113 protein-coding genes, 2 pseudogenes and 2 riboswitches (1 of these 117 cut by a window edge) are annotated in these 115,343 nt (G+C 37.7%); of the genes and pseudogenes, 66 read left to right on the top strand and 49 right to left on the bottom strand.

Annotated features, from left to right (window positions below):
- Positions 1 to 726, bottom strand: the 5' portion of a protein-coding gene (locus Q5760_RS25235; protein ID WP_428912690.1) for a L,D-transpeptidase family protein. The gene continues 726 nt to the left of window position 1, outside the view; only the first 726 of its 1,452 coding nucleotides appear in the window; the start codon lies at positions 724 to 726; its stop codon lies off the left edge, out of view.
- 106 nt (positions 727 to 832) lie between these two features.
- Between Q5760_RS25235 and Q5760_RS25230 the strand changes: the two genes are divergently transcribed.
- Positions 833 to 970, top strand: coding sequence for a hypothetical protein (locus Q5760_RS25230; protein WP_428910238.1), 138 nt, complete (start codon positions 833 to 835; stop codon positions 968 to 970).
- 108 nt (positions 971 to 1,078) lie between these two features.
- A complete protein-coding gene (locus tag Q5760_RS25225) occupies positions 1,079 to 1,399 on the top strand; it encodes a BC1872 family protein (protein ID WP_428910237.1) in 321 nt (106 codons plus the stop codon).
- Positions 1,400 to 1,493: 94 nt separating this feature from the next.
- Here the strand turns inward: Q5760_RS25225 and ahpF are convergent, their stop codons facing one another.
- The 5 genes from ahpF to Q5760_RS25200 form a co-directional block, all read right to left on the bottom strand.
- Positions 1,494 to 3,023, bottom strand: a complete 1,530-nt coding sequence (ahpF, locus tag Q5760_RS25220; RefSeq protein ID WP_428910236.1) for an alkyl hydroperoxide reductase subunit F — start codon at positions 3,021 to 3,023, stop codon at positions 1,494 to 1,496.
- 14 nt (positions 3,024 to 3,037) lie between these two features.
- Complete coding sequence (gene ahpC / locus Q5760_RS25215) at positions 3,038 to 3,601, bottom strand: alkyl hydroperoxide reductase subunit C (RefSeq protein WP_428910235.1); 564 nt, start codon at positions 3,599 to 3,601, stop codon at positions 3,038 to 3,040.
- 645 nt (positions 3,602 to 4,246) lie between these two features.
- Complete coding sequence (nspC, locus tag Q5760_RS25210) at positions 4,247 to 5,374, bottom strand: carboxynorspermidine decarboxylase (protein WP_428910234.1); 1,128 nt, start codon at positions 5,372 to 5,374, stop codon at positions 4,247 to 4,249.
- 1 nt (position 5,375) lies between these two features.
- A complete protein-coding gene (locus tag Q5760_RS25205) occupies positions 5,376 to 6,608 on the bottom strand; it encodes a saccharopine dehydrogenase C-terminal domain-containing protein (RefSeq protein WP_428910233.1) in 1,233 nt (410 codons plus the stop codon).
- An 889-nt stretch (positions 6,609 to 7,497) separates the two neighbouring features.
- A complete protein-coding gene (locus Q5760_RS25200) occupies positions 7,498 to 8,349 on the bottom strand; it encodes a nuclease-related domain-containing protein (protein WP_428910232.1) in 852 nt (283 codons plus the stop codon).
- Between the two features lie 371 nt (positions 8,350 to 8,720).
- Here Q5760_RS25200 and Q5760_RS25195 point away from each other — a divergent pair, with 371 nt between their 5' ends.
- Positions 8,721 to 8,876, top strand: coding sequence for a hypothetical protein (locus Q5760_RS25195; RefSeq protein WP_428910231.1), 156 nt, complete (start codon positions 8,721 to 8,723; stop codon positions 8,874 to 8,876).
- Positions 8,877 to 8,953: 77 nt separating this feature from the next.
- Here Q5760_RS25195 and Q5760_RS25190 read toward each other — a convergent pair whose 3' ends face one another.
- The 4 genes from Q5760_RS25190 to Q5760_RS25175 all read right to left on the bottom strand — a co-directional run bounded on the left by Q5760_RS25190 (position 8,954) and on the right by Q5760_RS25175 (position 13,594).
- Positions 8,954 to 10,231, bottom strand: a complete 1,278-nt coding sequence (locus Q5760_RS25190; RefSeq protein ID WP_428912689.1) for a YjiH family protein — start codon at positions 10,229 to 10,231, stop codon at positions 8,954 to 8,956.
- A gap of 260 nt (positions 10,232 to 10,491) precedes the next feature.
- Complete coding sequence (locus tag Q5760_RS25185) at positions 10,492 to 11,721, bottom strand: EAL and HDOD domain-containing protein (RefSeq protein WP_428910230.1); 1,230 nt, start codon at positions 11,719 to 11,721, stop codon at positions 10,492 to 10,494.
- Between the two features lie 266 nt (positions 11,722 to 11,987).
- Positions 11,988 to 12,122 carry a hypothetical protein gene (locus tag Q5760_RS25180; protein WP_428910229.1) on the bottom strand — a complete coding sequence of 45 codons (135 nt, stop codon included), beginning with the start codon at positions 12,120 to 12,122 and terminating at the stop codon, positions 11,988 to 11,990.
- Between the two features lie 20 nt (positions 12,123 to 12,142).
- The gene (locus Q5760_RS25175; RefSeq protein WP_428910228.1) at positions 12,143 to 13,594 is read right to left on the bottom strand and encodes a carbon starvation CstA family protein; all 1,452 of its coding nucleotides are present in this window, start codon (positions 13,592 to 13,594) and stop codon (positions 12,143 to 12,145) included.
- 187 nt (positions 13,595 to 13,781) lie between these two features.
- A riboswitch (TPP riboswitch) is annotated at positions 13,782 to 13,883 on the top strand.
- Between the two features lie 93 nt (positions 13,884 to 13,976).
- On the opposite strand from Q5760_RS25175, the gene Q5760_RS25170 reads away from it, so the two are divergent.
- The 4 genes from Q5760_RS25170 (at position 13,977) to Q5760_RS25155 (ending at position 17,941) form a co-directional block, all read left to right on the top strand.
- Entirely contained in the window at positions 13,977 to 15,254 is a 1,278-nt protein-coding gene (locus Q5760_RS25170) for an acetylornithine deacetylase (protein ID WP_428910227.1), read from the top strand.
- A 136-nt stretch (positions 15,255 to 15,390) separates the two neighbouring features.
- On the top strand, positions 15,391 to 16,164 hold the full coding sequence (locus Q5760_RS25165) for an ABC transporter ATP-binding protein (RefSeq protein ID WP_428910226.1): 774 nt from the start codon (positions 15,391 to 15,393) through the stop codon (positions 16,162 to 16,164).
- The gene (locus Q5760_RS25160) at positions 16,161 to 16,910 is read left to right on the top strand and encodes an ABC transporter permease (RefSeq protein ID WP_428910225.1); all 750 of its coding nucleotides are present in this window, start codon (positions 16,161 to 16,163) and stop codon (positions 16,908 to 16,910) included. The genes Q5760_RS25165 and Q5760_RS25160 overlap by 4 nt, the downstream gene beginning before the upstream one ends.
- Positions 16,910 to 17,941 carry an ABC transporter substrate-binding protein gene (locus tag Q5760_RS25155; protein WP_428910224.1) on the top strand — a complete coding sequence of 344 codons (1,032 nt, stop codon included), beginning with the start codon at positions 16,910 to 16,912 and terminating at the stop codon, positions 17,939 to 17,941. The genes Q5760_RS25160 and Q5760_RS25155 overlap by 1 nt, the downstream gene beginning before the upstream one ends.
- 87 nt (positions 17,942 to 18,028) lie before the next feature.
- On the opposite strand, the gene Q5760_RS25150 is transcribed toward Q5760_RS25155, so the two are convergent.
- From Q5760_RS25150 to Q5760_RS25135, 4 genes are all read right to left on the bottom strand, one after another.
- Positions 18,029 to 18,724 carry an ABC transporter ATP-binding protein gene (locus tag Q5760_RS25150; protein ID WP_428910223.1) on the bottom strand — a complete coding sequence of 232 codons (696 nt, stop codon included), beginning with the start codon at positions 18,722 to 18,724 and terminating at the stop codon, positions 18,029 to 18,031.
- The gene (locus tag Q5760_RS25145; protein ID WP_428910222.1) at positions 18,721 to 19,533 is read right to left on the bottom strand and encodes an ABC transporter permease; all 813 of its coding nucleotides are present in this window, start codon (positions 19,531 to 19,533) and stop codon (positions 18,721 to 18,723) included. The genes Q5760_RS25150 and Q5760_RS25145 overlap by 4 nt, the downstream gene beginning before the upstream one ends.
- A gap of 84 nt (positions 19,534 to 19,617) precedes the next feature.
- Positions 19,618 to 20,154 carry a nitrous oxide reductase accessory protein NosL gene (locus Q5760_RS25140; RefSeq protein ID WP_428910221.1) on the bottom strand — a complete coding sequence of 179 codons (537 nt, stop codon included), beginning with the start codon at positions 20,152 to 20,154 and terminating at the stop codon, positions 19,618 to 19,620.
- Positions 20,151 to 21,428 (bottom strand): right-handed parallel beta-helix repeat-containing protein, encoded by a 1,278-nt coding sequence (locus Q5760_RS25135; RefSeq protein WP_428910220.1) that lies wholly within the window; start codon positions 21,426 to 21,428, stop codon positions 20,151 to 20,153. Before Q5760_RS25135 ends, Q5760_RS25140 begins: the two co-directional genes overlap by 4 nt.
- Positions 21,429 to 21,751: 323 nt before the next feature.
- Here Q5760_RS25135 and Q5760_RS25130 point away from each other — a divergent pair, with 323 nt between their 5' ends.
- Entirely contained in the window at positions 21,752 to 22,579 is an 828-nt protein-coding gene (locus Q5760_RS25130; RefSeq protein ID WP_428910219.1) for a sensor histidine kinase, read from the top strand.
- A complete protein-coding gene (locus Q5760_RS25125) occupies positions 22,580 to 23,230 on the top strand; it encodes a response regulator (protein ID WP_428910218.1) in 651 nt (216 codons plus the stop codon).
- Positions 23,231 to 23,794: 564 nt separating this feature from the next.
- Here Q5760_RS25125 and Q5760_RS25120 read toward each other — a convergent pair.
- Genes Q5760_RS25120 through thiS form a run of 5 tightly spaced genes read right to left on the bottom strand, consistent with a single transcriptional unit; the run spans position 23,795 to position 27,348 of the window.
- Positions 23,795 to 24,376 (bottom strand): thiamine phosphate synthase, encoded by a 582-nt coding sequence (locus tag Q5760_RS25120; RefSeq protein ID WP_428910217.1) that lies wholly within the window; start codon positions 24,374 to 24,376, stop codon positions 23,795 to 23,797.
- Positions 24,377 to 24,387: 11 nt separating this feature from the next.
- The gene (gene thiH / locus Q5760_RS25115) at positions 24,388 to 25,542 is read right to left on the bottom strand and encodes a 2-iminoacetate synthase ThiH (protein WP_428910216.1); all 1,155 of its coding nucleotides are present in this window, start codon (positions 25,540 to 25,542) and stop codon (positions 24,388 to 24,390) included.
- A gap of 5 nt (positions 25,543 to 25,547) precedes the next feature.
- Positions 25,548 to 26,330 carry a thiazole synthase gene (locus tag Q5760_RS25110; protein WP_428910215.1) on the bottom strand — a complete coding sequence of 261 codons (783 nt, stop codon included), beginning with the start codon at positions 26,328 to 26,330 and terminating at the stop codon, positions 25,548 to 25,550.
- Positions 26,331 to 26,346: 16 nt separating this feature from the next.
- Complete coding sequence (gene thiF, locus Q5760_RS25105) at positions 26,347 to 27,150, bottom strand: sulfur carrier protein ThiS adenylyltransferase ThiF (protein ID WP_428910214.1); 804 nt, start codon at positions 27,148 to 27,150, stop codon at positions 26,347 to 26,349.
- A gap of 3 nt (positions 27,151 to 27,153) precedes the next feature.
- Positions 27,154 to 27,348: a sulfur carrier protein ThiS gene (gene thiS / locus Q5760_RS25100; RefSeq protein ID WP_428910213.1), complete on the bottom strand. Its 195-nt coding sequence runs from the start codon at positions 27,346 to 27,348 to the stop codon at positions 27,154 to 27,156.
- 316 nt (positions 27,349 to 27,664) lie between these two features.
- Here thiS and Q5760_RS25095 point away from each other — a divergent pair, with 316 nt between their 5' ends.
- The 10 genes from Q5760_RS25095 (at position 27,665) to Q5760_RS25050 (ending at position 41,124) form a co-directional block, all read left to right on the top strand.
- On the top strand, positions 27,665 to 29,437 hold the full coding sequence (locus tag Q5760_RS25095) for a methyl-accepting chemotaxis protein (RefSeq protein WP_428910212.1): 1,773 nt from the start codon (positions 27,665 to 27,667) through the stop codon (positions 29,435 to 29,437).
- Positions 29,438 to 29,801: 364 nt separating this feature from the next.
- Complete coding sequence (locus Q5760_RS25090; protein WP_428910211.1) at positions 29,802 to 30,971, top strand: TraB/GumN family protein; 1,170 nt, start codon at positions 29,802 to 29,804, stop codon at positions 30,969 to 30,971.
- A 180-nt stretch (positions 30,972 to 31,151) separates the two neighbouring features.
- Positions 31,152 to 32,084 carry a 3-hydroxyacyl-CoA dehydrogenase family protein gene (locus Q5760_RS25085; RefSeq protein WP_428910210.1) on the top strand — a complete coding sequence of 311 codons (933 nt, stop codon included), beginning with the start codon at positions 31,152 to 31,154 and terminating at the stop codon, positions 32,082 to 32,084.
- 77 nt (positions 32,085 to 32,161) lie between these two features.
- Complete coding sequence (locus Q5760_RS25080) at positions 32,162 to 33,826, top strand: sigma-54 interaction domain-containing protein (protein WP_428910209.1); 1,665 nt, start codon at positions 32,162 to 32,164, stop codon at positions 33,824 to 33,826.
- 440 nt (positions 33,827 to 34,266) lie between these two features.
- Positions 34,267 to 34,926: an acetate CoA-transferase subunit alpha gene (atoD, locus tag Q5760_RS25075; protein ID WP_428910208.1), complete on the top strand. Its 660-nt coding sequence runs from the start codon at positions 34,267 to 34,269 to the stop codon at positions 34,924 to 34,926.
- A gap of 8 nt (positions 34,927 to 34,934) precedes the next feature.
- On the top strand, positions 34,935 to 35,582 hold the full coding sequence (locus tag Q5760_RS25070) for a CoA transferase subunit B (RefSeq protein ID WP_428912688.1): 648 nt from the start codon (positions 34,935 to 34,937) through the stop codon (positions 35,580 to 35,582).
- 224 nt (positions 35,583 to 35,806) lie between these two features.
- Positions 35,807 to 36,991, top strand: coding sequence for an acetyl-CoA C-acetyltransferase (locus Q5760_RS25065; protein WP_428910207.1), 1,185 nt, complete (start codon positions 35,807 to 35,809; stop codon positions 36,989 to 36,991).
- 206 nt (positions 36,992 to 37,197) lie between these two features.
- Positions 37,198 to 38,640 carry a GntP family permease gene (locus tag Q5760_RS25060; protein WP_428910206.1) on the top strand — a complete coding sequence of 481 codons (1,443 nt, stop codon included), beginning with the start codon at positions 37,198 to 37,200 and terminating at the stop codon, positions 38,638 to 38,640.
- 80 nt (positions 38,641 to 38,720) lie between these two features.
- Complete coding sequence (locus Q5760_RS25055; RefSeq protein WP_428910205.1) at positions 38,721 to 39,506, top strand: 3-hydroxybutyrate dehydrogenase; 786 nt, start codon at positions 38,721 to 38,723, stop codon at positions 39,504 to 39,506.
- 430 nt (positions 39,507 to 39,936) lie between these two features.
- Positions 39,937 to 41,124 (top strand): acetyl-CoA C-acetyltransferase, encoded by a 1,188-nt coding sequence (locus Q5760_RS25050; RefSeq protein WP_428910204.1) that lies wholly within the window; start codon positions 39,937 to 39,939, stop codon positions 41,122 to 41,124.
- Positions 41,125 to 41,394: 270 nt separating this feature from the next.
- Here Q5760_RS25050 and fabG read toward each other — a convergent pair whose 3' ends face one another.
- The 3 genes from fabG to phaQ form a co-directional block, all read right to left on the bottom strand.
- Complete coding sequence (gene fabG / locus Q5760_RS25045; RefSeq protein WP_428910203.1) at positions 41,395 to 42,129, bottom strand: 3-oxoacyl-ACP reductase FabG; 735 nt, start codon at positions 42,127 to 42,129, stop codon at positions 41,395 to 41,397.
- Between the two features lie 146 nt (positions 42,130 to 42,275).
- On the bottom strand, positions 42,276 to 42,791 hold the full coding sequence (locus tag Q5760_RS25040) for a hypothetical protein (RefSeq protein ID WP_428910202.1): 516 nt from the start codon (positions 42,789 to 42,791) through the stop codon (positions 42,276 to 42,278).
- Positions 42,792 to 42,872: 81 nt separating this feature from the next.
- Positions 42,873 to 43,298: a poly-beta-hydroxybutyrate-responsive repressor gene (phaQ, locus tag Q5760_RS25035; RefSeq protein ID WP_428910201.1), complete on the bottom strand. Its 426-nt coding sequence runs from the start codon at positions 43,296 to 43,298 to the stop codon at positions 42,873 to 42,875.
- A 217-nt stretch (positions 43,299 to 43,515) separates the two neighbouring features.
- Here phaQ and Q5760_RS25030 point away from each other — a divergent pair, with 217 nt between their 5' ends.
- From Q5760_RS25030 to phaC, 3 genes are all read left to right on the top strand, one after another.
- The gene (locus tag Q5760_RS25030) at positions 43,516 to 43,968 is read left to right on the top strand and encodes a hypothetical protein (protein ID WP_428910200.1); all 453 of its coding nucleotides are present in this window, start codon (positions 43,516 to 43,518) and stop codon (positions 43,966 to 43,968) included.
- Between the two features lie 63 nt (positions 43,969 to 44,031).
- Positions 44,032 to 44,775, top strand: a complete 744-nt coding sequence (phbB, locus tag Q5760_RS25025; RefSeq protein ID WP_428910199.1) for an acetoacetyl-CoA reductase — start codon at positions 44,032 to 44,034, stop codon at positions 44,773 to 44,775.
- Positions 44,776 to 44,844: 69 nt separating this feature from the next.
- Positions 44,845 to 45,930, top strand: a complete 1,086-nt coding sequence (phaC, locus tag Q5760_RS25020) for a class III poly(R)-hydroxyalkanoic acid synthase subunit PhaC (RefSeq protein ID WP_428912687.1) — start codon at positions 44,845 to 44,847, stop codon at positions 45,928 to 45,930.
- A gap of 62 nt (positions 45,931 to 45,992) precedes the next feature.
- Here phaC and Q5760_RS25015 read toward each other — a convergent pair whose 3' ends face one another.
- Positions 45,993 to 46,724 carry an alpha/beta fold hydrolase gene (locus Q5760_RS25015; protein ID WP_428910198.1) on the bottom strand — a complete coding sequence of 244 codons (732 nt, stop codon included), beginning with the start codon at positions 46,722 to 46,724 and terminating at the stop codon, positions 45,993 to 45,995.
- A gap of 301 nt (positions 46,725 to 47,025) precedes the next feature.
- Positions 47,026 to 47,565: a helix-turn-helix domain-containing protein gene (locus tag Q5760_RS25010; RefSeq protein WP_428912686.1), complete on the bottom strand. Its 540-nt coding sequence runs from the start codon at positions 47,563 to 47,565 to the stop codon at positions 47,026 to 47,028.
- Between the two features lie 156 nt (positions 47,566 to 47,721).
- On the opposite strand from Q5760_RS25010, the gene Q5760_RS25005 reads away from it, so the two are divergent.
- From Q5760_RS25005 to Q5760_RS24995, 3 genes are all read left to right on the top strand, one after another.
- Positions 47,722 to 48,366 (top strand): alpha/beta hydrolase, encoded by a 645-nt coding sequence (locus Q5760_RS25005; protein ID WP_428910197.1) that lies wholly within the window; start codon positions 47,722 to 47,724, stop codon positions 48,364 to 48,366.
- A 14-nt stretch (positions 48,367 to 48,380) separates the two neighbouring features.
- Positions 48,381 to 49,166: a DODA-type extradiol aromatic ring-opening family dioxygenase gene (locus Q5760_RS25000; protein WP_428910196.1), complete on the top strand. Its 786-nt coding sequence runs from the start codon at positions 48,381 to 48,383 to the stop codon at positions 49,164 to 49,166.
- Between the two features lie 274 nt (positions 49,167 to 49,440).
- Complete coding sequence (locus Q5760_RS24995; protein WP_428910195.1) at positions 49,441 to 49,866, top strand: DoxX family protein; 426 nt, start codon at positions 49,441 to 49,443, stop codon at positions 49,864 to 49,866.
- 51 nt (positions 49,867 to 49,917) lie between these two features.
- Here the strand turns inward: Q5760_RS24995 and Q5760_RS24990 are convergent, their stop codons facing one another.
- The 5 genes from Q5760_RS24990 to Q5760_RS24970 form a co-directional block, all read right to left on the bottom strand.
- Positions 49,918 to 51,015 (bottom strand): iron-containing alcohol dehydrogenase family protein, encoded by a 1,098-nt coding sequence (locus Q5760_RS24990; protein ID WP_428910194.1) that lies wholly within the window; start codon positions 51,013 to 51,015, stop codon positions 49,918 to 49,920.
- Between the two features lie 86 nt (positions 51,016 to 51,101).
- Positions 51,102 to 51,947 carry a MetQ/NlpA family ABC transporter substrate-binding protein gene (locus Q5760_RS24985; RefSeq protein ID WP_428910193.1) on the bottom strand — a complete coding sequence of 282 codons (846 nt, stop codon included), beginning with the start codon at positions 51,945 to 51,947 and terminating at the stop codon, positions 51,102 to 51,104.
- A 35-nt stretch (positions 51,948 to 51,982) separates the two neighbouring features.
- Entirely contained in the window at positions 51,983 to 52,654 is a 672-nt protein-coding gene (locus tag Q5760_RS24980; RefSeq protein ID WP_428910192.1) for a methionine ABC transporter permease, read from the bottom strand.
- Positions 52,644 to 53,657, bottom strand: a complete 1,014-nt coding sequence (locus tag Q5760_RS24975) for a methionine ABC transporter ATP-binding protein (RefSeq protein ID WP_428910191.1) — start codon at positions 53,655 to 53,657, stop codon at positions 52,644 to 52,646. The genes Q5760_RS24980 and Q5760_RS24975 overlap by 11 nt, the downstream gene beginning before the upstream one ends.
- Before the next feature lie 113 nt (positions 53,658 to 53,770).
- Positions 53,771 to 53,872, bottom strand: a riboswitch (SAM riboswitch).
- A 108-nt stretch (positions 53,873 to 53,980) separates the two neighbouring features.
- The gene (locus tag Q5760_RS24970; protein WP_428910190.1) at positions 53,981 to 54,763 is read right to left on the bottom strand and encodes a carbon-nitrogen family hydrolase; all 783 of its coding nucleotides are present in this window, start codon (positions 54,761 to 54,763) and stop codon (positions 53,981 to 53,983) included.
- Positions 54,764 to 55,023: 260 nt separating this feature from the next.
- Here Q5760_RS24970 and Q5760_RS24965 point away from each other — a divergent pair, with 260 nt between their 5' ends.
- The 5 genes and pseudogenes from Q5760_RS24965 to Q5760_RS24945 all read left to right on the top strand — a co-directional run bounded on the left by Q5760_RS24965 (position 55,024) and on the right by Q5760_RS24945 (position 60,035).
- On the top strand, positions 55,024 to 56,190 hold the full coding sequence (locus Q5760_RS24965) for a pyridoxal phosphate-dependent aminotransferase (RefSeq protein ID WP_428910189.1): 1,167 nt from the start codon (positions 55,024 to 55,026) through the stop codon (positions 56,188 to 56,190).
- Positions 56,191 to 57,023: 833 nt separating this feature from the next.
- Positions 57,024 to 57,185 carry a hypothetical protein gene (locus tag Q5760_RS24960; RefSeq protein ID WP_428910188.1) on the top strand — a complete coding sequence of 54 codons (162 nt, stop codon included), beginning with the start codon at positions 57,024 to 57,026 and terminating at the stop codon, positions 57,183 to 57,185.
- Between the two features lie 281 nt (positions 57,186 to 57,466).
- Positions 57,467 to 57,706 (top strand): annotated as a pseudogene (locus tag Q5760_RS24955) (aminotransferase class I/II-fold pyridoxal phosphate-dependent enzyme); the annotation flags it as partial.
- Between the two features lie 536 nt (positions 57,707 to 58,242).
- Positions 58,243 to 59,430, top strand: a complete 1,188-nt coding sequence (locus tag Q5760_RS24950; protein ID WP_428910187.1) for a ParM/StbA family protein — start codon at positions 58,243 to 58,245, stop codon at positions 59,428 to 59,430.
- A gap of 11 nt (positions 59,431 to 59,441) precedes the next feature.
- Entirely contained in the window at positions 59,442 to 60,035 is a 594-nt protein-coding gene (locus Q5760_RS24945; protein ID WP_428910186.1) for a hypothetical protein, read from the top strand.
- Positions 60,036 to 60,131: 96 nt separating this feature from the next.
- Here Q5760_RS24945 and gdhA read toward each other — a convergent pair whose 3' ends face one another.
- Positions 60,132 to 61,511 carry an NADP-specific glutamate dehydrogenase gene (gdhA, locus tag Q5760_RS24940; protein WP_428910185.1) on the bottom strand — a complete coding sequence of 460 codons (1,380 nt, stop codon included), beginning with the start codon at positions 61,509 to 61,511 and terminating at the stop codon, positions 60,132 to 60,134.
- A 273-nt stretch (positions 61,512 to 61,784) separates the two neighbouring features.
- Here gdhA and Q5760_RS24935 point away from each other — a divergent pair, with 273 nt between their 5' ends.
- Both Q5760_RS24935 and Q5760_RS24930 read left to right on the top strand, forming a co-directional pair.
- Positions 61,785 to 62,696, top strand: a complete 912-nt coding sequence (locus Q5760_RS24935) for a LysR family transcriptional regulator (protein WP_428910184.1) — start codon at positions 61,785 to 61,787, stop codon at positions 62,694 to 62,696.
- A gap of 105 nt (positions 62,697 to 62,801) precedes the next feature.
- Positions 62,802 to 63,506, top strand: a complete 705-nt coding sequence (locus tag Q5760_RS24930) for a Crp/Fnr family transcriptional regulator (protein WP_428910183.1) — start codon at positions 62,802 to 62,804, stop codon at positions 63,504 to 63,506.
- A 71-nt stretch (positions 63,507 to 63,577) separates the two neighbouring features.
- On the opposite strand, the gene Q5760_RS24925 is transcribed toward Q5760_RS24930, so the two are convergent.
- The 6 genes from Q5760_RS24925 to pplA all read right to left on the bottom strand — a co-directional run bounded on the left by Q5760_RS24925 (position 63,578) and on the right by pplA (position 69,152).
- The gene (locus Q5760_RS24925; RefSeq protein ID WP_428910182.1) at positions 63,578 to 64,390 is read right to left on the bottom strand and encodes an energy-coupling factor transporter transmembrane component T family protein; all 813 of its coding nucleotides are present in this window, start codon (positions 64,388 to 64,390) and stop codon (positions 63,578 to 63,580) included.
- Entirely contained in the window at positions 64,387 to 65,244 is an 858-nt protein-coding gene (locus tag Q5760_RS24920; RefSeq protein ID WP_428910181.1) for an energy-coupling factor transporter ATPase, read from the bottom strand. The genes Q5760_RS24925 and Q5760_RS24920 overlap by 4 nt, the downstream gene beginning before the upstream one ends.
- Positions 65,235 to 66,047, bottom strand: a complete 813-nt coding sequence (locus Q5760_RS24915; protein WP_428910180.1) for an energy-coupling factor transporter ATPase — start codon at positions 66,045 to 66,047, stop codon at positions 65,235 to 65,237. Before Q5760_RS24915 ends, Q5760_RS24920 begins: the two co-directional genes overlap by 10 nt.
- 12 nt (positions 66,048 to 66,059) lie before the next feature.
- Positions 66,060 to 66,998, bottom strand: coding sequence for a 1,4-dihydroxy-2-naphthoate polyprenyltransferase (gene menA, locus Q5760_RS24910; protein ID WP_428910179.1), 939 nt, complete (start codon positions 66,996 to 66,998; stop codon positions 66,060 to 66,062).
- 24 nt (positions 66,999 to 67,022) lie between these two features.
- A complete protein-coding gene (locus Q5760_RS24905) occupies positions 67,023 to 68,087 on the bottom strand; it encodes an FAD:protein FMN transferase (protein WP_428910178.1) in 1,065 nt (354 codons plus the stop codon).
- 111 nt (positions 68,088 to 68,198) lie between these two features.
- Positions 68,199 to 69,152, bottom strand: a complete 954-nt coding sequence (gene pplA / locus Q5760_RS24900) for an extracellular electron transfer flavoprotein PplA (protein ID WP_428910177.1) — start codon at positions 69,150 to 69,152, stop codon at positions 68,199 to 68,201.
- Between the two features lie 418 nt (positions 69,153 to 69,570).
- Between pplA and Q5760_RS24895 the strand changes: the two genes are divergently transcribed.
- From Q5760_RS24895 to Q5760_RS24880, 4 genes and pseudogenes are all read left to right on the top strand, one after another.
- On the top strand, positions 69,571 to 71,433 hold the full coding sequence (locus Q5760_RS24895) for an FAD-dependent oxidoreductase (RefSeq protein WP_428910176.1): 1,863 nt from the start codon (positions 69,571 to 69,573) through the stop codon (positions 71,431 to 71,433).
- Between the two features lie 131 nt (positions 71,434 to 71,564).
- Positions 71,565 to 71,996: a NusG domain II-containing protein gene (locus Q5760_RS24890; RefSeq protein ID WP_428910175.1), complete on the top strand. Its 432-nt coding sequence runs from the start codon at positions 71,565 to 71,567 to the stop codon at positions 71,994 to 71,996.
- Positions 71,997 to 72,036: 40 nt separating this feature from the next.
- Positions 72,037 to 72,561, top strand: coding sequence for a Gx transporter family protein (locus tag Q5760_RS24885; RefSeq protein WP_428910174.1), 525 nt, complete (start codon positions 72,037 to 72,039; stop codon positions 72,559 to 72,561).
- 282 nt (positions 72,562 to 72,843) lie between these two features.
- Positions 72,844 to 73,455 (top strand): annotated as a pseudogene (locus tag Q5760_RS24880) (NADH dehydrogenase FAD-containing subunit); the annotation flags it as partial.
- A gap of 198 nt (positions 73,456 to 73,653) precedes the next feature.
- Here the strand turns inward: Q5760_RS24880 and pepT are convergent.
- Positions 73,654 to 74,898, bottom strand: coding sequence for a peptidase T (gene pepT / locus Q5760_RS24875; RefSeq protein ID WP_428910173.1), 1,245 nt, complete (start codon positions 74,896 to 74,898; stop codon positions 73,654 to 73,656).
- Positions 74,899 to 75,104: 206 nt separating this feature from the next.
- On the opposite strand from pepT, the gene Q5760_RS24870 reads away from it, so the two are divergent.
- From Q5760_RS24870 to Q5760_RS24850, 5 genes are all read left to right on the top strand, one after another.
- Entirely contained in the window at positions 75,105 to 75,668 is a 564-nt protein-coding gene (locus Q5760_RS24870) for an FAD-dependent oxidoreductase (RefSeq protein WP_428912685.1), read from the top strand.
- Between the two features lie 138 nt (positions 75,669 to 75,806).
- Positions 75,807 to 76,529 (top strand): threonine/serine exporter family protein, encoded by a 723-nt coding sequence (locus Q5760_RS24865; RefSeq protein WP_428912684.1) that lies wholly within the window; start codon positions 75,807 to 75,809, stop codon positions 76,527 to 76,529.
- Between the two features lie 427 nt (positions 76,530 to 76,956).
- On the top strand, positions 76,957 to 77,427 hold the full coding sequence (locus Q5760_RS24860) for a threonine/serine exporter family protein (protein WP_428910172.1): 471 nt from the start codon (positions 76,957 to 76,959) through the stop codon (positions 77,425 to 77,427).
- A gap of 51 nt (positions 77,428 to 77,478) precedes the next feature.
- Positions 77,479 to 78,381: an NAD(P)/FAD-dependent oxidoreductase gene (locus tag Q5760_RS24855; RefSeq protein WP_428910171.1), complete on the top strand. Its 903-nt coding sequence runs from the start codon at positions 77,479 to 77,481 to the stop codon at positions 78,379 to 78,381.
- A 315-nt stretch (positions 78,382 to 78,696) separates the two neighbouring features.
- Complete coding sequence (locus Q5760_RS24850) at positions 78,697 to 79,332, top strand: YdhK family protein (RefSeq protein WP_428910170.1); 636 nt, start codon at positions 78,697 to 78,699, stop codon at positions 79,330 to 79,332.
- 218 nt (positions 79,333 to 79,550) lie between these two features.
- On the opposite strand, the gene Q5760_RS24845 is transcribed toward Q5760_RS24850, so the two are convergent.
- From Q5760_RS24845 to Q5760_RS24830, 4 genes are all read right to left on the bottom strand, one after another.
- The gene (locus Q5760_RS24845; RefSeq protein ID WP_428910169.1) at positions 79,551 to 79,781 is read right to left on the bottom strand and encodes a hypothetical protein; all 231 of its coding nucleotides are present in this window, start codon (positions 79,779 to 79,781) and stop codon (positions 79,551 to 79,553) included.
- A 116-nt stretch (positions 79,782 to 79,897) separates the two neighbouring features.
- Positions 79,898 to 80,350, bottom strand: a complete 453-nt coding sequence (locus Q5760_RS24840; RefSeq protein WP_428910168.1) for a NusG domain II-containing protein — start codon at positions 80,348 to 80,350, stop codon at positions 79,898 to 79,900.
- Positions 80,351 to 80,369: 19 nt separating this feature from the next.
- Positions 80,370 to 81,044 carry a response regulator transcription factor gene (locus Q5760_RS24835; RefSeq protein WP_428910167.1) on the bottom strand — a complete coding sequence of 225 codons (675 nt, stop codon included), beginning with the start codon at positions 81,042 to 81,044 and terminating at the stop codon, positions 80,370 to 80,372.
- The gene (locus Q5760_RS24830) at positions 81,041 to 82,414 is read right to left on the bottom strand and encodes a sensor histidine kinase (protein WP_428910166.1); all 1,374 of its coding nucleotides are present in this window, start codon (positions 82,412 to 82,414) and stop codon (positions 81,041 to 81,043) included. Before Q5760_RS24830 ends, Q5760_RS24835 begins: the two co-directional genes overlap by 4 nt.
- A gap of 340 nt (positions 82,415 to 82,754) precedes the next feature.
- On the opposite strand from Q5760_RS24830, the gene Q5760_RS24825 reads away from it, so the two are divergent.
- From Q5760_RS24825 to Q5760_RS24815, 3 genes are all read left to right on the top strand, one after another.
- Positions 82,755 to 83,861: a PRK06851 family protein gene (locus Q5760_RS24825; RefSeq protein WP_428910165.1), complete on the top strand. Its 1,107-nt coding sequence runs from the start codon at positions 82,755 to 82,757 to the stop codon at positions 83,859 to 83,861.
- Between the two features lie 76 nt (positions 83,862 to 83,937).
- A complete protein-coding gene (locus Q5760_RS24820; protein ID WP_428910164.1) occupies positions 83,938 to 84,606 on the top strand; it encodes a DNA alkylation repair protein in 669 nt (222 codons plus the stop codon).
- A 166-nt stretch (positions 84,607 to 84,772) separates the two neighbouring features.
- Positions 84,773 to 85,033, top strand: a complete 261-nt coding sequence (locus Q5760_RS24815; RefSeq protein WP_428910163.1) for a hypothetical protein — start codon at positions 84,773 to 84,775, stop codon at positions 85,031 to 85,033.
- Positions 85,034 to 85,089: 56 nt separating this feature from the next.
- Here the strand turns inward: Q5760_RS24815 and bshB2 are convergent, their stop codons facing one another.
- From bshB2 to Q5760_RS24800, 3 genes are all read right to left on the bottom strand, one after another.
- Positions 85,090 to 85,758, bottom strand: a complete 669-nt coding sequence (bshB2, locus tag Q5760_RS24810; protein ID WP_428912683.1) for a bacillithiol biosynthesis deacetylase BshB2 — start codon at positions 85,756 to 85,758, stop codon at positions 85,090 to 85,092.
- 23 nt (positions 85,759 to 85,781) lie between these two features.
- Positions 85,782 to 86,129, bottom strand: a complete 348-nt coding sequence (locus Q5760_RS24805; protein WP_428910162.1) for a YojF family protein — start codon at positions 86,127 to 86,129, stop codon at positions 85,782 to 85,784.
- 205 nt (positions 86,130 to 86,334) lie between these two features.
- Positions 86,335 to 87,330, bottom strand: a complete 996-nt coding sequence (locus Q5760_RS24800; protein WP_428910161.1) for an NADPH:quinone oxidoreductase family protein — start codon at positions 87,328 to 87,330, stop codon at positions 86,335 to 86,337.
- Positions 87,331 to 87,816: 486 nt separating this feature from the next.
- On the opposite strand from Q5760_RS24800, the gene fdhD reads away from it, so the two are divergent.
- The 15 genes from fdhD (at position 87,817) to Q5760_RS24725 (ending at position 103,155) form a co-directional block, all read left to right on the top strand.
- The gene (fdhD, locus tag Q5760_RS24795) at positions 87,817 to 88,599 is read left to right on the top strand and encodes a formate dehydrogenase accessory sulfurtransferase FdhD (protein ID WP_428910160.1); all 783 of its coding nucleotides are present in this window, start codon (positions 87,817 to 87,819) and stop codon (positions 88,597 to 88,599) included.
- Positions 88,600 to 88,686: 87 nt separating this feature from the next.
- Positions 88,687 to 91,662 (top strand): formate dehydrogenase-N subunit alpha, encoded by a 2,976-nt coding sequence (fdnG, locus tag Q5760_RS24790; protein WP_428910159.1) that lies wholly within the window; start codon positions 88,687 to 88,689, stop codon positions 91,660 to 91,662.
- Positions 91,662 to 92,483, top strand: coding sequence for a 4Fe-4S dicluster domain-containing protein (locus Q5760_RS24785; protein ID WP_428910158.1), 822 nt, complete (start codon positions 91,662 to 91,664; stop codon positions 92,481 to 92,483). Before fdnG ends, Q5760_RS24785 begins: the two co-directional genes overlap by 1 nt.
- Positions 92,476 to 93,189 carry a formate dehydrogenase subunit gamma gene (locus Q5760_RS24780; protein ID WP_428910157.1) on the top strand — a complete coding sequence of 238 codons (714 nt, stop codon included), beginning with the start codon at positions 92,476 to 92,478 and terminating at the stop codon, positions 93,187 to 93,189. Before Q5760_RS24785 ends, Q5760_RS24780 begins: the two co-directional genes overlap by 8 nt.
- Before the next feature lie 174 nt (positions 93,190 to 93,363).
- Complete coding sequence (locus tag Q5760_RS24775) at positions 93,364 to 94,170, top strand: formate dehydrogenase accessory protein FdhE (RefSeq protein ID WP_428910156.1); 807 nt, start codon at positions 93,364 to 93,366, stop codon at positions 94,168 to 94,170.
- Between the two features lie 14 nt (positions 94,171 to 94,184).
- Positions 94,185 to 94,802 carry a molybdenum cofactor guanylyltransferase gene (gene mobA / locus Q5760_RS24770; RefSeq protein ID WP_428910155.1) on the top strand — a complete coding sequence of 206 codons (618 nt, stop codon included), beginning with the start codon at positions 94,185 to 94,187 and terminating at the stop codon, positions 94,800 to 94,802.
- The gene (locus Q5760_RS24765; RefSeq protein ID WP_428910154.1) at positions 94,799 to 96,028 is read left to right on the top strand and encodes a molybdopterin molybdotransferase MoeA; all 1,230 of its coding nucleotides are present in this window, start codon (positions 94,799 to 94,801) and stop codon (positions 96,026 to 96,028) included. The genes mobA and Q5760_RS24765 overlap by 4 nt, the downstream gene beginning before the upstream one ends.
- Positions 96,029 to 96,037: 9 nt before the next feature.
- Positions 96,038 to 97,969, top strand: a complete 1,932-nt coding sequence (locus tag Q5760_RS24760) for a molybdopterin biosynthesis protein (protein ID WP_428910153.1) — start codon at positions 96,038 to 96,040, stop codon at positions 97,967 to 97,969.
- Positions 97,970 to 97,986: 17 nt separating this feature from the next.
- Complete coding sequence (locus Q5760_RS24755; RefSeq protein WP_428910152.1) at positions 97,987 to 98,457, top strand: molybdenum cofactor biosynthesis protein MoaE; 471 nt, start codon at positions 97,987 to 97,989, stop codon at positions 98,455 to 98,457.
- Entirely contained in the window at positions 98,450 to 98,680 is a 231-nt protein-coding gene (gene moaD / locus Q5760_RS24750; protein WP_428910151.1) for a molybdopterin converting factor subunit 1, read from the top strand. Before Q5760_RS24755 ends, moaD begins: the two co-directional genes overlap by 8 nt.
- Positions 98,681 to 98,683: 3 nt before the next feature.
- Entirely contained in the window at positions 98,684 to 99,706 is a 1,023-nt protein-coding gene (locus Q5760_RS24745) for a thiazole biosynthesis adenylyltransferase ThiF (protein ID WP_428910150.1), read from the top strand.
- A gap of 222 nt (positions 99,707 to 99,928) precedes the next feature.
- The gene (locus tag Q5760_RS24740) at positions 99,929 to 101,026 is read left to right on the top strand and encodes a murein hydrolase activator EnvC family protein (protein WP_428910149.1); all 1,098 of its coding nucleotides are present in this window, start codon (positions 99,929 to 99,931) and stop codon (positions 101,024 to 101,026) included.
- A gap of 532 nt (positions 101,027 to 101,558) precedes the next feature.
- Positions 101,559 to 101,780 carry a YppF family protein gene (gene yppF / locus Q5760_RS24735; protein WP_428910148.1) on the top strand — a complete coding sequence of 74 codons (222 nt, stop codon included), beginning with the start codon at positions 101,559 to 101,561 and terminating at the stop codon, positions 101,778 to 101,780.
- Positions 101,781 to 102,271: 491 nt separating this feature from the next.
- Complete coding sequence (locus Q5760_RS24730; protein ID WP_428910147.1) at positions 102,272 to 102,553, top strand: YwdI family protein; 282 nt, start codon at positions 102,272 to 102,274, stop codon at positions 102,551 to 102,553.
- A 230-nt stretch (positions 102,554 to 102,783) separates the two neighbouring features.
- The gene (locus Q5760_RS24725) at positions 102,784 to 103,155 is read left to right on the top strand and encodes a DUF423 domain-containing protein (RefSeq protein ID WP_428910146.1); all 372 of its coding nucleotides are present in this window, start codon (positions 102,784 to 102,786) and stop codon (positions 103,153 to 103,155) included.
- 91 nt (positions 103,156 to 103,246) lie between these two features.
- Here the strand turns inward: Q5760_RS24725 and gerQ are convergent, their stop codons facing one another.
- Positions 103,247 to 103,693, bottom strand: a complete 447-nt coding sequence (gene gerQ, locus Q5760_RS24720) for a spore coat protein GerQ (RefSeq protein WP_428910145.1) — start codon at positions 103,691 to 103,693, stop codon at positions 103,247 to 103,249.
- Positions 103,694 to 103,947: 254 nt separating this feature from the next.
- Complete coding sequence (gene hemQ / locus Q5760_RS24715; protein WP_428910144.1) at positions 103,948 to 104,694, bottom strand: hydrogen peroxide-dependent heme synthase; 747 nt, start codon at positions 104,692 to 104,694, stop codon at positions 103,948 to 103,950.
- A 264-nt stretch (positions 104,695 to 104,958) separates the two neighbouring features.
- Here hemQ and pta point away from each other — a divergent pair, with 264 nt between their 5' ends.
- Positions 104,959 to 105,936, top strand: a complete 978-nt coding sequence (gene pta / locus Q5760_RS24710; protein ID WP_428910143.1) for a phosphate acetyltransferase — start codon at positions 104,959 to 104,961, stop codon at positions 105,934 to 105,936.
- 103 nt (positions 105,937 to 106,039) lie between these two features.
- A complete protein-coding gene (locus Q5760_RS24705; RefSeq protein ID WP_428910142.1) occupies positions 106,040 to 106,879 on the top strand; it encodes a lipoate--protein ligase family protein in 840 nt (279 codons plus the stop codon).
- A 64-nt stretch (positions 106,880 to 106,943) separates the two neighbouring features.
- Here the strand turns inward: Q5760_RS24705 and Q5760_RS24700 are convergent, their stop codons facing one another.
- Positions 106,944 to 107,690, bottom strand: a complete 747-nt coding sequence (locus Q5760_RS24700) for an RsfA family transcriptional regulator (protein WP_428910141.1) — start codon at positions 107,688 to 107,690, stop codon at positions 106,944 to 106,946.
- Positions 107,691 to 107,963: 273 nt separating this feature from the next.
- Here Q5760_RS24700 and Q5760_RS24695 point away from each other — a divergent pair, with 273 nt between their 5' ends.
- The 3 genes from Q5760_RS24695 (at position 107,964) to Q5760_RS24685 (ending at position 110,408) form a co-directional block, all read left to right on the top strand.
- Complete coding sequence (locus tag Q5760_RS24695) at positions 107,964 to 108,188, top strand: DUF1450 domain-containing protein (RefSeq protein ID WP_428910140.1); 225 nt, start codon at positions 107,964 to 107,966, stop codon at positions 108,186 to 108,188.
- A 189-nt stretch (positions 108,189 to 108,377) separates the two neighbouring features.
- Positions 108,378 to 109,682 carry an HD domain-containing protein gene (locus tag Q5760_RS24690; protein ID WP_428910139.1) on the top strand — a complete coding sequence of 435 codons (1,305 nt, stop codon included), beginning with the start codon at positions 108,378 to 108,380 and terminating at the stop codon, positions 109,680 to 109,682.
- A gap of 216 nt (positions 109,683 to 109,898) precedes the next feature.
- Positions 109,899 to 110,408 carry a YwgA family protein gene (locus Q5760_RS24685; protein WP_428910138.1) on the top strand — a complete coding sequence of 170 codons (510 nt, stop codon included), beginning with the start codon at positions 109,899 to 109,901 and terminating at the stop codon, positions 110,406 to 110,408.
- Positions 110,409 to 110,462: 54 nt separating this feature from the next.
- On the opposite strand, the gene Q5760_RS24680 is transcribed toward Q5760_RS24685, so the two are convergent.
- Complete coding sequence (locus Q5760_RS24680; RefSeq protein ID WP_428910137.1) at positions 110,463 to 110,648, bottom strand: 2-hydroxymuconate tautomerase; 186 nt, start codon at positions 110,646 to 110,648, stop codon at positions 110,463 to 110,465.
- Between the two features lie 219 nt (positions 110,649 to 110,867).
- On the opposite strand from Q5760_RS24680, the gene Q5760_RS24675 reads away from it, so the two are divergent.
- Positions 110,868 to 111,533 (top strand): site-2 protease family protein, encoded by a 666-nt coding sequence (locus tag Q5760_RS24675; protein WP_428910136.1) that lies wholly within the window; start codon positions 110,868 to 110,870, stop codon positions 111,531 to 111,533.
- A gap of 91 nt (positions 111,534 to 111,624) precedes the next feature.
- Positions 111,625 to 112,131 (top strand): YwhD family protein, encoded by a 507-nt coding sequence (locus tag Q5760_RS24670; RefSeq protein WP_428910135.1) that lies wholly within the window; start codon positions 111,625 to 111,627, stop codon positions 112,129 to 112,131.
- A 758-nt stretch (positions 112,132 to 112,889) separates the two neighbouring features.
- Here Q5760_RS24670 and Q5760_RS24665 read toward each other — a convergent pair.
- Positions 112,890 to 114,977 (bottom strand): transglycosylase domain-containing protein, encoded by a 2,088-nt coding sequence (locus Q5760_RS24665; RefSeq protein ID WP_428910134.1) that lies wholly within the window; start codon positions 114,975 to 114,977, stop codon positions 112,890 to 112,892.
- Between the last annotated feature and the right edge of the window lie 366 nt (positions 114,978 to 115,343).

Below are 115,343 nucleotides of genomic sequence, written 5' to 3'. Positions count from 1 at the left end.
ATCTTGTACTTTATACTCGACTGTATGTTGAAGAAGCTCTTGTAACCTAGCCTCTCCATTTTTAATGATTTCACTGTCCTCTTTAACAGGTTCAATAAAGACTGGGTCTAATCGGATTTCACTTGCAAACCCCTGTTTGTCATATTCATTCATAAGGCTGACAATATCATATTGTTTACCATCCACACTATTTGCGATAACAATTTGACCGTTTTCTAAACGTGCCTGTGCATCTTGTGGAGGGGTTAAACTTTTGTTCATTTCAGTAAGCTTAGTTTCAACCTCTTTCTTCATATCTTGAATACGGTATGGGTCTGGATTACTTGGAGAAAGTGAAAGGTTTTGCTCTTTTGATGTAGGAAAGACCGTTTGCTGTTCTTTAAATAGGTTTTGAATACTTAGTAAATCTTTATCCGTAAAACCTGAATTTGTATCCTTTCCATCTAGGATTTCTTCGTCACCAATATAGACTTTATTTTGTAAAACAGAGGTCTTTAATTTATCTAATGCTTCATCTTTTGTCAGGCCCCCAACTTGTATGCCATTAATGGTGACATTAGAATTAAAGTGTGTTGCTTGATAATAACTTAAGACTCCAATTATGAGTGCAATGACAATGATGATAGCTGGAAGCATCCATTTCCAGTTTGTAAACCACCTTGATGATTTTTTCTGATTGTTACCACTTTCTTTGAACGATTCCTTTACCGCATTTTCCACGACAATCCCCCTTATTATCCCGAAAAATTCCCTTATTTCTCCTTATATTTTACCATGTTACTAGTATTCTACTAGTATATGGGAGTAAAGTTTGTCATAATTTGTAACTTTAATGAAATTTATACGGGAAATTTGTACGAAGAGATATGTTCGTTTAAAGATTATTATATGGGAAAAAAATAGTGATTATTCAAAGGAAGTACTCCAAATGGTTCATTTAATTGGAATTGTTATTTCTGAAGAAAAATAATTTTTTAAAAATATGGTCAAAATGGAATAACTGTTATATAATCTTATTAAAAATAAGTACATGATATATAACAGTTGAGTTTAAATTTATCATAGGGGGATGGTAAAGGTGAACAGAAAGGAAGAAATTATCCGTGAAATATTAGGGTGGAAGAAGCATACCAAAAATAGTTGGTACAATGTAGAGAAAGATGAGTTTATTCATGATTCTTATTTTATGCCAGAGAAATACTTAGAACATGCGTTGGTTATAGTAGAAAAGCTAAAAATGTTTGGTGTGAACTATCAAACAAATGGTACTTCAGAAGTGAAGTTTGATGACGTCACAGGAAGAGGGGAAACGTTGCCAGAGGCGATTATAAATGCTGCGTATTACTTGATTCTTAAATTTTACTCTCAATTTGAGAACACAAATTATAATCAAATTTAAAATGAGGTTGGTTAGAGAGGGAAAAATAGCTACTATTTTAGGTAAATAAAAAGTCACAGTAATCAATCCGCTACTGTGACTTTTTATATTGCGATTAATTTCGAATAAGATAATCAAATGCTCCTAATGCGGCAGTTGCACCAGATCCCATTGAAATGATGATCTGTTTATAAGCACTGTCTGTACAGTCACCTGCAGCAAATACCCCAGGAATACTGGTAGCACCGCGTTTGTCAACGACGATTTCGCCCATTCTTGTACGTTCAACTGTATCGCCAAGCCAATCTGTATTCGGTACAAGACCGATTTGAACGAAAACACCAGCTAATTCAATATGGTGTTCTTCTTCAGTTGCACGATCAATGTAGGTGAGCCCGTTTACTTTATCAGTACCGGTAATCTCTTTTGTTTGGGCATTTTTGATAACCGTTACATTTGGTAAACTGCTCAGGCGTTCTTGAAGAACCGTGTCTGCTTTCAATTCTGGTAAGAATTCAATGACCGTTACATGTTTGACAATACCCGCAAGGTCAATGGCCGCTTCAATTCCTGAGTTTCCTCCACCAATAACAGCAACATGCTTACCCGCAAACAATGGTCCATCACAGTGAGGGCAATAAGCTACCCCTTTATTTTTAAATTCAGCTTCTCCAGGCACATTGATATTACGCCAACGAGCACCAGTAGAAAGAATCACAGATTTACTCTTTAAAAGACCACCGTTTTCTAATTGAACTTCAATGTGCCCCTTTTTATCAATGCCAATAACACGTTGAGAATCCATGACATCTACGTCATACTCCTTCACGTGTTCCTCTAAACTTGCTGCAAGCTTAGAACCCTCTGTGTATTTCACACTAATGAAGTTCTCAATTCCTACAGTATCCAATATTTGACCGCCAAAGCGTTCAGCAACAATTCCTGTGCGTATGCCTTTACGTGCTGCATAGACCGTTGCACTAGCACCAGCAGGACCACCGCCGACAACAAGTACATCAAATGGTTCCTTATTGGTGAACTCGGATGGATCCGGTCCACTTCCCAATTTAGAAAGAATTTGTTCAAGTGACATACGTCCACTTTCAAAAAACTCTCCATTTAAGTAAACAGCAGGTACGGCTAAGACGTTTTTACTTTCTACTTCCTCTTTGAAAACTGCACCATCAATCATCGTGTGAGTGATTCCTGGGTTAAGAACACTCATTACATTTAAAGCTTGAACAACATCTGGGCAATTTTGACAGCTTAGGCTGACATAGGTTTCAAAGTGATATTCGCCAGTTATATTTTTAATTTGCTCAATTACCTTTTCATCAACTTTTGGTGCTCTTCCACTTACTTGTAAGAGAGCTAACACAAATGACGTAAATTCGTGTCCAAGAGGAATACCGGCAAATGTAATGCCGGTATCCTCTCCTACACGATTTACGCTGAAGCTTGGAGTTTTCTCAAGCTGTGTTTTCTCTACAGTAATTCTGGATGACATAGAAGTGAGCTCTTCCATCAGTTCAAGCATGTTCTTTGATACTTCGTCAGAACCTGCACTCACCTTTAGAAGAACATCGCCTTCCATCAGTTGAAGATATTGGTTTAATTGCGCCTTAATATCTGCATCCAGTATCATTATATGAGTTCTCCTTAGATTTTACCTACAAGGTCAAGGCTTGGCTTAAGTGTTTCTCCGCCTTCTTGCCATTTAGCTGGGCAAACTTCACCTGGATGGTTACGAACGTATTGTGCTGCTTTGATTTTGTTGATTACAGCGCTTGCGTCACGGCCGATTCCACCAGCATTGATTTCAAGAGCTTGTACAATCCCGTCTGGATCGATGATGAAAGTACCACGGTCTGCAACACCATCTTCTTCGATAAGAACATCAAAGTTACGAGAAATAACGTGTGATGGGTCACCGATCATTGTGTATTCAATTTTACCGATTGTTTCTGAAGTGTCATGCCATGCTTTATGAACAAAGTGAGTATCTGTAGAAACAGAGTAAACTTCAGCTCCAAGTTCTTTTAATTCAGCATATTGATTTTGCATATCTTCAAGTTCTGTTGGGCAAACGAATGTGAAGTCAGCTGGGTAGAATACTACTACGCTCCATTTACCTTTGAAATCTTGATCTGAAACTTCGATGAATTCACCGTTTTTGTATGCTTGTGCTTTGAATGGTAGTACTTCTTTTCCGATTAAAGACATTATGAAATTCCTCCTAATGGTAATTTTTTATAATAATTATAGATAACCAAAATAAATTATCTATAATAATTCTAATTCAATAATAATTATTATATATTTTTCGTGTTTTGTCAACTGAAAATATAATAATTATTTTAAACCAATAATTATTATTATTGATAGCGTAGAAACTTGTAGATTCTTGCACAAAATGCTACCAAACTTCGGTATGTATGCAAAAAGAGAAATAACTATAACTAGTAGGCCTACGGATAATAGTATGAACGATATTCTACTATTTAAATCATTAAATCCCTACTCTATTTTATTACAATTTTAAGGTAATTGAAAATAATAACTATATGAATTAGTCTAAATCAAATAAAAGGGACGTTTAGAAGGACGTAATGGTGAAGAGGTTGTGAGATTATTCCACCCAGAAGAGAAGCAAGGGGCAAAAATAAGGATCGAAAAATATCATATCATGAAGCAGGTCCTTATTGAAACGATTAACAAAACAAACGATTTCCTATAAGGACCTTACAAAGGAAATTCATGCTAAATTAGAAGAGGAAGTTTGACGGTTCTATTACCATTCAAGGTTAGTTAACGAGGAAACATCCAATTAAAAAACCAGACCCCATTTACCTGAGTCTGGTTGGATGATTACGCAAGTCGCATTCTAAAATCTTCATAGCCAAATTGTTGTACAATTCGGCAGTCGCCATCTTTATCTCGTACAGCAATCGCAGGAAGTGGCATCCCATTGAATGTCGTATTTTTTACCATTGTATAGATCGCCATATCACCAAAAACTAAACGATCGCCGCTTTTTAAAGGTTGATCAAAAGAATAGTCTCCAATAATATCGCCCGTTAAACAAGTTTGTCCACCGAGTCGATAAGTGAAGGGTTTTTCTCCTGACTCGCCTGAATTGAACAGAGGAGGACGATATGGCATTTCAAGTACATCTGGCATATGACAAGTAGCAGATGTATCAAGAATCGCAATTTCCATTCCATTTCGGTGAATGTCAAGTACAGATGTGATGAGATAACCGGCATTAAGCGCAACAGCCTCGCCTGGTTCAAGATAAACTTCTACATTATATTTATCTTGGATTCTTTTAATACACGCTTCTAGTCTTGGGATATCATAATCTTCCCTCGTAATATGGTGGCCGCCACCAAAGTTTAGCCATTCCATATGGGAGAGCCATGGACCGAACTTCTCTTCAACTGCTTGAAGTGTTGTTTCTAGATCATCAGAGTTTTGCTGACAAAGGGTATGAAAATGTAATCCGGATACTCCATCTAATTCTTCAGGACGGAAATTCTCAATTGTGACACCAAAACGAGAACCAACTGCACATGGATCATAAATTTCATGACCAATTTGCGTAGAGCATTCTGGATTGATGCGTAAACCAACTTTTCTGCCAGCTTTTAAGGCTTTATCTTTAAACTTTTCTAATTGTGAAAAGGAATTAAAAATAATATGGTCACAAAGAGAGATGATTTCATCAATCTCGTCTTCACGGTAAGCAGGGGCAAAGACATGATTCTCTTTGCCCATTTGCTCAAACCCGAGTCTTGCTTCGTATAAACCACTTGCCGTTGTACCACTTAGATACTTTCCAATTAAAGGATACATCTCCGTCATGGAGAATGCTTTTTGTGCTAAAACAATCTTACATCCTGTACGTTCCATTACTCCGCTCAGGATTTTTAAGTTTTTTTCCAGAAGAGCTTCATCGACGACATAACAAGGTGTTGGCAGTTCCTCAAATTTCATCTTATCGAACGTTCTCCGTTTCTTTAATTGGCTCATTGTCAACAAGCTCTGGATTGAAGTCCTCTTTCCAAGGTAGGCCCCATTTGTTTAACTCTTCCATGAATGGATCTGGATCGAATTCTTCAACATTGTATACGCCAGGTTTATTCCATTTGCCAGTTAAGACCATTGCTGCACCAATCATAGCAGGAACACCTGTTGTATAAGAAACCGCTTGGGATCCTACTTCACGATAGCATGCTTCGTGATCGCAAATATTATATACATAATACGTTTTATCTTTTCCGTCTTTTTTTCCTTTAAAGATACAGCCAATATTCGTTTTACCTTTTGTACGTGGTCCTAAGGAAGCTGGATCTGGTAATACAGCTTTCAAGAATTGAAGTGGGATGATTTGTTTTCCTTCGAATTCAATTGGCTCAATGGAAGTCATTCCTACATTTTCAAGACATTTTAAGTGGGTAAGGTAGCTTTCGCCAAATGTCATGAAGAAACGGATTCGTTTAATTCCAGGAATATTTTTGGCAAGTGATTCAAGTTCTTCATGGTAGAGAAGGTACATGTCTTTTTCGCCAATTTCCGGGAAGTCATAAACGCGTTTGATTTCCATTGGTTTTGTTTCAACCCATTCACCATTTTCCCAGTATCTTCCGTTAGCTGAAACCTCACGGATGTTGATTTCTGGATTAAAGTTTGTTGCAAATGGATATCCATGATCTCCAGCATTACAGTCAAGGATATCGATATATTCAATTTCATCAAAGTGATGTTTTAATGCATAAGCAGAGAATACGCCTGTAACACCTGGGTCAAATCCTGAGCCAAGAAGGGCTGTAATTCCAGCTTTTTCAAAACGCTCACGATAGTCCCATTGCCATTTATATTCAAATTTTGCAGTGTCTTCAGGCTCATAGTTTGCCGTATCCATATAGTGAGTCTTTGTTGCTAGACATGCATCCATAATGGTTAAATCTTGATAAGGCAGAGCCAAGTTCATTACGATATCTGGTTTTACTTCTTCGATTAAAGCGATTAATTCATCTACATTATTTGCATCGACTTGTGCAGTCGTAATTTTAGTTTTGCCGCCATCCAGCTTTTCCTTAAGGGCATCACATTTAGATTTTGTACGGCTAGCGATACAAATTTCTTCGAATACGTCGCTGTTTTGAACACATTTATGTGCGGCAACCTGTGCCACTCCACCGGCTCCAATAATAAGTGCTTTTCCCATTCTTCAATCACCTTACCTTATCGTTTTTTATGCATAATGGAGTTTTACTCCTACCTAATTCGTGCGAGTCCATTTATTAGGATTCCAGTCCTGCTAGGAGATGATTCAACTAACCCCATATAACAAGTTTTTACCAAATAAAAAAAAGCGAGTGTAACACGCTTAACTGCGCACAACACTTGCTTTTAGATATAATTCAATCATATTAAAAAAACGTCTGTATGTTCATGACCACGACAAATAATCATAGACATACGTCCACCATAAATTCATTTTAGACATGATGGAACAAAGCTCTTTAATATTCAATATATCCTTTTGATCAGAGTCTATATAGCAAATAATTACTTTTACCACTCTTATTGACCGTTTCACAAGTTGATGTGCGTAAGCACTGGTTGTAAAGTAACCAACTTATAAAATTTGAGCTTTTAACTCAATCAATAAGGCAACTAAAGGTTGCCAATCGGCATTTGACCCGGCACACCGTTGCCCTTACCTTCTGTAATTAGAAGTGGTCAAAATTATCTGCTGGAAAGACTCAAAAGGGTGTGAAGATTAGCCTTCCAATTCATGCTTTTTTATATTATCAGCATATAGAAAAAAATACAATAAGAAATTTTAGTTTTTTTTTCGGTTTTTTGGTGGTTGGATTGTTGGATGAAAGGGGGTTAGTACAGCAGTAGGAAAAAGGTCTACGAGCCGAGCTGGTTCTCAAGGACAAAAATGGGGAAAAATAGAGCGAGAAGTCCATGATGGAGGCTATCAAGGACAAAAAATGGGAAAAAGTAGAGCAAGAAGTCCGTGATGGAGGTTCTCAAGGACAAATAGAGCAAAAACAGAGTAAATAGTACTTAAAAGTAAATATATTCAGTTAGATTATAAGTTTTTATAATATCTCTTCATAGTAAGTCCACCGATGATTACCAACGGATTTAAAGTTTTTATCAAGTATTAGTCGGATTCTCTTTTTCGAGTCTATGATCTTACACCAACTATGTATGGTGTTTGTAGTTATTGCCTGATTAGGGAAGAGTAATTGAGCTTCTTTTACTAAACGCATTACGGCGTATTCAACAATTTCTTCATAACCACAAGCCTGACAAACACATTTAGTATTTATAACAATATTAGATAAGGAGTTACACTTTCCACACCCAATCCCTTTATGTAAATGGTCAAAATTATAATTTGGTATTTGTTTAAAAGGGGAGTCAGGGATATACAAGGATATTAATTTATCTGCAAGTATTCGATGTCTGTCTTTTAATGTTGATGAATTAGAATTGATTTTTCGCAAACAACGATTAACCTGTGTCGGAAGAATGATGGGTTTGTTTTGAGGTGCTTGGTATAAGGTGAATTCGGGGTTAATAAAGACTAATGATGCCTCGACATGAATATTGTGGCCTAGGCTTTGAAGGAGTTGGCGAAATAAGGATTCACCTCTGCTTAATTGAGTGAGGGGATTGGTTATTTCGGACTTAGGCTTTTTATATAATCGTTCATTTTCAAATAAATAATCGCCTTCAAAATTTTTGACCTCAAAAAGGTAAATCATCTCTGGAATAATAATGATCGTGTCAATTTGAAATAAAGTACTGTTTAGCTTAAGGAGTAGGTCATTTAGGATTAGACATTCACATTGTAGTTTTTCTGTTAAGGAGTCAAACATTAATTCACCCTCGTACCCTTTTTTAAGGTTAAAGTAATGTTGTTTGTCCTTAGGAGATAGTTCCATCCGGTTGTTTAGGGATCTAAGAATTTGCAACTCCTTAGACTCCGTCCTAATTTTGTAAATCATGAGCGAGTCACATCCTTGTATAGAATTCTATGACTATTATATTAAAATAAATTACATAGAGGTATGAACGGTATATGAACTTTTTGCTAAATCGATTATCCCTTGAATGGAGGTAAGAAAAAGAGAGGAGAGGACTAGAAATGGTTGACCAAAAGATGTGTGAAGAAATCCAGAAATCGCCCTCAACAGGAACATAAAGTCTAAAAAAACAATCAGAAAAGATTCCCCAAAATGCTTTAAAAAAACTAACCAACATACATATTAAAACAAATTTGGGAGAAACTGAGGTAAACGAGGAGGCTGATTACATGAAAAAATACGTACTAGCACTTCTTCTTGGATTTTCGTCTTTGTTTGCGTTGGCTGGGTGCGGAGATGATGATGAGATGCCTGAGGAAGGCGAAAAAATTGAGGAAATTGAAGAAGAGGATGAAATTGGTGACGGCGAAATTGACGATGAATAACCCTGCCGTCTCTTGAGTCCAATAAAAAAGAGAAGGTATCAAGCATCTCTCAAAGGATGTCTGATACCTTCTTTATTTTAGAAAAGAAAATGCGCAATGAGGGTAATAATCGGTAATGTGATTAGAGTTCGTTGAATGAAAATAACAAATAGTTCCCAAAACGATACAGGGATTTTTGATCCAAGTAAAAGGCCACCGACCTCTGACATATAGATTAGCTGCGTGACCGAAACAGAAGCAATAATAAATCGGGTCATTTCACTTGTAATGCTAGCCCCAATCACAGATGGCAGAAACATGTCTGCAAAACCCACAACCATTGTTTCAGAAGCAGCCTTTGCTTCAGGAATTTGCAACAATTCTAAAATTGGAATAAAAGGTAGCCCTAGCCATTGGAAAATCGGTGTGTATTCCGCAAGAATTAAGGTTACGGTACCTAATGACATCACAATCGGGGCAACGCCCATCCACATGTCTAAAACATTTTTTACCCCTGAAATGAGAAAGTCTACAAAACCTCGATTGTGTCTAGCCTTATCAATGGCTTGTACATATCCCCAAGATAACGGATTATGACCTTCAGGGATTTTATCCTCTTTGTATTCACTAGATTTTTCTACATAATAAGTGTCAGGTTTTCTTGAAAGCGGCGGGATTCTTGGCGCAATAAAAGCCGCAACTAACCCAGCAAAGGTAATCGTTAAATAAAACGGAACAAACATATGACCAAGACCTACTTGAGAAATGACGACAAGACTAAAGGTAATCGATACAACAGAGAACGAGGTCCCAATAATGGCAGCCTCTCTTTTTGTATAAAACCCTTCTTCATATTGTTTGCTTGTCAGCAAAACCCCGATTGTTCCGTCCCCAAGCCAAGAGGCGATGCAATCGATGGAAGAGCGACCAGGTAATTTAAAAACAGGGCGCATTACTTTCGTTAAAATCGTTCCGAACAGTTCAAGTAAACCGAAGTTTAATAATAGTGGCAGAAACATTCCAGCAAATAAAAATACGGAGAACAGAACTGGCAATAAATCATTTAGAAGTAATCCTCCCGTATTTTCAGACCAAATCATCTCAGGTCCCCATTGAAAGTAGGTTAGAATGGCAAAAATCGAACCTAACAGTCGGGCAACAAATAATAAAGGAGAAACATCGAGTAATGATTTCAGAAATCGATTTCGCTTTAATACTTCTGGATGCGTTATTTTAACTAAAATCGTTCCAAGTAAAGTGATGCTAATAATGATTACCATAATAAGTGGCAAATAATCAGCCAACCAGGACTGAACCCACCCAGACAAGATGGCGATAGGGATCGTGAAACTCCCATTATATGAAAGGGGAACCATGAATAAAAAGATTCCAAGGATCGATGGTATTAAAAATGTTAGTATCGGTTTTATGGACTTGTTTACATTTGGTATTGTTTTTTCTTTCAAATCTATTCATCCTCAAACATTTATTTTCAAATTGCATAATTACAAAACGATATTCATTTTAATGCACTTCTCTCATTTTGCCAACAACATTTCTTAATCTTATTATTCTGCCTATTAAAAAGGTGCCTAGTACCATCCAATTTATGGATGGTGCTAGGCACCTTTGGGTGTTAAATATTCATTAATTGATTCGACCATTTGAAGGCATTGTTATAATATTGCAGAATGTCACTTTCATCGATTCCCATTTTCTGAGTCAAAACGGTAAGGTTCTCCCAATTTCCGTTTTCAATAGAAAGACTTAAATCTAATGATAATTTCATTTCATTGGGTATACCAATTAGGGCATTACAAATGTCTTGATGGAGTGGCATAATTTCGATGACCTTCTCCATTTTCATTCCCAATATGGTATCCATTAAAGAAAACATCCCTGTTAAAAAGTATGACGGTGCTTCTGATCTTTTGTTTCTGTGTAAGGCAATGTGTTCACATGTTTTCGCCCTTGTAAGACTATTGTTGATCATCTCCTTTGACCAATCATTCTTTTGAAAGTGACTTCCCCTAATGGAAAGGATGTAAAGAAGCTTTTTTAACTCGTTAAACCCAAGGCGTACGATGGCTTGTTTGATGGACGTAATTTTACTTTTACCACGATAAGCAGGTGAATTAATAAGCTTAAGCAGCTTATAGGATAATGATAAATCTTGCTCAATTAATCTACTAATATAAGTAATATCCGGCTCTTGATTGTTTAGATGTTCAATAATCGTTATATAATTGTGGAAGTAATCAGGAACATCTTGTGTGGTAATAATATCAGGCTTGGAAAAATAATAGCCTTGGAAAAAATCATAGCCATTATGTATGGCCCATTCAAATTCAGTACTTGTCTCAACCTTTTCAGCCAGTAGTTTTGTGTTCAGCCTTCTGGCTATTTCCTGGATGATTAATCTTATTTTTTTAGGAGTTTTTCTAAAGTCCACTTTAATGATATCAGCATATTTAATAATTTGGAGAGCGTAGGAATTTTTCTCCTCTAAAACAAAGTCATCAAGGGCAATTTTATATCCTTTACTTTTAAGGTCCTTGCATATTTCTAGTAAATCGGGCCCCATTTCAACAGACTCTAATATTTCCACGACAATTTCATCCGATTGGAAATAAGTGGGAAGTCCCATCTTCAGTAATTTTTCTGTAAAATTTATAAAGCATAATTTCCCGCTAGAGAGTTCCTCTATTCCAATATTGATATAACTGTTTATAATGACATCGGTTGTAGCCACTTCGCCGTTAATATTAGGAAATTGGTTTTCCGAATTTTTACGATAGAGCAGTTCATATGCGACAATTTCCTTTGTCTTTGTATATATAGGCTGTCTAGCGACAAAGGCCTCCATTTCATCACCTTCAAATGAATATATTTAACTATAATAAAACCAATGGATCTAAAGTAGGTAGAATCCACCCATAACATAGGTATTTTATCATTATATTATAATTTTTAGTAAATTAAAAATAAAATAAAAAAGTATGTTTAGTAAGATAGATTATAAAATGATTACCTTTCTAAAATTAAAGAGAAGACTAGAGATCAGAAGTACGAAAAAAAGGATTCCAGAAAATGTTTCACATGAAACATTTAGGAATCCTTTTTCCGTTTCGCTTATTGAGACATGATAAAGAGGATGATCAAACAACCTACACTAATGAGGGCTCCAACTACTTTTACAAAGAGGGGAAGGGAATCTACACCCGTTCGATTGAGTTCCTTTTCCTTCTCTTTTGTATTCTTTCGCATCTGATCATTACAGCCACTCATTACGCCCCTCGACTCCAGCCCGAAACGTCGTCTTCAATTGGCAGTCGATTTCTTCGAGCCTTGTTTCCAGCATGGAAAAAGAGTGCTACAAGTATGGCGGTACCGACAAAGCCACCAATCCAAGAGATATTTAACCGTAAGTTGAATCCAATTGGAGCATTTAAAATATAAGTGATAACCATAATTAACATAAAGGTACCTGGGATAAGAGCGATGAAGTAATTTTTCCGTGCGATATAAAGATACATGGACCCCACAAACAGAGCGATGACAGCGGTTGATTGATTGGCCCAGTTAAAGTACCTCCATAAAAGGTTAAAATCAATTTGTGTTAAAACGACTGAAACAGCAAATAGAGGAATAGCAATCCAGAGACGATTTGAAATTTTTCTCTGGGCAATGTTTAAATACTCAGCGATAATCATTCGAGCACTGCGGAAAGCTGTATCTCCAGAGGTAATCGGAAGCACAACGACACCAAGAATAGCTAATGTTCCACCAATAGCTCCAAGAAGTGCGGTCGAAGCTTCACTAACCACGGCTCCAGGTCCACCTGCAGCAAGAATATCATTTAATCCATTATATCCATCAAATACACTCATTGCCGCCGCAGCCCAAATCATGGCAATAATTCCTTCCGTAATCATCATCCCATAAAAAATTTTGCGTCCTTGTCTTTCGTTTTGGGTTGTACGTGAAATAATCGGTGTTTGTGTTGCATGGAAACCGGATAAAGCTCCACAGGAAATCGTAAAGAATAGTAATGGCAAGATAGGTGCTCCATCAGGATGGAAATTTGTAAGGGATAGTTCTGGTATTGATGCACTAGTTACAACTAAACCAATTCCAACACCAAGAGCACTGATTAACAATAAAGCACCGAAATAAGGATAAAGTCGACCAATTATTTTATCAATAGGCAGTAAGGTAGCAAACAAATAATAAATAAAAATAGCTCCAATAATCATTCCTAAGGCTACTTTCCCATCTATTAAAAGATGAAGGAGACTTGCAGGTGTTGAAACAAAAACGGTTCCAACTAAAAGTAAAAGCAATACAGCAAAAAAATTAACGACATGCCTCATAACTTTTCCTAAAAATCGACTAGCCAGTTCGGGTAAGTGTGCTCCGCGATTTCGAATTGAAATCATTCCAGTTAAATAATCATGGACAGCACCTGCAAAAATACAGCCAACGACAATCCAAATAAATGCGACTGGACCATATAAGGCTCCCATGACTGGTCCAAAGATAGGTCCGGTTCCAGCGATATTTAGGAGTTGAATCAAAGAATTTTTAGGAATATTCATGGGGACATAATCAACCCCATCACTATTTACATAGGCCGGAGTTGGTCGGTCTGGTTTTATTCCGAAAATTCCCTCGACAATTTTACCGTACGTAAAATAACCAATAATTAAAAGTGCAATTCCCACTAAAAACGTGTACATTTCTTTTCCCTCCTTAAAAATGTTTTGAACCAGATTGCAAAACAATGGATTGAAAAAGAATAGCTAGATGCCTGTATTTATTCTATGATAGTGGGCTCTCTCTTATTCTCTAATTCTTTTATTAAGAATTGAAAAGATTGACTAAAGTTCGGAATTATGCAACTATATATATATTAAAAATTCATAGTAGTAACACTAGGGGTGCTTTTGAGAGCTGAGAGAGGCGGTCGCCTTAACCCTTGAACCTGCACTAGGTAATGCTAGCGAAGGAAAGTGGTACAATTAACAGATCGTAAGCTTTTTTTGTGAAAAATAATGCGATTAGTAAAACCACTTCTTTTATGCAGAAGTGGTTTTTTTATTGCGTTTAGGAGGATTAACGATGAGCATTCAATTGGAAAAACTATTAAATCAAATTGATGTGCGCCAAGATGAATTGGTTCAATTATTAAAAGACTTGATTTCTTTCAAAACGCCTGCTCCACCTGCACGAAACACAGATGAAGCACAGGAGTTTATTGCCGACTTTTTAAAGAAGAAGGGCTTCCAAGTGGATAAGTGGGATGTTTATCCAGGAGATCCGAATGTGGTTGGGGTTCTTAAAGGAACGAACCCTAATCAGTATCAAAGTTTAATCATTAATGGGCATATGGATGTCGCAGAGATTAATGAAGGAGAAGCGTGGATAACGGATCCCTTTACGCCCGTTGTTCGAGATGGTGTCGTCATTGGTCGGGGTGCTGCTGATATGAAGAGCGGGTTAGCAGGAGCATTATTTGCGATTCAATTATTAAATGAAGCGGGCATTTCCTTACCTGGCGATTTAATCTTTCAATCCGTAATCGGTGAAGAAGTCGGAGAAGCAGGAACATTGGAATGCTGTAAACGAGGGTACCATGCTGATTTTGCCCTCGTCGTTGATACAAGTGATTTACATATACAAGGTCAAGGAGGTGTCATAACTGGTTGGATCACAGTGAAAAGCAAGAGTACTTTTCATGATGCGACACGTAGAGAGATGATCCATGCAGGTGGAAAGTTATTTGGAGCCAGTGCCATTGAAAAAATGGCTAAAATCATTGGTGGACTGCAAGAACTTGAAAGACATTGGGCAGTCATGAAAAGTTATCCGGGGTTTCCGCCTGGAACGAACACGATCAATCCAGCTGTGATTGAAGGTGGAAGACATGCAGCCTTTATTGCAGACGAATGTCGCCTATGGATTACAGTTCACTACTATCCAAATGAAACGTACATGGGAGTTGTAAAGGAAATTGAGGAACATATCCTTGCGCTAGCACAAGCGGATCCTTGGTTAAAAGAAAATCCACCTATTTTTGAATGGGGTGGTTCTTCTATGATTGAAGATCGTGGTGAAATCTTTCCTTCCCTCGAAGTCGACCCTGAGCACCAGGCGGTCCAAACGTTAATGAACGCACATGAAGGAGTGACAAGGAAACAAGCGATTGTGGATGTTTCACCATCTGTAACCGATGGCGGTTGGTTTGCACATGCGGGAATTCCAGCAGCCATTTATGGTCCTGGTCATCTTCATCATGCCCATGCTGTTAACGAACAAGTGTCAATTGAGCAAGTCGTGCAATTTACGAAGGTACTTCTGACGTTTATTTATCAATGGTCTCATACAGAAAAAAGCTAGATTAATAGATAGGGAGAATAAAAGATATGAATTGTTCTAGATGTTTATTAGAAAAAATAAAGTCCATATGGCGTCAAAATCATTCCGGCAAATTTGAACAAGAAGTAGATCCCAAACAAGGAATGTGGTCTACATCATGAAACCAGCTGTCTTAGAATTTAAGAATATCTCTTTTCATTATAGGTCAGATCAAGCGGACCAAGATCCTATATTGGAAAATATTAATTTTCAAATTCATGATGGAGAATTTGTTAGTATCATCGGGTCAAGTGGTTCCGGGAAAAGTACAATTTTTCGTTTAATTACAGGTCTTGAGCAGCCATCACAGGGTGAAATTCATTTAAATGGAGATATGAAGAAAGAGAGATTAGGACAAGTTGGTTACATGCCACAACAGGATTTACTGATGCCGTGGCGTACGATTATGGACAATGCTATGCTGCCGTTGGAAATTAAGGGAATCCGAAAAGAAGAGGCACAAACAGAAATTAGTGAATTATTAGGTGATTTTGGCTTAGAGGGAGTTGAGAATGCCTATCCTGGGGACTTATCAGGAGGGATGAAGCAAAGAGTTTCTTTTTTACGAACGATCTTAAGTGGTTCAAATATTTTACTATTGGACGAGCCCTTTAGTGCGTTAGATGCCATTACTAGATTTACCATGCAAGAATGGCTGTTAGAGCAGTGGGTGAAATGGAAGAAGACGATTCTTTTTATTACTCACGATGTTGATGAAGCGTTATTTTTATCAGACCGTATTTTTATTTTACAGAAAAATCCGATTCTCACACTAGAAGAGATAAAGGTTCCACTTGGTCGTCCACGGAGGATCCGTGACCTTAGCCAGCCAGAGATTGCTCTTTTAAAGGAAAACTTAATGAATCGTCTTCGTCAGAAGGTGAGTGTATGAAGCGAATTTCGACCTATCTATCATCTGGCGTTTTTCTATTACTGCTTTTAATTATCTGGGAGATAGGTGCACGAATATATAATAAAAGTTTTGTTTTACCATCTCCAACAGATATTGCTGTAAAGCTATGGGAGTTAAAAGAGATCTTACTATTTGTCCACCTGCCTGCCACCTTGTTAATTATTGCGATTGGGTTATTGGCCTCAATCATAATTGGAATTGGTTTGGCTGTCTGGATGTACATGAGTAAAGTAGCGGAAAGAACGTTTTATCCAATTATAATCGCATCACAGGCGATTCCGACCATTGCGCTAGGACCGATTTTTGTGGTTTGGTTCGGTTATTCGATTTGGAGCAAGGTATTAGTTACATTTTTGATCACCTTTTTCCCGCTGACGGTCAGTACGTTTGATGGGTTAAAATCAACGAATAAGGATTTAAAAGAATTGATGCTTACAATGGGTGCCTCGAAAAAAGACATTTTTTTCAAATTAGATGTTCCGTCTGCTTTTCCGTCGATCTTTTCAGGATTAAAGGTAGCAGTAACCGTAAGTGTTATTGGAGCAGCGATTGGAGAATGGTTAGGAGCTCAAGCCGGTCTTGGCTATTTCAGCCGGAGAATGATGACCCAATTTGATGGGGCTGCTGTGTTTGCCCCCATTGTCATTTTAGCAGCTGTGGGGATTTTATTATTTTTACTTGTAATAGGGATAGAAAAAATATGTTTGAAATGGAGAAAACAATGATGAAAAAATTAGTTTCAATAAGCATGGGGTTATTATTACTATTGTTTTTAGCAGCTTGCGGTAGCAACTCAACAAGTATAGAAGCAACAGACAAAGATCAAACATCTGAAAAGGGTAAAGAACTGAAAGAAGTCAGTATTATGCTAGATTGGTATCCAAATGCGGTTCACAGTTATTTATATGTAGCTCAGGAAAAAGGTTATTTTGAAGAGGAAGGTTTGAAAGTGGATATTCAATTCCCGGCCAATACAACAGATCCATTAACGTTAGCGGCTGCGGGAAAGGTTACATTAGGATTGTATTATCAACCAGATGTGATTATGGCAAAGGTCAATGAAAATGTACCTGTAAAATCGGTAGCGGCGATTGTTCAGTCTCCGACTAATTATACCGTATTTCCTGCCGATAGTTCGATACAATCCCCTAAGGATTTAGAAGGCAAAAAAGTAGGCTACCCGGGGATTCCTTTAAATGAGGCGTTGCTTGAAACAATTGTTTCCCATGATGGCGGTGATATAAAGAAAGTAGAAATGATTGACGTTGGCTTTGAATTGAACTCCTCTCTCGTTACGGAAAATGTAGATGCGGTAATTGGAGCCTATATTAACCATGAAGTACCAGTCCTAGAACATAATGGATTTGACACTCGTTATTTTAATCTAGTCGATTATGGAGTACCTAGCTATAATGAAATTGTCTTAATCACAAGTGAGGATACATGGGAAAAAGAAAAAGAATCTATTCAAGCTTTCTGGAGAGCAGCAGAAAAAGGATTCCAGTTTATGAAGGAAAATCCAGATGAGGCGCTCGAAGTTCTATTAAACAATCAAGATCAAGCGAATTTCCCATTAGTAGAAGAAGTTGAAAAAGAAAGTTTAGAAGTTCTACTTCCGAAAATGGAAGAAGGCGGTGTACAGTTTGGTACACAAAACGAGGAAACATGGACAGAAGTTGCCAACTGGTTAAAGGAAACAGGGTTAATTAAGGAAGTTCCAAATGTCAGTGATCTTATAGTGAATATAGAAGAATAGTGGTAAAGAGCCTAGTGGTGGTGGGGACCCCTAAAAGAGAGTATTAAATCTAACTTATGGGAGTCGGTACTGTACTAGGCTCTTTTTCTATTGGCGGTGAAGTTTCATTAATTTCATTGTAGTTTCTTCTACAGTATTCTCATTTTTAATCGTTTGAATTACTTGTCCCTGTTTCATAAATAAAATGGTGTCTCCGGTTTCCGCTGCAACATCCATCATATGGGTTGAAAAAACAATGATGGTTCCACTTTTTTTAATCTCATTTATGATTTTAACAAATTGATTTACCCAATAGGGATCCAGTCCATTTGTTGGTTCATCAAGTAGCAAAACATGGGGTTGATCTAATAGAGATTGACCAAATAGAAGGCGCTGACGCATGCCTTTGGATAGACTTTTTACTAACTCACGTTTTTTCTCATAAAGACCGACCAAATTCATCACTTCGTCTATTCGCTCCCTCTTCACCTTTCGCAAAGCTCCGTAAAAGGACAGGAATTCCTCTACAGTCATCATTTCCTGAGCATGAAAATCATCTGGCATAAAACCAATTTCTTTTAAATAATTTTCCCGATCATATTTTATATCTTTCCCATTGATGGAGGTTTTACCGCTCGTTGGATAAAGAACACCTGCGATGATTTGGAGCAATGTACTTTTACCAGCACCGTTCCCACCGCATAATACGATACATGTGCCTTCTACTGCTTCAAAAGAGCATGGATACAATGCGGTTTTTTTCTTGTAAACTCTTGAAACGTTTTCTACTTTTAACTCGGTCATCGTCTTTTCCTCCATTCCAACATAATCATTGAAAACAATACCATCAATGTTAGAAATACGATGAAATATAAAATGCTGACATATATTCCAAATCCAGAGTCTAGGTAAGTCATTAGTGAATCATATGCCTGTCCGAAGACGGATCCACCATCAAATAACAGAACAAATGATACACGGATGAATTCAGCAGGATTCAAATATAAACCAATCTTCATTAAAGGGGCAATCCACGGGTACGGTACCAACCCTAAAATACTAATCAATGCAGTGGGCCAGATCATAATGAGGAAAAACCAAATGATCACAGAAATCGTTAATGCCTGCCACCTTGTGGATACGATGCAACCCACGGTTATGCCAATGACGAGAAAGAAGAATATCAGAATCATTGAGAAAAAATAGATGGATAGGAGCCATTCGCTAGAAAAGCCATTTTGACCAATAAGACCTATTGCTAGGCTAATCCCATAACTAAAGGTAAAAACAATGGCTTGGGCCGTAAATTGACCACCTATTTTTCCAATGATATAAGAAATAGATGGCAAAGGATACGAGGTTAACAACCGCCATTGACCATTTTCCATTTCATTCGCAATTGAAAAGGAACCGATGATTAGCATGAACAATGGAATGATGTACAAGGCAATATTTACGACCGTTCCTGTCATGCTTGTGTACCCTGTTAAAGAAGGAGCGCTTGCTTGTAATAAAAATAAGAGTGATATGACAGAAACCCACAAGATTAACAAAGAATAGTAGGAGCGCTGTCGTACCGTCATGCGCAGTTCTGAGCGCCAAATATTCCACATGGTCATACCTCATTTCTTAAAAAGGATAGAGAACAACATGAATAAAATGAGGGTCAGTCCCTGTAAAGAACAGACCCTAATCTATTAATGTGACATATTACTATCTGTTTCAGTTGTTTCTGAATGGGAGTGGTTTTCCATTTTCATATTTTGCATCATTTCATGGTTTCGCTCCCAGCTATGTTGAGCTAATTCTGTTGCGTTCATGACAGTACTGCCGTCATTTTCAGCAGCAAATGTGTCTGCACTAGCTTGATCTTTAAAGGATAGTACATTATAAGCCATTGGAGTTTTAATTGATTGATTGAATACATATGTAGCATCATCCATTAAAATCCATTCTTTGTCATTGTAATCACGAACAAATTTTGCGGAAATTTTTTCATCTTGATTAGAATCCATCCATTCATTCATACAGCCGATATCGTCAAAAACGATCGATTTCCCGTTTTCTAAAACAATTTGGGTAGCATGTTGATTATCCATTACCGCCATATTGCAGACCTCACAAGTTTCGGTTGCTTCTTGAATCTCAACTGGTTGAACCTCATCGTTGCCGCACGCAGCAAGTAGTAAAACAAATCCGATTAATCCAATTAGCAGAAAGTTCTTGTTCTTCATCTTCTTTTCCTCCCAAGTAAAAATAGACTAAGACTAGCTAAAATCATGACGGCACTCATTATCCATAAACCAGAGTAAGAGGATGTTTCTCTCTCTACCTCTAACGTCATATCCATTAAAGGGGCATGATCGGTTAAAATCTGTTCTGGCGGACTCTTTAATAAATTTTGAAGTAAGATTAATCCTGGGGCTTGGAAAAACAGCCCATATTCAGGTACAGCATTTGTTAACGTAAGAAAATAGGGGTCGGCTGTAAAGTGAATGTTACTCTTTCCAGTTCCATCTATATCTACCTTGCTCGCGGTATCCCAGTAGTTCCCATTGACTTTATTATTTGAGCTTGAGATCGCTTGTGCTGCATTGACATTTCCAACGAAGGTATTATTTACGGCTTTATTTCCATTCGCATTCAAAAACTGGATCCCAATAAAATTATTCATGATTTTGTTCGTATTGATATGGTTATTTTCAGCCTCCTCAATATAAACGCCCACTCGGTTGGCGTTAAATTCATTATTCGTTACTTCCGTATCAGAAGTTAAATAAAGCAACAAACCTTGTGAATTCACATTATTTTTATTGGAGTAAAAACGATTATCGTGTATGGAGGTCCGCTTTGACTCCATTACCATGGTGCCAGTGACATTTGATTGAGATGTATTTTCGCTTAGAAGATTATCATTTGAAAACATAAGATGCATTCCATAACGGGACATTTGGATCGTATTATTGCGCAAAAGGTTCTCGTTGCTTTGCTCTAAATAGATTCCATCTGAGACATTGGATATGTTCAGGTTTTCAAGCTGATTTCGATTGGATCTCCATAAATCAACCCCGTTTCCTTTCCGACGACCAACAATCTCGCTATCCTTAATGGTAATCCCATTGGCTTCATCTAGTCTTATACCAAAACGCTTCGTTTCAATACGAAGTCCATCGAGAACGTGATTAGAGCCACTGACATAGATAGCGGTGTCTTCATTATTTTCCCCACAGTGTTCTAGATTTATATTTTTTACGGTAACAGATTCCCCACTGATCGCCAAAAGGGGCTGGACATCACAGGAGCGAAGAAGAACGTCACCTTTTCCAACCAAAGTAAGAGGTTTAGAAATAAGGAGTGTTTCCTCGTACTCTCCTTCTTGAATTTCAATCGTAGCTCCCGGGTTTGCTCCGTCAATTTTCGATTGTAAGGAGTTTGTAGTAGCCTCAGCCGATGAGGGCAAGTATACAGATAATAAGAGAAGAAACATGATGCCATAAGTGATTCTCATTGCTTTATATTCCTCCCTCCTATTGATTTCATTTCAAGTCTTAAAAATGAAATTTAATGATTAAATCAGTTAAAATAAATGTGATTGTAAAACAAAATATTATATTTATGTAGTTTTAATATAGTAACCAAAGGTATGAAGATCTTAAACCCTTTATAGAAAAGTGAGCGATTTCAACATACTCTTCTATTAGAAATTATAAATACAATGTGAATAATAAAAAATACCTCAATGGAGTGATTTGAGGGTTAAATTATTAAAAAAGTTTGAATAAACGATAAAATAGAGGTAGGAGAACCCTATACTAGAAAAGTGGTGAGGATATGAAGTACAAACAAATTAAATGGCTGATCCTAACCCTTCCAACTGTTACGATTGCCCTATGGGAATATATAAGACATGAGTTTCTTCTATTGTATATCTCAATGGAAATGGGTAACTATCTTTCGCCAATATTGGTCTTTATGGTAACTCTTGTTTTTTTACGACATTTGTTTTCGATTTTGGAAAGAATGCATGAGGAGTTAGAAAGGGAAAAGGCAAAGAAAGCTGCACTCATCGAAAGAGAAAATTTGGCGAGGGAACTTCATGATGGAATTGCTCAATCATTGTTTTTATTGTCGGTGAAGGTAAATAAGTTTGGGAAAAAGAATCAACTTAATCAGGATTCTGATTTTCAAAGGATTAAACAAACGCTTCAACATATTCATGAAGACACACGCCAGGCAATTACAAACCTTAAATATCTACCAAATGAACCCCCCTTTAGTTGGACGGACACGATCTATCAGTATGTAAAAGAGCTTAAGAATCAACATCTAATGGATGTCCATTTAGAATGGGAAATTAAAGAAAATACGTTAACACCCAAGGAAAAGGTAGAGCTATTTGCCTGTATAAAAGAAGCGGTGATGAACGTGATTAAACACGCCAAAACCAATCAAGTGTGGATAGTGGCGCAGGAAATAGAGAATGGGTGGATCTGCCAAATAAAGGATTGTGGAATAGGATTCACCAATGAAACGCTTCAACGAGGAAAGGGTTATGGACTACAAATTATTCAAAATCGAGCGAGAGATATGGAATGGGAATTTTCGATTAAGACAACTAACCAGAAAACCATCGTTGAAATAAAAAAGGAGGGAATATAGATGCAGGCTTTTCGAATCCTTATTGTTGATGACCATGCCCATGCAAGAGAAGGAATTCGAGAAATTCTTGAAGACTATGAGGACTTTCAAATTATTGGGGAAGCGAAGAATGGACAAGAAGCCATTAATCTTACTGAAGAATTAATGCCGGATATCATTTTGATGGATATTCAAATGCCCGTTATGGATGGACTCCAAGCGACAAAAAGAATCAAATTGAAATTTCCTTATGTAAAAATTGTCATGATTACCGTTTCTGATGATATTACCGATTTATTTGATGCCTTAAAGAAGGGGGCACAAGGCTATTTACTAAAAAATATTGTATCAGAAACATGGGTAGAGCATTTGAGAGCTTTTGCTTTAGATGAGGTTCCTATGTCTAAAGAAATTGCCTTTCAAATTTTGAAGGAATTTCCACAGAATCAAGAAAGAACCGAAAAGAAAACCCCATTATCTTCTCGAGAGTTAGAAGTATTACGATTAGTGGCCAAAGGGTTATCCAATCGGGAAATCTCTGAAAATCTTTTTATTTCGGAGCATACGGTAAAAAGCCATCTGAAAAATATATTAGGGAAACTCCACCTAGACAATCGGGTGCAACTCGCCAGTTATGCTTTTCAACAGGGATTGATGAATGAGCAAACGTAGGTGACAAGACCAATGATCGAAGTGAAAAAAGTGGATTTCGATTGGAGGCTGGTCATGATAACACGGTCACCTTGCAGTTTGCTATAGTGTCTCAAACGACAGAGCAAGACTGAATTCATAGAATGAAGTCCGATAGAGCGCCTCAAACGGACAGGGCAAGACTGAATTCATAGAATGAAGTCCGATAGAGCACTCCAAACGGACAGAGCAGGTCAGAATTCATAGAATGAAGTCCGATAGAGCGTCTCAAACGGACAGGGCAAGCCTGAATCCACAGAATGAAGTCCGATAGAGCGCCTCAAACGGACAGGGCAAGCCTGAATCCATAGAATGAAGTCCGATAGAGCGCTCCAAACGGACATTGCAGGTCAGAATTCATAGAATGAAGTCCGATAGAGCACTCCAAACGGACAGAGCAGGTCAGAATTCATAGAATGAAGTCCGATAGAGCGCTCCAAACGGACATTGCAGGTCTGAATCCATAGAATGAAGTCCGATAGAGCGCCTCAAACGGACAGAGTATTAGCCAGAAACAAGAAATTAGTCCATTTCACACAACTATATTTAACGAAAGGCTTGACTCAGTGTAACAGGTTCCTCACTTGTCATTGCTTCAGACATAATACATACTCCCTTAGCGCCCATAGCCTTAATCTCATGTACATGATTTCGTTTGATGCCACCAATGGCAAAGACGGGAACTGTCACAGATTCACATACATTTTTTAAAAAAGTAAGTCCCCTAGGCGGAACGCCCTTTTTACTATCTGTTGAAAAGATGTGTCCAGCAATTAAGTAGGTTGCCCCTAGTGAAACAGCCTCTACTGCTTCACTAACAGTATGGACGGATGCACCAATATTTACAAACGAATCAATCTCGTCGTAATGGTTTCTTAAGTTTGTCATGGACAAATGGATATTTGGGTTCTTTAGTTTTTGAGCCACTTTCATATTTTGATTGATTAGTAGTGGGACACTATAAACTTTGCAAACTTCCATTATGTTAGAGGCAAGCTTTTCATATTCATCATCGTCCATGTCTTTTTCACGTAACATAATTCCGTGTGGTTTCCCCATTGCCAACTGTTGAATTTGTTTCAAAAAATTACATTTACAAAGCTTGCGGTTAGTTACATAAATAATCATTGACCAAGCACCTACACTCGAATGTAATCTGTGTAAACGGGTTGTAATCCTTTGCTGACAAGCATTTGGTGGACCTCCGCCACACTCCGTTCATCGGAGATTTCAAACTGTTGGTCGCCTTTTTGTTCTTCCTCATGACCGCCCACTCCAACGTTTACGCCTGCAGACATTTTATTTGCCACCATTCCTGCGACATGATCACGAAATCCTGCTCTCTCACGAGTAGAAATTGTAATTCCAGCGAAAGGCATGAATAAACGGTAAGCAAGCATCACTTGTAAAAGCTGTTTTTCATGAACATCTTTTGAGTTATTGTCTGCGTTATTAATATAAGGACGAATTCGTGGGACCGAGAAGCCAATTTCAGCATGCGGATATTTCTGTTGAATCAGTTTTGCATGCAAGCCAGCTGCAAAGGCATCTTTACGGAAATCATCTAAACCCAGTAATGCACCAAAGGAAACACCACGCATCCCACCTAATAAAGCACGCTCTTGAGCATAAAAACGATATGGAAAAATTCGCTTTGAACCCCATAAATGAACCTTTTCGTACGTATCAGGATTATACGTTTCTTGATAGACCGATACAAAGTCGGCACCACATTCGTGAAGGTAGGCGTATTCATCCACATTCAAAGGATAAATTTCAATCCCCACCGTTTTAAAATATTTCGTTGCTTGTTTAATGGTTTTTCCGATATACTCAACGTCTGATTTATAACGGGATTCCCCAGTAAGAAGCAAGATTTCCTCCAACCCAGTAGAGGCAATAGCTTTCAGTTCTTCTTCGGCTTCATCATAATTGAGGACTGCTCGTTGGATTTTATTGGTTGCCTTAAATCCACAATAGACACATTCATTTTGGCAGTAATTTGCAATATATAAAGGGGTAAACAACGAAACATTATCGCCAAAGTGCTTTTTCGTTTCGGCCATTCCTTTCACGGCCATTTCCTCTAAATAAGAAAGTGCAGCCGGAGAGAGAAGGGCTCCATAATCTTCAAGTGAAAGATGGTCCTTGCTTAAAGCTCTCTCGACATCACGGTTTGTATAAAGGGTACAATCGTATTTCTCAACCGTTGACAATACTTTGTTCATTAAATCAGATTGTATGATTTCCATGCCTTCTTGATATTGCATATGATCGACTTTTTTCATCACCATCTCACTCAATCCTCCAAAAATCCTGTTAAGGGACTTGATGCCTCAGCCTTTAAATCTAGTACTCTGCCTAGACCAGCTAGATAGGCTTCACGACCGGATTGAATCGCTTGTTTAAAGGCACTAGCCATCAAGGAAACATCGTTAGCTGTAGCAATCGCTGTGTTAGACATAACCGCATCAACCCCCATTTCCATTGCTTCACAAGCTTGTGAAGGGCGTCCGATCCCTGCGTCCACAATAATTGGAAGGTCAATTTCGTCGACTAAAATTTGAATAAATTCTTTTGTACAGAGTCCTTTATTACTGCCAATCGGAGCACCTAAGGGCATGACCGCGGCAGCCCCAGCATCTACCAAGGCTCTTGCTGCATATAAATCTGGGTACATATAAGGCATCACGATAAATCCATCTTTTGCAAGCATTTCAGTGGCGCGGACTGTTTCCTGGTTATCAGGTAGTAAATATTTTGAATCTGAAATTACCTCTACTTTAACAAAATCCCCACAGCCAATCTCCCTTGCCAAACGAGCAATTCTGACTGCTTCTTCTGCTGTTCTTGCTCCTGATGTATTTGGGAGTAATGTAATATTTTTTGGAATATAGTCAAGGATATTTTCTTCGCCTGCTGTATTGGCTCTTCTTAAAGCTAGAGTCACCATTTCTGCTTCTCCGTGTTGGATCACGGTTTTCATGAAATCTAATGAAAACTTCCCTGAACCTAAAATAAAACGAGAGTTAAACTGGTGCCCTCCAATAATTAATGGATCTTTCGTTAATGTTTCTTTCATTCGTAAAACTCCTTTCTTATACTTCTTCTTCTCCGACTAATAAGCGGAGGATCATATTTGCTTGATGTCCAGCACAAATTTGGACGCGCGGTGCCATTAACCCTTGACCAACTTTTGCTTCATTGACTAAATCTCCGCAAACATATAGGCGCTCCATGGGTCTAGCCGTTCGAATTAAGTTGGAACTTTCATATCCAGCTAATCCGGTTCCGCAAACAATTTTAGATTCAGGCAACTCACTTAATGCCGTATTGATGAGCATTGATTTTTGATCAGCTTTATCAAAGGCTTCACAAATCACATCACAGTCGCTAAAAAGGGCGGCAACATTATCCTCTGTAATTTTCACCAATTCCGTATCAATTTTAATGAATGGGTTGATTTCTTCAATTTGTTCTTTCAAAGCTAATGTTTTAGGCATTCCCAAATGTCTTACATAGTAATTTTGGCGATTTAAATTACTTGGCTCGACGATGTCAAAGTCAACTAATAGTAGATGACCTACGCCAATTCGTGCGAGCATCACCGCTATATTGGATCCCAGTCCTCCAAGACCGGCAATACCTACTTTTGCTTTTTTAAGCTTCTCGTGAACATTTGGTGTATGGCGAGCGACCATCATACTTTCTAATTCCGCTTTATTCGGCATCACACCTTTGCGAATAATGGAAAGGGTGTCATTTTCTTTGAGTGGACAATCTTCGGCAATTTGGAATCCATTTAGGATCAAAATATCATCTTGTTTACCCATTGCGTCTCGAACTTCGAATGCTGTTTTATAAGATGTTTGTTGTTCTTTTCCATTGATTATAATTTGCACGGTTCAACCTCCTCCAACAAATTGAACAATTTCTAACGTATCTTGGTCCTCAAGATATATATTTTGATATTCTTTTTTCGGTACAATTTGCCCGTTTTGTTCAACGGCAATTTTTGCTAAATCAAAACCTTTACTTGTTAAATAGTTATATAGAGTGATTTCTTTTTCTAGTGATTCTAAAGTCCCGTTAACCTTCATTTTTTCATCTCCTTGTGCTTGGTTTACAAAAAAAAGCACAAAACAAGTAACACCCTTTCGGTGGTGTTCCCCATTTTGTGCTTTGCTTTTATAAAATTGATTACTTGAATTATAGGAAACTTCAGATAAAATGTCAAGGGGCTATATGATTTTAGTAGAATCATTGATGTTATACCTTTCCTAGAAAAGAGTACGTAAATAAGTAATAAAAAAATAGTTTAAATCCTTCTAATTTACACATTATTTACAGTAAATTAACAAATAGTCTGTATAATTTGGTATAGGTCGTTAGTATGAGGTGTTGGGGGTATTCATTTTGAAGTTAAGACCATTGCGTAAAAGTATGCCGGATTCGAAAAGAAAGAAATCAAAACCTAGTAAAGTAAAGCATCGTAAAGACAAGCCTAGTATCCTTTCATCATTATCTCAAAAGGTAAATTTAGGAGCTAGACTATTTATCTTATTTGTTTCATTATTGATGATTTCTGTTTGTATTGTCGGTGTTAGCTCGTATGTAAAAGCAAAGGAAACGACGATGGAAACTATCGAAAATCGATTACAAAGAGAAGCCGAGTTGATGGGATATATTGCAGAATTTCTTAAGTTTGTCTATGTAAGTGATGAAGGTTATTTTATGCAGCAACTTGAAAGTAACGTTCGTCAACAACAAGAAAAGCTTGATTCAGATGGAATCAGCTCTGACTTCTTTTATATTGCTAATAAAGAAGTCATTCCATTTAATGTGAGTAAAGAATCAATACCAGATATTCCGGAAAGAATGGTTAATACGATGAGTGAGACCAAAAATGGCGTTTTCCATGAAACGTTGAATGGTGTTGATTATACCATTGCCTTCCACGATATCAGTGAGATTGGTGGTATTTACGGATTGCTGATTCCTACCGATTCCTATATGGAACCTGTAAACAGTATGGCCTATTTTTCATTAGTCATTATTGCCGCAAGTATTATTGTGACAACGATTGTCACGATCCTTTTCGTAAGAACATTGACGAAGCCATTAAATCAACTACGTAATACGATGAGGGAAGTAAGAGAGGGGAAATTTCAACATTCAACCGATATTAAGACAACTATCCCTGAAATTGCATCCTTGCAAAAAAGTTATAATGCTATGATTGGTCACATCAGTGGGATGCTACATGAGTTAAAAGAAACGACGAAAGAACTAGAAAATAAAGGATCTGAATTAGAACAAGCATCAGGTGAGGCGTTAACATCGAGTCAAGAATTAGTTGAGTCTATTAATATCGTTCGTCAGGGTGCAGAACAAACAGCAAGCAGTTCAGAGGATAGTGCAAATAGCTTTAGAAAGATGAAAAATATGATTGAGGACACCATGAATAATATGGAAAAAGTCTTTGACAGTGCCGATCATATGAACCTTTCAGCTAATCGTGGTGAGAAAAGTATGGATGAATTAATTTCAACGATTCATTCCTTTGAGAAAGACTTTGATAATTTAACAAAAACGATTAAGCAGGTAAAAGACTTTTCCTTTTCAATTACAAATCTAGTAGGGTTAGTAAATGGAATTGCTGAACAGACAAAATTACTTGCCTTGAATGCTTCCATTGAGGCTGCTCGTGCTGGAGATGCTGGGAAGGGATTTGCTGTAGTTGCTCAAGAAGTTCGTAACTTGGCGGAGCAGTCAACAAATGCAACAGAAGAGATTTCGCAATCGATTTTAAAGATGGAAAACATTACGGTAGGGGCCTCCCAAGAATTCGAACAGATGCTATCCAAAATTAAAAATAACTTACAAATGGCGAACGAATCGAAAATTTCATTTGATGAATTAATGGCGGAAATATCTGAAGTCAGTAAACAACTTCAAGGGATGCAAGGTAAGTTGCAGGATTTAAATGGAATTATGCCACAACTAGAGCAAACAGCGGATAGCTTTTTATCCGTTTCTCAAGAAACATTGGCAAGTGCAGAGGAAATGCTGGCTTCAAGTGAAAATCAAATCATTCAAATGGAAAGCACGAATGAAATTGGTCTATCTTTAAACCAGGTATCTCAATCATTATCCGCTATGACAAAACGTTTTCAAGTAAGTGATTAGTAAAAAGGTACCCAAAATAGGAAAGGGGCGATCCAAAATGTGCTGTAGCATATTTAGGGATTGCCCCTTCATACTTTCTTTTCCAACTTTTTAACCATACCAAAAAAATAGGTCCTACAATCGTAAAAGAAATTATTGAATATCATAAAGGAAGAATTTGAGTGGAAGGTAAAGCCAGCAAAGGAACCTGCCTTTTTTTATTGCTAACGGTTAACGTAAGTTAAATTTTCGTTAAAAGGTTATCATTATATGGAAATTAGTTTCATATTAGGCTGTTTGTAGGTTATTATTTAAGGATAAGTATTACATCTTTATTGAATATTGTAACTACAAATTTTAGCTAGATTTCAAAGGAAGGTCGTATATGTCGGAAGAAGCAAATATTACGAGATTAAATCTAGATGGCAAGGAAATTATTTTAATTGGTACGGCCCATGTATCCAAGCAAAGTGCTCAGCAGGTAAAGGAAGTGATTGAAAGGGAAAAACCCGATTCGGTTTGTATTGAACTGGATGAGCAGCGCTATCAATCCATTGTTGACGGTAATAAGTGGAAGGATATGGATATATTTAAAGTGGTTAAGGAAGGAAAAGCGGCAGTCCTTCTAATCAACTTGGCATTATCTTCATTTCAGAAAAGAATGGCTAGTCAACTAGGAATTGATGCAGGTCAAGAAATGATTCAAGGGATTCAGTCAGCTGAGGAAATTGGAGCTAAACTTGTATTAGCCGATCGAAATATTCAAGTTACTTTTTCGCGCATCTGGCATAATGTCGGATTATGGGGCAAAGCCCAACTCATTTCGCAGATAATCCTTAGTATCTTCAGCAATGAAAAGATTACGGAGGAAGAATTAGAAAAAATGAAATCCCAGGATATGCTTAATTCGGTATTAAGCGATTTTACTGAGCATTTTCCAAGATTAAAAACGCCTTTGATTGATGAACGGGATCAATATTTATCGCAGAAAATTAAAGAGGCCCCAGGAGAAAAGGTGGTTGCGGTTTTAGGAGCAGCCCATGTACCTGGGATTACAAAGGTCATTTATGAAGACCATGATCTTGATGCTATTTCAAGACCGCCTACTAAATCAAAGTGGCCTAAAATCATCGGTTGGACGATTCCTTTACTTATTATTGCAATGATCGCTTATACATTTTATACCAACCCGCAAGCAGGTTTACAGCAGACATTAAGCTGGTTCCTTTGGCATGGCTCCCTTTCGGCACTAGGAACAGCACTGGCATTTGGACATCCGTTAACCATTTTGACAGCCTTTGTTGCTGCTCCTATCACGGCTTTAGATCCAATAACAGCAGCTGGATGGTTTACAGGTTTTGTACAAGCTCTTGTTCGTAAACCGAACGTTAGGGATTTTGAAAGTCTTGCTACTGATGTTCATACCATTAAAGGGTTCTGGAATAACAAAGTAACAAGAATTCTCCTTGTTGTCGTAATGGCCAATATTGGTAGCTCATTAGGAACATTTATTGGGGCTGCTGATGTCGTACGGTTATTCTTGAGTAATTTCTAGATGTAATGTCGATAAAAACTATTGAATGATTTCTTATTTGTTCAGTAGTTTTTATTTTTTTATTGAATGAATCATTTAATGTCTTATTTTTATTATGGGAAACCTTTATTCGTTTTCTTGGCATAATCCTTGCATGTAAGATTTATGGATAGGATACAACGATATAGGGAGGATTTTGATATGTTAAAAAATATAACGATTATTGGTTCAGGTGTAATGGGAAGTTCGATTGCACAATCGTTTGCCGTATATGGTTATTCGGTCATTATCAATGATATTAAAGAAGAATTTTTAATAAGGGCCAAAGGGAGAATTGCTGAGAATCTCACTGTGATGGTCGAGGAAAACGCAATTACAGAGGAACAAAAAGAAGTAGCTTTAGGTAATATTACTTATCATGTTGATTTACAACAATCGGTTCAAAACGCAGATTTTATCCTTGAGGCCATACCCGAAGTGATTGAAATGAAATGGGATTTGTTTGATCAATTAGAGTCTCTTATGAAGGAGGGTACTATTGTTGCTTCGAATACATCCACTTTTCCGATTACAAAGTTAATGGAGAAATCATCATTCGCAGACCGTATGATGATTACGCACTTTTTTAATCCAGGTCATTTAGTTCCACTTGTTGAGCTCGTAAAACATGAAAAAACAAAACCAGAAGTTGTACAAGCAACAATGGAGCTTATTCGGAGTATTAGAAAATCCCCTGTACTTCTCAAAAAGGAGATATCAGGATTTATTGCTAACCGTTTGCAAACAGCTCTAATGCGTGAAGCTTTCTATTTATTAAAAGAAGGTGTTGCAGATGCACGGGACATTGATATGGCTGTAACCGATGGACCTGGTTTTCGCTGGGCTTTTACGGGCCCCATTGAAATTGCGGAGTTTGGTGGACTTGATACATGGCAGCGAGTGTTTGATAATGTGGCGCCTGATTTAGATGATCGTAAAGGAGCACCCGATGTGATTAACAAATTGGTTTCACAAAATAAGTTAGGAACAAAGACTGGCGAAGGAATCTTTATATATAAGGAAAATGAAGTCACAGAAAAGCTAGACGCCCGTGACCGATATTTTATTCAACTAGGGGAAATAAAATCTAATTAGGAATAAAGTGGAGAAATGACCCTAGGTTCCCTTATGTTATAATGTTGCTATATGGCGAGAAATTAAGGAGGGTCTAGGTGACTATTGAAAAAGAAACCGTCCTGTTGGAAATAATGGAAGCGCTTTATAACAAAATGGCTGTTGGAGTGTTAGTAACAGATCATCATAATAAAATGATCTATTGCAATCAGTTTGTGTTTGATAAATTGAATCAGAATGATTCCGAACTCGATTTATTTACAAATAGCTTAGAGAAACTGGAAGAGTCAGTGAGTACCCTACTACAGTTTAATGAAATCGATATCATTGTAAGAAAAGAATGTCTTACTTTGGCTTCCAAAATATATCAGGTATATTTGGTTACTTCCACTGAGGATGATGGATTGCTAATCGAACGTCAACAGGAATTACCATTTAAGGATATCATCGATTATACGTATGACGGCTTGGTTGTTGTTGATAAAGACGGCATTGTACAAATGCTAAATCGTCCCTATGCTGATTTTCTTGGCGTTGACCAAGAAAGCTCGATAGGAAAGCATGTAACAGAAGTCATTGAAAATTCTCGGATGCATATTGTTGCACAAACAGGTAAAGAGGAAGTCGCGCAACTACAAAAAATTAATGGAAACTATATGATTGCTACTCGTATTCCGATGGTTAAGGATGGAAAAGTCATTGGTGCAGTGGGAAAAGTGTTATTTAAAAATCTCAATCAATTAAATTCTCTCACAAAAAGAGTTCACTCGCTTGAAAAAGAACTAAACAGGTACAAAGGTGAATTTAAGGAGAGAAACAAGGCGACATATACCTTCGATAGTTTAATTGGAAAAAGTCCGACCTTTTTGGAAGCCAAAGAACAAGCAAAGAAAGCAGCAAAGAGCGATTCTAATGTATTGATCTTAGGTGAAAGTGGTACAGGGAAAGAATTATTTTCCCATTCCATTCATAGGGACAGTAAGCGTGCTATGGGTGTGTTTATCAAGGTGAATTGCGCAGCAATCCCTCCAGAATTACTAGAATCAGAACTATTCGGTTATGAAGAGGGATCCTTTACTGGGGCTAAAAAAGGCGGTAAAATGGGTAAATTTGAAGCGGCTGATGGGGGAACAATCTTTCTTGACGAAATTGGTGAATTACCTTTGCATATGCAAGTTAAATTACTCCGGGTTTTACAAGAGAGGGAAATCGAACGAATTGGTGCTACTAGGACCATCCCGATTGATGTAAGAATTATTGCCGCTACAAACCGAAATCTTGAGGAGATGGTTGAAAAGGGAGAATTCCGACTCGATTTATACTATCGTTTAAAAGTAATGACGATATATGTTCCGAAATTAAGTGAGCGGAATGAAGATATTATATCGCTTGTCCATCATTTTCTTCAAAAGTATCAGATCTTAATGAACAAGAGAATAGAAGGAATAAGTGACCGTGCATTACGGCTATTATCCTCTTATTCGTGGCCTGGAAATATTCGTGAATTAGAAAATACAATTGAGCGGGCTTTAAACATGGTAGAAGTAGACGAAATCATTACTTCTGATCATTTGCCTGAAGAAATCAGAGGGTATAAAAGGCCAACAGTCAATTTATCTTTGGCTGAAGTGATGGAGGAAACAGAACGAAATACCATTATCAATTATTTAGAAATGATGAATGGAAACAAATCAGAAACCGCGAAAATGCTCGGAATTAGTCGAACAACGCTCTATGAAAAGATGAATAAGTATGGTTTATAACAATAGAAATTAAAGGTTGTATCTTGATAGATACAGCCATTTTTTTTACCCAAATGTCCCTGTTTGTGGAGACAAAACGAGATAGATGTACGGAAAACCTTACAATATTTTGATTGAAAACGCTTAAGTGTAAGGAATTACGTACAAATAAATCGTTTAAAAACTAAAGTGTAAGGATAACCGAACAAAACAAGGGCGGTATCCCTAATTTATTTGAGGATCCACTCTTTATATGTGGGATAAAAAGATGAATAGCTATTTCCAAATTTTGTCGAATAATATTAAAAGGATTGTATAAATCACGGGATGATCATAAAAGGTAAAGAAAAAAGTATCCCTTTTTCAACAAAAAATTAAAGTTGGCACGGTTATTGCATTATTAATTTGTGTTAGTTAATTTACTAAACTATTAGTTCATCATATATTGGAGGTGCTCCGGAATGAGTAAAGTCATTTCAATGGAGGAAGTTTCATCAGTGTTTAAAGATGGAATGACAGTTATGGCTGGAGGATTTATGGGAATTGGAACTCCAGAATCCCTTGTACAAGCAATCGGTGAAGCAGATGTAAAAGATATTACCTTGATCGCTAATGATACCGCTTTCATAGAAACAGGTGTAGGTCCGCTCATTGTGAATAGGAAGTGTAAAAAGGTGATTGCTTCCCATATAGGGACGAATCCAGAAACTGGAAGACAAATGATTGCTGGCGAATTAAATGTTGAATTAGTTCCTCAAGGAACATTAGCTGAGCGTGTACGTGCTGGTGGTGCTGGACTCGGTGGAATCTTAACTCCAACAGGTGTAGGTACCGTTGTAGAAGAAGGTAAGGAAAAAATAACTGTAGATGGTCGAGAGTTTTTACTAGAAACGCCACTTCGTGCAGATGTGGCACTTCTAAAAGCTTATAAGGCTGATACGGCAGGGAACTTAGTTTATCATAAATCGGCTCGTAACTTTAATCCCCTGATGGCAATGGCAGCAGACACGGTTATTGTAGAGGTCGAAAACTTAGTTGAAGTGGGAGAAATTGATCCTGATGAAGTTATGACTCCAGGAATATTAGTAGATAAAATAATCGTTCAAGGAGGTAATCACTAATGGTAACCATGGCACCCCCACAAATGACAGCCAAACAAATTATCGCAGCTCGTGTGGCAAAGGAAATGAAGGATGGAGATGTTGTTAATCTTGGCATTGGGCTTCCGACAATGGTTCCCAATTATTTACCAGAAGGTGTTAACGTCATCCTTCAATCTGAAAATGGTTATATTGGGCTAGGTCCTGTAACAGTAGAAGACCCCGATTTAGTCAATGCAGGAGGTCAACCGTCAGGTATTTTACCTGGTGGTGCGTTCTTTGATAGTTGCTTTTCATTCGAATTAATTCGTGGTGGACACGTTGATGTAACAGTATTAGGTGGACTTGAAGTAGATAAGCATGGAAACATTGCGAACTGGATGGTTCCTGGAAAGATGGTTCCTGGTATGGGCGGCGCAATGGACTTAGTGACAGGTGCCAAAAAGGTGATCGTGGCCATGGAACATTGTACGAAAAAAGGTGGATCTAAAATTCTAGAACAATGTACATTACCGTTAACCGGAAAAGGTGTTGTAGATGTCATTGTTACAGAGTTAGCGGTTTTCCGTGTAACAAAAGAAGGATTAGTTCTAGAAGAGCTTCAAGATGGGGTTACGCTAGAAGAAGTGAAGGTAAAAACAGGCGCTACCTTTACCGTTAGTTCAAACCTTGTTTAATCATAGTTTCAAAGTTTTGTAGGTAAGAAAGTATAAGCTTTTAAGTTAGATGAGATATCTAGCTCCAGCGCTTCCCCCTCGAGGTCACAAACTTGCCAGCCGGAGAGTTTTCTTTATCGGTCGGGGGCGAGCACATTAGGGAAAGCTTCCTTGAATTTGCTTCACAGGAACAAAAGAACTTTTGTTCCGAAGACGCTTACACTTTTAAATTAGGAGGAAATAGAATGCGTGAAGTAGTCGTTGTCAGTGCTGTTCGTACAGCAATCGGTAGTTTTGGAGGAACGTTAAGCAATACACCAGCAACAGAGCTGGGTGCAGTTGTTATTAAAGAAGCTTTAAATCGAGCAGGAATTAATGGTGAGCAAGTCGATGAAGTGATCATGGGGAATGTTCTACAAGCTGGACTTGGTCAGGGACCTGCTCGTACAGCCGCTTTAAAAGCTGGACTACCAATTGAAGTATGCGCAACCGCTATTAATAAATTATGTGGCTCTGGGATGAAGGCTGTTCATTTAGCCGCTCAATCGATTCAATTAGGTGATGCAGACATTGTTGTGGCTGGTGGTATGGAAAATATGAGCATGGCACCATATATCTTACCTAAAGCACGTACTGGTTACCGTATGGGGGATGGAAAAATCATTGATAGTATGATTAAGGATGGATTACAATGTGCGATTAATGATTATCACATGGGTGTTACAGCAGAAAATATTGCTGAAAAGTGGGATTTAACTCGCCAGCAGCAAGATGAATTTGCAGCCTGGAGCCAACAAAAGGCTGAAGCAGCGATTAAAGATGAAAAATTCAAAGACGAAATTGTACCCGTTGTGATTCCACGGCGTAAAGGTGATCCAATTGTATTTGACACTGATGAATTCCCGCGTGCAGGTGTAACAGCTGAAGCATTGGCAAAATTAAAACCGGCATTCAAGAAAGAGGGAACCGTTACAGCTGGTAACGCTTCGGGTATTAACGATGGAGCGGCTGCACTCGTGCTAATGAGCCGTGAAAAGGCAGAGGAATTAGGGGTTAAACCATTGGCTGTACTTCGTGGTATGGGAGCTGCGGGTGTAGATCCAAGTATCATGGGAATTGGACCTGTTCCTGCGACAAGAAAGGCTTTGGAAAAAGCTGGACTATCTCTAGCAGATATGGATTTAGTAGAAGCAAACGAGGCATTTGCTGCACAAGCATTAGCAGTTGGTCAGGATCTAGAAATTCCAAATGAAAAGTTAAATGTTAATGGCGGTGCGATTGCCTTAGGACACCCAATTGGTGCCAGTGGTGCACGGATTATCGTGACATTATTACATGAAATGAAACGCCAAGAGTCACACTATGGCTTAGCCACATTATGTATTGGTGGCGGTATGGGAATTGCAACTGTACTTGAAATAGAAAAGTAGGATATAGTTTTTTAATTTAAACATACTAGATTAGTAAGATCATACTGCTAGAATAGAAAATTGAATTTTAGCAGTATGATCGATTAAACCTGTATGTATTCAATTAATGTGTTACTTTTATCAAAATAAAAAATCGGAGAGGGAAAAGTGTTGTATACATTTGCTCTATAAAGAGCGAATATAACATTCTTTCTGGGGGAGTTACTATGTGGGATTTATTTATAATTTTACTTTCACTCGGTTTATTAATGTTTACTGCATACAAGGGATTCTCAGTAATATTAATGGCACCACTTTGTGCATTACTAGCTGTATTCCTGATTGATCCAGCTAACGTACTACCATTCTATTCAGGTGTATTCATGCCAAAAATGGTTGGTTTTATTCAAAGCTATTTTCTAGTCTTTTTACTAGGCGCTATTTTTGGTAAAGTCGTTGAAATGTCAGGGATTGCTGAATCCATCGCGAAAACAATCGCAAAATTAATTGGTGCTAAACAAGCAATGTTGACAGTTGTTTTATTAGGAGCCATTTTAACCTACAGTGGTGTAAGTTTATTCGTAGCCGTATTCGCTATTTATCCATTTGCTAAAAAATTATTTATACAAGCAGATATTCCAAAACGACTTATCCCAGGTACCATTGCACTAGGTGCATTTACCTTTACAATGGATGCATTACCAGGTACACCACAAATCCAAAACGTTATTCCTATTTCATTCTTTGGAACAGATATTTATGCTGCACCAACACTAGGTATTATTGGAGCTATCATTGTACTATCTGCTGGTTTAGCCTACTTAGAGTGGAGAAAGAGATCTGCTGCTAAGGCAGGGGAAGGTTATTATGGATTTGCCGACGAGACAGCAGCTGCCCTTGAAGCGGTTAAACAGGACGAAGTTGATGAACCTTCAGCAGATTTAAATTCGAATGGAACTGTATTAAGACAAATTTTAGCTTTTGTACCACTTATTCTTGTAGCTGTCATGAATATGTGGTTAACAAAGGCAATTCCAGGATGGTATCCAAATGGATTTGATTTCGCTGATTTAGGTATAGCAGATTATACAGTCGATGTTGCAAAAAATGCAGCTATTTGGGCGGTTGGTCTAGCATTAATAGTAGGGATTATTACCTCTATTGCTTATGATTTCAAAAAGGTTAAAACAGGTCTAAAAGCAGGTCTAAATACAAGTATCGGTGGAGCATTGCTTGCCATTATGAACACAGGATCTGAATATGGATTTGGTGGAATTATTGCAGCATTACCAGGATTTGCAACCGTTAGTAATGGACTAGGCGGTGCATTTTCTAACCCGCTTGTCAATGGTGCGGTTACAACAAGTGCACTAGCAGGTATGACTGGATCAGCATCAGGTGGTATGGGTATTGCATTAAGTGCAATGGGTGCACAATATCAAGCGGCAATTGCAGCAGCAGGTATTCCACCAGAAGTCATGCACCGTGTTGTTGCAATGGCATCAGGTGGTATGGATACTCTTCCACATAACGGAGCTGTTATCACAGTTCTTGCTGTTACGGGCTTAACACACAAACAGTCATATAAAGATATCCTTGCAATCACTGTAATTAAAACTTTAGCTGTATTCGTAATCATTGCTCTTTACACTTGGTTTGGACTTGTATAATAACAATTTTTTAGGTAATTAAAACTCATGGGGTGTTGGACACCTATTACGAAAATAAATAGATAAAGGGAGAGGTCAACATGACAAAAACATTAGAGGGAAAAGCAGCGTTTATTACAGGTTCGGCAAGTGGAATTGGTTTAGAAATAGCAAAGAAATTTGCCCATGAGGGTGCAAAGGTTGTTATTTCAGATATGAATGCTGAAAAATGTGATGAAACAGCATCAGCGTTAAATGAGGAAGGATTAACAGCCTTTTCCGCTCCATGTGATGTAACGGATGAAGATGCGTTTAAAAATGCAATTGAAGCTGCAAAAAATCATTACGGTACAATTGATATCTTGATTAATAATGCAGGATTCCAATATGTAGCGCCGATCGAAGAATTCCCAACAGCCGTATATGAAAAATTAATTAAAGTGATGTTAACAGGTTCATTTATTGGGATTAAAAACGTATTCCCAATTATGAAAGCCCAAAAATCAGGAAGAATTATTAATATGGCTTCCATTAATGGATTGATTGGCTTTGCTGGAAAAGCTGGTTACAACAGTGCAAAACACGGAGTAATTGGTTTAACAAAAGTAGCCGCATTAGAAAGTGCTCGAGATGGTATTACCGTTAATGCCTTATGTCCTGGATATGTGGATACACCGCTTGTCCGTGGTCAAATTGCTGACTTAGCAAAGGCAAGAAACATAAGTGAAAAAAGTGCTCTTGAGGATGCCATTTTGGGAATGGTTCCACAAAAGAGATTACTATCAGTATCTGAAATTGCAAATTATGCAATCTTTTTAGCTAGTGAAAGTGGAGCAGGAATTACCGGACAAGCTGTTGTATTAGATGGTGGATACACAGCTCAATAATATACGCTTTACAAGAATCCTATTCAGTCGATTGAATAGGATTCTTTCCCATAATAAAGTATCAGTTTTTTGAAGTTAGATTAATGTCTGCTTTTTTGACAAAAACTTTTCTACATAATTCGAGTATTAATTGTAGATTTCAACTTTGGATTATTATTTTTCTAAATAATGATTATAAAGTGATCACGTTAGATTAATCCGTGTTCTTTCATTAATATATAAACCGTAAATGATAAAATCTATTCCCTCACAACCTATATTTCATGTTTAAAATCTCACAAGTTTCCAATATATAGATATTAGAATACTATTAGTAAATATTAATTTTTCAAAATTTGTCGAATAATTTGTGATTAAAAATGTCGCAATTTATAGTATTATATTTCTTGGATATCAATAACCCTACATAAAATCATCTGGAGGAGATCAAATGTCAGTAAATGAAGTTGTAATTGTAAGTGCTGTTAGAACACCAATTGGTAGTTTCTTAGGTAGTCTACAAAATGTAGCAGCTACTAAACTAGGTGGAATTGTGATTAAAGGTGCTTTAGAAAAAGCAGGTGTAAACGCTAATGACGTAGATGAAGTCATTATGGGGAATGTATTACAAGCGGGTCTTGGACAAAACCCTGCAAGACAAGCTTCTCTTGAAGCTGGAATCCCACAAGAGGCTTCAGCTATTACAATTAATAGGGTATGTGGATCAGGTTTAAGTGCCGTACAATTAGCAACACAATCTATTTTAGCTGGAGATGCTGATGTCGTTGTAGCTGGTGGAATGGAAAATATGAGTGCAGCATCTTATGTCCTAAAAGGAGCCCGTAACGGGTTCAAAATGGGTGATCAAAAGATTGTTGACAGCATGATCCAGGACGGATTATGGTGTGCAATGAACGATTATCATATGGGAGTAACAGCTGAAAATTTAGCTGCTAAGTATGAAATTTCACGTGAAGAGCAAGATGAGTTTTCAGCATGGAGCCAACAAAAAGCACAAGCAGCAATTGAAGCAAACCGTTTTGCTGATGAAATCATTCCAGTTGAAATTCCTGGACGTAAAGGACAAGTTACAGTATTTAGCCAAGATGAATTTCCTCGTTTTGGTACAACAGCTGAAGGCTTAGGAAAACTTCGCCCGGCATTTAAAAAGGACGGATCAGTAACAGCTGGTAATGCTTCTGGTATTAATGACGGAGCAGCAGCATTTGTTATTATGAGCCGTAAAAAAGCGGAAGAATTAGGTGTTACACCTTTAGTTTCAATTAAAGCGAATGCAAGTGCAGGTGTAGATCCATCTATTATGGGGATTGGACCAGTACCAGCAGTGAAAAAAGCTCTTGAAAAATCAGCATTATCATTAGAAGAAATTGATTTAATCGAAGCAAACGAAGCATTTGCAGCACAATCACTTGCTGTTGACCGTGAACTGCAATTTAACAAAGAAAAATTAAACGTTAACGGTGGAGCCATTGCCCTTGGACACCCAATCGGAGCAAGTGGTGCAAGAATCCTAGTTAGTTTAGTTCATGAAATGCAAAAGCGTGACAGCCGTTACGGATTAGCTACTCTATGTGTTGGCGGAGGTCAAGGTGTAGCTACAATCGTAGAAAAAGCTTAAAAGTGGAAGTGCCAAGAAGGACATCGACTTAGAGAATGTTGGTGTCAGCACATCCCGTGTAAAAAACAACGAGACTTCGGCCAGGAAGTCTCGTTGTTTACAATTAGTACTTAAAGAAACTATAAGTTTTTAAGTCAGATTAATGTCTAGCTCCAGCGCCTACCCCCTCGAGGTCACAAGCCAATCCGTCAAGAAGATTAAAGAACAATCTTCATGCCGGCTCGTCTTGTGCTTGTCGGGGGTGAGCAAGGCGCTTACGCTTTTCTTTTATTACACAACTAATCCACCATCAACACTTAAAATTGTACCGTTCACATAGCTTGCGTCGTCAGAAGCTAAGTATAAATAAGCTAATGCAATGTCTTCTGGTTTTCCGAGCTTTCTAAGTGGTGTTTTATCCTTCATTAGGTCAAGTACCTTTTGTGGAACCACTGCTGTCATGCCTGTTTCGATAAAACCAGGAGCCACTGCATTTACACGGATACCCTTCGGACCAAATTCCTTCGCCCAACTTTTTGTTAAACCAATCACACCCGCTTTTGTCGCAGCATAGTTGGTTTGACCAATATTTCCGTATAAACCAATAACAGAAGAAGCATTAAGTATAACTCCTGAACCTTGTTCAAGCATATGTGGGGCAACAGCCTTCGTACATTTGAAAACACCGGATAAGTTAACCGCAATAACCTTCTCCCATGCTGATTCCTCCATCTTCGTTAAGAAACCATCAACTGTAATCCCTGCGTTATTGATTAAAACGTCAATTTTTCCATGCTTATCAATAACAGAATCAACCATTTGTTGAATTTGATCGCTATTCGTTACATCTACTTTGAAAAAGTCTACTTTATCACTATTGAATTCCTCGAGTGCAGCTACACCGGCTGCTTTGTCATAATCGCATATAACAACACTGGCACCTTCCTGAAGAAATCTTCTCGCTGTTTCTTTACCAATACCTTGGGCTCCACCTGTAATTAATACCACTTTATTAGTAAATTTCAAAAGCTCACCTCATTTTTGTGCTAGTATTTTTCGTACTCAGAACGGGATAAGACACCCATCTGTTCTATACAGTCATTTTCAGATAAGTGTCTGTTATATCATATTCGGACTTCCCATAAAAAAGAACAGCGAAAAATCGCTGTCCCTTATTTAAATAGGCTAAGAGCTATTTTAGAGTTTGTTTCGTAAAAATCAATGTACAGTTGTTGAGTTGTTTTAAATTGGTCTTTTAGTTTTTCACGAACTTTTTGTTGTTGTTCAAAGTTGCTTTCTAAAGATTGCTTGAATTGGTCTTGAGATTGGTTAATGAAAGATACGCCCTCTTTATATGGCTTTGAAGATAATTCTTGTACACGATTGCTTAATTCGTCAAATTGAGTGTTTAATTGATCAAATGCTTTAGTTGCTGATTGACCAAATACTTTTTGAAGATTTAATTTCGTTTGCTCACGAATATCTTCAACTAATTTCTTTTGCTCTTCTTGGATTTTAGCGATGTCGCCATCTAATTTTCCTAAAGATTCTTTTTGATTTTCAATTGCTTGAAGAACTAATGCTTCTAATTCAGTTTGAGCCTTACATACTCTGTCTAAACCTTCAGACCATGTGCTTAATAGAGTTTCATTTAAGTTTTCTGCTGCAGTTTTTGTTGCTGTTGCCATTGTGTAAAACCTCCTAATAATATTTATGATCATTGCAGATAGTCTGCATTGTCATTATTCATGTGGTAAATGGTGTGTACTCTATTTTTCTTCTTTTTTATCTTCATGCTGATGATTTGTCTTAGATGGTAAAAACATGTCCATATATATCGTAAAAAAGCGGTTAATAATAGATTGGTATTGCTCAAGTGCATCTGTGCATGTTTGTAAGTAGGCTTCTCCAGCTTCTGTAAGCGAATAAATCCGCTTGGCTGGACCTCCTTGACTTGTGTCCCATTCAGATTTTACAAGATTATCCTTTTCAAGTTGTCTTAATGTTCGATACAAGTTTCCCTGATCAATGGATGTAAATCCAAATCGAGTTAATTCTTGAATAATCTTATAACCATGCAAACTCCAATCACGGAGACTTAATAAAATAACTGGTACCATTAAGTTCTTTGGCATTGATGTCATTATTTTGTCTTCTTTAGATGGTTGTTTTTTCTCGTTCTTGTCCGTTGTCATCAAGTATCCCTCCATCGTTCAAGTCCATATATGTAATTTACACCTAAGTGTAGAAATTGTCAAAGGTATTTTTCAATACTTTTGTAAATTTTTTGTCAATTCGGGATGATCCTTTACAATTCGACAATCTTTTTACAATTTTTTAAAAATTTAGCCTTTTAATATACAAAGAAACTTAGTATTATAGATATGTCAATAAAGTATTGGAGGAGAAAACATGACAAGAGATTATAATGTGTATGAAATGTGGAAAGACTTTTATTTCCAAACAAGCAATTCAATTGATGACAAAGTAAAAGAGGACTTTCCTTCTCAAGGTGTTGGCCAAGTATTGGAAATGAATCTTCTTTTTAAAAAAATGTTAGATGAAATGACTGAACGCTATTTAGAGTCAGTAAATATTCCAACAAGAAATGATTTAGCAAGTATTTCGTCTCTTATTGTGAATGTAGATGCAAAGGTTGATGAATTAGAAGAACTAGTGGAAGATTTAAAGACAACACAAACAAATCCATCTCTTCAACGTGATTTAGCTAATGTTAAAAAGGATGTTAAAGGATTAGATCAGAAGCTAAACGAAATTCTTACTATTTTAAATAACCAAAATAGCCAAAATAAACAAAATACTGAAAAACCAAAAGCAACAACAACTACTCAAGCAAAAAACTAATATAGTATTAGTTTGAATAAAATATCTAAATATTTAAATATAGCAAAATGGGGGATAACAGACATGGCAGAAATTAAAAACAAAGTAGCAATTGTAACAGGTGGAAGCAGAGGAATTGGAGCAGCAATTTCAGAAGAATTAGCGAAAAACGGAGTAAATGTTGTAATCAACTATAATAGTAATAGTGAAGCAGCAGATAAAAAAGTAGCAGAACTTAAAGAGCTTGGTGTTGAAGCATATGCAGTTCAAGCAGACGTTTCAAAAAGTGAAGATGCTGCAAAATTAGTTCAAGCAGCAGTAGAAAAATTTGGTCAATTAGATATTCTAGTGAACAACGCTGGAATTACGAGAGATAGCACATTCAAAAAGCTTTCTGAAGAGGATTGGAGACAAGTTATTGATGTAAACTTAAACAGTGTTTACAATACAACATCTGTAGCTTTACCACACTTAACAGAAGCTGAAGCTGGACGTATTATCAATATCTCTTCAATCATTGGCCAATTCGGTGGTTTTGGTCAAACAAACTATGCAGCTGCAAAAGCAGGATTAATTGGTTTTACTAAATCACTTGCTCTTGAAACAGCTAAAACAAACTTAACAGTTAATGCAATTTGCCCTGGATATATTGGAACTGAAATGGTTGCAGCTATTCCTGAGAAAGTTCTTGATGGACTTAAAGCGAAGATCCCTCAAAAGCGTCTTGGTAAGCCTGAAGAAATCGCAAAAGGCGTAGTGTTCCTATGCAAAGACGGTGACTATATTACAGGTCAACAGTTAAATATTAATGGCGGAATTTACATGTAATTTGTAATGATCCACTCATCTACTGTATATCTTTTATAGAAGAATTATATTTTTTAAGGAGTGAGTACCATTAGTATTTTCGTAACTGAAGAGTGGAAGGAAATGGCTGAATTCATGCCAGAAGAGTACCAACAAGTCTTTAATAAAGTGAAAAAGGCTACAGATGTCATGGTTGATGCAGAACCTGAAGTTGCACCAACACCTAAAGAAGTCATTTGGACGAAAAATAAGGCAAAGTTATACCGTTATATTTCGGATAAGCCAGTTGAGCACAAGGTTCCAATCTTGATGATATATGCCTTAATTAATAAGCCATATATTTTGGATTTAACAAAAGGTGGAAGCTTTGTAGAATACTTAGTAAACCGCGGCTTCGATGTATACTTAATTGACTGGGGTACACCAGGCTATGAAGATAAAAATATGAAGTTAGATGATTATATTTTAGATTACATCCCACGTGCGGTTAAAAAGGTTCTTCGTACATCCGGTGCAGATGAAGTTTCCTTATTTGGTTATTGCATGGGTGGTACGATGACAGGTATTTTTGCTTCGCTACACCCAGAATTACCAATCCGTAATATTGTCTTTATGACAAGTCCTTTTGATTTTGAGAATACAGGATTATACGGTGAAATGCTAGATGAGAAGCACTTTGATGTTGATAAGGTTGCTGATACATTAGGTCTTGTGCCACCAGAAATGATTGACTTTGGTAACAAATTAGTGAAACCAATGTCCAACTTCTACGGACCATATGTGAGCTTGGTTGACCGTGCTGAAAACTCAAGCTTTGTTAAAAGCTGGAAACTCCTTCAAAAATGGTTAAACGATGGGATTCCTTTCCCAGGTGAAGCATATCGTCAGTGGATTAGAGACTTTTATCAGAAAAACAAGCTTATTAAAGGCGAACTTGTTATTCGCGGTCAAAAGGTAGATTTAAGCAACATTAAGGCAAATGTGTTAAATCTATCAGGACAAAATGATATTATTGCTCAACCACATCAAGTGGAAGCATTAATGGATGTCATCTCAAGTAAAGATAAGCAATATATTGATTTACCTGTTGGCCACACTTCCATTACATTTGGTAGCAAGGCAACAAAAATTACGTATCCAACGGTTGGAGATTGGTTAGAAGAACGTTCTAATTAATCGGAAAATTGACAAGATAAACTCATTTCTAGGGTGTCCTTTATGGACACCCGTTTCTTTTTTTAACCCACTCTTTGAAGGAACTGATCAACAGCCTCATTAAAAGCCTCTTTTTGTTCAATATTGCTTAAGTGTCCTGTGTTTTCAAATAGGATTGTCTGGGAATGTCTTATTAGATTTCCCATCATCACCATGTTAAGAAATGGTGTGACTCTATCGTGTCTCCCACCGATCAATAAGACAGGTTTATGAATAATTGGGAGAATGCTAAAATAGTTAATTCCAATCGGTGCCTTAGCACAATCGATATAAGTATCCCTTATTTGAAATCCATTCAAAGCTTCTTCTTTAAATGATTGATTATACAATGCAGTCTGTACAATTCGAGTTCGTAATCGTTCTTTACTATGCATCATAAGTTGTTTGGAACGTTGAATGGAATGGTAGGATAGCAGAACAGGGATATAGGATGTCGTATTGGCAAGAATTAAGCCGCTGACCTTTTCTGGGCGTTGCCAGAATATCTCCTGGGCAATGATACCTCCTAATGATAAACCGCATATATAAGCTGAGGGAATCTGAAGATAATCTAGTAAATGGATGATATCAAGGGCAAAGTTTTTAACCGTAATATCACGGTCTATAGCCGTTTCTCCATGTCCCCTAATATCTGGGATAATAAGGCGATAGTGACTGGCGAGTTCATGTTGTGGTTCCCATGCCTCTTTTTTACTGCCAAGCCCATGAATAAAGACAATGGGTATTCCTTTCCCTATATCTTGATAAACGATCATTATTTGACGACCTTTCATTGTGGTGTTTGATCCGTTGCTATCATCTTGTACAAATATTCTGGATTTTAAACAAGGAAAGGTAGAGTGATTTTTATAAACAACTTAGGGGGTTTTCTTCAAATGAAGACAGAAATAAGGTAAAAGACTGTAAAATAGGGTCTTCATACTGATCTTGAAGACTAAAATGAAGTAAAAGTACATGGAAAAAGGTCTTCATACCGTTAATGAAGACCAAAAGGGAGTAAAATGACACAAAAAAGAGTCTTCATTTTATCGATGAAGACCAAAAGGTAGGGCAAGCTTAAAATATATCTTCTAATTCTTCTTCCGAATGAACAGCAATTAAAATAATTGCCTTTTCATCGCCAACATTTTTTACAAAATGAGGGACACAGGCATTCCAACTAAAGGAATCGCCTTCCTCTAAAATAAAGGAATCTTCTCCTTGTTCCGCAAGAACTCTCCCTTTTAAGATTAGATGGCTTTCTTTTCCTTCATGGGCATTCGCTTCCCCCATTGACTCTCCTGGTTCGAATTCAATCATCATCATCCGTAATCCACCGAATGAAGCGATATGCTCCACTTTTAATGAATGATGTGTGGAAATTGCTCGTTCTTTTTTTTTCACAATACGCATATGTTCTTCTCTTTCAAGCAATAAATAAGGCAATGGAACTTCAAGGTAATTTGCAATCGTTTGTAAGGTATTGATAGAAGGAGAGGTGTGATTATTTTCAACATTACTAATAAATCCCTTAGATAGACCAGTAGCCTCACACATTTGGGCTATCGTAATCTGTTTTCTTTTTCGTATTTTACGAATTTTGGCGCCGATATCCAGTTTAATCACCTCAAAAGTTTTCTTTTATGAAACTAATATTTATATTACCAAAAAAAACTGTTGACAATCCATATCATTCTCTGTTAATTTATAAACAATAAATATTCATATTTGAAAACTTAATTTCTTATTACAAAACTTAAAGGGAGGAAGAGTATGGAGTCGTCTTTGTACTATGAACTTCGTAAACCTAATAAAATAGATCCGCATAAAAAGTATCCTGCGATATTCTTGTTGCATGGTATGGGAAGTAATGAACAGAATATGTTCCCTTTAGTACACGGATTAGAAGAGCAAATGTATATCTTTAGTATCCGCGGTCCCATTTCTCAAGGTCCTGGTTTTACCTTTTTTACGATAGAGGGATATGGAAAACCGCATCGTGATATTTTTAAACAATCATTAAATCAGTTAACTCATTTTATTGAATATGCTACTGAACAATACCCAATTGATTCAGAGCAGGTATTTTTACTAGGGTTTAGTCAAGGTTCAATATTATCCATGTCCCTTGCCTTAACTCTTGGGAAAAAGATAAAGGGGATTGTTGCTTTAAGTGGGTATCTCCCTAAACTTGTTATAGAAGATTACGAAATACAACCAGTTGATCACCTTTCTGTATTTATTTCGCATGGTGAAATGGACGGGGTTTTACCCTATCAATGGGGGGTTGAGGCCCAAGAATACTTCAAAAAACTAGAAGCGAAAGTAAGCTTTTATTCGTATCCAGAAGGTCATACCATCTCATTGAAAAATCACCAAGATCTATTGAAATGGATTCAAGATCAATTACTACAATAAAAGGAGGAAAAACGATGTTACCAGCACTTTTTATTGCTCATGGAGCACCATTATTGGCAATTGAAAATAATGATTATACACAGTTTTTAAATGGACTAGGAAAAACATTACCTAAACCAAAAGCTATCGTTCTTTTTTCAGCTCACTATGAGGCACCCGTACAGCGGGTAAGTGATGTAGATGATGAATTTGAAACCATTTATGATTTTGGGGGATTTCCTGAACCCTTATATCGCATTAAATATCCGGCAAAAGGCGATAAGTCTATAACGGAAGAAATTAAGAGCTTATTTAGCCAACAAGGGATACCTTTTGAAGTAGATTCCCAGCGTGGTTTAGATCATGGAGCATGGGTGGTACTTAGAATGCTTTATCCAAATGCTGATATACCAGTGATTTCCATGTCCGTTAATCAGCGTTTAACTCCAGAGGAGCAATATGGAATCGGAAGGGCTTTATCAAGCTTGCGTGAAAAGGATGTTTTGATCATTGGCAGTGGTGGTACCGTTCATAACCTTCGAATGGTCGCGTGGGAGAAGGATGGTAAGGAAAATGTACAATGGGCGGTTGATTTTGATCAATGGTTGGAGAATCATTTAACAACTTGGGATACAGCATCACTATTTGACTACTATTCGTTAGCACCAAATGCTCAACATGCTGTGCCACCTTACGGCAAAGAGCATTTTGTTCCAATCTTTTATGCTATGGGAGCTGCCGACGATACAAAACAAGCTAAATTACTGCATCGCAGTTATCGATATGGTAACTTGAGCCACAGTGTTTGGCAATTTGGTTAACCTCATATAGAAGGTGCCTTACACTTGTATAATTGGTGAGAAGAATGATAGCTTTTAACAATTCAGAGGGGTCCATGCTTGTCTGAATGAAGTTAAGCCTGTGGGGATGCCACAGAATTTTAAGGGGAATTTATCGAGTGATCTCGACGACGGACAAGGACGTCCTATAGTCAAGAGAAAGCCACAGGATGCGGCAGTTTGAAGCGTGATTAAACTTGGCGCATTTCATTAAGTAAATACAATATGAAACTAATACAGGGGAGAGAGAAACAGAATGGAAAACAAATTTGAAGTAAGTACACTTATTTTACGAGTAATATTGGGGATTACATTCTTTGTTCATGGTTATGTAAAATTTTCAGGTGGGATTGAAAATACGGTAGGTTGGTTTGCAAGTATTGGACTACCAGGTTCATTAGCCTATGTAGTAGCGATCATTGAGTTAGTTGGTGGATTGGCTTTAATTATTGGATTGGGGAGTAAAGTCGTTTCTGCTTTATTAGGTATTATCATGATTGGCGCTATTATAAAGGGGAAATTAGCAGCAGGATTTCTAGGGAACGGTACAGGAGCTGGATGGGAATTGGATTTAGCTTTGTTAGCAATGGCAGTCGTAATTGTGATTAATGGTAGTAAATTACTATCTGTTGACAAGCTACTATTTAATAAAAAACAAGATTCTGTTAGTGAAAATATCTAATTTTTAAAAAAAGCTTATCAAACGAGGAAACCGTTTGGTAAGCTTTTGTTTTTATGCGCATAGTACTAAATGAATATATTCTTCTAAATCCTTGATGGCTTTACTAACCACGTCAGCTGTCATTTCTCCAGGTAAGACATGAATAGATTCTTCTGGGATAACGGTTTTCTCAGCTACTTTTACCATCATTTCTTCCGTGACTTGGTTAACGCCTAGATTTTTAAGTGAAAGGGGTAAGCCTAATGTCTGATAAAAGGGAAGGATGCTTTTAATCTCCTCCCATTTGTTTTCAAGAACTAATTGAACAAGAATTCCGTATGCAACTTTTTCACCATGTAGGGCATGGTGGGTTTCCTCTAAGACAGTCAGTCCATTGTGAACTGCATGGGCGCCAGCGACACGACCGTAATGGTCACCAAAACCTCCAACCATTCCACCAAGCATAATAATGGTTTCGACCACTTTAATAAAATCATCATTTAGTGTTCCACAATTAGCAGCTTCTACAGCACCTTCCGAATACTGTAATAAAATCTCCTTGCATTGTTTTGCAGTGAAGTAGCAGATTTCAAGGGGAACAGATTTGTTTTGAATATGGGCTAACTGAACATCAGCTTCATACCATTTGGCAAGAGTATCAGCAATCCCAGCAACAAACATGTCTAGAGGACCATGCAATAAGATTTCAGGTTCTATTAACACGAGTGATGCACCAACAGGGTAAATATCAAAGCGATTAAATGTGCCAGCATCATCATAGATCACGCTTACTGGCGTCCAAGGGGAACAATTGGATGCCAGAGTAGGAATTAAAACAGTCGGTTTATGAGAAACATGACCTGCTGATTTTACTAAATCGAGGACTTTTCCGCCGCCTACGCCAATGATGGCATCATAGGATCCTTCCGAAGTGAGAGTAGCAACTGTATCAATTTGGGATAAAGAGTTTTCTCCATGATATTGATATCTAGTATACTCAATTTTATTGAGACTAGGCCAATAAGGCTCTGTAGCAGACCAAGATTTTTCACCGTGAACAATCAGGACTTTTTGAAAACCACGTTCTAATAATTTCTCTTCTAACCGATTGAGTACTCCAGCTTCTAGGACGTACTCACTAGGAGCTCCATGTACAAAAATAGTTTCCATCACTGTTTCTTCCTTTCTCGTTTATCTAGGTAGTAAGAATCTCAATTTACAAAAAATACCCCTATCTTAATAGGGGTATTTAATCTTTATCTTTCAGTCATCCACGTCGGTTTTCCAAAGCCCTTGAATTCTTCATCGATTATTTTTTCAAAGTCTTCAGATTCAACGATCTCGATAATATCTTTTGCTAATTGAGAGTCTTTATTATCTGTTTTAACCGCAACGACATTACGATAACGATCATCCATATTTTCAAGCTGTAAGGCATCAAGTAAGTCCATGCTTGCAGCAATGGCAAAGTTTCCTGGTACTGCGGATAGGTCAGAGCTATCAACGGCACGTGGTAGCTGACCTGCTTCAATCGGCTGGAATTCTAGATTTTTAGGATTTTCCTCAATATCCTTTTCAGATACTGTTAAAGGATCTGCATCTTTACTAACGGTTATTAAACCAGCATCTTGTAATGTATTAAATGCACGAGCCGCATTCGTTGGATCGTTTGGAATTGCGATAGTTGCTCCATCTTTTACTTCATCTAATGAGTTATAAACGTTTGAATAGATTCCCATCGGTGCAGTTGGAACAATAATCAATGGTGTTAAATCCATATTATTTTTTTCAGCAAAGTCTTCTAGATAAATCGTATGTTGGAAGAGATTCGCATCAATGTCCCCGTTATCAAGGGCATTGTTCGGTTGAATGTAATCACTGAATTCAGTTAATTTTACTGTATACCCTTTTTCTTCAAGACTAGGGATAATCGCTTTTGATAACATGTCACTATATGGACCTGCAGTTGCTCCTAATTCAATTTCTTTTGATTCTGATGCTTTCCCTGCATTATCAGTACCTTCCTCTGTGTCGCCGCCGCCACACGCTGCTAATAAGCCTACAGCTAAAAATAAAACGAGTGTAACTAACCACTTCTTCATTCATAAAACCTTCTTTCTTTTATTAATAATATTATTTACCTTTTATCTACAGCCTTGGCGATAAAATCACCAAGTATTTGAATCACTTGTACTAACACAATCAAGATGACAACAGTGGCAATCATAATTGTATTATCGTATCGATAATAACCAAAACGAATGGCTAAGTCGCCGATTCCACCACCGCCGACGGTACCAGCCATTGCTGAAAATCCTATTAAACTAATTAAAGTCAGCGTAACACCTGAAATAATCCCTGACTTTGCCTCTAAGAGTAAAACATCTTTTATGATCATCCATGGTGTAGCGCCCGCGGCAATCGCTGCTTCAATGACACCTTTATCAATTTCGCGTAGGGCGTTCTCTACGATTCTAGCGAAAAAGGGGATCGCTGCAACAGACAGTGAAACACTAGCTGCAGATGGTCCAATTTGGGTTCCTACAATGGCCTTTGTTAAAGGAATTAGGGCAACAAGTAATATGATAAAGGGGATTGAGCGAATTAAATTCACAATAAAACCTAATACATTTTGAACGAAACGATTCTCCCAAAATAGTCCTTTATCTGTGATAAATAATAGAATTCCAACGGGCAATCCAATGACAAGCGCCACAACTAGTGAAATCCCAATCATATAAAGGGTTTGAAAAAAGGCCGTATTGATATCGGGTAAAAGTTCAATAAGATGTTGAAAATCAAATCCCATGACGCAGTACCTCCACTTCGGCAGTTCGATTTCGAATAAATCCTATTGACTGATCAATATCATCCTGGGATCCATTCATTTCCATGATAAAAACTCCTAATGGGGACTCTTGAATATATTCAATTGAGCCATGAAGGAAGTTACCTTGTACATTAAATTGCTGAAGAGTATCAGAGATAATGCCCTCTCCAGCAATACCGCCTTTGAATGTGACCTTAATGATGGTTCCTTTACACTTTTCTAAAATCGCAATTGGAATATCGTAATTGACAACAGAGCTAATAAACTCCTTCGTTAATTCTGTCTGTGGACTAGCGAAAATATCATAAACAGGTCCTTCTTCCACGACTTTACCATTCTGCATGATCGCCATTCGGTGGCATATTTCTTTTACGACATCCATCTCGTGGGTGATTAACACAATGGTAATGTTCAGCTCTTCATTAATTTTTTTCAATAATTTTAAGATCGATCTTGTTGTCGTTGGATCGAGTGCAGAAGTAGCCTCATCACAAAGCAGGACGGTTGGATTATTAGCAAGCGCTCTTGCGATTCCGACTCTTTGTTTTTGACCTCCACTAAGTTGTGCTGGATAAACATTTTTCTTATCAGATAGACCAACCATGTCTAAAAGTTCATTCACGCGTTGATCAATTTTATGACTAGGGACCTTTGCTGCTTTTAATGAAAAAGCGATGTTTTCAGCCACTGTTTTTTGACTGATTAAGTAAAAATGTTGGAAGATCATACCAATTTTAAGGCGAGCCTTTCGTAATTGTTGACTATTTAATTTTGTTAGATTTGTTCCATCAACTAATATCTCACCAGAGGTAGGGCGTTCAAGTAAATTAATACAACGGAGAAGGGAACTTTTCCCAGCCCCTGAATATCCTACAATTCCGTATATCTGACCTTTTTCAATGATTAATGATACGTCATCAACCCCTTTAATCAGACCATTTTTTGATTTATATATTTTTGTAAGATCTTTAATTTCGATCATAAGGCACCTTCTTTCAACCAAAACTGATTAATTAGATAGGAATAAAGAGGATTATAGATTTTAAAAAAGCTTCTTTCACTTGAAAGAAGCATCGAAATACAAATTTAGACTTCGACTTATCTCTCAGAATAAAAGATTCTGTAGGATTTGGCACCTTCCCGTATGGGGGTTGCCGGACGTCATAGGGCCTTTCCCTCAGTCACTCTGGATAAGTTACATATATCAAATTGTTTAAATTCTGAATGAATTAAATTATATATGAATAGTACTAATCTATTAATCCTTTGTCAATAAAAAGATTATTTGTTTTTATTATTTTCACTTTACTTATTATATAAATCGGTTCTACGATCCTCAAAAACAGGGATGGTTTGGCGGACTTCATCGACTTCCATTAATTCTATTTCCGTATAGTAGATTCCTTCATCTGTTTGACCGCTTAAAAGGACTTCTCCCCAAGGAGCAATCACCATGGAGTGTCCGTTAAAATCATTATTTGGATCTTTTCCTACTCGATTAACGGCTACAATAAAGCATTGGTTTTCAATAGCCCTTGCTTGCAACAGTACTTGCCAATGGTCAATTCGCTTTGTTGGCCATTGAGCAGGGATGAACATGATTTTAGCGGATTGAAGGACATGTTGTCGAATCCATTCAGGAAAGCGTAAATCATAACAGATAACTCCTCCGCATGGTATATTGTCTAATTCAAAGTTATTCATCCTTTGCCCGGGTTCCATATAGTGGTGTTCATCCATTAGTTTAAAAAGATGGGCTTTATCATATTGAGATAAAATGTTACCTTGTCTATCTGTGATGTACATTGTATTGAAAAATTTTCCATCCCGTTTTGTTGCAACGGATCCCCCTACAATATTAACAGAGTACTTAAAGGAAAGTTGTTTTAATAATTGTTGTGTCTTACTGCCGTTTTCATCTGCAAGTCTATCTAATTCCCTCAAGGCGTAGCCGGTATTCCACATTTCTGGAAATACAATGACATCTGCATTTTGTTGTGCTGCTTCTTTTATATATTTTTCTATTTTAGTATAGTTTATCTCGGGTTCTCCATATGCGATATCCATTTGAACACATGCAATTTTCATTCTTACACCGCCTCTAGACTTTTTAATATAAAGATTATAGAATTTCAATTAAAACATCAATCATATAATTTTATTCAGTAGAAGTTTTCCATTTCTAAAGTTAAGAGATGAATGATAAATTTTTTACTATTTTTTGATGGGTTTAACTGCTGCTGAATGAAGTTAGACTCCGGAGGATACCACGGATTTTTATCGAACAAGCTCGATAAAAATCCGGTCGCAATTCGACGGAGGAATTTGATCAGATAAAGGTGGATACGATGGAATACTCTGAACGTTTAAAGAAACTACCCGTACAGTTTTTTTCTACTCTTGTTAATAAAGTGAATAAAGCCATATCTGAAGGGAGAGATATTATTAATTTAGGGCAAGGGAACCCTGACCAACCTACGCCTTCACATATTGTTAAAGCGTTACAAGAGGCAGCTGAGGACCCACAAACACATAAATATTCCTTATTTCGGGGAATTCCAGAATTAAAGGAGGCTGCAGCGGCCTTTTATAAACTGCAATATCATGTTGACCTTGATCCGGATAAAGAGGTAGCTATTTTGTTTGGTACCAAAACAGGGCTAGTCGAACTGCCTCTGTGCTTACTTAATGAAGGTGAATTGATGTTGCTGCCAGATCCAGGATATCCTGACTATTTATCAAGTGTCGCTCTTGCCAATGTTCGCTATGAAACATTCCCATTAGTGGAAGAGAATCACTTTTTACCTAACTATCATGATTTTACTGTAAGTCAAAAGGAACAAGCAAAGCTTATGTACTTAAATTATCCAAACAATCCCACAGGGGCGTCCGCCAGTAAGGAGTTTTTTGAAGAAACGGTTGCTTTTGCAAAGGAAAATGATATCGCTATCGTGCATGACTTTGCTTATGGAGCGATTGGGTTTGATGGTCAAAAACCAGTTAGTTTTCTTGAGGTTGAAGGTGCAAAAGATGTTGGAATTGAGATGTATACATTATCGAAAACCTACAATATGGCTGGGTGGCGTGTAGGGTTTGCTGTTGGGAATGCAGAGATTATCGAAGCAATCAACTTGATTCAGGACCATCTGTATTGTAGTTTATTTCCCGCTGTACAAAGAGCAGCAGTTGCTGCATTAGCTGGTGATCAAACTTGTGTTGAGGAACTCGTTCAAAGATACGAAAGAAGACGTAATACATTCGTTTCGGCTTGCCGTGAAATTGGCTGGGATGTAAAAGCTTCATCAGGTTCCTTTTTCGTTTGGCTTCCTATCCCCCAAGGTTTTACTAGTGAAGAATTTGCTGATTATTTACTAGATAAGGCTGATGTTGCTGTTGCTGCCGGTAATGGCTTTGGGAGGCATGGTGAAGGCTATATTCGGGTTGGATTATTATTAGATGAGGATCGCTTACTGGAAGCTGTTAATCGAATTGAAAAACTTAAGCTCTTTAAATAAGAGATTACTAGTTTTATAGACTGATAATGAGGGTAGTAGGGAAAAAATATAATTCCCTACTGCCCATTTTTTTTAAAATTTTTACTGTATACAAAAATGTTTATAAGTTTACGATAAATGTATGCAAGTAAACAATGTCGTAAACAAAATGTATGCAAAAGTGTTTACAAGTATACAAATTCATATACATCTTGATAAATCAATATGTGTACGAATTTTGTAAACATGTAAACGAATAAAGCGAGGACAAATGATTCCTTTCGAGTCACCTCTGATACCCCAGATCATACATTAAGGCAATTACAACATCTATAGGATACGGAACGCAGAACTTTTTAAGTGAATTGCTGAATTTGTTATGGGAGGGGCTAACCAAATCCATTCAGGGGATCGAGAATTAATTACAATTCCCCTTCCAAAAAAATATCGAGGGTCCAAAGGGATTGGTTGCAACATGAACATTCAGAGGCATAACTAGGAACCATTCTCCATCACTTACTTTCAGATCCAATCCGTGCTACTTCGTTAATGGCATCACTTAACAATAATTCCATAAATATTGACGAAGCTCCTTATTTGCAAGAGCAAGAAGTCTCTAAGCTGATAAGTGAGGAATTTGCTGAAACAGCTGCTGCTTTTGACCGTATAGAGACTGAACGATCCAATACTTAGAGGATGATATAAGTGAATTTGATTGGGAATCGGTAAAAATAGAGGAAGTGGATGCAGATGACCTGCTAGGGGAATTTCTATCTGCCATGAATAAATAGTCTTTAGAAATGAAAAATGGGTTTGTCGGGCTTTCATTGTGATTATCGAACGAAAGGGACTTGATGTTATTGCCAGATCCAGGTTTTCCCGACTATTTATCAGGAATCGCTCTAGCTAATGTTCGCTATGAAACATTTCCATTAGTAGAAGAAAATCAATATCTACCTAACTATTACGAGTCTACTGAAAGCCAAAAGGAAGAAGGAAAACTGATGTACCCATAATTATTCTAATAACCCCACAGGGGCGTAGGCAAATAAGGATTTCTTTGAAGAAACGGTAGCTATTGCGAAAGAAAATTAAATGCTGTTGTTCATGATTTTGCATACGGTGCAATAGGGTTTGATGGTCAAAAGCCAACAAGTTTCCTTGAAGTAGAAGGTGCGAAGGATGTTGAAATTGAAATGTATACATTATCGAAAACCTACAAGGACCGGTTGGCGTGTTGGCTTTGCCGTTGGGAATGTAGGAAATCATTGAAGCGATCAATTTGATTTAGGACCCTCTGTATTGCAGTTTAATCCCTGCTGTACAAAGGGCTACGGTTGTTGCATTAACTATAGACCAAACATGTGTTGATGAATCAGTTCAAGGATACGAAAAGAGACGAGATACTTTTGTTTCAGTTTGCCGTGAAATTAACTGGGATTTACAAGCCTCAGCGGGTTCTTTTTTTGTCTGGCTCCCTGTTCCCAATGGTTTTACTAGTGAGGATATTGCTGATTACTTACTAGACCAGGGCGATGTGGCTGTTGCTGTAGTTAATGGATTTGTCAAGCATGGTGAAGGTTATATTTGCGTTGGTTTACTATTAGAAGAGGAACGAATTCTGGAAGTGATCGAATTGGAAAACTTAGCTTTTTAAATAATAAATCACTAGTTTTATAGACTGATAACGTGAGGGTAGATGGGAAAAAATATAGTCCGCTACTACCCTTTTTTATTAATTTTTTTGTTATATACAAAAAAAGTTTACAAGTTTACCATAAGTGTATGCATGTAAACAATGTCGTAAACAAATGTATACAAATAATGTTTACAAGTATACAAATACGTATATAACCTCATAAATCAACAAGTGTACGTGTTTTGAAAACATGTAAACGATAAAGTAAACTTGTAAACATGCTTACGAAAACTGTGTATAATGTTACATTTATTTATCTTTTTGCTGTACTCTATTGAAAAATCTACCAATCTTGTGTAATCTTAAAACACAAGAAAAACATCTCTATCATGTAAAAATTCTATTAATAGATATGTCAGAAAGGATGTAAATAAATGAGTAATTCAAGAATTGCCGCTATTGATGTAGGTAACGATTCTGTTAAAGCTATCTTTGGAAAATTAGACTTTGAACTTAATATTCCTAATATTGTTGCAATTGATGTAGAGGATCGCCCAGTTATCGGAATTGAAGAGTTAGACCAAAAGGATCCTTTAGATGGAATTCATGTTAAAGTCCACTCCCCTGCTCTAAACGATAATAATGCCATTTATCGTGTGGGGAATTTAGCAACAAAAAGCCACAATGCAACGGAATTAGATCCTGGAAGCAGTAAATCTGAAGAGGATCAAACGTTAGTCATGCTATTTACAACATTGGCTCTAGATGCTGTACGGGAAGAAAATACAAGTGTATTCCGTAGAAACGGAAACATTATCGATGCCAACTATAAACTTGGAACAGGGCTTCCTCTTCGAGAAGTAAAAGAAGGAAGAGATGCGGGTTACCGTTCAAAACTATTAGGTAACGTACACCAAGTTGAATTTTTAGTTACTCCAAAATATCAAGGAATTAAGGTTAATATTAAATTTGATGAAGTAAAGGTATATCCAGAGGGATTTGCGGCTTATATTAATTTAGTCCTTGATAATAACTTAAATATCATTAATAAGGATTTAATTGATAAGAGAATACTTATTCAAGATATTGGAGGTTTATCAACTGATATTGCGGTTATTAAAAACCGTAATGTCGACGATGATAAAGCACAAGGATTTAATCTTGGGGTATCTGAAGCTTTAGAGGAAATTAGAGAAGAAATCAGAAAGAAACATGGTATTGAACTAGATAGTCGTAGAGATGTGGTTGAGATTTTAACGAAAAAACACGATCGAAATCATATTATGGTAAAGGGTAGTCGTACAAGTGTTCATGATATTACAGATCGCATTCTTTTAGATTTAGCGAAAAAGCAGTATCGACTACTACGCAATACATGGCAAAAGAATTCTCAAACTGAAATCTGCTATTTTGTCGGTGGAGGATCAAATGTACTGAAGGATTATTTAAAAACATTAAATAATAATCTCGATGGCTATAATATTGATTTCTTTGAAGATGAGAAAGAGAGCATTTGGATGATGGCGAACGCCTATTATAAGCTCATTACGGACTTTGTAAGAAAGCAAGAGAAACAAAAGCAAAAGGTCGATGAAAGTAAAAAAGCAGTTAACACAAAATAAGGTGATGTTAGATGAACAAGCCTTCTGCGAATGAGGTGAAGCGGGGACAAACGATTTCTTTTCGAATCCCCTCTGACACCCCTGATCATACATTAAAACAATTACAGCATCTTAAGGATACGGAACGCAGGAACTTTTCTAGTAAAATTGCCGAATTTGTCATGGAAGGGGTAAATCAAACCCATTCAGGGGATCGAGAATTAATTACGATTCCCCTTCCTAAGAAGTTGACAAAGGCTCAAAGGGATTGGTTGAAGCATGAACATTCTGAGGCGCTGCTAGGGACCATTGTTCATCACTTAATTTCAGATCCAATCCGTGCTACTTCGTTATTGGCATCACTTAACAGTAATTCCATTGATATTGACGAGGCACTTTATTTACAAGAGGAAGAAGTTCCTCCCCTTTTAAATAAGGAAAATGCCGAAATAGCTGCTGCTGTTGATCGTATAGAGAGTGAGCCATCTCAAGACTTAGAGGATGATTTAAGTCAGTTTGATTGGGATTCAGTGAAACTAGATGAGATGGATGTAGAAGACTCTAATGCCGAAGATTTGGATGCAGATGACCTGCTAGGGGATTTTCTAGCAGCAATGAACAAATAGTCTTAAAGACATGAAAAAAGGGTTTCTGGACGATTTTACAACCGTCTAGAAACCCTTTTTAACTGGTATCAAACAAAAAGAGATTTAACTCCTTTTTTAAATAACTCCCTGTGCAATCATTGCATCGGCTACTTTTAAGAATCCAGCGATATTGGAACCTACGACAAGGTTTCCTGGATGCCCGTATTCTTCAGAAGCATTCATGCTATTACGGTAGATGTTTACCATGATTTCATGTAATTTAGTATCCACTTCTTCAAAAGTCCAAGAAATTCTTGCGCTGTTTTGTGCCATTTCTAGAGCAGATACAGCAACACCACCAGCATTTGCTGCTTTACCAGGTCCGAATAGGACGTCATTTTCAAGGAATATTTCAACAGCCTCTAATGTAGAAGGCATATTGGCACCTTCTCCGACTGCTTTAACGCCATTTGTTACAAGGATTTTTGCAGAAGTTTCATCAATTTCATTTTGAGTTGCGCATGGCAAAGCGATATCACATGGAATTAACCAGATGTTTTCGCAGCCTTCAAAATAATCAGCGTCTGGATGCTCTTTTACATATTCAGAGATTCTTTTTCTTTCCACTTCTTTTAAACGTTTTACCGTTTCTAAATCAATCCCATTTTTATCGTAAATATATCCGTTAGAATCGCTGCATGCTACAACTTTTGCACCTAATTCCTGCGCTTTTTTAATCGCATAAATAGCTACGTTACCTGAACCAGAAACAACCACTGTACTGTCTTTGAAATCAAGCCCTTTATCTTTAAGCATTTCTTGGACAAAATAAACCGTTCCATAACCAGTCGCTTCAGTACGACCTAAGCTGCCGCCAAAGCCAACAGCTTTACCTGTAAGAACACCCGAATGGAAAGCGTTTTGTAGTCTTTTGTATTGACCGAACATATAGCCAATTTCTCTAGCGCCAACGCCAATGTCGCCAGCAGGTACATCCGTATCTGGACCGATATGTTTAGCTAATTCAGTCATGAAACTTTGACAGAATCGCATGATTTCCGCATCTGATTTTCCTTTTGGATCGAAGTCAGATCCCCCTTTACCGCCCCCGATAGGTTGACCAGTTAGAGAGTTTTTGAAGATTTGTTCGAAGCCTAAAAATTTAATAATACTAGCATTTACAGATGGATGGAAACGTAATCCGCCTTTGTAAGGTCCGATTGCGCTATTAAATTGGACGCGGAATCCACGGTTTACTTGGACTTTGCCGTTATCATCTACCCATGGAACTCTAAACGTAATGACTCTTTCGGGCTCAACAATACGCTCTAATACACCTTGTTCCATATATTTAGGGTGTTTATCGAACACTGGAATAAGAGAGTCTAAAATTTCTTTAACTGCTTGATGGAACTCAGGCTCATGTGGATTACGCTTTTTAACCGATTCAAATACTTCCTTTACATACTTAGAGCCTTGAGTGTCTGATATTGATTTTGTTACCAAGATGACCATTCCTTTCGAATTAACTACTATCCTTAATATAAATAAAAATAAATAAAATATTTAAATAGCCAATATTTAACTTTTGTCATTATATTTAGGATCCGTATCTTTGGTGTTTGAGAAAAAATCTTACAATTTGAAAGTATTCTTCAACTTTCTATAAATGTATTGTAATACTTTGTAAGTTATCTTTACAATATATAATATAGATTAAATTCATGCTAAAATGAGATTAATCGAGAAAATGTTACTAATTTTTGAAGTAGGGTAGAGGTGAAATAGATGGAGCTAAGACAGATTCAGTATTTTATCGAAGTAGCTAAACGAGAGCATGTCACAGAAGCCGCTTTACATATGCACGTAGCTCAATCAGCGGTAAGCCGACAAATATTTAATTTGGAGTCTGAATTAGGCGTAAATTTATTTGTAAGAGAAGGACGTAATGTACGATTAACGCCAATCGGAAGAATTTTTTTAGAACATATGGAAGAGGCTTTGACAACGATTGAAAATGCACAGAGGGAAATTAGGGAGTATTTAGATCCTGGTCATGGTACGATTCGTATCGGATTTCCTAGTAGTTTGGCTACTTATACGATGCCTACGGCGATCTCGGCATTCCGAGAACGTTATCCTGATGTTAAGTTTCAACTGAAGCAAGGTGCCTATTATGATTTAATTGATCGAGTGGCAAAAGGTGAGATTGATATGGCCCTCCTTGGACCTGTACCGATGAAGGAAAAAAAGGTAAAAGGCAGTGTTTTGTTTTCAGAAAACATGGTTGCCTTGCTTCCAAAAGATCATCGTTTAGCAAAAAACGAATCCCTACAGCTAAGTGAATTAAGTGAAGATGGATTTGTATTATTCCCTGAGGGGTATATATTACGTGAGATCCTTGTAGAGGCTTGTCAAGAGCAGGGCTTCGAGCCGCATGTTGCTTTTGAGGGTGAAGATATTGATGCGATTAGGGGGTTGGTATCCGCAGGTCTAGGTGTTACCATAATCCCGGAGATTACACTAATTGATGGGTTGCCGCGTGCAACGGTTAAAGTGCCGATTGAACCGAATGTAACGCGAACCGTTGGGACCATTATTCCAAAAGAGCGTCAATTATTGCCGACACAAAATTTATTTTATCACTTTTTGATTGACTTTTTCACAAGGTTGGATAAATTTCAAGGCTATACGGATTAATCTTGACGCTAATCAAGTTTTTTTAGGGAAACTCTCCTTATAATAAAGGTACAAATTAGGGAAGCAATGCAATATAAAGATTCTGGAGGGGGGACCGAACTGATTATGACAGAAGTAAAAGCTTGTGGACATCATCATTGTGCTACTGGACATAAAGCCTGTGTTTCACTCGTACCCATTTTTAATCATCTTGAGTCCGAACAAATGGATGAAATAATGAAAACCGTTCGTTCTGCATCGTTTAAAAAAGGTGAAATTGTTTATCACACTGGTGATGAATCGGATTCATTGTATATTGTAAATAAGGGGAAAATAAGAATTTATCGATTATCTGAGTCTGGAAAAGAACAGTTAGTTAGAATGTTAAATCCAGGGGACTTTACAGGTGAACTAGCGTTATTTCAAAATGGAGTCCATGAGGCATATGCAGAGGCAGTTGTGGATACAGAAGTTTGTCTGATTAAACGCGATGATCTACAAGATTTTCTGTTGAAGTATCCTTCGATTGCTTTAAAAATTCTCACAGAGTTTTCTAATCGATTACAGCAATCTGAAAAACAAACAACCGCAATGGCGACTGAAAAGGTAGAAACTCGCATAGCCCTATTTTTGGCTGATTGTTCAGAACGAAATAATGGATCCCGGGAATTTGTATTACCGATGACTAAAAAGGACTTAGCTTCCTATTTGGGGACCACACCTGAGACCGTTAGTCGTCGTCTTGCTGACCTTGAGGGGCAAGGACTGATTAAACAAAAGCCAGGGAAGAAAATGGAGATCTTGGATTTAGATGGATTGCTGCTTGTTTAAACAAAATTCTAACATAAAGGGCCAAACATGATCATTTTTATAAAAATAATCGTGTTTGACCCTTTTGATCGTTAATGGATGATTCCCCCGCCGTTACGTAGAAATGCCAATCCAATCGTTAAAACGAGCATCATCAGCAAGCAAAGGGTGTCGCGTTTATGCCAGCTTAATTGCCTGAAAGTGGATCGCTTTTGGTCCGATTGATAACCTCTTACTTCCATGGCATTGGCTAGTTCCTCAGATCGGTTTAAAGAACTAACAAATAAAGGTAAAAAGATCGGAACAAGCTTTTTCATTTGTTGGAAGAGATTCCCTTCACCAAATTCAGTTCCTCGTGCCCTCTGAGCATCCATAATTTTTTGAGTTTCATCTAGAAGATTTGGAATAAATCGTAATGAAATCGAAAGCATCAGTGAAAATTCATCTACAGGTACTTTTAAAGCGCGGAGTGGACGCAGCAATGAATTAATCCCATCAGTTAAATCAATGGGCTTTGTCGTTAGCGTCACTACGGTTGAAATAAACACAATCATAACAAATCGACAGAAAATGAAGAAACCATTTGTTAAACCGTAATAGGTAATCGTGATCGGTCCCCATTCAAAATAAACGGTTCCCCCTGACGTAAACAAAATTTGTAAAAAAACTGTGAATAAAATAAGCCAAATTAATGGTTTTACGCCACGAATATAGGTGCGGATGCTAACGCCAGAAAGAAACATAATTGTAAAAGTGAAGCCCCAGAGCAGGGCATAGGTTTGCCAATTATTTGCTAAAAATAAAACAAAAATGAAGTAAATACAGGCGACAAGTTTGGATCTTGGATCAAGACGATGAATCCAAGAATCTCCTGGAAAGTAACGACCTAATATTAGTTTATTCATACAAGTCCCACCTCTATAAGAGCATCCGCTAAATCCTCGACGGTTAAGCAAATCCGATTCAATGTAATACCAGTTTTCTTTTCAAGCTCTAATTGGAAGCGTCTGGCGTCAGGTGCATCAAGATGCCATTTTTCTACTTGTTCAGTATTAGAAAATAAGACTTGTGCCGTATCGTGAAAGACGATCGTTCCCTTTTCCATCACGATCACCTCATCTGCATAGGAGATAACATCTTCCATATCATGAGTAACCAGCACAGTTGTTAGCCCTCTTTCTTTATGCCAGGAAGAGATTAAATCCATAATCTCCTTTTTGCCAGAAGGGTCGAGTCCGGCGCCAGGCTCATCTAGGACCAAGATATCGGGCTCCATTGCTAATATTCCAGCAATCGCGACACGTCTTTTCTGACCACCCGAAAGGGAGAAAGGAGACTTTTCTAACACATCTACAGAGAGTCCAACTTGTTGAATAACCTTTTTAGCTACCTCTTTTGCGTCCTCTAGAGAAACTCCGAAATTTAGTGGGCCAAAGCAAATATCCTTTTCCACGGTTTCAGCAAATAGTTGGGATTCGGGGAATTGAAAGACCATCCCAACTTTTTTACGAATGGATTTTAGCGCATTTTTATTATGATCTTGTTTAATTAGGTCTGAACCGATTTTAACTTGACCTTGTATCGGAATTAATAACCCGTTCATCGCCTTCAATAAACTGGATTTCCCTGCTCCCGTATATCCAACAACAGCTGTGTAAGAGCCAGATGCCAATTTCACATTAACGTCATGCAATACGAGAGGCGTGCGAATGGGACCAATTTGATAATCGGCAGATACTCTATCAAAAATTATTTCCATAACCATCGCACCATTTCTTCTTCCGTCATATAGTGTTCGGGGACGTTTATATTTCGGCTTATGAGTGTTCTTCTTAGTTTTTCAGCAAAAGGGGGTTCCAAGTCTTGTACATTTGAAAAAACCTCTTTAGGTGTACCACTATTTACAATTTTCCCCTTTTTCATCATCATGACTCGATCACTAGACGCAGCCTCATTCATATCATGGGTGATCGAGATAATCGTGATATCTTGATTTTTGTTTAACTCTTGCAACGTTTGCAGGAGTTCCCGACGGCTTCTAGGATCAAGCATAACAAATGCTTCATCAAGAAGTAATACGTCAGGATTAAGCGCAAGTACGCCTGCAATAGCGACACGCTGTTTTTGTCCTCCAGAAAGATGGGAAGGGTCATGAGCTTTAAATGCCGATAAACCAACCAAATCAATAGCGTAATCAACTCTTGATTTCATTTCATGGTAAGGTATATTTAGATTTTCTAGACTAAATGCAACATCATCCTGGACACTCGTTCCAATAAACTGGTTATCGGGATTTTGAAAGACCATTCCAATCCGACTACGCAATTCCCATTTCGTTTGTTCATTTAACACTTTTCCATCAATCCGGATAGTCCCGCTTTCGGGTGTTAATAAACCAACTAACATTCTTGCTAAAGTGGATTTTCCGGAACCATTCTGTCCAACAATTGCCACCCATTCCCCTTTATGAATGCATAAAGAAACATCTGATAAGGTTTCTGTTTTAACCCTTTTATCATAACGAAAGGTAAGGTGTTCCACTTCAATTATTGGTTTTTCCATGAATGTTCCTCCTTACACAATGAATGATACAGCCATCATAGCAATAATTGATCCATTGATAAATACTAGATTTTTAATGGCTAAAGAGAATGTTTCTGATTTAATTTGTTTTTTATTAAATAAACTAATATGTCTTGATACAGGTACAATGATAAGAAGAGAAAGCAATAAAATGATTGGCAAAATATTTAAAAGAACAGCTGCTAAAATGGCAACAAACGAGCCGGCGTAAAGGATATTATAAAGGGCAACAGCTTTTTTCTTTCCTATATAATAAGGTAAGGTAAAGCGACGGTTTTTGATGTCATCGTCCAAGTCGCAAATATTATTAGCTAGCATAATATTTGCAATCGTAAAGATGCACGGTAAGGACACTAATAAAATCTCACTTAAAAGGACTAAATTGATTTGCAAACTAATTGTTTGTCCATTAACAAATAAATTCGCAATGCCTTGATTATAGGCATTGACATAAACAGTAAGAAATAAAATCCCGAATCCCATTGTGACCCCTGAAAACACTTCACCAAGTGGAATTCTCGAAATTGGTACAGGACCATACGTGTAAAATATTCCAATAATAAAACAAGCGAGCCCTATGAACAAAACTAAAAGGTCTGTTCGAAATACGAGCCAGATCCCTAAACCGATCGCTGTAAACAACATAGCAAATATGGTAAAACGAGCTAAACCAATTGGAATATTGGCTTGTCCGATAATATTTTCTCTTTTACGGTACTCATCTGTTGTGGCTTTTACATAGTCCATATAATTATTAATGGCGGTTGTGGTTAAATCAAATATTAACATGGCAAGGAAGAATATAATCGTGTTAATTGGATCAAATACCTCATATCGATAGATAACAAATAATAAGCCTACCAAAAATGGAAATAGGCTAGCGACTTTTGTTGGAAGTTCAACAAAATGTAAAAATGTGCGAAAAGACATCGTGATTCCCCCTTTAGATGTCATTTAATTGACTAATTCAAACTCTTTATTCGTTATTTCAAAATTCCCTTTTAAACCAGAAGTGATATACACTTTATTATCACGACTAATAAAAACCGCTTCTGCATCTTCAAATTGTTCAATAAATTCAAGCCCACCTTGAATCCCTTTTGAGAACACGGAGGTAGAAAGTCCATCCCCATCAATAGATTTAGTAGAAACGATTGTGACGCCAGCGATGTCGTTATTAAATGGATAACCTGATTTCGGATCTAATAAGTGGTGGTAGCTTTCTCCATCTTTATTGAGGACACGCTCATAAATTCCTGATGTAACAATTGATTTATCTGATGCAGTTAATTTACCAATTATTTGACCACGTGATGCTTCTTGATCAGGGTTTTGGATTCCAACTGTCCACTTCTTTCCTGAAGGATTATTTCCTACAACAATAATATTTCCACCTAAATCGATGATAGATGTAGTAACGTTATGTTCATTTAACACTTCAACGATTTCATCCCCAATAAACCCTTTTGCAATCGAGCCTAGATCCAACTGCATACCAGGTCTTTTTAAAAATACAGTTTTCTCAGCCTCATTAAGTTTAATATCTTTATAATTAATCAAAGGTAATACAGCATCAATTTCAGATTGCTCGGGTTTACGTGCATCTGGAAACCCAATTCTCCATAAATTTGTTAAAGGTCCAATGGTAATATCATAGGAACCTTCAGCTTTATCACTATAGTAAAGGCCTGCTTTAATAAGTTCAAACATGTCATCAGAAACCTTAACTGGCTCAATTCCAGCTTTTTCATTGACTAAAGCAATTTCTGAATTTGCTGCGTCGGGTTCATTTACTGTGATGTGATCGGCGAGCCATTGAATACGGTCAAAAACAGGATCTAATACATCCTCTTTTCCTTCATCGTAAATTTTGATCGTTACGACCGTACCCATGAGAAATTCAGTTCTTTCATAGGGATCTGTATTTGCAGTTTCATTTGTTTCTTCTTTTTCTCCATTACAACCAGCTAAAAGGGTAAGTATGATTAAAAAAAGGGAAAGTAGAACGTTTTTCTTCATAGTTCATTCAAACCTTTCAATTGCTCAGAATGATAAATAAACGAAAGGCTCTAGAGTCACCTCTAAAGCCTTTTATGTTTCTGTAAAAATGTTAATAGGTGCCAGCTACTATTATTGTTTTTCGAATACGATATTGTCAACTACGATAGGTGTAGTATCGCCTTTTTGCGCTGCATTTATGAGTTGCTCAGCATAAAGTTTGAAAGTATGAGTAGAGTGAGTTGCACCAGTCACAACTTCAACACCTGCAGCAGATTGTTTTTCAACTAATTGATCGTTTAATGCTGGGAAGTATTCTTTCGGACCTACGCCAGCTTTTTCAGACATATTCTTTTGGTATGCCTCATCCTCGAGTTTGTTCATGCCTTCAGCGTTAAAGTTTGCAAAGTCAGATTTTGTAATTTTACCGTTTTCAACAGTCATTTTGAATACTGTTTTCCAACCAGTAGCGCCTATATTCTTTTCTTCTAAAGAATACTCACCATCTTGAAGTGGAGCAGCTGCATCAATGATAATGGTTTCAGTATCACCAGCTTGCGCTGCTTGGATTAATTGTTGAGCATAGTTCATGAAGCTTTCAGAAGAGTGAGTAGCTCCAGTAACGATTTCAACCTGTTGTGCATCTTGCTTTGCCACTAGATCATCATTTAAAGCTGGGATGTAATCTTTAGGACCTACGCCTGTTTTATCAGACATATTCTTTTGGTATGCCTCATCATCTGTTTTTAATTTTCCATCAGCATCAACATAGTTGTAATTAGATTCGGTAATTTTACCATCTGTAACTGCGATAGAGAAAGTAGCCTTCCAACCTTTATCACTGATTTCTTTTTCTTCTAATGTATAAGTTCCATCTTGTAATGGACCGCCAGCAAGTTGCTTAGGTCCTTCAGTTTCAGTTGTTTCTGTTTCAGTAGTTTCAGGAGTTTCTTCTGTTTCTGTAGCAGCTTGATCTGTTTCTTCCGTTGCTGCTGGTTCTGCAGCATCGTCATTTCCACAAGCACCGAGAATTAATGCTAAAGATACAGCCATTGAAGTAACGATTGTTTTTTTACCAAATTTCATTTGGCTTCAACCTCTTTCCCTTTAATAATTTTTCTATTTTATTTGATGTGTTCAATGTCTATGAAACCTTATTTGAAAGTGGTTTCACAATCTTGAACACCCTCATCGTAACGTTTTTCATCGAAGGTGTCTATAGCTTTTTCTTTCAAAATATGACAATTTTCTTACATCCTCTAGAGAGAAAAAAGCGGATATAAATGAGAAAAGATCGATATTTTTGGTTTTGATGGGCAGATTAAAACGTAAGTAGTTTTTTCTTGACTTTTCTGTGAACATGTCGAAATTTGTTAATTTTTTATGAAAACCATAGACAGTTTGCATAAACAAATGTAATATGTAATTGTTCATTCATTCACATATCTGTGGATAGGGAATTATATATATAAATTAATTATATTAAATGAGGGGAATGAATGTAGTGGCAGAGAAGAAAATCGTTATAATCGGCGCAGGCTATGCTGGGGTACACGCAGCTAAAAAACTTGCGAAAAAGTACAAACGAGACGATTCTGTTGAGATTACGTTAATTGATCGTCATTCTTATCATACGATGATGACCGAGCTGCATGAGGTTGCTGCACATCGTGTTGAACCAAATGATATTTTATTTGATCTTCGTAGATTGTTTAATCGTACGAAAGTAAAGCTAGTAACTGATAATGTTACCAAGGTTGACCATGAAAGTAAAGTGGTAACAACTGAAACAGGATCTTTTTCATATGATTATTTAATATTAGGTATGGGCGGAGAAGCAAACGACTTCGGAACACCAGGTGTTAAAGAACATGGATTTACACTTTGGTCTTGGGAAGATGCTGTTAAATTACGTACGCATATTGAAGAAACTGTTCGTAAAGCAGCAACTGTTAAAGATGATGCGAAACGTAAAGCGATGCTTACATTCACAGTTTGTGGTTCTGGTTTTACTGGAATTGAAATGGTTGGAGAACTGATTGAATGGAAAATCCGTTTAGCAAAAAATAATAAAATTGATCCAGAAGAAATTACTTTATATGTTGTTGAAGCAGCACCTACGATCTTAAATATGCTTGACCGTACAGATGCAGGTAAGGCAGAAAACTATTTGGTAAAACAAGGGGTTAAAATCCTTAAAAATTCAGCGATTGTTGAAGTAAAGCCTGAATCAGTACTATTAAAATCAGGTGAAGAAATTGCGACACATACACTAATCTGGACGGCTGGAGTAAAAGCAAATTCTGACACGAAGGACTACGGAATGTCTAGTGGTCGTGCTGGTCGTCTAATTGTAAACGAGTACATGGAAGCAGATGGTTTAAAAGACACCTATGTTGTCGGTGACTTAGCTTACTATGAAGAAGATGGAAAACCGATTCCACAAATTGTGGAGGCTGCTGAACAAACAGGTGCGACAGCTGCTAAAAACATTATTGCAGCTATTAGCGGAGGCGAAAAGACCGCGTTTAAAGGGAAATACCATGGAACGATGGTATCAATCGGCGCCCGTTACGGTGTTGCCAACCTTAGTGGTATTCGTTTAAGTGGTTGGTTTGCAAACTTTATGAAGCATATCGTTAACATTTACTACTTCTTAACCATTAGTAGTGGCTATTATATTTGGCAATATATTAATCATGAGATTTTCCATACAAAAGACAAACGAAATATCTTCCGTGATGTGACAAATCGTTATGGTAACGTGATCTGGACTTTCCCAATTCGTTTATACCTTGCTTGGTTCTGGATTGAAGAAGGTGGAGCTAAGATTTGGGGCGCAACGAAGTGGGAGGAAAAAGACTTATTTAGTGGACTTGGTTCAGATTCTTGGGTTGTAGATAAATCTGTTAAAATGCCGTTTGAATGGTTACAAACAGCAACAAGTGGCGCTAGTGCAGCAGCGGAAGGTGGAGCAGAAGGAGCCACAGCCATTGCACCTCCTATTTTAGATTCAATGCCTGGCTGGTTTGAGGCAATCATGAAATTAATGATGCCAAATGCTGATGTTGCGATCTTCATGCAAGGTTTTGTTGGATTCTTTGAATTTGCTTTAGGTATCTGTATTCTTTTAGGTTTATTTACATGGTTAGCAAGCTTTGCAAGCGTTGGTATGCTTACGATGTTCACATTAACAGCTATGCTTGGCTGGGATAAATTCTGGGCTCTCCCTGCATCCTTCGCAGTAATGAACGGTGCTGGAAGATTCCTTGGTCTAGACTATTACGTATTACCATTCCTAGGTAAAAAATTAGGCAATTGGTGGTATGGAAAAGAACGAGCTATTTACAAAGACCATAAAAAGTGATAATGATTAATAGAATTAACTATAAATGATCAAATGAGATAAAGCGTGAGGCTACAGGTTTCACGCTTTTCTTTGATTGACTACATACATCGTTTGGACAGGTATTTTCTAAATGAGGAGGGAGAAAAGAAATGTGGACATTTTCCAATATGATTAAGCGTTGGGATATTATTATTACGCTATTCCTTGTATTACTTTCTTTTCTTCCGATTATTATTTTTAGTTATCAACAAGCCGAAAAAACAAATGCCGAGGGCAATGGAGAGCCGCAAACTGTTGCGGTTATATCGGTAAATAATGAAGAAGTACGAAGAATTACGTTAACGGGTAATACGGAAACTGAAGTTTTTGATATTTTTACTGATGACGGTGACTACAATACGATTGAGGTACGTGGAGAAAGCATTCGAATTAAAGGCGCCAATTGCTATGATCAAGTATGTGTTCAGTTTGGCTTTCTTTCTAGACCAGGGGAAACAGCTGTATGTTTGCCTCATAAATTAGTCCTCGAAATTCAATCAACAGCAGGAGAGAACATTGATGATATGATCATTAGTTCTTAATGCTATTTAAGGATTGCCACTCGAAAGGGGAGATATAATCGTGACGAAAAACCAGCGCCTTGTTTATATTGCTTTATTAGCGGCACAAGCCGTTATCATTAGCTTAATTGAACGGGCCATCCCTTTTCCCTTTTCATTTGCACCAGGAGCCAAACTTGGATTAGCCAATATTATTACCTGTATGGCTTTATATACACTTTCTGTAAAGGATACAACAAAAGTAGTTACGGTTCGTTTAACACTCGCGGCTTTATTAGGTGGAAATCTCTCTTCTTTTATGTACAGCGCCTCGGGGGCGATTCTAAGTTTACTAGGGATGTTGCTAGCTAAACAGTTGGGACCAACAAGAATTAGTTTAATTGGCGTTAGTGTCGCAGGCGCGATTATGCATAATGTGGGTCAATTGCTAGTGGCTAGTTGGATTGCCCAAACTTGGACAGTTTTACTCTATTTACCGGTTCTTTCCTTTATAGGAGTTTTATCTGGTATCGCCATTGGTATTATGGCTAACTATCTTTTAACACATGTTGAAAAACTTGTATATTATCGATTTCTTCGTGAATAAGTGAATGTGTCTGTGTGATGAAATATCATACAGGCATTTTTTTATTTAAAAAATAGACACAATTTATGTGTTAAGATTCACATAATAGTCACAGTATTATAGATTTTTTTCATGCATAATAGATAGTGAAAAGAGGAAGTTACTTTTCATTTCCATACATTTTATCTATAGATTCTGTGCTATTATTAATCTTTCTTGTGGAATGGAAAAGTACCAATCCTAGATCTATTATTCATTTAGGAGCTGATTTGAATGCTACAATTTATTCAAAACGCTATCAGAAAATATGGAAGTGTTATTTGGAATTTTCCTTTGCGTTTAGCGGTTGCTTGGTTTTGGATTGATGAGGCGGGTGCCAAATTATGGGGAGAGACTAAATGGGGTTCAAAAGATTTAACATCTGGATTGGGCAATGATTCTTGGTTAGTTGATGAATCTGTGAAAATGCCATTTTCTTGGCTACAAACAGCTACAAGTGGTGCAAGTGCTGCTGCTGGTGGGGCTGAAGCGGGTCCAACTCCTGTTCCTCCAATCTTGGATTCAATGCCTGGTTGGTTTGAAGCCATTATGAAGATTATGATGCCTACTCCTGAAGTAGCTATTGCCATGCAAAAGATGGTAGTCTTTGTTGAATTATTCATTGGAATTGCTATATTACTAGGTTTATTTACATGGTTATTCAGCTTTGTGAGTGTTGGTATGCTTACGATGTTCACACTAACTGCTATGCTTGGTTGGGATAAGTTTATGGCTCTACCTGCTTCTATTGCATTAATGAATGGATCCGGTAGATTTCTAGGATTAGATTACTATATTATGCCTATGGTTGATCGATGGATTGAAAACAGAAAGAATAAGGGGTCTGGTACACCAAAGGATATTAAGGCTTCTTAAAATAGAATAACATAAAGACCCCGAAGAGGAATTACTTCGGGGTCTTTATTTTTTGAATCTGTTAAACTTGGGTTGTTGATTTTTCCGTTAAGCTATAGCTACGTCTTGCAAAGGTTTTAGAGCCTTCCAACTTCAATCAAGAGTGGTTCAAATCAACCTGGACCTATAGCGTAGTCAATTTTTAAATGTATTCTTTTTTTACTTGTTCAGAGATAGATTTTCAGCCTCCACAAGCTTAATAATTTCAATAACCTCGGTTGCTTTGATCATATTATCAACAGACACATACTCAAATTTTCCATGAAAGTTCTCTCCGCCAGCAAAAATATTCGGTGTGGGTAATCCCATATAAGAGAGCTGAGAGCCATCTGTACCTCCTCGAATTGGCTTCACGATTGGCTTTATTCCAAGATTCTCCATTGCTTTATACGCAACATCAACGATTTCCTTCACGGGTTCAATTTTTTCTTTCATATTGTAATATTGATCATTCATTTCTAGCAGAATTCGCTCTTCTCCATAGGTTTCTTGTAATTCCTTAGCGATGGTTCTAACGCTTTCCTTCCGCTGTTCAAATAACGTTCGATCATGATCACGAATAATATAATGTAAGACCGTTTCCTCGACATCGCCTTCAAAGGAAAGTAGATGATAAAATCCTTCGTGCCCTTCTGTTTGTTCAGGAACTTCCTTAACAGGCAAAGAATTGTGGAATTCCATTGCGATTTTCATTGAATTAACCATCTTACCTTTTGCTGTACCAGGGTGGACATTTGTTCCTTTAAATACTAGTTTTGCTGAGGCTGCATTAAAACTTTCGTATTCTAATTCACCAAGGGGTCCGCCGTCCATTGTATAGGCAAAGTTTGCATCAAACGTTTTAACATCAAATTTATGTGGTCCCCTTCCGATTTCCTCATCGGGTGTAAAGGCAACTCTTACTCGTCCGTGCTTGATTTCAGGGTGCTTAACAAGATAATCCATGGCGGTCATGATTTCCGCAATACCTGCTTTGTCGTCGGCGCCAAGCAAGGTCGTACCATCTGTCGTAATTAATGTATGCCCTTTGTAATTTGCTAACTCTGGGAATTTTTCTGTTGAAAGTGTCACTTGCAAGTCTTTATTCAGCACAATATCCTGCCCATTATAATTCTCGACTATTTGCGGATTGACATTTTTACCTGTAAAATCAGTCGCAGTATCCACATGTGCTAAGAAACCAACCGTTGGTACTTCTCTTTCCGTATTGGAGGGAAGTGTCGCCATGACATATCCATTTTCGTCAATGGTTACATCCTCCAGACCAATTTGGTTTAATTCTTCTACTAACATATTTGCTAGAGTTAGTTGGCCTGGTGTTGATGGGCAAGTTTCTACCTCAGGGTTGGATTGTGTATCTACTTTGACGTATGCTGTAAATCTTTGAATGATCTCTTCTTTCAAATGTATTCAGCTCCTTTATATAAGTGCTATATTTTCACCACTTCCACAGTTTTACACCTTTGTTGTAAAATATTCCAATTATAAGTCTATTATAGTTACAGCAAAATCAAAAAAGAAAGGGTCATGCGTTTTATTTTACATTTTAAAAGGAAAGAATTATGGTATAGATAGTGGGAAAAATTTCTATATTAGAAAGGATGGATAATATGTACGATATCGTTATAATTGGCGGCGGCCCTGCAGGTGGCAGTGCGGCTCTTTATGCTGCAAAGGCTGGTAAGAAGACTCTTCTTCTGGATGCAAATAAAAGTATGACTGCTAGAGCTTTAATGTGGAATCACTATGGTGTTGAAGAAATCACAGGACCTGATATGCTTGAAGTTGGTAAAAAACAAGCTTCTAAATTTGGTGCGGAAATTAAAGAAGAAACGGTTACAAACATAACAGGTGAGGCTGGAAACTTTACGCTGGAAACTGAGAGTGGAGCTACATATCAAGGTTCACATGTGATCTTAGCTACAGGTGCTTTAGCAACTCTTGCTGAAAAACTAGAACTTGAAACAAAGGAACATAGAGAACCAAGAATGAAAACGGCTGTTGTTACAAATGGAGAAGGCGAAACAAATAAAAAAGGTATTTGGGCAGCCGGAGTTGTTGCTGGCATAAGTGCACATACTATTGTAACAGCTGGTGACGGTGCTCGTGTAGCAATTAATGTATTAAGTGAAATAAATGGCGAACGCTATGTTGACCATGATGTATTAAAATAATGAGATTTTCTAAAAAAGTCTTGTCAGCTGTTGACAAGGCTTTTTTTATAGGATAAAAGTTAAATATCAATTGACATACGTGGGGCGATTAGATTGAATTTAACAAAAGGGGAAATTGGCAAGATCGTTGAGGTTTGTATGCTAGCTGGAGAGATTTTGTTAAGGAGCGGAGCGGAAACGGCTCGAATTGAAGATACTATGAATCGAATGGCTTCGGCATTTGGTTTGAATGATGCACAAAGCTTTGTTCAGCCGACAGGGATTTTTTTCTCTGCTAATCCAATTGATCGAGTCAAGTTAGTTAGAGTTGTAGAACGATCAACAGATTTGGCGAAGGTCGCCATTGTTAATGGTATTTCACGTAAAATTAGTGTCGGAGAAATGACCGTAGATCAAGCCTTATCTGATTTGAGAGAAATTGCCCGCATCAAATTATCTTATTCATTTTGGATTCAAGTGCTTGCTGCATCGATTACAAGTGGTTGTTTTTTAATTATGTTTAAGGGGATATGGGGAGACTTTTTACCAGCAGTGATTGCTGGCGGAATTGGTCATACCCTCTACATTTATCTTCATAAAATGATTAAAGTTAAATTTTTCGCAGAAGCAGCGGCAGCTTTTGTCATTGGGTTGATTGCTGTTATCACGGTAAAGAATGGTCTTGGAACCGAAATGGATAAAATTATCATTTCAGCTGTCATGCCACTCGTTCCAGGTTTGTTAATTACAAATGCTGTCCGAGATTTGATGGATGGACATTTTGCTTCAGGCTTAGCTAAAGGAGCGGATGCCTTTTTAACAGCCCTTTCCATCGGGACAGGAATTGCCGCCGTTTTGGGCTTTGTTTTTAAGATTTTATAGTTAGTAAAGAAAGTTTAAATTTTAGAAGTTAGATAAATGTCTAGCGCAAGCAGCCATCCCCCTCGAGGTCACAAGCTTGTCTAGTGTCGGCTCCTAGGGACGAAAGGATAAGCCAAGTAATTCTGAAGGCAAAGAACGCCTTTAAAATTACTCGTCTAGACCTGAGTCCCTGGGCAGTCGCCTATACTTTTCTTACAATCCGTCAAGAAGATTAAAGTACAATCTTCATGCCGGCTCGTCTTGTGCTTGGCCGTACCGGCATAAGTGCAACTACTCCTCTGGCTTCGCCTAAAGGCTTGCCAGTCGGAGAGTTTTCTTTATCGGGGGTGAGCACATCAGGGAAATCTTCCTTGAATTTGCTTCGCAGGAACAAAAGACTTTTTGTTCCGAAGGCGCTTGTGCTTTTCTTAGAATGTGAGGGAGTTAAATGATTATACAACAGCTCATTACAAGTTTTCTTGCTTCAGCTTCTTTTGGTGTGTTGTTTAATGTCCCGAAAAACAGGCTAATTCATGGTGGACTTTCTGGAATGATAGGATGGATTTGTTACTTCTTGTTAGTGGAAAAGGGAACGGATTCGGTTGTAGCCTCTCTTCTTGCCTCCATTATTATTGGAACAATTGGTCAAATTTTTGCGAGATTTTATAAAACACCAGTGATTGTTTTCAATGTTGCAGGGATTATCCCTCTTGTACCAGGAGGACTCGCTTATGACGCCATGAGGCATTTTGTTTTGAATGACTATAGTACGGCCTTGCAGTTAGCGGCAAAGGCCTTCATGATTTCTGGTGGAATTGCGTTTGGTCTAGTGTTTTCTGAGGTTTTGAAGCGTGTGATTTTGCAAATGAAAGATGTCAGTATTAGTAAGCATGAGAAACGGTACCGGTATCGTGATTGATTTCTCTCAATTGGTTATGCTAATGGGTAACCAATTGGAGGTGGATGCGGTATGGACTACAAGTGTATTATAGTCGGAGGCGGAATTGCTGGGCTACAGGCTGCGATACAGCTTGGCAGATATATGCATCAGGTGCTGGTCATAGATTCGGAGGATGGACGTTCATCTATATGTCATAGTTATCATAATATTTTAGGGTATCCAGACGGGGTGAGTGGGCAATTCCTTCGTGAGATTGGAAAAAAGCATGCAGAAAAGCTGGGAATTGAGTTTTTAACAGATAAGGTGGAGACTGTTAAGAAGGCTGATGAGGGTTTTTACCTTGAAACGGCTAGGGGCTCTACTTTTTCAACAAAAAGAGTCTTGTTGGCGACAGGTGTGATGGATCGAATACCACCATTTCCAGAATTGCGACCATGTCTAGGGATTAGCGTTTACGTATGTCCTGATTGTGACGGATATGAAGTTAAAGATAAAAAAACGATTATTATCGGATCAGGTCGAACTGGTGTAGGAATGACCAAGACTCTGTCGTATTGGACAAAAGAATTGGTATATATTAATCATGAACAAGAACCCATAAAAGAAAGTGATCAGCAGTGGCTTCGTGATCATAGAGTCGAGTATATTGAGAGCCCGATAGAAAAGGTACTAGCAACGGACTCTCGGTTTGAGGGGATTTTGCTTAAAAGTGGAGAAAAGATTATCGGACAGCGTGGTTTCGTAGCCTTTGGAGGGAATGAAGTCCGATCGCAACTTGCTAAACAACTTGGTGTTGAATTATTGGAAAATAAACATATGCTCGTTGATCCTCGTTCAAAAATGACCAATGTTCCAGGGGTTTGGGCAGCAGGGGATGTTGTGGCCCATTCTGAGCAAGTCACCATTGCAATGGGTGAAGGGTCGCAGGCGGCAATCTGGATTCATAAAGATATCTTAAATGATGAGTTATAAGGTTTTTAATATGTTGAGGTTTCAATTGTTTATTAACAATCATGTTAGTAATGGGACAATTTAATGGTATTAGACTTGGTATAGGCATTTTAGATACATTGACATAATTGTTAATTTATTAAGGGATCGTTCAAAATTTAATTTAATTTTGAACGATCCTTGTTTGTATTTGTTGTATTGTTTGTTGTTGAACTGGATCTTTAGGATATACACATATGATTTATACTATTTTTAAGGTACAAAAGATGTTTAATGCATAAATTCTGCAAACTTTTTGGATAGAATGATTTTAATAAAAGCAGGAGGGAATAAGAAATGCAGAAAAAAAGTAAAATAACCTTTTTATTTATTATGCTAGCATCACTATTCTTAGTGCTTGGTGCATGTTCAAATGCAACCGACGAAGCACAAGATACTAACGAGGAAGCTGAAAATGCAAACCAAGAAATAACAACAGAAGAAGAGGAAAATAAGGAATCGAGTAATGTAGAAGAAGAAATGGATCATGCTGGAATGAATCACTCTGGTTCAAGTGAAGTACCTGAAGGTTTAGAGGAAGCTGAGAATCCAACTTATCCAGTTGGAAGCAAGGCAATGATCCATGCTAGTCATATGCCTGGAATGAACGGTGCTGAAGCCACCATCTCTGGTGCGTTTGATACGACAGTTTATTCTGTTACGTATACTCCAACAACTGGCGGAGAACCAGTCGAGGACCATAAATGGGTCATCCATGAGGAAATTGAAAATGCGGGTGATGAACCATTTCAACCAGGTGATGAGGTGGTATTAAATGCAGAACATATGGAAGGGATGAAAGGGGCAACGGCCATGGTTGATTCTGCTGAACAAACAACAGTATATATGGTCGATTACACCGATACTGAAACAAGTGAAAAAGTAACGTATCATAAATGGGTAACGGAAAGTGAATTATCACCAGTAGAATAAAACGTGGGGAGGCGGTTTCTTGTTTGTTCCGCAAAACAAGAAGCTGCTTACCTTTTTGTATTAAAAATATTTAAATTGGAACTAATGCTGCTCTATTTTAATAGTCGTTGCAATTTATTTTCGCGGGAATGGTGTCTATCAAAATAGGGACCATTTTTGTTAGAGTCCAAAGAAATAAAAGGATTGGAATGCCACCAATCCTTTTATAACGGTCACTATTATAAGCTATTCATCATATTTCCTGTATTTCCTGTATTTTCCATCATGCCGCCATCGCCATGACAGTTATTATACATTTGTTCTAATTCATTTGTTGATAATTCTGGGTGTATTTTTTCCATAAAAGGTTTCATTTCAAGAAAGCCGTCCGTTTGTGCATAAGCTAATGTTCCGGCACCGCCTAGAAGAATAGCTCCTGTTAATAATCCAATGACTAATTTCTTTTTCATTTTTTAATCTCCTTTCTTATTATATGTTGATTTTAACGTTAAAATTTGCAGAGATTATGCAGAAACCTTGTGGAACTTGTTAAGGTTGTACATAATTTATTGGGTAAAAATTTTGGTCAAGAACTAATAATGATTTGATCTGCATTCTCTTCCCCTCCCACAGCTTCAACTGAAATGATCACTTGATGAGGTAAGCAGATAATGGCAGGACCTGGCTTTGAAATATAGCCTGTATTAACACAAATTTGTTCAGGACATGTAGATGATTCAATGCGGATTTCTTCGTCTCTCACCTCTACTGTATCAGGATTACACTCAATCTCAGGTATGTTTAACTTCTCCGTACTTTTATGTCCAGTTAATGTGTAACGCTTAACTTCTTTATTTCTACTTGAAATAACGGCTACATATTCAAGGTTATCAATTCTTGCCTCTACTTTAGCTTGCTGATAGCTAAAAATAGAAACAGGGATGAATGAAAGGGCTAAAAATAAAACAGTAATAATAATGTCCCATCGTTTAATCATTTGAAGGGCATTTTTCAAATGGTTCATCTCCTTATAATTCATATGCGGAAAGGCTATTATTTCAGGCTTGCCCCTTCCACTTATATCCGACTCCCCAAACGGTTTGCAAATATTCATCAGCAGGAAATCCTGCCTTTCTAAGTTTGTCACGTAAATTTCGAACATGGGAATCAATGGTTCGATCCTCGGTTGAAACATTATATCCCCATACCAACTCGATCAGAAGCTCACGAGAAAAAACTCTATTTAAATTGCTTAAAAAAAGACTTAACAACCCGAATTCTTTTGGTGTTAATGAGAGTTCATGGTCTTTATAAAAGAGCTGATGAGAATCTTGAATGAGGGTAAGACCTTTAAATGTTCGCTCTGGTTCTTGTGTACTTCTCCTGAGGACAGCTTCAATTCTAGCTACTAATTCTTCCTCATCAAAGGGTTTGGAAATGTAATCATCTGCTCCTAAATTTAGTCCTCTTACAATGTCAGTCTTATCACCTAACGCTGTAAGCATAATAATTGGAATATCACAATTTTTACGGATTTCCTGGCACGCTTCTAATCCACTCATATCAGGCATCATAATATCTAGTAAAATAAGATCAACCGTATTGGATTCTAAAAAATTTAGAGCATCTATTGCGGATTCTTTTTTTATACAGTGATAGCCAAGAGGAGACAAGTATAACGATAATAAATCAAGCATCATGGGTTCATCATCAACAAGTAATATTGTTTTCAATTTTTATCCTCCTTGAAGATTAACTCAAATTCTGTCCCAACATTTTCTTTACTTCTCACAAGAATATCGCCCCCATGAGCGTGAACAAGTTCTTTGATTATTGCGAGACCCAGCCCTGTGCCTCCAAGGGCACGTGTTCGAGATTTATCAACACGATAAAAACGGTTAAAGATATAGGGGAGATCTTTTTCTGGAATTCCCTTACCACTATCTTTAATGGTGATATGAATTCTCTTTTTCTGTTTCCAAGCTGTTAATTCAATAGTTGAACCGCTTTTTGAGTATTTCAATGCGTTATCTAACAGATTCATAAAAATTTGTTGGAGTTTTAATGAATCAGCTTTTAAGATTAAATGTGGCTCGCAGTTTACGATAAACACCATTTCATTTTCATGAAAAATTGGAGAGAACTTTTGATCCATTTTTGTAAAAAATCCATTTAAGTTGATAATCTCTTTTTCAATAATAAAAGTATTTTGATCCATTTTGGCAAGTTCAAATAGTTCTTTGATTAATTTAGCTAAACGGTCTGATTCTTCAACAATGATGGATAAATATTTGTCCTGCTCTTCCTTGCTTAAAGTCCTCTTTTTTACAATATCAGCATAGCCCTTTATATAAGTTAAGGGTGTTCGGAGTTCGTGTGAAATACTAGCTAAAAATTGACTCCGTTCTTTTTTTAAATAGCTTAAATCTGTTGCTAGTAACTCGATTGACTTTGCAAGATCCCCTAATTCATCATTTGATGTATGAGGAAGCGAAACAGAAAATTTCCCTCTGCTAATTTGTGAGGTTGCTTCTTTCATTTTAATAAGAGGTTTTGTAATACCCCTTGATAAGAAAAAAATGATAACGATCGTGAAGATAACAGAAACTGAGCCTGCAATCAAAAAGTGTTCATTCAAGGAATGAATTAAAGCGCGAACAGATGCCGTATCCTGAAACATATAAACATAACCAGAAACGTTCTGATCAATCATAATGGGACTAACCGTTGCAATATACGGTTCCTGATCCCATTTGTCTTCTAAGACTTGTCCATCACCTTGAATAGGAGTTAAAGGCGGATTGATATACTTTTTAAAGTTTTGAACTGGTGTAGAGGAGGCTAATACTGCCCCTGAATCATTTGTGATGATTACATCTGTATTTGATTCGGATTCCATTAATATTACATGATCAATCATTTCATCATCGAATTGCTTTTCAAGAATGGCCTTGTGAGAATTGCCTCTCGATTTTAATGTTTGTAGTTCTTGTTCTATTCTAGAATCCACAATTTCAGCATGTAGAAAGAAAAACATAACTGTAATTAATCCAAATATAACTAGAAAAAATAATATGCCTAATTTTACTGAAAGTTTATTCATTACATGATCATTCTCCTATTCCTTGTATCCTTAGCTTACTATTTACTTTTGAAGAATTTATGCAGAAATGGTGTAAATATAGGGAAACTGTTATTTCTTCAACAATGGAAAGAAATACAATATATTATTACATTTGATATATATATCGAAATTAAAAATCGCTAAAGAATTAATATTTGTTGTATAATGATTGCCCTTTTTCCTAGTTTACATCAATTCTATATTCGTGGCTTTGTTAAGTAAATTTTTCTATAGGCAATCACCCATCCATGACAAGATGCATAGGGTAAAAAGAAGAAGGATATAGAAATTGCACAGTTGTGTGAAGGGGGACGTGTTTGTGTCAGGAAGAGTTATTCGTTATTTTGCTGGCGGGAATACTGCACGGGGATTTTATAGCCTGTTTGACTCAAGTTTGAAAAATCTTGACCGAATCTTTATTTTAAAGGGCGGTCCTGGTACGGGAAAATCAACTTTAATAAAAGCAATTGGGAACGACTGGTCTGAAAAAGGCTATGACATTGAATTATTACATTGTGCATCAGACCCGGATTCTGTAGATGGTGTCATTATCCCTTCCTTAAAGGTTGGGATTGTTGACGGAACCGCACCACATATTATTGAACCGAAATTACCTGGCGCGGTTGAAGAATATATTAATTTAGGTGAAGCATGGGACTCCAAAGGTTTGGCTGCTAGAAAAACCGAAATTATCGAATTATCAAAGCAAGTAAGCGAATCCTTTCAAAATGCTTATAAAACCTATGGGGTAGCCTTAAAGGTTCATGACGAATGGGAAGAAATTTATTCTAGAGGTATGGATATTGAAAAAGCGAATCAATTAACTCAGCGTCTGATTGCGAGATTTTTTGAAGGAATATCGTTAAATAAGCCATCTAAGGTTCAACATCGGTTTCTTGGTGCAGCAACCCCTATAGGAGCGGTTGATTTTATTCCGAATTTAACCGAGGAGATTCCAAAACGGTATTTTATCAAGGGTCGTCCCGGATGTGGGAAATCTACGATGCTGAAAAAAATTGCGGCTGAAGGTGAAAAACGTGGATTTGATTTAGAAATTTATCATTGTGGTTTTGACCCTCATAGTTTGGATATGATTATAATACGGGAATTGGGAATTGCCATTTTTGATAGTACAGCCCCACATGAATATTTTCCATCACGCGATAGTGATGAAATCATTGAATTGTACGGCTCTGTTATTAAAGAAGATACAGATGAGTTATACGAACAAGAGATAAATGAGTGCAAGTTAAAATATCGAGAATTAATGGATCAAGGAAAAGGGTTTTTAGCACAAGCAAAGTCATTAAGAGAAAAGCTTGAAGCAATTTATATCGAAAATATGGATTTTACCGTCGTTGAAAAACATCAGCAAAGGATTCAAAATGAGATTGAATATATTTCCAGGGAAAAGAATAAAGAATAAAGAATAGGATACAGAGCCACGATGATGTGGCTTTGTATTTTTTCTTTAAATCATACAATGGAGGAATGATGAACCAATGGACGAGCATTTAACACAGTTGAAATTTCACTTTGAACGTCATCGTGATTTCGCAAAAGCGGAGCCCATGGCTAAATATATGAAAAATAATTATCCATTTCTAGGAATAAAAAAACCTGAAAGAACCCAATTATTGAGGTTGTTTTATGCACAGACAGGAATATTAAAAGAACCTTTTGATCCAAAATGGGTTAGAGTGTTATGGGCACAGGAAGAGAGAGAATATCACTATGCTGCACTTGATTATCTAGAAAAATCACAAAAAAAGTTAGATGGAACACATATCTCACTTATGGAGGAGTTAATTACAACCAACTCATGGTGGGATACGGTAGATACAATTGCCACTAAACTAGTTGGAGGAATCGCCCGTAAGTCACCAGAGGTGATTTTAGATAGAATAGAAGGTTGGGCATATGGAGAACATCTTTGGCTAAGACGAACGGCTATTCTTTTTCAATTAAAATATAAAGGACAAACAGATGAATCCCTTTTATATCGATATATTGAACAAAATGCAGACAGCAAAGAGTTTTTTATCCAAAAAGCGATTGGGTGGGTATTACGTGAGTATTCAAAAACGAACCCAGAGTCTGTCCGACAATTTATCGAATCTCATCCTTTGGCAGCACTCAGTATACGGGAGGGCAGTAAGTATTTAAAATGAGAAAAATAAATACTTTCCAATGGAAATTTTACATAATCTTTAGGTATAATGATTATCAATATAGTTAAATCTTATAGCAGCAGAACAAAGGATAAACGTCTGCCTGTAAGAGTAATTATAAATTTGCTAAATCAAGGTTTTCTTGATTCAGGAGGGAGAAGTGTTTATGGTGGAAAAAAGAGAACAGGAATTTGAAACAGTTGGACATTTATTAAAGTCGATTCGTGTGAAATTAGACTCGATGCCTGTTAGAAATAGTAAAATAATGAAGAGTCCTGAAATCCTGGATACACTAGAAACCTTGGTGGATAAACAGCATGACAAGTTAGCTGTTGAAAAGCTAGTCACTTTTCTAGCCTCCATTACAATCGCTCCAATTAAAAAGGAAATCAATTTGTTGAAACAACATTTAAAGATAAGTATGTAAATTAAAAAGAAGTCAACGGTATTTCGTTGACTTCTTTTCTATTAGGAATCGGACCTTTAATCGAACTTATACGTCCAAAAACGCTCAAAGTTGATGCGTGTTAATACATCGGGGTCGCCTTGTTCATATTTCTCTTTTAGACCCGCTACCATCAATTGAGCCTGTGATTTATGGGACAGCAATGCAGCAATTTTTTTCTGTGCAAACGCAGTTACATCATGAACAATATCTGCTTGACCAATTTCTTCTTCACAGCCATTTGAAAAAGCAAGTGTATGGAGCTTAGGACGCTTCTGTGCAGCGATTCTCTCTACTGCTTTTACAACTGCTGCTCCAGTTGCATCGTGATCAGGATGTACGGCATAGCCTGGATAAAAGGTAATGACTAATGAAGGATTTACTTCATTAATGATGGAAGTAATATCTGCAATAATCTTTTCTTGGTCTTCAAATTCGACTGTTTTGTCTCGGTAGCCAAGCATCCTTAAATCCTCTAAGCCGATTGCTTGTACCGCATTTTTAAGTTCTTCTTTTCGGATGAGTGGAAGAGATTCCCTTGTTGCAAAAGGAGGATCACCTAAATTTCTCCCCATCTCTCCTAATGTTAAGCAAGCGTAGGTAACAGGAGTTCCATTGGCAATATGTGCCGCCATTGTACCAGAAACACCGAATGCTTCATCATCAGGATGTGGAAAAACAACTAAGACATGTTGCTCTTTTTCAATATCCATTATGATAACTCCTTTCCTTATGAAAATGGCGTTAGACTTATTTCAAGGCAAACAGCGAGTTTTCCTTGATAGTCATGACCTGCTAATAATAAACGATCGTGTTCATCCACTTCGAAGTGTGTAATTCCTTCTGCATAAATCCAACCAATCGGTAATTTCAATCCAATGCGATAGGGACCATTTCCAGCAATTTTCCCTCTTTCATATTGCACAAGCGCATTACGTATGTAGGCCCCAGAGTTGAAAAAGCCTTCATTAAAGTGGGCAGCATAAGCTCCACTTGTTGTTTCAAGATGGATGTAAATTTCCTGATTAGCAAACCGATCCAGTTCTCTTTGAACGGATTCGACAATGACTGGTTCCAAAATATAACCTCCCTTTAAATCTTTGTAATTGAAATATAAAGACAACGTACATATTAAAATTTACAACAATGGATTTTCATTAGAAGTAAAGATTCAGTAAAGAATATTTTTATCATACTAAAAATGAAATGAAAATGCGATACTTTCGCATTCAGGCAAAGAATAAGGCTATGCGATTTATAAATGCACAGCCTTTTAAAATACCTTAAAGTTTTACGACGAATCTTCCGCGGGCACTCCCTTTTAATAATAGAGGTAAGTGGTCAGGCAGTTCATCAAAACTGATTTCTTTTTCAATGCTTTGTAAAAGATTTGTGGAAGGTTTATACTCATTAGCCATTTTGCCCCACACTTTTATGCGAGTATCCATTGGACAAAAAACAGAGTCAATTCCTAATAATTGAATCCCTCGTAAAATAAACGGGAAGACAGTAGTGGGTACTTTAGGACCGCCAGTAAGTCCACTAACAGCGGCGGCGCCGCCATATTGAATTTTGCTTAAAATAGCTGCAAGTGTTTGACCGCCAACGGGATCAACAGCTGCCGCCCATAGTTGTTTATCAAGAGCTTTTACTTTATCACCAACGACTTCCTCACGGGAAATGATCTCAGTAGCTCCTAGGTTTTTGAGAAAATCGTGTTCAGTGTCTTTCCCTGTACTTGCAACCACCTCATAACCCTTTTTCGCTAGCATGGCAGTTGCTAGACTTCCAACACCTCCCGTAGCCCCGGTAACTAATACTTTCCCCTTATCAGGAGTTACCCCGCTTTCTTCTAATTTAAAGACGGAGAGTGCGGCAGTGAAACCGGCTGTACCATAAATCATGGCTTCCTTTAGGGTAAGGTTTTTCGGTAGAGGCAGTACCCACTGGGCAGGAATTCGCGCATATTCACTGTATCCTCCAAAGTGGCTGACTCCAATTTCATAACTTGTGGCAATGACCTCATCCCCTTCATGGAATCGAGGGTCATCTGACGAAACGACGACTCCAGCTAAATCTACGCCTGGAACAAATGGATAAGAGTGAACAATATTTCCATCAGGAATTGTCGCCAGCGCATCTTTGTAATTAATTCCAGAATAAAGAACTTTAATGAAAACCTCACCATGGGATAGTTGATCCAATGTAAGTCGCTCTATGTTAACACTAAAATCTTCCTCCGTTTTATTGACGACCAATGCTTTAAAAGAATCATTCACATCAAATTCCTCCTTGAAATGCTATGTAAAGAATTAGTATTTCTAACTAAACACAAGATTACAGAATTAAAATGAAAAAACCATAGATATTTTGTTAAAGTTGTTTATTTCAATCAACCTTCTGATAAAGAACAGAGTGTTTTATAAAAGAACCGAGAATAATGTACGAATTGCATCAACCTCAAAGGAACCATGTGAATCAAATCATTCTAGTAGATATGATTTCAAATTTTGATCACAATTCCCTTTCGAGATGTGATTTATGTTACTGTTGAAATTTTAATTAGGTATTAACATATAGACATATGGAAAAGGATATCATGATTTCCACTATTATTAGATTAATAGATATCCATTTCTAAAATAAATGTTTTAAGAAAAATGTTAGATAGGTATTTTTTAAGAACACTTCAATAGAAAGCGTTTCCATTAATAAAACCTATCATTATAACTCATTTCATTTTCTTAATGAAAGTGGTGGAAGATATGAACAACAAGGGGTGTCCGGAAGAATATCCAATTACTCTAAAGGTAAACGGATATGAAGTAGCGGTATTTCAGTTAACCAATCAAGATCTGGAGGACTGGACATACGGGTACTTGTTTTCTGAAGGGTTAATAGAAATTGCGAGTGATATCGTCACGCTTAAAGTGGATGAAGAATACGGGGAAATCCGCGTTGAATTAAAGAATGATATTGATGCAGAAAAAATGTTAAACAAGAAAAAGCATTACACGGCAGGTTGCGGAAGAGGAGTAACCTTCTTTTCAATGACAGATGTGAAATCGTTTAACAAAATTTCAAATGATAAGAAATATAAACTTAGTTATCTATTAAAAAAACAGGCTGAGTTTGCGAGGAACTCTCCGTTATACCTTGAAACAGGCGGTATGCATGGGGCGTGCATTCTCGATGAAGAAACAGGGGCAATGGTCATTAAAGAAGATATTGGGCGACATAATGCTGTAGATAAAGTCATTGGATATGCGGTTAGTAATCAATTAAACCCAGATTCTCTTGTTCTTCTAACAACAGGAAGAATCTCATATGAAATGCTTTCAAAAGCAGCAAAGTTTGGTTTTGCAATAGTAGGTTCTAGAACCGCTGCGACTAAACAAGCAGTCCAGTTAGCTAAGTATTTAAATATAGAAGTTGTTGGATATTTACGAGGAAAAATGGCCATTACCTATACAACTAAAGGTAGGGTCATTGATGATGTTAGCAATTCTAGTGTGGGGGCTAAACCAAATCTAATGGTTTTATCATAAAAGAAATCGCTGTCAGTTAGTTTGATGGTGATACCCAAAAGATTTACGCAAAAGAAAGAAATAACTACAAGTTAGGGGGAAAGAAACATGGAAATAACCAGAAGGAAGTTTTTGAAAATCTCTGGTGCCATGGCAGCTACTTTAGCGGTTGCAGAGCTTGGTTTTGATGACAAAAAAGCAAAAGCAAAAGCAAGTACGTTTAAAATCGCTGAGTTAACACCAACTCCGACCATCTGTCCTTATTGTTCGGTTGGCTGTGGAATTCTAGTATATGCTAGCAAAGATGATGTCATCTACACGGAGGGAGATCCAGATCACCCAATCAACGAAGGTACATTATGTAGTAAAGGTACAACCATCCGTCAGCTTTACACAACAGAAAAACGGATCACTACACCTTTATACCGTGCACCAGGAAGTGACAAATGGGAAGAAGTTGACTGGGAATTTGCATACGATAAAGTCGTAAAAAATATTAAAGAATCACGTGACAGAGGTATGATCCATCAAGAAAACGGTGTTGTTGTAAATAGATTAGATAATATCGCCTATCTTGGCGGGGCCGCATTAGATAATGAAGAATGTCACCTTAACCATAAATTATTCCGTGCAGGACTTGGATTATCATTCATCGAACACCAGGCCCGAATATGACACAGTTCAACGGTTGCCGGTCTGGCACCTACGTTCGGTCGTGGAGCAATGACAAATCACTGGAACGATCTTCAATACGCTAACGTTCTATTAGTATTAGGATCAAACCCTGCGGAAAACCATCCAATAAGCTTTAGATGGATTTCAAAAGCACAGCAAAATGGCGCAAAATTAATTACAATTGACCCTCGTTATACGAGAACAGCACAAATGTCAGATTACTATGGGCAACTTCGCTCAGGAACAGATATTGCGTTCGTAGGCGGGATGATTAAATATATTCTTGACAACAATCTTTATCACAAAGATTATGTTGCAAATTATACAAACGCAGCCTTAATTGTTGATGATGCTTATTCATTTGAAGATGGTATGTTCAGCGGTTATGATGCAAAGACGAGAAAATATGACAAGTCATCATGGACTTACAAAACCGATGAAGAAGGCAATGTTCTAAAAGATCCAACTTTACAAGATCCACGATGTGTATTCCAATTAATGAAAAAACACTATGATCGTTATGACGTAGATACAGTTATTGGAATCACAGGTACAGACAAAGAGACTTATTTAAAAGTTTGTGAGGTTTTCGGCTCTACTGGTGAGGTAGGTAAAGCTGGTACCATCCTTTATGCAATGGGTGGAACACAGCATACAGTAGGTTCTCAAAACATTCGTATCTATGGAATCATTCAATTACTTCTGGGTAACATTGGTATTTCCGGCGGTGGAGTACAAGCATTACGTGGTGAATCAAACGTTCAAGGTTCAACAGACTTCGGTCTTCTTTACCACAACGTACCAGGATATATGAATACACCAACTATTAATACGCCAACTTACCAAGAATTTTTAGATAGTATTACACCAAAATCAGGATATAAAACAAATCATCCGAAGTTTTTCACAAGTATGTTGAAATCCTTCTATGGTGACAATGCGACTGCTGAGAATGAATTTGGCTATCACCTCATGCCAAAACTTGCAAAAGGCAGAAACTATTCTTATTTAAGATTGTTTGATGCCATGTACAACAAAGAATTAGAGGGTTTAATCCTTTACGGTTCCAATCCAGTTGTTGGAGGACCAAACTCAGGTGCATCACAAAAATCAATGGCTAACTTAAAGTGGATGGTTGCGATTGACTTAATGGAAACAGAAACAGCTGCATTCTGGCAAAAAGAAGCTGGTTCGGACCCAGCATCAATCCAAACAGAAGTAATCTTCTTACCAGCATGCTCATCATTTGAAAAAGAAGGTTCAGTTACAAACTCTGGTCGTTGGATGCAATACCGTTGGCAAGCACTTCCACCAAAAGGTAAATCAAAAGCAGACTTAGAGATTACGCATGAAATCGCGCTTCGCTTAAAAGAGCTTTATGTAAATAGCACAAAGCCTCAAGATGCGCCAATTAAAGCGTTAACTTGGAACTATGGTCCAGGACATCACCCTGATATTGACCTAGTTTGCCGCGAAATTAACGGCTATGATACAAAGACAAAACAACAAATTAATGGCTTTGGTAATTTGAAAGATGATGGAAGTACAGCATGTGGTAACTGGATTTATTGCGGATTCTACCCTGAAGAAGGCAACTTATCAAAACGCCGTGATAATACAAATGAAGGTATGAGTAACTTCTTAAATTGGTCATATGCATGGCCAGCTAATAGACGTATTTTATACAACCGTGCAAGTGCAGACTTAAATGGTAAAGCATGGAGTAAAGATCGCGTTGGAATTCAATGGGATGCGGTTCAAAGTAAATGGGTTGGTTACGATGTTCCAGACTTCGTAGCTACAAAAGGTCCAGATGATCCAACGTTTAATGACCCATTTATCATGCAAGTTTCAGGTAAAGGGGATCTCTTTACTGCTGGTATGAATGAGGGACCATTCCCAGAGCACTATGAACCTTGGGAGTTCCCGTTAGAAAACCAAATTTCCAGTACACAATTTAATCCAGCTGTGCCATTTGGTGAAAAGAAATTAGAAACAAAAGGTGAATTTAAAGATTACCCAATTATTGCGACAACCTATCGTGTATCTGAACACTGGCAAACAGGTTCAATGACAAGAAGCGTTCCATGGCTTGCAGAACTTGTTCCGCATATGTTTGTTGAAATCAGTGAGGAGTTGGCGAAAGAAAAAGGTATTAAAAATAAAGATACCATTATCATTTCAACAGCTCGTGGTGAAATTGAAGCTTATGCGATGGTTACAAAACGCTTTAAGCCATATAAATTAAAAGGAAAAACCGTTCATCATATTGGTATGCCTTGGCAGTTTGGCTATAAAGGAATTGCTACTGGGGCAAGCGCCAACCGTTTAACTCCACATATTGGGGATGCGAACTCATTTATCCCTGAATACAAAGCATTCCTATGTGATGTAAGGAGGTCGAAATAATGGGTGAGTTTGTAAAATTCGTAGACGTAACGAAATGTGATGGTTGCCGCGCTTGTATGGTTGCATGTAAGAATTGGAACGATCTTCCGGCTGAGCCGGAAGAGTTCCATGGAAGTATTCAATCCCATGAAGCCCTTACAGCCAATACTTGGAATATTATCACATATGATGAGCATGAAAGATCAGATGGTGGCTTTGACTGGTTATTCCGTCATGCAGCATGCTTACACTGTACAACGGCTGGATGTGAACTCGCTTGTCCAGAAAATGCGATCAGCCATACTGAATTCGGCTCAGTTGTTATCGATCATGACTTATGTGTGGGTTGTGGATACTGCGTTCAAGGTTGCTACTTTGATGTTATTCAGCTTGCCACTTATCAAGATAAGAATGGTAAAGAATATCGTCTTGCTCAAAAATGTGACCTTTGTACAAGTCGGTTAGAAAATGGTAAGCAGCCAGCGTGTGTTACAGCATGTCATACAGACTGTCTTGTATTTGGAGATAAGCAAACTGTATTACGTGATGCTGAGGCACGTTTAGCTAAAATAAAAGAACGTTATCCAAATGCAAACATTTATAACCCGCCTGGAATTGACGGCACAGCTACTGTTTATTTATTAGCAGAAAAACCATCTGTATATGGACTTCCTAATGATCCACAAGCAAAACTTTCTCAAGTTATTTGGAAAGACATTGCACAACCAGTAGGTAAATTAATGGCTGGAGCAACAACTGCTGGTATTTTAGCGGCGATGGCTGTACAAGGTGCGTTAAAACTGAAGAATAGAGGAAAGGAAGGTGAAGATCATCATGAGTAATCGCAAACCTAAAATTCAAAATGGCAAGGTCAAACGATTTTCAATTCACTTTATGATTTTTCACTGGGGTTATGCACTTGCATACTTTACACTCTATTTAACAGGCTTAGCGATGTACACAGAGTTTTTTGACTGGTTATATGTATTATTCGGTGGACCAGCAATCGCGCGTTTAATTCATAGAGGGGCAGCAATTGCGTTTGTATTGTTTCCAATCTATATGTTAATTTTTGACAGAAAAAGTATGTTCCACTGGCTAAAAAATGCATTTAAATGGGGAAAACACGATATTAAATACCTAATGAACTTCCCGTTAGATATGTTTGGCTTTAAAACTAAAAATCCACCACAAGACTTTATCAGCGGTGGGGAAAAAATGAACTCTTTAATGCAAATCTTTACATTCTTTATGTTTGTTGCTTCAGGTGTAGTAATGTGGGTTCCACAGTATTTCCCTGGTTGGGCGATCGACTGGTCATATCCTATGCATAACATTGCTTTAGGTTTATCTTTCATGGTTGTTATTGGACATATCTACTTGTCTAGTAAAAACCCATCTTCTAAGGCATCCCTTGAAGGTATGACTACAGGCTATGTTTCCGAAGACTATGCAAAACATCACCACGGAATTTGGTATGATGAAGTGAAAGCAGAAGATGAAGCTTTAGCTAAAGAAGAGGAAGAAAAACGAAATAAAGGTGCATAATAAGAAATAAACAGAAAGAGAGGCTGACTCAAAGGATATATAGTGTCAGACCCCACAGTGCAATAAAATCATATCAAGGGCATTATTTATATGATATGGTTGTCATGTGGAGTTTGACTTCCTTGAGCCAGCCTCCTTTCCTATTTCTTTATTACTATCCGTGAGGTGAATATAATGAAAACAAATGTAATCAGTCCTGAGTATTTAAAGCTCCAGGAGGATATTTCGAAGGTAAATAAGGCTGGACTTGAAAGATTGTCACAGCAAGAGATTGTTATAAAGAAAGATTCCAATATAAAAGGTTATCCCCTTCTTCCACAACAAGAATTACATATAAATGTAAGGGATTACCGCTCTTTTATTGAGGACCTTATTCATATTATTCAAGATAACATTGCAGAGTCTGCACAAGAGTTAGATAAACTGAAGACGGTATTAGACGATGAGTGCTTGGAAAAGTGGGCAAAGGAAGCCATTGCGGTAAACTCATACTACTTTTCAGATTTTGCGAAGGAACACGACCTTCCGGAATGGCTCCCTTTATTTATTGCAGAGAGTGCCGTACGACCATTTATTCAAAAGGCTACACAAGAGTTAGAAGAACAAATCACAGTGGAGAAAGGGCATAAAGGATCTTGTCCTGTTTGTGGAGAACCACCTAGACTTGCCGTGATTAATAAAGAGGGTAAAAAAGAAATAACATGCCCAAGATGTCACTTTTCTTGGGAAGAGAAGAAGATAAGCTGTGCACACTGTGGAACAGAAGAACCAGGCCAAGTAATCGTGTTAAGGGTTGAAGATGATGATAGCGCTGAAATTTATGCATGTAAATCTTGCAAGGGGTATACTAAGCTTATTGATATTCGAAAATTACTGAAGGTGTCATCACCAGAAATTTTAGACCTAAAGACCATTCATTTAGATTATATTGCGCAAGAACATGGTTATGGATTTATCGAGGACGAAGAAACTTCTCACTAAGAGGTGCTTTATTAATGATGAAAACGACAGGCATTATTTTAGCAGGCGGGAAATCAAGTCGGATGGGGACGAATAAAGCTTTGCTTACGATTGAAGGAAAGACGGTGATTGAAAGGATTGTTGGACAAGTTGAGCAAATCGTAGACCAATGCATCATTGTCACCAATCACTTTCAAGACTATAAATTTCTACAGCTTCCAATGGTGGAAGACAAGTGGAAAGATATGGGTCCCCTTGCTGGAATTGAAGCGGGTTTAACGTCTTCGCAAACAGAAAACAATTTAATTGTCGCCTGCGACATGCCTTTTATTTCGATAGATACGGGTAAGTACTTACTTACCCTTTTAGAGTATTATCAAGCAGTTGTGCCAGAAGTAAATGGACAGCTGCACCCCCTATTTGCAGCCTATCGAAAATCAATTGTTCCAGCGGTTACAACGTCACTTACTGAGAATAATCTGCGTATAAGACAACTTTTACATACGATTCATGTTAAAATAGTAAAGAATCAAGATTTAGATTCACAAGGAATCTCGACGGATGATCAATACTATTTTAATATGAATCATCCAACTGAATATCATAGAGCAATTGATTTTGTTAAGACAAAAGGTGGTGTACGTGAATCATGAGATTTTTCCAAGTAAAATCGGTAGAGGAAACGTTTTCGCTGATTGAGGAAATGATAAAACCTTTATCAGAAAGAATTGTTTTGCCTTTACATAAAGCCTTAAATTACATTTTGGCAGAAGATATTAGGGTAAAGGAAAATGTACCAGGATTCCGTCGATCTTCTGTGGACGGATATGCAGTTAAGGCTGTTGATACCTTTGGCTCTTCTGAAAATATGCCTGGGTTTCTATCAGTGATTGGTGAAGTGATGATGGGAGAGGCACCTGAAAAGGGGATAAGTGCTGGAGAAACGATGTACGTTCCTACAGGAGGCATGCTTCCAGAAGGTAGTGATTCGGTCATCATGATCGAACACTGTGAAGATTTAAGTGGTCTTCTTAATTTATATAGACAGGTTGCACCAGGAGAAAATGTCATTTCAATTGGTGAAGACTTAAAAGAAGGAGAACTCCTATTAACAGCTGGATCAAAACTACGTCCACAAGAATTAGGGGCACTTGCTTCACAGGGAATTACAGATGTTACAGTTTATCGTAAACCTGTGATTGGGTATCTTTCAACAGGGGACGAAATTGTTCCAATTGAAACAAAGGAGCTTCAAATTGGACAAGTTCGAGATATGAACGGAATCACCATTGGTGCTCTTGTTACGGAGTGGGGCTGCGAATTTCTTAATGGAGGTATTGTCGAAGACCAACGCGAGGAATTGGAGCGAGCAACAGAGGAAATGCTTAAAAAGACTGATTGTTTAATACTTTCAGGCGGAAGTTCAGTGGGAACGAAGGATTACTCCGTTGAAGTGATTGATTCGTTAGGAGAACCAGGGGTTTTTGTTCATGGTGTTGCTATTAAGCCAGGGAAACCAACGATTCTTGCATCTGCAAATGGTAAGCCAATTATAGGACTTCCAGGTCATCCTGCTTCAGCGATGATTATTTTTTATCTTTTTGGAAAAGCGGTTTTACATAGATTACAAGGTTGGAATACAGTTGAACTGAATTTGGCAAAAGCGATTGTAACAAAGAATTTACCTTCTACTCCTGGAAGAACAGACTATATTCGAGCACGGATTTATTTTGAAAATAACCAATGGTATGCTGACCCGATTATCGGAAAATCAGGGTTGATTTCAACACTCGTTAAAAGTGAGGGAATGATCGAAATCCCTTCAAACAGCGAAGGAATCTTAAAAGGTGATACGGTGTCAGTAAGATTATTTGGATAGGTGATAGAGATGAATCGATCAAAATATAAACGTAAAATCTATTTGCAAGATACACCAAGGGAAGAGGCATTACAAGAATTATTGAATAACTTTCATCCTCAGCGGCAGGTAGAAACGATTCCAAGTACAGAAGCATTAGGGAGAGTGACGGCGGCGCCAATATTCGCAAAAATGTCGAGTCCTCATTATCATGCTTCTGCTATGGATGGAATTGCTGTTAAAGCAGAGGATACATTTACTGCACATGAACAAAACCCTGTTCACCTTAAATTAAATGAAAGCTTTGTATATGTGAATACTGGAAATGAAATTCCCGCACCCTATAATGCGGTGATTATGATTGAGCATATACAAGAAATCGATGATGTGACAGTTGAAATTATTGAACCTGCTGCACCTTGGCAACATATTCGACCAATAGGTGAGGATATTGTCCAAGAGGAAATGCTTTTTCCGCAAGGTCATAAAATCCGTCCAGTTGATATTGGTGTCCTTTTAGCTTCACAACGAATTGAAGTACCTGTTGTGAAAAAGCCAGTGGTTTCAATCATTCCAACGGGAAATGAATTAGTATTTCCAGATGGAGAAACCCCTCCAGGGAAATTAGTAGAGTTTAATGGATCGGTGATGGCAAATTATATTCATGAATGGGGCGGAGAACCGCTTTTATCATCCATTATTAAGGATGACCCAGATGCAATGAAAGAAGCCTTGCTTCAAGGGGTTGAACATTCAGATATCGTGGTCATCAATGCGGGATCTTCTGCTGGTTCTGAAGACTATACGGTTCATATTATTGAGGAACTAGGCGAAGTCTATACACATGGCGTGGCGACAAGACCAGGGAAACCTGTTATTCTAGGCAAAATTAAAGATAAATTAGTTATTGGAGTTCCAGGATACCCAGTATCTGCTTACTTGGACTTTGAATGGTTTGTTCAGCCATTGGTTTGCGATTATTTACAGATTCCAGTACCAAAACGACCTAAGTTGAAGGTTAAACTAGGAAGACGGATTGTTGGAACAATGGGAGCGGAGGATTTTATCCGAATGAGTATTGGATTTGTAAATGGAGAATATGTTGCCAATCCGTTACCTCGAGCTGCCGGCGTTACGATGTCACTTGTAAAAGCAGATGGCATGCTTTTGATTCCGTCTCATTTACTTGGTTTTGAACAAGGCGAAATGGTAGAAGTCGACTTACTAAAGCCGATTGATGAAATAAGCCAAGCCATTGTGTTTAATGGCAGCCATGATCTTACAATTGACATCCTTTCTTCTCATTTGAAAAAGAACAATCCAAATTCAAAAATTATTTCTTCTCATGTTGGTAGCATGGCTGGTTTAATGGCCATTAAAAAGGGTGAAGCTCATGTAGCAGGTACCCATTTATTAGATCCTGAAACTAATACGTATAATATCCCTTATATTAAAAAGTTTTTAGCAGATAAAGAAGTCGTTCTTTATCCATTTTTAAAGCGAAAACAAGGTTGGTTTGTCGCAAAGGGAAATCCACTTGGGATAGAGAATATAAAAGATATCGCGAATCTAAAGGCTGATTTTGTAAATAGACAAAAGGGAGCGGGTACGAGGATTCTATTTGATCTATTATTAAAAGAAGCAGGTTTATCCACTGAGGATATTGTTGGATACAGACGAGAAATGTTTTCGCATTTAAGTGTAGCCGCTGAAGTGAAGGTTGATGAACATGCGGTAGGCTTAGGAATTTACTCTGTTGCGAAAACGATGGATATTGATTTTATTCCAGTGTCAGATGAAAGTTATGATTTATTGATGACGAAGGAATTTTTTGATAGTGAACAGGGGAAAGAGCTACTATCAGTGATCCAAAGCAAGGACTTTAAACAAGATGTTGAAGCCATAGGTGGTTATGAGGTAGTTGATCATCCAGAACCTATTTTCTTTGGCAATGAATCTTAATCTTTGGGGGTGTCAAAATGGTAAGGTATTATGAGATTTCACAAGACCCGATCAATATACAAGAGGTCATTGATAAAGTAGTTCAACGAGAGGCTGGCGCGATTACTACATTTATTGGTACGGTTAGAGAACTAACGTATGGAAAGAAGACGCTATATCTGATTTATGAAGCATATGAAGCAATGGCTGTTAAAAAACTGGAGCAAATTGGTCGTGAAATTGAAGAGAAATGGCAAGGCTCTAAAGTAGCGATAACCCATCGAGTAGGTAAATTAGATATTACAGATGTGGCTGTTGTCATTGCTGTTTCAACCCCACACCGCCCAGATGCTTACGAAGCCAATCGTTATGCCATAGAAAGAATTAAGGAAATTGTCCCTATCTGGAAGAAAGAGCATTGGGAAGATGGCGAGGAATGGGTTGGAAATCAAAAAGAAACGGTTGCCTATCCAACTGGAAAACCTGAGGAGGCTGATTTACATGAATAAAGTACTCTTTTTTGCTCATTTACGTGATACAGTCGGTCAAGACCATGTAGAGGTTGAGGCAAACGGGCTAACCATTGCTGATTTGAAAAAACAAATGGCTGAAAGATACGAGCTAAAGCTTGATAATATTATGGTTTCTGTGAATGAAGAATTTGCGGAAAACGATGAAGTGATTAAAGATGGAGATGTTATTGCCTTTATTCCTCCAGTTAGTGGTGGTTGATCTATGTTTGAACGATACTCCCGACAGATGTTATTTTCACCAATAGGTAAAGAGGGACAGGAGAAAATCCGGTCAAAGCATGTCCTCATGATAGGAGCCGGGGCACTTGGCTCGAGTAACGCGGAAATGTTAACGAGAGCTGGCGTTGGTGCCATTACGATCGTGGACCGAGATTATGTGGAGGAGAGTAATCTCCAACGACAACAGCTTTATACGGAGCAGGATGTCGAACAAAAGCTTCCAAAAGCAGCGGCGGCTGAAAAACGTTTAAAACAAATTAATTCAGATGTTGTCATACATGCAATTATTGGCGATGCGAATCCAGAATTGCTTGAAGAATTAGCGCGTGGCAAGGATTTAATCATTGATGCTACAGATAATTTTGAAACAAGACTAGCGATTAATGATGTATCGCAAAAGCTTAATATTCCATGGATATATGGCGCGATTGTAGGAAGCTTTGGAATGAGCTTTACCATCATCCCTGGAAAGACACCATGTCTTAATTGTTTACTAAAATCAATGTCGATGGGTCAAGGAATGACGTGTGATACAGTCGGGGTGATTTCACCTGTTGTTGGAATGGTTGTGGCTCATCAAGTGGCTGAAGCATTAAAAATCTTAGTTGAAGACTGGGATGCGGTTCGAACCACTCTTGTGAGCTTTGATTTATGGCGAAATCAATACTCAAGCATGAAAATGACAAAGGCGAAGGATGAATCTTGCTTATCATGTGGTCACAACCGGACCTATCCATTTTTAGATCGAGAAAATTTAACGAAGTCAACTGTTCTTTGTGGTCGCGATACAGTACAAGTTCGACCTCCTTCACCACTCCAAATTTCATTGGAGGAGTTGTCACGTCAATTAACAGCCATTGGCTATGAAGTTAAAGGAAATCCATATTTGTTATCGGTTGAAACCAATAAAGAAAGAATGGTCATTTTCAAAGATGGACGTGCCCTTGTTCATGGCACAAAAGATTTAACAGCGGCAAAAACCTTGTATAATAAAATATTGGGATAATGAACCTAATTAGGAGTACGACAACTTTAGTCGTGCTCTTTTTTTATATTTATTACAGTTTGTAGTTATTTTGTAATATAAATGAAAAGAAATAGGTCTATTATTCTACAATATTCGATGTTATCCTAATAGAGGATTTTAAAAAATGACAAATTACGACATATATATAACTATTAATCATCCAGTTATTTTTATACATAGGTTGGCAAGGAGCGGAAAATCTTGAAGAAAACAGTTATGGGAATAATACTGACAGCATCATTAGGAATCGGTGGAATCTTTGGTGGCGGAACCCCTGTTCAAGCTGATGAAGTTTCTACTATAAATGGAGAAATTAATAAATTGGAAGACGAATTGAAACAAGCGTCAAATGAATTAAAGGACCTATCCGAAACGGTGACGCAAACTCAATCAAAAATAGAAAAGAAGAATCAAGAGATTAGAGATACAAAAACTGAAATTGAGAGTCTTCAATTAGAAATAGAAGAAATACAAAAACGAATTGAGGCACGGAATGTTGTCTTAAAAGATCGTGCGCGGTCTCTACAAGAAACTGGCGGTACGATTAGCTATTTAGAAGTTATCTTAGGAGCGCAAAGTTTTAGTGATTTTATTAATCGTACTGAAGCGGTAGCTACGATCGTTTCAGCAGATAAGGATATTCTTACAGAACATAATTTAGATATGGAGCGTGTCAGTCAAGCGAAAGCTGAGATCGAAGACAAGCTTCAATCATTAGAAACAATGCTTTCCGATTTAAAGCAGTTGGAAGAAGAAACAAATGCAAAGATGAAAGAATTAGAGGATAAAGAGAGTAAGCTTCAAGCCGAAGTGAAGGAATTAATGGATGAAAAAGAAGAATTGCTTGCAGCAAGCAATGTTTCACAGCAAATTGTCCAAACATCACAGAGTACCTCTTCATCAGCTCCACCAGCTACTTCCGTACAGGGAAATGGTGAGTTTGGTTGGCCTGCAGTAGGTGGAATTATTACTTCTTACCAAGGTCCACGATGGGGTAAGTTCCATAAAGGAATTGATATAGCTGGCGTATCAAACAGAGCGATTTTAGCAGCAGATGGTGGTACAGTAGCAGTTGCTGGATGGCATAATGATTATGGTAATTATGTTAAAATTAATCATCCGAATGGTTATACAACTCTATATGCCCATATGTCTTCGTTAAATGTTTCAGCAGGACAATCTGTATCAAAAGGAACACAAATCGGAGTAATGGGGTCTACAGGTCGATCAACAGGTATGCATTTACACTTTGAAGTCTTAAAAAATGGTAAACTTATAAATCCAATGAGTGTTCTTTAATAGTAAAGCGGCAGCTGGTATCCAGCTGTCGCTTTTGCATGTTAAGAAGATAAAAATAGTTGAACCCAGATTATTGTCTAGTTCTAGGGGCTACCCCTTGAGGTCATAAGTTTTGTCAGGGCTTCAGCCTAAAGGAATGGTTTAATCAGGCTCTGAGTGATTAAGCCAATTCATCAAGAAGATGAAAGAACAATCTTCATGAAAGATTTTTATGTGCTATGCCTAAGGATGAATACTATCTTAAGTTTTACTCACAGGAACAAAAGGCTTTTTGTTCTGAAGGAGTTACCAATTATCTTATTAATCGTTCGACACTTTCCTTCAATAAACTCTTTTATTAGAAAAGTTAAAAAACGGGAAATCTGGTCATATCAACAATTAACTTGTATGCATGAATAGAAAAATCGATAATAATGTAAAAACATGTCGTTAGTTTGAATTTTTTAAAAATAAACAGAATAGTCTTCACATGATATACTTTCTTTTAGAAATATGGCAAAACAATGAACGGGAAAGAGGGAGGTTTTAATAAATGTTAAAGAGTTTAGAAAGTCATTTTACAAAGGAAAAAAAGCGTAATCCAATACATGTTAATGAGCTACTAGATTTTTTACAAAAGCGGTACATATCTGGGGAATTATCGATTGTAGAATATAAAAAGTTCTTCTCAGAGTTAGATAAGCGTAATGCAGAAAAACCAACCTCTTATATTATTGGCACTCATTCATATAATAACATTTATATTCCAGGTTAAATTACAGAAAGATCGGACTGTCTTATAAGTGCATAGCACTTTGCATATCAGACAGTCCTTTTATTTTGCATTGAGGACGTGCATTTTTTGCTGAAATAGGTTGTCTTATTTTGAATGTTTCACGTGAAACATGTCAAAAATTTATAAAAGCGATCTATATTCTGCTGGTGAAGAAAGTTTAAGATAATTGTAGTAAGAAAATTGTCTAGCTACAGCGGCTAACTCCTAGTGGACTTCCCACTTCTTCCGCAACGATTGCGTCAACATCGATTCGAACTAGCGTGCTCATCGTGTTTCCTTTATCTCAAGGTGGAATATCGACTAAAGACCGCCACGTCCTGTGGCGAACGTCGATGTCAGCACATCTTGTGCAAGTCAGTCCATACGGAGATGGGTCAGTGCTTCCGCTTTTCAATGCATTTTAGCTGTTATAAATAATTCCTTCAGGTAAAATATAAGAAAAGAAAGGCAAAGAGCTCTTGGAGGTAAAAATGAATATTTCAGTAGAAAAGTTGCTGCAAAAGATGGAGGAAAAGTTAAACGAAGCAAAACAATCAGGCTCAGATGTTGTCATCCGTGAGCGAGTTCATGCCATAAAAACAATGTGTGAGCTAATTTTAGACGAGCCCGCAACTTCATCAAAAGGATCAACAACATCTCAATCGACGGGTACTACACCTACCTATGCTAGTGTTACGGGAGCAACTTCCAATCAACCAGCACGATTGATCATTGATGAAGAATCAAATGGGGAGTCGATTTTTGATTTTTAACGTCCTTCAGTAGAAGTCTTTAACGATTATAAGTGGCTAGATGAATGCAAGCTTCTATCCATTCAGTGGGGGTTCAAACCCCGGTTGAATGAAGTAGAAGTCTCTGGCGGATGTCTCGGATTTTTTTAAAGTAAATTTCTCGAGCGAGCTCAGAGATTGTATTCGGGCGCAAATTCGACGGACGAATTTGATTAGTGGTTTCTTACAAATAGACCAAAGGGGGAGAGAGCGTGAAAATCTTTATTGTTATTGGGGCAACCCTTGCAGGGCTTTCGGTTGCTTTTGGAGCGTTTGGTGCCCATATTCTTGAAAGAATCCTTGAACCAAAATATTTAGATATATGGGGAAAAGGGGTTACCTACCAAATGCTACATGCAGTTGGAATGATTTTGGTAGGAATATTATTGGGGAAAACACCTGGTAATTCATTGCTGACTTGGTCTGGTTGGCTTATGTTTATTGGGGTACTTTTATTTTCTGGTAGCTTGTATGTATTAAGTGTAACAAAGATTAGTATGTTAGGAGCGATTACTCCGCTAGGTGGCGTTTCTTTTATCATTGCATGGATTCTAATTATTGTTGCAGCAGTTAAATTTTTATAATAAAAAGGGAGTTGACGATGATGTCAAACTCCCTTTTTGCAAGTTTTTTAGATTGGTTTCTAGCTCCTAGTGTGCTTTCCGTTTTCAATATTTATCTTGGTGGTTGAGTGGTTAAGCCACCAGTACTAAAGGACGGCTGATATTCAATTTCTTCGTTGAATGTAACAAAGTCAAGGTAGACCATTGGCAGTAAAAGTCTTTGACCTGTTTCAGGGTCACTGAGAATTAAGTGATCTCGTCCTGCTGCTTCAATAATACCCACCCATGTTTTGGCATTCCATTGACTATTATTTTCAAATGTCGCATAAACAGTCGCAAGCTTCCCTTTATTCAAACGAAGGATATTCTCGATATAAGACTGTTCAATTGGCAACATTCCCATCGATCCTGGTGCTCCAGTTGGTGTCATTCCACTTTGTGGTACAGCACCTGCCTGTGGAAATTGAGGATATTGAAATTGCGGGGCTACTGCTGGTTGCATAGGACCAGCCCCTCCATAATACGGATTTTGTGTGCCTTGTTGATAATATTGACTCATTTAATTCCCTCCCAATTTTCCAATTGCAAGTTAGAAAAGCCCTTTGTCATATGATGAAATAAATAGATACCATTATTTAACTCCAAAAGTCTAGATTCTAACCTGTCTTCTCAATAAAAAACTCAAGTAATAAAGACTACTCACTAAATAATGAATATGGAAAGAGGGGATTAATTATGACAAAAATGCAGGAGGTTTATAAATTGTTTACACGGAGACAAAAAAGTGACGTCAAAGACGCCACTCTCTATAAATTAAACTTCTAGAAATGGTCGGATTTTTTCGTCTGAAAGGATGTTCCCTACGAAGAAAGCACCGAATTCTCCATATCTAGCGCTAACTTCATCAAAACGCATTTCATATACAAGCTTTTTAAATTGAAGGACATCGTCTGCGAATAAAGTAACGCCCCATTCGTAATCATCAAATCCGACGGAACCTGTGATAATTTGTTTAACCTTTCCTGCATATTGACGACCAATCATCCCATGACTTCTCATCAATTCTTGACGATCTGCCATTGGTAGCATATACCAATTATCGTTGCCTTGACGGCGCTTATCCATTGGATAGAAGCATACATGATTCGCTCTTGGTAAGGTCGGATAGAGTCTTGAACGAATATGTGGGTTTTGATAAGGATCTTCATCTTCTGATGCAAGATAATTACTTAATTCCACGACAGATACATACGATCCGGTTGGAATGGTATATTCGGCAAATTTAGTTTTATTAAACTCTGTTTCCAATTCATTTAATTCTTCCATCGTTGGACGAAGCGTCATGATCATAAAATCTGCCTTTTGGCCGACGATTGTATATAAAGCATGACTTCCGTTGTTCTCACTTTGAGTTTGATTCATCTTATCTAAAATCTTTAAAAATTCTCCAATAGCCTCTTCTCTTTCTTCAGCGGATAATGTTTTCCAAGAATTCCAATCCACTGTGCGGAAATCATGTAGGCAGTACCAGCCATCTAGTGTTTTTGCAGCTTCACTCATTACCAACACTCCTTATATTCGCATTCTTTTAACATTACTATAGCATAGTTTTTCCATAACCTCATGAAAGAAACCTCAAGGTTAGCTAGTTCGTGTCTTTTGAATAGTGTTGGCTAAATTAGAGAATAGTAAAAGAGTAGATGCGGGATGTTTTTTTGCAAACAATCGGAATTATAAAACTTCTCGCAAATTAGGTCGTATTTTGTTGAATTTTTATGTTGGTAGAGTATGCTAATAATGGAAATGAATTTAGGAGGTACCATGATGAGTGACTTATTTACAGGTTTAAAAGAAAAAATCACTGGTAAAAATGTGAAAATTGTTTTTCCAGAAGGTTTAGATGAAAGAGTATTAGCTGCTGCTGGTCGTTTAGCACAAGAAGGGGTATTAACACCGATTATTGTTGGGAACATTGAACAAGTAGAAGCAAAAGCAAAAGAATTGAATGTTTCTTTGGATGCAGCTGAAATTTACGATCCAGCTAGCTATGCACAATTTGACGAATTAGTAGCTTCCTTTGTTGAACGTCGTAAAGGAAAAGCAACAGAAGAAGATGCACGTAAGATTTTATTGGATGAAAACTATTTTGGCACGATGCTAGTTTATACAGGTAAAGCTGATGGTCTAGTAAGCGGTGCCGCACATTCTACAGCAGACACCGTACGCCCAGCCTTACAAATTATTAAAACAAAACAAGGGGTTAGCAAAACATCGGGTGTATTCATCATGGCTCGTGAAGATGAGAAATATGTATTTGCTGATTGTGCGATTAATATTGCGCCAGACAGCAATGATTTAGCTGAAATTGCCATCGAAAGTGCTAAAACAGCGGAAATGTTTGATATTGAACCACGTGTTGCGATGTTGAGTTTCTCAACAAAAGGGTCAGCTAAATCTCCTGAAACAGAAAAAGTTTCAAATGCGGTTGAAGAAGCAAAGAAACGTGCGCCACAATTAGTCGTTGATGGGGAATTCCAATTTGACGCGGCCTTTGTTCCATCTGTTGCAAAAAGTAAAGCTCCGGGTTCTGTTCTTCAAGGAGATGCGAATGTATTTGTATTCCCTAGCCTTGAAGCGGGTAATATCGGTTATAAAATTGCTCAACGTCTAGGAAACTTTGATGCAGTAGGTCCAATTTTGCAAGGACTTAACGCTCCAGTAAATGACCTTTCTCGCGGATGTAACGAGGATGATGTTTATAAATTAGCGTTAATTACTGCGGCACAAGCGTTAATAAAATAATATATGTAGAGAGCTGGTCTAGCTTGCTAGACTGGCTCTTTTTATGTATTGGAATCCTCGTGATATAATGGTGTGTAGGAAAATCGAATTCAAGGAGAAGCAGATGGTGAAAAGTCATGAATTATTAGTCCAAGACCATTGGAGGGTCATCGATCAATCCTCTTCAGGTTTATATAACAGAGCTCTTCAGTCATTTGGAATGGATGACACTCTTTGTGCATCCGTAGGTAAAGGATTGTCGCCTGCGACAGCAAGAGCATGGGTACATCAAAATACCATTGTATTAGGAATCCAAGATACAAAACTTCCTTTTTTACAAGAAGGAGTCGACTTTCTAAGAGAAAACGGATATGACGTGATTGTACGGAATTCAGGTGGACTAGCGGTTGTTCTTGATGAGGGAGTATTAAATCTATCACTCGTTTTTCCTGAGGAAGTAAAAAGGATTGATATTAATCGCGGCTATGATGCGATGTGGGAACTTGTTAAAGAGATGTTTCGTGACTTTGATCAGGTTATTGAAGCACGAGAAATTGTTGGTTCCTACTGTCCTGGAAGTTATGATCTTAGTATAGATGGGAAAAAGCTTGCTGGAATTTCGCAGCGGCGAATCCGTGGCGGAGTGGCCGTCCAGATCTATCTTTGTGTCAATGGCAGTGGCAGTGAGCGAGCGTCATTGATTAAAACATTTTATGACCGAAGTATTAAGGGAGCAGAAACGAAGCATATTTACCCGAAAATTGTTCCAGATGTCATGTCATCGTTGTCAGAGCTTCTTTCTACTCAACTGACCATTGCTGACGTCATGATGCGATTTTTAAAGGTTCTACAGAACAAGTCGGATAGGCTAACAATGGAGTCGTTATCAACGGAGGAAGTTTTGCTGTTTCCAGATTATCTAGAAAGAGTTATAGAGAGAAATGATAAAGTATTAGAACACTAAAAAAGGTCGCAAATGTTTGCGACCTTTTTTTACGAAGGATATGCTGCCAATCTTCCTCTAATGGCTATTCAGCGACTTTTTCTAGGTTCCCGTTTCGATCCATTTTAAAAGTAGTCGAGGAACGGTCTTCTTCCTCAAATACGGCTAGCTTGCGGGCACGATTCATGATTTTCATCAACGTTTCGTAGTCCTCCTGCATGATGCCTGTATTCTCTTCCATTTCCTCTAATTTCTTTTGAAGATCTTTATTCTTTGCTCTAGCATCCGCTAATTCGCGCTTTAATCTTTCATTCTCCGTTTTTAAAATATCAAGCTGTAGATTAGAACGTTTTAAGTTTTCTAAATAGGTAATTACATAATCAATGGAACCTGGATCCGTTGAAACCGGTGTAGGATTCACTGTGTTTGTAGTTGGGGTTGCAGCAATTTCCTCACTCATTTCAACATTTGTGTTTTGATATTCTTGTATTTCTGTAGGCATTTGAATTTCCGTTGTAGTAGAAAGGGAATCCATTTCTTCCATACTAGGTTGCGGCGGAGAGTATAATAGTTTCTTCTTTCCACCTTGGTCTTTACCTAAAATCCGTTGTCTTTGTTTCCGTTGCTTTTTGGCGAGCTGTAGTGCTTTTTCATAGTTATGCCTTACAACGGCATTCCATCTGAAGCCACAAGCCGCGGAGGTTCTATTAAGCTTGTCCCCAACTTCCTCAAATGCATTGAGTTGTGTACTTCCTTCTCGCACATGTCTTAGTACAGTTTCAGCTAGCAATAAATCATTCTCTTCTGTCCATGCATCTTGTCTTACTTTCAATTTCTTCAACTCCCGTAATGATTAGTTTTATTTATAAAAAGATTGCGTTAATTTCATCATGCCCATCTTATTGATTTCTTATACAAGGTGATTAAAAGGATAGTAGATTTTACAATTAAAATTTTTTAACTATCATCATGCTTTGACTTTGTCAACTTGCAATTAAAAACATAAAGCTGTAAAATACCTCATAGTGAAAATAGATGTTAACACTAGTATTAACCTTTTAATAGAAGAGTATGTTAGAACATAGAAGGGGATGTAAACGTAAAAATGGCAACTGAGTTTCGTGTCTGCGATGATTGTCAGGCAGTGAATTTAAAAACATTAATCCCGTTATTAAAGAAAATAGATCCTGAGGCAAAAATTGAGATAGGCTGTCAATCTTATTGTGGACCAGGGCGTAAAAAAACCTTTGCGTTTGTTAATAATAGACCACTCGCGGCTTTATCAGAGGCGGAGCTTGAAGAGAAAATCTGTAAAAAGTTAAACAAATAATAAACTTCCATATTATGGGGGTTTTTCCTCTACCTTGTACAATGTTTATTCCTGACCCTATATGTATGTCACAAGCAGCTCGGATTTGTGAGTGGATGTGCTATTTTCTTCTTTTGTCGATTTTTGGAAGGAATTGTGGGCTGGTTGGAGAATTAACATAGGTATGATCTAAATGAAAGAGGGAAGAAAATGGCCTATGCAGAGGAAAAACTATCAGAAGAAAAGGTATTTAAAGACCCTGTACATCGTTATGTGCATGTGCGCGACCGTGTCATCTGGGACTTAATTGGGACAAAAGAGTTTCAACGGTTGCGAAGAATCAAGCAGCTAGGAACCACATATTTAACCTTTCATGGTGCTGAACACAGTCGATTTAACCACTCTCTAGGAGTATATGAAATTATACGCCGGATTGTGGATGATGTATTTGAAGGGCGACCTGATTGGAACCATGATGAACGTCTACTTTCCTTATGTGCCGCACTTCTCCACGATTTAGGACACGGGCCCTTTTCGCACTCCTTCGAAAAAGTATTTGGATTGGACCATGAACAATTTACGCAAGCGATTATTTTAGGAGCTACTGAGGTAAATGCTGTTTTACAAAAGGTTGATCCCGACTTTCCTAAGAACGTAGCAGAAGTCATTGCGAAAACATATAAAAATAAATTAGTTGTTAGCTTGATTTCCAGTCAAATTGACGCTGACCGGATGGATTACTTGCAGCGGGATGCTTATTATACAGGTGTAAGCTACGGGCATTTTGATATGGAACGAATTCTGCGGGTCATGAGACCGCGTGAGGACCAAGTGGTCATTAAGAAGAGTGGAATGCATGCGGTAGAAGACTATATTATGAGTCGTTATCAAATGTATTGGCAAGTCTATTTCCACCCTGTGACACGCAGTGCAGAGGTGATTTTAACAAAAATCCTACACCGAGCGAAGGCGCTCCATGAACAGTATTATTCCTTTAAGTCACATCCCATCCACTTTTATTCTTTATTTGAATCAGAAATTACCCTTGAAGACTATTTAAAATTGGACGAGTCTGTCATTCTTTATTATTTCCAAATGTGGCAGGATGAGGATGATCCGATTTTAAGTGATTTATGTCGTCGCTTTGTGAATCGAAATTTGTTTAAATATGTTGAGTTTGATCCGGCTAAAGAATATCGCAAGGTCGTTGAGCTATCGTCATTGTTTCAAAAAGCTGAAATTGACCCAGATTATTATTTAGTTGTCGATTCTTCTTCAGACTTACCCTATGATTTTTACCGTCCAGGTGAAGAAGAAGAACGTCTGCCGATTGGATTACTGATGAAAAATGGAGACATCCATGAGCTTTCAAGAGAGTCAGAGATCGTGGATGCCATTTCTGGAAAAAGAAGAACCGATCATAAATTGTATTTTCCTGTTGATGTGTTATACGATCATCGTTCGAAAAGAAATATTAAAAAGCAAATCCGTGAAATGCTGGATTTAAAAGATTAGCTGTGTTAAAGGATCATGTTGATTTTGGATTTACTGTTGATTGTTGTAGAATACACGATGACTATTCGTGTGAGCGGGACAGGTAAGACACCGTAAATATGGTGTGTCACGGTGGTCTAGGCATAGATTGAGCGGATAGAGAAGGGCTTAAACGAAAATCAACACCCAAGTTTAACATGGTCAAAAGACTAAGGATTCGGAGTAGGAGTTGAACCCATGTTAGAGGATCATACTAAAATCATGCATGCGATCGCAGAGTCTGGTGAGATTATTGGCAGAAAAAAACTGCAAAAAATGATATACATTGCAAAAAAACTAGCATTCCCATTTGGAGAAAAGTTTAACTTTCATTTTTTTGGCCCTTATTCTGAAGAATTAACACTTCGAATTGAAGAACTTTGTAATATGGGATTTTTGAATGAGGTTAAGGAAAAAAAGGGTGGATATTACCAATATCGTTATACGTTAACGGAAGACGGACAGCAATTTTTAGCGCTCAATAAAATGGATATCCCTCATTTACAAGAATGCATGACCGATATGAACGATCAAAATGCCAGATTCCTCGAGCTTGTATCTACGATTTTATATTTTCATAACTTACCGAAAGAAGAAGTCCAAGAAAAAGTGTTTACTCTAAAAAGTAAACAACGTTATACGGTAGAAGAAGTGGATCAGGCCTATGAATATATTGATTCTTTGAAAGAAAAAGCGCCGATTGCTTGATAAAAAAGGAGTCCGATATCTATGCTTAGTAGATAATGGACTCCTTTTTAGTTATTATTGATCGCTAAGGCGTTTACCCCCGGTTGCATAATTGCTTTTGCTCATTTCTTCAATGAAGACGGTTACTTTTTCTGAAGTAGCACCTGTTGTTTCAACTACTGCTTGAGTTACTTTTTCAACGAGTGCTCTTTTTTGCTCCTCTGTTCTTCCTTCAAGCATTTTAACCGTTACATATGGCATTGGTTTGGACCTCCCATTGATCTTAAGTTTTTGTTGACTAGCTCTAGTTTTCCATAAATATATTCAATACGCAAGTCGGAATCACCTGTGTTTGGATAGATGAAGTTCACTATGAAATGAACCTTCATTTTTCACTTTATCTTAAGGATCATGTATAATTTTGATTAGACTAACTCAAAAGAATAGGCAACTACAAGTAAACACGAAGGAGTTTTTCGTTTGGACGGATTCTCACAATTTTTAGCTTATCCATTGGAACAGATCCCGTATGTAGCAATCACGCTTATTATTGCTTTTTCGGTTCATGAATTTGCCCATGCATTTACAGCATGGAAATTTGGTGATGATACTGCCAAGAATCAGGGCAGACTGACATTAAACCCAATGTCCCATTTAGATCCGTTCGGGACGATTTTAATTTTTATTGCTGGATTTGGCTGGGCCCGCCCTGTTCCGGTGAATCGCTTTTACTTTAAGAAACCAAGAATGGCAGGGATTTTAGTTTCATTTGCTGGACCGCTTAGCAATCTGATTCTCGTTTGCCTAGGTTTCATTATTTGGTATGTCTTATTAGCTTCAGGGGTTGCAGCGAGTTTACCGGCATTCGTTCCAGACTTTGTTAATGTCTTTATAGGGTTGAATGCTATGCTATTTGTGTTCAATTTAATTCCTTTACCACCGCTGGATGGATATCGTATAGTAGAGGATTTGGCGCCAATGAATTTACGTGCTAAGATGACCCAGTATGAACAGTATGGAACGTTAATTTTCTTAATTCTGGTGATTACCCCTCTTGACGCATATACCATTCACCCAATTTTTAACACTGTGCTACCATGGGTAGTCGGTGGATTGAGCGACTTTTTCTATGGATTGTTCTTTTAAAGTTCGATGTTGAAATTAAGCATGTATAGTGTTGGGGAATTTTAAAATGGGATAATACTGCCTTAAAAGAAGAGAAAGGAAGTTTTTATAAATGGAACAAAAGAAAAAGAAAGTTGAATTTAATATTATTAAAAATGAACCACTTGATGGACATAAAGGCTTTGGAAAAGGCGCCTTGAGTCTTGATAATGTATCGCCGGTGATCATTGATGTAGAAGAAGGCGAAGCAGCAATTGATATCGGTGCTATGCACGCCCGTAGTGTAGTTGAAAAGGGAATTAAGTTTTTAGTGAATAAAGAGGAAGTTCCAAACGGGAAACCATATTGGCTTGTATGGGTGACGATTGATCGTAATGAGGAGGGTCCTTATTATGCGGGTGTTACAGCTTGTGAAATGACAGTAGATCGCTCGATTCGAAGAGGCTATAAGTCATTGCCTGAGCATGTGAACCGCATGGATAAATCGATTAAGCGCCATATCATTGTTGATCATATGGATGAGAAATCAAAAGAAATATTACGAGAGTTTTTGAAAACACACAATGCCGACATGTGGGAGAATTCTTCACAGCAATTGAAGAATGACTTGTTGGGGTAAGCGGATATGAAGAAGAGCCACTATTTTTGAAGAATAGTGGTTTTTTGTTTGTAAGCTATTAGTGATTGTGGCAACTTTTCAAAAAAAGGGGTAATCGAGTCCGATAGAGCGTTTTAAACGGACAAGAACGAGGGATAAAGCAGTAACCGAGTCCGATAAAGGGGTTCAAACGGACAAGAATGAGGGCTAAGGAAGTAACCGAGTCCGATAGAGTGGTTCAAACGGACAAGAACGAGGGCTAAGGAAGGAATCGAGTCCGATAGAGTGGTTCAAACGGACAAGAACGAGGGATAAAGCAGTAATCGAGTCCGATAGAGCGTTTCAAACGGACAAGAACGAGGGCTAAGGAAGTAACCGAGTCCGATAGAGTGGTTCAAACGGACAAGGACGAGGGCTAAGGAAGTAATCGAGTCCGATAGAGCGTTTCAAACGGACAAGGACGAGGAATAAGGAAGTAACCGAGTCCGATAGAGTGGTTCAAACGGACAAGAGCGAGAGCTAAGGAAGTAACCGAGTCCGATAAAGGGGTTCAAACGGACAAGAACGAGGGCTAAGGAAGTAACCGAGTCCGATAGAGTGGTTCAAACGGACAAGAACGAGGGATAAAGCAGTAATCGAGTCCGATAGAGCGGTTCAAACGGACAAGAACGAGGGATAAAGCAGTAATCGAGTCCGACAGAAAGGCAGTAAAATCCCCACATAGCAAAAAAAAACCGCCATTCGGAATCCAAACAGACTCCAAACAGCGGCTTAACGCATTAGGTCCACGGCAGAATCTTTTTGTACCAAGGAACTTTTGGTCTTTCCTCCTCAGGAGTTTCAGGAGGTACCTTTTTATCATCTGCAGATTGATCTTGATGGTATAAATGCTCCGTACAATATTCGGTAGGCTCTGTCCCGACTGCAAAATAGGTGAATCTTCGTACTTCACAATCCTCTGTCGCTAATTTTCCCGTAATCGGATCGATATAGACACCGACGGTATCTTTTGGAGGCTTGAATGATTTAACAGGTTCCCCTTTATGAGCTTCCTCCATAAATTGGGTCCAAATCTTTTTGGCGTAACCTTTATCGATTGTAAGTTCTAGCTCTCGACCATCATCATACCCGGTCCAAACCGCGGACACCAGTTGTGGGGTAAATCCTATCATCCAGCGGTCTGCATTGGTTGAACCGGATTTGCCCGCATAGGTACGGGTTACGTTCTTCAACATCGAACTTCCTGTTACACTGGCATATCCATTTAATTTAGGATCAAACATCCCTGTCATCATATGGGTCATGACAAAAGCTAAATCAGGACGCAAAGCTTCTTTTGATTCCTCGGGGTGCTCGTAGATGATATCGCCTTTATGATTCTCCACGCGCTTGATCATGACAGGTTCTACCTGTTTTCCGCCATTCGCAAATAGGCTGTAGGCGTTTGCCATTTCGATCACTCTTACTCCACCTGTTCCCAGTGCGAGTGAGGGAACATCGGCCATCTCAGTCGTTAAGCCAAAGCGCTTAGCGGTATCCACTAGCGTTTGTTCCCCAAGAAAGAGATGGGTTTTAACCGCGTAAACATTGTCTGAAACGGCAAGGGCTTGAGCCATCGTAATATCATCTTCCGCATATTGATTATTAAAATTAGTCGGAGTGTATTCTGCCCGACCATCATCAAAACGGAAGGTGGTTTTGGTGCTATACATCTTTGTTACTGGGGTAAATCCTTGCTCCAATGCTGCATAATAAAGGATTGGTTTAAACGTAGATCCTGGTTGTCTTACCGCTTGGGTCACTCGGTTAAAAGGGCTTTTCGTATAATCTCTGCCTCCAACTAATGCCTTTACATAGCCATTCTTTGGATCCATTGCTACAAATCCCACTTGGATATCTGAATCCTCAGTCATTCTCCCAGCAATCGTATCCTCTGCAATCTTTTGTATTTCGCGATCTAAGGTGGTATACACTTTTAAACCACCCAACTCAATCGTTCTTTCATCAATTTGTAAGTCATTTTTCAAAATCTGCCGGACCGCGTCTTGAAAATAAGGGGCGGTAACTAAGGTATTGTGCTGGTGCTCTCCAACAATCGTTAGTTGTTCTTGTTTTGCTAACTCTTGCTGTTCTTCAGTTATCTTTTCATTTTCAACCATCGCCGAAAGGATGATTTCTTGCCTATGCTTTGCCTTCTCCATATTTGCAAGCGGAGAATAAATGCTGGGTCCTTTTGGAATTCCTGAAAGCATCGAGGCTTCCGCTATAGTTAAATCCGCTGCATCCTTCCCAAAATAGTATTGACTGGCTGCTTGGACTCCGTAAGCCCCATTCCCATAATAGATCGTATTAAGGTATCCCTCGAGAATTTCTTGCTTGGAATAATTCATTTCAAGACGAATCGTATAAAAGGCTTCATTTAATTTCCGTTTCCATGTTTTCTCATGTTCAAGGTATAGGTTACGGGCAAATTGCTGGCTTATCGTGCTAGCGCCTTGAACCTTTGCCATGGCTTTAATATCAGCAACCACAGCACCGGCAATTCGTTTATAATCAAACCCGTTATGATTGTAAAAATTTCGATCTTCAATGGAAAGTGTTGCGTCAATTAAATAAGGGCTAATCTCATCAATATTCACCCAATAACGTTTTTGTCCATTATGGCTTTCACCAATGATACTTCCATCGTCTGCATAGTATAAGGTGGATTGCGGGACTACAAGAGGTGGAGGACCCAGTACTTTAGCGTAGGTCAATATTCCAACCATACATAATGCCATTAAACCTGTACCAATTAGACTTAAAAATAATAAGGCACGAAGATATTTCATTGTTTTTCGAAATCGTTGATCTGTCATAATTTCCAAAGTAGCTCACCCCCTAAATGAAATGCGAAAGCGGCTTGCCTAGGAGCGGCAGACTTAAGATTGGGCTGGAGCGAAGGTTGTCCTTTGACCTTCACTCCGGCACAGCTTAAGCCCCGAGCTCCTAGCCGCTGTAGCTGGACAAATGAAATGCGAAAGCGGCTTGCCTTAAACGGCGACAAGCTATATATGAATGCAAATTCTTTTTATAAAAATAAAAGATATTAATAGTATTGAAATGTTTTCCTGTTTTTAAACATTTATTACCAGCTGATATTATTTTTTCTTTTCATTTTTCCCCTATTCATCTATAATTTTCTCGTGTTTGCTTTTAATGGGTTCGGGAAAGCTAACCGATAGAGGTCGTAT

This window comes from Niallia sp. Kr1, from assembly GCF_050389805.1.
Lineage (GTDB): Bacteria > Bacillota > Bacilli > Bacillales > Cytobacillaceae > Bacillus_BD.
Note: the sequence above shows the minus strand (reverse complement) of the source record. Positions and strands in the feature narration are given on the sequence as shown.

What these genes read in the sequence shown, in the direction of transcription:
- Q5760_RS24925 (WP_428910182.1), bottom strand. Translation starts at nt 64,390, where the DNA reads ATGAATAAACTAATATTAGGTCGTTACTTTCCAGGAGATTCTTGGATT.
- nspC (WP_428910234.1), bottom strand. Translation starts at nt 5,374, where the DNA reads ATGAAATTTGAGGAACTGCCAACACCTTGTTATGTCGTCGATGAAGCT.
- Q5760_RS25120 (WP_428910217.1), bottom strand. Translation starts at nt 24,376, where the DNA reads ATGATTATTTATGTAACTAACCGCAAGCTTTGTAAATGTAATTTTTTG.
- Q5760_RS25065 (WP_428910207.1), top strand. Translation starts at nt 35,807, where the DNA reads ATGCGTGAAGTAGTCGTTGTCAGTGCTGTTCGTACAGCAATCGGTAGT.
- Q5760_RS25090 (WP_428910211.1), top strand. Translation starts at nt 29,802, where the DNA reads ATGTCGGAAGAAGCAAATATTACGAGATTAAATCTAGATGGCAAGGAA.
- Q5760_RS25230 (WP_428910238.1), top strand. Translation starts at nt 833, where the DNA reads ATGAAATTTATACGGGAAATTTGTACGAAGAGATATGTTCGTTTAAAG.
- Q5760_RS24985 (WP_428910193.1), bottom strand. Translation starts at nt 51,947, where the DNA reads ATGAAGAAGTGGTTAGTTACACTCGTTTTATTTTTAGCTGTAGGCTTA.
- Q5760_RS24730 (WP_428910147.1), top strand. Translation starts at nt 102,272, where the DNA reads ATGAATATTTCAGTAGAAAAGTTGCTGCAAAAGATGGAGGAAAAGTTA.
- Q5760_RS25165 (WP_428910226.1), top strand. Translation starts at nt 15,391, where the DNA reads ATGAAACCAGCTGTCTTAGAATTTAAGAATATCTCTTTTCATTATAGG.
- Q5760_RS24905 (WP_428910178.1), bottom strand. Translation starts at nt 68,087, where the DNA reads ATGAAGAAAAACGTTCTACTTTCCCTTTTTTTAATCATACTTACCCTT.
- Q5760_RS24760 (WP_428910153.1), top strand. Translation starts at nt 96,038, where the DNA reads ATGAATCGATCAAAATATAAACGTAAAATCTATTTGCAAGATACACCA.
- Q5760_RS25000 (WP_428910196.1), top strand. Translation starts at nt 48,381, where the DNA reads ATGTTACCAGCACTTTTTATTGCTCATGGAGCACCATTATTGGCAATT.
- Q5760_RS24970 (WP_428910190.1), bottom strand. Translation starts at nt 54,763, where the DNA reads ATGAAAATTGCATGTGTTCAAATGGATATCGCATATGGAGAACCCGAG.
- Q5760_RS24745 (WP_428910150.1), top strand. Translation starts at nt 98,684, where the DNA reads ATGTTTGAACGATACTCCCGACAGATGTTATTTTCACCAATAGGTAAA.
- Q5760_RS25155 (WP_428910224.1), top strand. Translation starts at nt 16,910, where the DNA reads ATGAAAAAATTAGTTTCAATAAGCATGGGGTTATTATTACTATTGTTT.
- phbB (WP_428910199.1), top strand. Translation starts at nt 44,032, where the DNA reads ATGGCAGAAATTAAAAACAAAGTAGCAATTGTAACAGGTGGAAGCAGA.
- Q5760_RS24990 (WP_428910194.1), bottom strand. Translation starts at nt 51,015, where the DNA reads ATGGAAACTATTTTTGTACATGGAGCTCCTAGTGAGTACGTCCTAGAA.
- Q5760_RS25040 (WP_428910202.1), bottom strand. Translation starts at nt 42,791, where the DNA reads ATGGCAACAGCAACAAAAACTGCAGCAGAAAACTTAAATGAAACTCTA.
- Q5760_RS25130 (WP_428910219.1), top strand. Translation starts at nt 21,752, where the DNA reads ATGAAGTACAAACAAATTAAATGGCTGATCCTAACCCTTCCAACTGTT.
- Q5760_RS25150 (WP_428910223.1), bottom strand. Translation starts at nt 18,724, where the DNA reads ATGACCGAGTTAAAAGTAGAAAACGTTTCAAGAGTTTACAAGAAAAAA.
- Q5760_RS24920 (WP_428910181.1), bottom strand. Translation starts at nt 65,244, where the DNA reads ATGGAAATAATTTTTGATAGAGTATCTGCCGATTATCAAATTGGTCCC.
- Q5760_RS24975 (WP_428910191.1), bottom strand. Translation starts at nt 53,657, where the DNA reads ATGATCGAAATTAAAGATCTTACAAAAATATATAAATCAAAAAATGGT.
- mobA (WP_428910155.1), top strand. Translation starts at nt 94,185, where the DNA reads ATGATGAAAACGACAGGCATTATTTTAGCAGGCGGGAAATCAAGTCGG.
- Q5760_RS25195 (WP_428910231.1), top strand. Translation starts at nt 8,721, where the DNA reads ATGAAAAAATACGTACTAGCACTTCTTCTTGGATTTTCGTCTTTGTTT.
- Q5760_RS24850 (WP_428910170.1), top strand. Translation starts at nt 78,697, where the DNA reads ATGCAGAAAAAAAGTAAAATAACCTTTTTATTTATTATGCTAGCATCA.
- atoD (WP_428910208.1), top strand. Translation starts at nt 34,267, where the DNA reads ATGAGTAAAGTCATTTCAATGGAGGAAGTTTCATCAGTGTTTAAAGAT.
- thiH (WP_428910216.1), bottom strand. Translation starts at nt 25,542, where the DNA reads ATGGTGATGAAAAAAGTCGATCATATGCAATATCAAGAAGGCATGGAA.
- Q5760_RS24685 (WP_428910138.1), top strand. Translation starts at nt 109,899, where the DNA reads ATGTTAGAGGATCATACTAAAATCATGCATGCGATCGCAGAGTCTGGT.
- fdhD (WP_428910160.1), top strand. Translation starts at nt 87,817, where the DNA reads ATGAACAACAAGGGGTGTCCGGAAGAATATCCAATTACTCTAAAGGTA.
- Q5760_RS25055 (WP_428910205.1), top strand. Translation starts at nt 38,721, where the DNA reads ATGACAAAAACATTAGAGGGAAAAGCAGCGTTTATTACAGGTTCGGCA.
- Q5760_RS24960 (WP_428910188.1), top strand. Translation starts at nt 57,024, where the DNA reads ATGTTATTGCCAGATCCAGGTTTTCCCGACTATTTATCAGGAATCGCT.
- hemQ (WP_428910144.1), bottom strand. Translation starts at nt 104,694, where the DNA reads ATGAGTGAAGCTGCAAAAACACTAGATGGCTGGTACTGCCTACATGAT.
- Q5760_RS24915 (WP_428910180.1), bottom strand. Translation starts at nt 66,047, where the DNA reads ATGGAAAAACCAATAATTGAAGTGGAACACCTTACCTTTCGTTATGAT.
- Q5760_RS24890 (WP_428910175.1), top strand. Translation starts at nt 71,565, where the DNA reads ATGTGGACATTTTCCAATATGATTAAGCGTTGGGATATTATTATTACG.
- Q5760_RS25110 (WP_428910215.1), bottom strand. Translation starts at nt 26,330, where the DNA reads ATGAAAGAAACATTAACGAAAGATCCATTAATTATTGGAGGGCACCAG.
- Q5760_RS25085 (WP_428910210.1), top strand. Translation starts at nt 31,152, where the DNA reads ATGTTAAAAAATATAACGATTATTGGTTCAGGTGTAATGGGAAGTTCG.
- Q5760_RS24670 (WP_428910135.1), top strand. Translation starts at nt 111,625, where the DNA reads ATGGAACAAAAGAAAAAGAAAGTTGAATTTAATATTATTAAAAATGAA.
- Q5760_RS25125 (WP_428910218.1), top strand. Translation starts at nt 22,580, where the DNA reads ATGCAGGCTTTTCGAATCCTTATTGTTGATGACCATGCCCATGCAAGA.
- Q5760_RS24930 (WP_428910183.1), top strand. Translation starts at nt 62,802, where the DNA reads ATGACAGAAGTAAAAGCTTGTGGACATCATCATTGTGCTACTGGACAT.
- Q5760_RS24695 (WP_428910140.1), top strand. Translation starts at nt 107,964, where the DNA reads ATGGCAACTGAGTTTCGTGTCTGCGATGATTGTCAGGCAGTGAATTTA.
- Q5760_RS25005 (WP_428910197.1), top strand. Translation starts at nt 47,722, where the DNA reads ATGGAGTCGTCTTTGTACTATGAACTTCGTAAACCTAATAAAATAGAT.
- Q5760_RS24935 (WP_428910184.1), top strand. Translation starts at nt 61,785, where the DNA reads ATGGAGCTAAGACAGATTCAGTATTTTATCGAAGTAGCTAAACGAGAG.
- Q5760_RS24765 (WP_428910154.1), top strand. Translation starts at nt 94,799, where the DNA reads ATGAGATTTTTCCAAGTAAAATCGGTAGAGGAAACGTTTTCGCTGATT.
- Q5760_RS24680 (WP_428910137.1), bottom strand. Translation starts at nt 110,648, where the DNA reads ATGCCATATGTAACGGTTAAAATGCTTGAAGGAAGAACAGAGGAGCAA.
- Q5760_RS24705 (WP_428910142.1), top strand. Translation starts at nt 106,040, where the DNA reads ATGGTGAAAAGTCATGAATTATTAGTCCAAGACCATTGGAGGGTCATC.
- Q5760_RS25205 (WP_428910233.1), bottom strand. Translation starts at nt 6,608, where the DNA reads ATGGGAAAAGCACTTATTATTGGAGCCGGTGGAGTGGCACAGGTTGCC.
- Q5760_RS24860 (WP_428910172.1), top strand. Translation starts at nt 76,957, where the DNA reads ATGATTATACAACAGCTCATTACAAGTTTTCTTGCTTCAGCTTCTTTT.
- Q5760_RS24870 (WP_428912685.1), top strand. Translation starts at nt 75,105, where the DNA reads ATGTACGATATCGTTATAATTGGCGGCGGCCCTGCAGGTGGCAGTGCG.
- gdhA (WP_428910185.1), bottom strand. Translation starts at nt 61,511, where the DNA reads ATGGTCATCTTGGTAACAAAATCAATATCAGACACTCAAGGCTCTAAG.
- ahpF (WP_428910236.1), bottom strand. Translation starts at nt 3,023, where the DNA reads ATGATACTGGATGCAGATATTAAGGCGCAATTAAACCAATATCTTCAA.
- Q5760_RS24755 (WP_428910152.1), top strand. Translation starts at nt 97,987, where the DNA reads ATGGTAAGGTATTATGAGATTTCACAAGACCCGATCAATATACAAGAG.
- phaQ (WP_428910201.1), bottom strand. Translation starts at nt 43,298, where the DNA reads ATGACAACGGACAAGAACGAGAAAAAACAACCATCTAAAGAAGACAAA.
- Q5760_RS25180 (WP_428910229.1), bottom strand. Translation starts at nt 12,122, where the DNA reads ATGCGAAAGAATACAAAAGAGAAGGAAAAGGAACTCAATCGAACGGGT.
- menA (WP_428910179.1), bottom strand. Translation starts at nt 66,998, where the DNA reads ATGTCTTTTCGCACATTTTTACATTTTGTTGAACTTCCAACAAAAGTC.
- Q5760_RS25170 (WP_428910227.1), top strand. Translation starts at nt 13,977, where the DNA reads ATGAGCATTCAATTGGAAAAACTATTAAATCAAATTGATGTGCGCCAA.
- Q5760_RS25135 (WP_428910220.1), bottom strand. Translation starts at nt 21,428, where the DNA reads ATGAGAATCACTTATGGCATCATGTTTCTTCTCTTATTATCTGTATAC.
- Q5760_RS24855 (WP_428910171.1), top strand. Translation starts at nt 77,479, where the DNA reads ATGGACTACAAGTGTATTATAGTCGGAGGCGGAATTGCTGGGCTACAG.
- moaD (WP_428910151.1), top strand. Translation starts at nt 98,450, where the DNA reads ATGAATAAAGTACTCTTTTTTGCTCATTTACGTGATACAGTCGGTCAA.
- Q5760_RS25070 (WP_428912688.1), top strand. Translation starts at nt 34,935, where the DNA reads ATGGCACCCCCACAAATGACAGCCAAACAAATTATCGCAGCTCGTGTG.
- Q5760_RS24845 (WP_428910169.1), bottom strand. Translation starts at nt 79,781, where the DNA reads ATGAAAAAGAAATTAGTCATTGGATTATTAACAGGAGCTATTCTTCTA.
- Q5760_RS24865 (WP_428912684.1), top strand. Translation starts at nt 75,807, where the DNA reads ATGCTAGCTGGAGAGATTTTGTTAAGGAGCGGAGCGGAAACGGCTCGA.
- Q5760_RS24775 (WP_428910156.1), top strand. Translation starts at nt 93,364, where the DNA reads ATGAAAACAAATGTAATCAGTCCTGAGTATTTAAAGCTCCAGGAGGAT.
- Q5760_RS25060 (WP_428910206.1), top strand. Translation starts at nt 37,198, where the DNA reads ATGTGGGATTTATTTATAATTTTACTTTCACTCGGTTTATTAATGTTT.
- Q5760_RS24815 (WP_428910163.1), top strand. Translation starts at nt 84,773, where the DNA reads ATGGTGGAAAAAAGAGAACAGGAATTTGAAACAGTTGGACATTTATTA.
- Q5760_RS25190 (WP_428912689.1), bottom strand. Translation starts at nt 10,231, where the DNA reads ATGGTTCCCCTTTCATATAATGGGAGTTTCACGATCCCTATCGCCATC.
- Q5760_RS24840 (WP_428910168.1), bottom strand. Translation starts at nt 80,350, where the DNA reads ATGAATTATAAGGAGATGAACCATTTGAAAAATGCCCTTCAAATGATT.
- Q5760_RS24980 (WP_428910192.1), bottom strand. Translation starts at nt 52,654, where the DNA reads ATGGGATTTGATTTTCAACATCTTATTGAACTTTTACCCGATATCAAT.
- Q5760_RS25200 (WP_428910232.1), bottom strand. Translation starts at nt 8,349, where the DNA reads ATGGAACTATCTCCTAAGGACAAACAACATTACTTTAACCTTAAAAAA.
- Q5760_RS24965 (WP_428910189.1), top strand. Translation starts at nt 55,024, where the DNA reads ATGGAATACTCTGAACGTTTAAAGAAACTACCCGTACAGTTTTTTTCT.
- Q5760_RS24820 (WP_428910164.1), top strand. Translation starts at nt 83,938, where the DNA reads ATGGACGAGCATTTAACACAGTTGAAATTTCACTTTGAACGTCATCGT.
- gerQ (WP_428910145.1), bottom strand. Translation starts at nt 103,693, where the DNA reads ATGAGTCAATATTATCAACAAGGCACACAAAATCCGTATTATGGAGGG.
- Q5760_RS24830 (WP_428910166.1), bottom strand. Translation starts at nt 82,414, where the DNA reads ATGAATAAACTTTCAGTAAAATTAGGCATATTATTTTTTCTAGTTATA.
- Q5760_RS25185 (WP_428910230.1), bottom strand. Translation starts at nt 11,721, where the DNA reads ATGGAGGCCTTTGTCGCTAGACAGCCTATATATACAAAGACAAAGGAA.
- Q5760_RS25175 (WP_428910228.1), bottom strand. Translation starts at nt 13,594, where the DNA reads ATGTACACGTTTTTAGTGGGAATTGCACTTTTAATTATTGGTTATTTT.
- pplA (WP_428910177.1), bottom strand. Translation starts at nt 69,152, where the DNA reads ATGAAATTTGGTAAAAAAACAATCGTTACTTCAATGGCTGTATCTTTA.
- Q5760_RS25050 (WP_428910204.1), top strand. Translation starts at nt 39,937, where the DNA reads ATGTCAGTAAATGAAGTTGTAATTGTAAGTGCTGTTAGAACACCAATT.
- Q5760_RS25015 (WP_428910198.1), bottom strand. Translation starts at nt 46,724, where the DNA reads ATGATCGTTTATCAAGATATAGGGAAAGGAATACCCATTGTCTTTATT.
- Q5760_RS24945 (WP_428910186.1), top strand. Translation starts at nt 59,442, where the DNA reads ATGAACAAGCCTTCTGCGAATGAGGTGAAGCGGGGACAAACGATTTCT.
- Q5760_RS25140 (WP_428910221.1), bottom strand. Translation starts at nt 20,154, where the DNA reads ATGAAGAACAAGAACTTTCTGCTAATTGGATTAATCGGATTTGTTTTA.
- Q5760_RS24995 (WP_428910195.1), top strand. Translation starts at nt 49,441, where the DNA reads ATGGAAAACAAATTTGAAGTAAGTACACTTATTTTACGAGTAATATTG.
- Q5760_RS24780 (WP_428910157.1), top strand. Translation starts at nt 92,476, where the DNA reads ATGAGTAATCGCAAACCTAAAATTCAAAATGGCAAGGTCAAACGATTT.
- Q5760_RS25145 (WP_428910222.1), bottom strand. Translation starts at nt 19,533, where the DNA reads ATGTGGAATATTTGGCGCTCAGAACTGCGCATGACGGTACGACAGCGC.
- thiS (WP_428910213.1), bottom strand. Translation starts at nt 27,348, where the DNA reads ATGAAGGTTAACGGGACTTTAGAATCACTAGAAAAAGAAATCACTCTA.
- Q5760_RS25030 (WP_428910200.1), top strand. Translation starts at nt 43,516, where the DNA reads ATGACAAGAGATTATAATGTGTATGAAATGTGGAAAGACTTTTATTTC.
- Q5760_RS24950 (WP_428910187.1), top strand. Translation starts at nt 58,243, where the DNA reads ATGAGTAATTCAAGAATTGCCGCTATTGATGTAGGTAACGATTCTGTT.
- ahpC (WP_428910235.1), bottom strand. Translation starts at nt 3,601, where the DNA reads ATGTCTTTAATCGGAAAAGAAGTACTACCATTCAAAGCACAAGCATAC.
- Q5760_RS24690 (WP_428910139.1), top strand. Translation starts at nt 108,378, where the DNA reads ATGGCCTATGCAGAGGAAAAACTATCAGAAGAAAAGGTATTTAAAGAC.
- Q5760_RS25160 (WP_428910225.1), top strand. Translation starts at nt 16,161, where the DNA reads ATGAAGCGAATTTCGACCTATCTATCATCTGGCGTTTTTCTATTACTG.
- pta (WP_428910143.1), top strand. Translation starts at nt 104,959, where the DNA reads ATGAGTGACTTATTTACAGGTTTAAAAGAAAAAATCACTGGTAAAAAT.
- Q5760_RS24785 (WP_428910158.1), top strand. Translation starts at nt 91,662, where the DNA reads ATGGGTGAGTTTGTAAAATTCGTAGACGTAACGAAATGTGATGGTTGC.
- yppF (WP_428910148.1), top strand. Translation starts at nt 101,559, where the DNA reads ATGTTAAAGAGTTTAGAAAGTCATTTTACAAAGGAAAAAAAGCGTAAT.